Source organism: Aeromonas sp. (genome assembly GCF_051657805.1).
Taxonomy (GTDB): domain Bacteria; phylum Pseudomonadota; class Gammaproteobacteria; order Enterobacterales; family Aeromonadaceae; genus Aeromonas.
Window position 1 is genome coordinate 1 of sequence record NZ_JBOFLJ010000021.1, and the last position, 115,343, is coordinate 115,343.

General features: G+C 61.1%; 99 protein-coding genes and 3 pseudogenes. 39 read left to right on the plus strand and 63 right to left on the minus strand.

From position 1 onward, the window contains the following. Positions 1-494 precede the first annotated feature (494 nt). The 10 genes from ACRCYW_RS07285 to sdhC form a co-directional block, all read right to left on the minus strand. Positions 495-950, minus strand: a complete 456-nt coding sequence (locus ACRCYW_RS07285) for a YcgN family cysteine cluster protein (protein ID WP_438549463.1) — start codon at positions 948-950, stop codon at positions 495-497. A 582-nt stretch (positions 951-1,532) separates the two neighbouring features. Beyond that, positions 1,533-2,000 (minus strand): GNAT family N-acetyltransferase, encoded by a 468-nt coding sequence (locus ACRCYW_RS07290; RefSeq protein ID WP_438549464.1) that lies wholly within the window; start codon positions 1,998-2,000, stop codon positions 1,533-1,535. Between the two features lie 123 nt (positions 2,001-2,123). Then, a complete protein-coding gene (gene sucD / locus ACRCYW_RS07295; RefSeq protein ID WP_438549465.1) occupies positions 2,124-2,996 on the minus strand; it encodes a succinate--CoA ligase subunit alpha in 873 nt (290 codons plus the stop codon). Further along, entirely contained in the window at positions 2,996-4,162 is a 1,167-nt protein-coding gene (gene sucC, locus ACRCYW_RS07300) for an ADP-forming succinate--CoA ligase subunit beta (protein ID WP_106886993.1), read from the minus strand. The genes sucD and sucC overlap by 1 nt, the downstream gene beginning before the upstream one ends. Positions 4,163-4,379: 217 nt before the next feature. Next, the gene (odhB, locus tag ACRCYW_RS07305) at positions 4,380-5,573 is read right to left on the minus strand and encodes a 2-oxoglutarate dehydrogenase complex dihydrolipoyllysine-residue succinyltransferase (RefSeq protein ID WP_438549466.1); all 1,194 of its coding nucleotides are present in this window, start codon (positions 5,571-5,573) and stop codon (positions 4,380-4,382) included. A gap of 85 nt (positions 5,574-5,658) precedes the next feature. After that, positions 5,659-8,469, minus strand: coding sequence for a 2-oxoglutarate dehydrogenase E1 component (sucA, locus tag ACRCYW_RS07310; RefSeq protein ID WP_438549467.1), 2,811 nt, complete (start codon positions 8,467-8,469; stop codon positions 5,659-5,661). A gap of 120 nt (positions 8,470-8,589) precedes the next feature. After that, the gene (locus ACRCYW_RS07315; RefSeq protein WP_438549468.1) at positions 8,590-9,306 is read right to left on the minus strand and encodes a succinate dehydrogenase iron-sulfur subunit; all 717 of its coding nucleotides are present in this window, start codon (positions 9,304-9,306) and stop codon (positions 8,590-8,592) included. 17 nt (positions 9,307-9,323) lie between these two features. Next, entirely contained in the window at positions 9,324-11,090 is a 1,767-nt protein-coding gene (sdhA, locus tag ACRCYW_RS07320) for a succinate dehydrogenase flavoprotein subunit (RefSeq protein WP_438549469.1), read from the minus strand. A 1-nt stretch (position 11,091) separates the two neighbouring features. After that, complete coding sequence (gene sdhD / locus ACRCYW_RS07325; protein ID WP_438549470.1) at positions 11,092-11,436, minus strand: succinate dehydrogenase, hydrophobic membrane anchor protein; 345 nt, start codon at positions 11,434-11,436, stop codon at positions 11,092-11,094. Beyond that, positions 11,430-11,819, minus strand: coding sequence for a succinate dehydrogenase cytochrome b556 subunit (gene sdhC / locus ACRCYW_RS07330; RefSeq protein ID WP_438549471.1), 390 nt, complete (start codon positions 11,817-11,819; stop codon positions 11,430-11,432). The genes sdhD and sdhC overlap by 7 nt, the downstream gene beginning before the upstream one ends. 423 nt (positions 11,820-12,242) lie before the next feature. Here sdhC and ACRCYW_RS07335 point away from each other — a divergent pair, with 423 nt between their 5' ends. From ACRCYW_RS07335 to ACRCYW_RS07345, 3 genes are all read left to right on the plus strand, one after another. Beyond that, positions 12,243-13,529 (plus strand): citrate synthase, encoded by a 1,287-nt coding sequence (locus tag ACRCYW_RS07335; protein ID WP_438549472.1) that lies wholly within the window; start codon positions 12,243-12,245, stop codon positions 13,527-13,529. 94 nt (positions 13,530-13,623) lie between these two features. Next, positions 13,624-13,938, plus strand: a complete 315-nt coding sequence (locus tag ACRCYW_RS07340) for a DUF4377 domain-containing protein (protein ID WP_438549473.1) — start codon at positions 13,624-13,626, stop codon at positions 13,936-13,938. A 103-nt stretch (positions 13,939-14,041) separates the two neighbouring features. Beyond that, entirely contained in the window at positions 14,042-14,536 is a 495-nt protein-coding gene (locus ACRCYW_RS07345; protein ID WP_438549474.1) for a GNAT family N-acetyltransferase, read from the plus strand. A gap of 87 nt (positions 14,537-14,623) precedes the next feature. Here ACRCYW_RS07345 and fabB read toward each other — a convergent pair whose 3' ends face one another. Then, positions 14,624-15,835: a beta-ketoacyl-ACP synthase I gene (gene fabB, locus ACRCYW_RS07350; RefSeq protein WP_438549475.1), complete on the minus strand. Its 1,212-nt coding sequence runs from the start codon at positions 15,833-15,835 to the stop codon at positions 14,624-14,626. 90 nt (positions 15,836-15,925) lie between these two features. Here fabB and mnmC point away from each other — a divergent pair, with 90 nt between their 5' ends. Continuing rightward, positions 15,926-17,944 (plus strand): bifunctional tRNA (5-methylaminomethyl-2-thiouridine)(34)-methyltransferase MnmD/FAD-dependent 5-carboxymethylaminomethyl-2-thiouridine(34) oxidoreductase MnmC, encoded by a 2,019-nt coding sequence (mnmC, locus tag ACRCYW_RS07355; protein WP_438549476.1) that lies wholly within the window; start codon positions 15,926-15,928, stop codon positions 17,942-17,944. An 84-nt stretch (positions 17,945-18,028) separates the two neighbouring features. Here the strand turns inward: mnmC and ACRCYW_RS07360 are convergent, their stop codons facing one another. Next, the gene (locus ACRCYW_RS07360; RefSeq protein ID WP_438549477.1) at positions 18,029-18,625 is read right to left on the minus strand and encodes a DUF922 domain-containing protein; all 597 of its coding nucleotides are present in this window, start codon (positions 18,623-18,625) and stop codon (positions 18,029-18,031) included. A 314-nt stretch (positions 18,626-18,939) separates the two neighbouring features. On the opposite strand from ACRCYW_RS07360, the gene dcuC reads away from it, so the two are divergent. The 5 genes from dcuC to ACRCYW_RS07385 all read left to right on the plus strand — a co-directional run bounded on the left by dcuC (position 18,940) and on the right by ACRCYW_RS07385 (position 25,389). After that, complete coding sequence (gene dcuC / locus ACRCYW_RS07365; RefSeq protein WP_438549478.1) at positions 18,940-20,292, plus strand: anaerobic C4-dicarboxylate transporter DcuC; 1,353 nt, start codon at positions 18,940-18,942, stop codon at positions 20,290-20,292. Between the two features lie 124 nt (positions 20,293-20,416). Continuing rightward, positions 20,417-22,066, plus strand: coding sequence for a bifunctional metallophosphatase/5'-nucleotidase (locus ACRCYW_RS07370; protein WP_438549479.1), 1,650 nt, complete (start codon positions 20,417-20,419; stop codon positions 22,064-22,066). Between the two features lie 172 nt (positions 22,067-22,238). After that, complete coding sequence (locus ACRCYW_RS07375) at positions 22,239-23,882, plus strand: hypothetical protein (protein ID WP_438549480.1); 1,644 nt, start codon at positions 22,239-22,241, stop codon at positions 23,880-23,882. Between the two features lie 161 nt (positions 23,883-24,043). Continuing rightward, positions 24,044-24,547 (plus strand): M48 family metallopeptidase, encoded by a 504-nt coding sequence (locus ACRCYW_RS07380; protein ID WP_438549481.1) that lies wholly within the window; start codon positions 24,044-24,046, stop codon positions 24,545-24,547. A gap of 20 nt (positions 24,548-24,567) precedes the next feature. Further along, positions 24,568-25,389: a DUF2927 domain-containing protein gene (locus tag ACRCYW_RS07385; protein ID WP_438549482.1), complete on the plus strand. Its 822-nt coding sequence runs from the start codon at positions 24,568-24,570 to the stop codon at positions 25,387-25,389. Positions 25,390-25,597: 208 nt separating this feature from the next. Here ACRCYW_RS07385 and ACRCYW_RS07390 read toward each other — a convergent pair whose 3' ends face one another. Next, positions 25,598-25,846 (minus strand): DinI family protein, encoded by a 249-nt coding sequence (locus tag ACRCYW_RS07390; protein WP_438549483.1) that lies wholly within the window; start codon positions 25,844-25,846, stop codon positions 25,598-25,600. A gap of 250 nt (positions 25,847-26,096) precedes the next feature. Here ACRCYW_RS07390 and ACRCYW_RS07395 point away from each other — a divergent pair, with 250 nt between their 5' ends. Then, positions 26,097-26,366, plus strand: coding sequence for a type B 50S ribosomal protein L31 (locus ACRCYW_RS07395; protein WP_438549484.1), 270 nt, complete (start codon positions 26,097-26,099; stop codon positions 26,364-26,366). After that, on the plus strand, positions 26,363-26,488 hold the full coding sequence (gene ykgO / locus ACRCYW_RS07400; RefSeq protein ID WP_005300174.1) for a type B 50S ribosomal protein L36: 126 nt from the start codon (positions 26,363-26,365) through the stop codon (positions 26,486-26,488). Before ACRCYW_RS07395 ends, ykgO begins: the two co-directional genes overlap by 4 nt. A 150-nt stretch (positions 26,489-26,638) precedes the next feature. Here the strand turns inward: ykgO and ACRCYW_RS07405 are convergent, their stop codons facing one another. Next, on the minus strand, positions 26,639-27,529 hold the full coding sequence (locus tag ACRCYW_RS07405; RefSeq protein ID WP_438549485.1) for a LysR family transcriptional regulator: 891 nt from the start codon (positions 27,527-27,529) through the stop codon (positions 26,639-26,641). Between the two features lie 114 nt (positions 27,530-27,643). On the opposite strand from ACRCYW_RS07405, the gene ACRCYW_RS07410 reads away from it, so the two are divergent. From ACRCYW_RS07410 to ACRCYW_RS07420, 3 genes are read left to right on the plus strand one after another with little or no spacing between them, the layout of a single operon-like run. Then, the gene (locus ACRCYW_RS07410; RefSeq protein WP_438549486.1) at positions 27,644-28,795 is read left to right on the plus strand and encodes a methionine aminotransferase; all 1,152 of its coding nucleotides are present in this window, start codon (positions 27,644-27,646) and stop codon (positions 28,793-28,795) included. 8 nt (positions 28,796-28,803) lie between these two features. Then, positions 28,804-29,637 (plus strand): carbon-nitrogen hydrolase family protein, encoded by an 834-nt coding sequence (locus ACRCYW_RS07415; protein ID WP_438549487.1) that lies wholly within the window; start codon positions 28,804-28,806, stop codon positions 29,635-29,637. Positions 29,638-29,682: 45 nt separating this feature from the next. Next, positions 29,683-30,453 carry an ABC transporter substrate-binding protein gene (locus tag ACRCYW_RS07420; RefSeq protein ID WP_438549488.1) on the plus strand — a complete coding sequence of 257 codons (771 nt, stop codon included), beginning with the start codon at positions 29,683-29,685 and terminating at the stop codon, positions 30,451-30,453. Between the two features lie 127 nt (positions 30,454-30,580). Here ACRCYW_RS07420 and ACRCYW_RS07425 read toward each other — a convergent pair whose 3' ends face one another. Both ACRCYW_RS07425 and mprF read right to left on the minus strand, forming a co-directional pair. Beyond that, positions 30,581-31,279 (minus strand): AcvB/VirJ family lysyl-phosphatidylglycerol hydrolase, encoded by a 699-nt coding sequence (locus ACRCYW_RS07425; RefSeq protein ID WP_438549489.1) that lies wholly within the window; start codon positions 31,277-31,279, stop codon positions 30,581-30,583. A 104-nt stretch (positions 31,280-31,383) separates the two neighbouring features. After that, on the minus strand, positions 31,384-33,939 hold the full coding sequence (mprF, locus tag ACRCYW_RS07430) for a bifunctional lysylphosphatidylglycerol flippase/synthetase MprF (protein WP_438549490.1): 2,556 nt from the start codon (positions 33,937-33,939) through the stop codon (positions 31,384-31,386). Between the two features lie 233 nt (positions 33,940-34,172). On the opposite strand from mprF, the gene ACRCYW_RS07435 reads away from it, so the two are divergent. Then, entirely contained in the window at positions 34,173-34,919 is a 747-nt protein-coding gene (locus tag ACRCYW_RS07435) for a metallophosphoesterase (RefSeq protein ID WP_438549491.1), read from the plus strand. 121 nt (positions 34,920-35,040) lie between these two features. Further along, positions 35,041-35,202: a hypothetical protein gene (locus ACRCYW_RS07440; RefSeq protein WP_438549492.1), complete on the plus strand. Its 162-nt coding sequence runs from the start codon at positions 35,041-35,043 to the stop codon at positions 35,200-35,202. 252 nt (positions 35,203-35,454) lie between these two features. On the opposite strand, the gene ACRCYW_RS07445 is transcribed toward ACRCYW_RS07440, so the two are convergent. The 7 genes and pseudogenes from ACRCYW_RS07445 to ACRCYW_RS07475 all read right to left on the minus strand — a co-directional run bounded on the left by ACRCYW_RS07445 (position 35,455) and on the right by ACRCYW_RS07475 (position 40,085). Continuing rightward, the gene (locus ACRCYW_RS07445) at positions 35,455-35,649 is read right to left on the minus strand and encodes a hypothetical protein (protein ID WP_438549493.1); all 195 of its coding nucleotides are present in this window, start codon (positions 35,647-35,649) and stop codon (positions 35,455-35,457) included. Between the two features lie 44 nt (positions 35,650-35,693). Continuing rightward, the gene (locus ACRCYW_RS07450) at positions 35,694-36,047 is read right to left on the minus strand and encodes a hypothetical protein (protein ID WP_438549494.1); all 354 of its coding nucleotides are present in this window, start codon (positions 36,045-36,047) and stop codon (positions 35,694-35,696) included. A gap of 1,640 nt (positions 36,048-37,687) precedes the next feature. Further along, positions 37,688-38,116, minus strand: a complete 429-nt coding sequence (locus tag ACRCYW_RS07455) for a DUF6201 family protein (protein ID WP_438549495.1) — start codon at positions 38,114-38,116, stop codon at positions 37,688-37,690. Continuing rightward, a complete protein-coding gene (locus ACRCYW_RS07460) occupies positions 38,113-38,388 on the minus strand; it encodes a DUF6402 family protein (RefSeq protein WP_438549496.1) in 276 nt (91 codons plus the stop codon). Before ACRCYW_RS07460 ends, ACRCYW_RS07455 begins: the two co-directional genes overlap by 4 nt. A gap of 120 nt (positions 38,389-38,508) precedes the next feature. Continuing rightward, positions 38,509-38,919 (minus strand): annotated as a pseudogene (locus ACRCYW_RS07465) (H-NS family histone-like protein). A 113-nt stretch (positions 38,920-39,032) separates the two neighbouring features. After that, a complete protein-coding gene (locus ACRCYW_RS07470) occupies positions 39,033-39,542 on the minus strand; it encodes a hypothetical protein (RefSeq protein WP_438549497.1) in 510 nt (169 codons plus the stop codon). Further along, complete coding sequence (locus ACRCYW_RS07475) at positions 39,543-40,085, minus strand: tetratricopeptide repeat protein (RefSeq protein ID WP_438549498.1); 543 nt, start codon at positions 40,083-40,085, stop codon at positions 39,543-39,545. Positions 40,086-40,847: 762 nt separating this feature from the next. On the opposite strand from ACRCYW_RS07475, the gene ACRCYW_RS07480 reads away from it, so the two are divergent. Next, the gene (locus ACRCYW_RS07480; protein ID WP_438549499.1) at positions 40,848-41,081 is read left to right on the plus strand and encodes a hypothetical protein; all 234 of its coding nucleotides are present in this window, start codon (positions 40,848-40,850) and stop codon (positions 41,079-41,081) included. A gap of 15 nt (positions 41,082-41,096) precedes the next feature. Here ACRCYW_RS07480 and ACRCYW_RS07485 read toward each other — a convergent pair whose 3' ends face one another. Beyond that, positions 41,097-41,345: a DUF3883 domain-containing protein gene (locus ACRCYW_RS07485; RefSeq protein ID WP_438549500.1), complete on the minus strand. Its 249-nt coding sequence runs from the start codon at positions 41,343-41,345 to the stop codon at positions 41,097-41,099. A gap of 322 nt (positions 41,346-41,667) precedes the next feature. Between ACRCYW_RS07485 and ACRCYW_RS07490 the strand changes: the two genes are divergently transcribed. Continuing rightward, a complete protein-coding gene (locus ACRCYW_RS07490) occupies positions 41,668-41,814 on the plus strand; it encodes a hypothetical protein (protein ID WP_438549501.1) in 147 nt (48 codons plus the stop codon). Here the strand turns inward: ACRCYW_RS07490 and ACRCYW_RS07495 are convergent. From ACRCYW_RS07495 to ACRCYW_RS07510, 4 genes are read right to left on the minus strand one after another with little or no spacing between them, the layout of a single operon-like run. Further along, positions 41,804-42,049 carry a superoxide dismutase family protein gene (locus ACRCYW_RS07495; RefSeq protein WP_438549502.1) on the minus strand — a complete coding sequence of 82 codons (246 nt, stop codon included), beginning with the start codon at positions 42,047-42,049 and terminating at the stop codon, positions 41,804-41,806. The genes ACRCYW_RS07490 and ACRCYW_RS07495 overlap by 11 nt on opposite strands. Next, the gene (locus ACRCYW_RS07500) at positions 42,003-42,125 is read right to left on the minus strand and encodes a hypothetical protein (protein ID WP_438549503.1); all 123 of its coding nucleotides are present in this window, start codon (positions 42,123-42,125) and stop codon (positions 42,003-42,005) included. Before ACRCYW_RS07500 ends, ACRCYW_RS07495 begins: the two co-directional genes overlap by 47 nt. After that, the gene (locus ACRCYW_RS07505) at positions 42,092-42,319 is read right to left on the minus strand and encodes a hypothetical protein (RefSeq protein WP_438549770.1); all 228 of its coding nucleotides are present in this window, start codon (positions 42,317-42,319) and stop codon (positions 42,092-42,094) included. The genes ACRCYW_RS07500 and ACRCYW_RS07505 overlap by 34 nt, the downstream gene beginning before the upstream one ends. 31 nt (positions 42,320-42,350) lie before the next feature. Beyond that, complete coding sequence (locus ACRCYW_RS07510; protein ID WP_438549753.1) at positions 42,351-42,656, minus strand: ankyrin repeat domain-containing protein; 306 nt, start codon at positions 42,654-42,656, stop codon at positions 42,351-42,353. A gap of 110 nt (positions 42,657-42,766) precedes the next feature. Between ACRCYW_RS07510 and ACRCYW_RS07515 the strand changes: the two are divergent. Then, positions 42,767-42,895 (plus strand): annotated as a pseudogene (locus ACRCYW_RS07515) (IS5/IS1182 family transposase); the annotation flags it as partial. Positions 42,896-43,410: 515 nt separating this feature from the next. Here ACRCYW_RS07515 and ACRCYW_RS07520 read toward each other — a convergent pair. Together ACRCYW_RS07520 and ACRCYW_RS07525 are read right to left on the minus strand one after the other, a co-directional pair. Continuing rightward, a complete protein-coding gene (locus ACRCYW_RS07520) occupies positions 43,411-44,217 on the minus strand; it encodes a tyrosine-type recombinase/integrase (protein ID WP_438549504.1) in 807 nt (268 codons plus the stop codon). A gap of 132 nt (positions 44,218-44,349) precedes the next feature. Then, a pseudogene (locus tag ACRCYW_RS07525) lies at positions 44,350-44,478 on the minus strand (Arm DNA-binding domain-containing protein); the annotation flags it as partial. Positions 44,479-44,674: 196 nt separating this feature from the next. Here ACRCYW_RS07525 and sbcB point away from each other — a divergent pair. Next, complete coding sequence (gene sbcB / locus ACRCYW_RS07530) at positions 44,675-46,090, plus strand: exodeoxyribonuclease I (RefSeq protein WP_438549505.1); 1,416 nt, start codon at positions 44,675-44,677, stop codon at positions 46,088-46,090. 147 nt (positions 46,091-46,237) lie between these two features. Then, positions 46,238-46,744, plus strand: coding sequence for a hypothetical protein (locus ACRCYW_RS07535; RefSeq protein WP_438549506.1), 507 nt, complete (start codon positions 46,238-46,240; stop codon positions 46,742-46,744). Positions 46,745-46,815: 71 nt separating this feature from the next. Here the strand turns inward: ACRCYW_RS07535 and ACRCYW_RS07540 are convergent, their stop codons facing one another. Beyond that, positions 46,816-48,531 carry a glycoside hydrolase family 36 protein gene (locus tag ACRCYW_RS07540; protein WP_438549507.1) on the minus strand — a complete coding sequence of 572 codons (1,716 nt, stop codon included), beginning with the start codon at positions 48,529-48,531 and terminating at the stop codon, positions 46,816-46,818. Between the two features lie 130 nt (positions 48,532-48,661). Here ACRCYW_RS07540 and ACRCYW_RS07545 point away from each other — a divergent pair, with 130 nt between their 5' ends. The 3 genes from ACRCYW_RS07545 to cdd all read left to right on the plus strand — a co-directional run bounded on the left by ACRCYW_RS07545 (position 48,662) and on the right by cdd (position 50,944). Next, positions 48,662-49,021 carry a CidA/LrgA family protein gene (locus tag ACRCYW_RS07545; protein WP_438549508.1) on the plus strand — a complete coding sequence of 120 codons (360 nt, stop codon included), beginning with the start codon at positions 48,662-48,664 and terminating at the stop codon, positions 49,019-49,021. After that, positions 49,018-49,704: an LrgB family protein gene (locus ACRCYW_RS07550; RefSeq protein ID WP_438549509.1), complete on the plus strand. Its 687-nt coding sequence runs from the start codon at positions 49,018-49,020 to the stop codon at positions 49,702-49,704. The genes ACRCYW_RS07545 and ACRCYW_RS07550 overlap by 4 nt, the downstream gene beginning before the upstream one ends. A 358-nt stretch (positions 49,705-50,062) precedes the next feature. Then, complete coding sequence (cdd, locus tag ACRCYW_RS07555; RefSeq protein WP_438549510.1) at positions 50,063-50,944, plus strand: cytidine deaminase; 882 nt, start codon at positions 50,063-50,065, stop codon at positions 50,942-50,944. 122 nt (positions 50,945-51,066) lie between these two features. Here cdd and ACRCYW_RS07560 read toward each other — a convergent pair whose 3' ends face one another. The 3 genes from ACRCYW_RS07560 to ACRCYW_RS07570 all read right to left on the minus strand — a co-directional run bounded on the left by ACRCYW_RS07560 (position 51,067) and on the right by ACRCYW_RS07570 (position 54,330). Continuing rightward, positions 51,067-52,731, minus strand: coding sequence for an AMP-binding protein (locus ACRCYW_RS07560; protein ID WP_438549511.1), 1,665 nt, complete (start codon positions 52,729-52,731; stop codon positions 51,067-51,069). A gap of 99 nt (positions 52,732-52,830) precedes the next feature. Beyond that, the gene (locus ACRCYW_RS07565) at positions 52,831-53,109 is read right to left on the minus strand and encodes a YfcL family protein (RefSeq protein WP_438549512.1); all 279 of its coding nucleotides are present in this window, start codon (positions 53,107-53,109) and stop codon (positions 52,831-52,833) included. 108 nt (positions 53,110-53,217) lie between these two features. After that, complete coding sequence (locus tag ACRCYW_RS07570; protein ID WP_438549513.1) at positions 53,218-54,330, minus strand: ATP-NAD kinase family protein; 1,113 nt, start codon at positions 54,328-54,330, stop codon at positions 53,218-53,220. A 116-nt stretch (positions 54,331-54,446) separates the two neighbouring features. Between ACRCYW_RS07570 and ACRCYW_RS07575 the strand changes: the two genes are divergently transcribed. Further along, positions 54,447-55,175 carry a TerC family protein gene (locus ACRCYW_RS07575; protein ID WP_438549514.1) on the plus strand — a complete coding sequence of 243 codons (729 nt, stop codon included), beginning with the start codon at positions 54,447-54,449 and terminating at the stop codon, positions 55,173-55,175. 103 nt (positions 55,176-55,278) lie between these two features. Here the strand turns inward: ACRCYW_RS07575 and aroG are convergent, their stop codons facing one another. The 5 genes from aroG to ACRCYW_RS07600 all read right to left on the minus strand — a co-directional run bounded on the left by aroG (position 55,279) and on the right by ACRCYW_RS07600 (position 60,994). Further along, positions 55,279-56,334, minus strand: a complete 1,056-nt coding sequence (gene aroG / locus ACRCYW_RS07580) for a 3-deoxy-7-phosphoheptulonate synthase AroG (protein WP_438549515.1) — start codon at positions 56,332-56,334, stop codon at positions 55,279-55,281. A 200-nt stretch (positions 56,335-56,534) separates the two neighbouring features. Next, positions 56,535-57,818, minus strand: a complete 1,284-nt coding sequence (aroA, locus tag ACRCYW_RS07585) for a 3-phosphoshikimate 1-carboxyvinyltransferase (protein ID WP_438549516.1) — start codon at positions 57,816-57,818, stop codon at positions 56,535-56,537. A 172-nt stretch (positions 57,819-57,990) separates the two neighbouring features. Next, the gene (serC, locus tag ACRCYW_RS07590; protein ID WP_438549517.1) at positions 57,991-59,079 is read right to left on the minus strand and encodes a 3-phosphoserine/phosphohydroxythreonine transaminase; all 1,089 of its coding nucleotides are present in this window, start codon (positions 59,077-59,079) and stop codon (positions 57,991-57,993) included. A gap of 236 nt (positions 59,080-59,315) precedes the next feature. After that, entirely contained in the window at positions 59,316-60,245 is a 930-nt protein-coding gene (locus tag ACRCYW_RS07595) for an electron transfer flavoprotein subunit alpha/FixB family protein (protein WP_438549518.1), read from the minus strand. Next, positions 60,242-60,994, minus strand: a complete 753-nt coding sequence (locus ACRCYW_RS07600; protein WP_438549519.1) for an electron transfer flavoprotein subunit beta/FixA family protein — start codon at positions 60,992-60,994, stop codon at positions 60,242-60,244. Before ACRCYW_RS07600 ends, ACRCYW_RS07595 begins: the two co-directional genes overlap by 4 nt. Before the next feature lie 125 nt (positions 60,995-61,119). On the opposite strand from ACRCYW_RS07600, the gene ACRCYW_RS07605 reads away from it, so the two are divergent. The 3 genes from ACRCYW_RS07605 (at position 61,120) to ACRCYW_RS07615 (ending at position 64,730) form a co-directional block, all read left to right on the plus strand. Next, entirely contained in the window at positions 61,120-62,787 is a 1,668-nt protein-coding gene (locus tag ACRCYW_RS07605; protein WP_438549520.1) for an electron transfer flavoprotein-ubiquinone oxidoreductase, read from the plus strand. A gap of 386 nt (positions 62,788-63,173) precedes the next feature. After that, positions 63,174-64,121: a magnesium/cobalt transporter CorA gene (corA, locus tag ACRCYW_RS07610; protein WP_100859194.1), complete on the plus strand. Its 948-nt coding sequence runs from the start codon at positions 63,174-63,176 to the stop codon at positions 64,119-64,121. A gap of 138 nt (positions 64,122-64,259) precedes the next feature. Further along, complete coding sequence (locus tag ACRCYW_RS07615; protein ID WP_438549521.1) at positions 64,260-64,730, plus strand: DUF2919 domain-containing protein; 471 nt, start codon at positions 64,260-64,262, stop codon at positions 64,728-64,730. A 51-nt stretch (positions 64,731-64,781) separates the two neighbouring features. Here ACRCYW_RS07615 and ACRCYW_RS07620 read toward each other — a convergent pair whose 3' ends face one another. Next, positions 64,782-65,534: a hypothetical protein gene (locus ACRCYW_RS07620; protein ID WP_438549754.1), complete on the minus strand. Its 753-nt coding sequence runs from the start codon at positions 65,532-65,534 to the stop codon at positions 64,782-64,784. Between the two features lie 268 nt (positions 65,535-65,802). Here ACRCYW_RS07620 and ACRCYW_RS07625 point away from each other — a divergent pair, with 268 nt between their 5' ends. From ACRCYW_RS07625 to ACRCYW_RS07645, 5 genes are all read left to right on the plus strand, one after another. Next, on the plus strand, positions 65,803-67,041 hold the full coding sequence (locus tag ACRCYW_RS07625) for an MFS transporter (RefSeq protein WP_438549522.1): 1,239 nt from the start codon (positions 65,803-65,805) through the stop codon (positions 67,039-67,041). A gap of 59 nt (positions 67,042-67,100) precedes the next feature. Next, positions 67,101-69,074, plus strand: coding sequence for a siderophore amonabactin TonB-dependent receptor (locus ACRCYW_RS07630; RefSeq protein ID WP_438549523.1), 1,974 nt, complete (start codon positions 67,101-67,103; stop codon positions 69,072-69,074). Between the two features lie 77 nt (positions 69,075-69,151). Then, positions 69,152-70,168, plus strand: a complete 1,017-nt coding sequence (locus ACRCYW_RS07635) for an amonabactin ABC transporter permease subunit 2 (RefSeq protein WP_438549524.1) — start codon at positions 69,152-69,154, stop codon at positions 70,166-70,168. 11 nt (positions 70,169-70,179) lie between these two features. Continuing rightward, entirely contained in the window at positions 70,180-71,256 is a 1,077-nt protein-coding gene (locus ACRCYW_RS07640) for an amonabactin ABC transporter permease subunit 1 (RefSeq protein ID WP_438549525.1), read from the plus strand. A 43-nt stretch (positions 71,257-71,299) separates the two neighbouring features. Next, entirely contained in the window at positions 71,300-72,103 is an 804-nt protein-coding gene (locus tag ACRCYW_RS07645; RefSeq protein ID WP_438549526.1) for an amonabactin ABC transporter ATP-binding protein, read from the plus strand. A gap of 65 nt (positions 72,104-72,168) precedes the next feature. Here the strand turns inward: ACRCYW_RS07645 and ACRCYW_RS07650 are convergent, their stop codons facing one another. Then, entirely contained in the window at positions 72,169-72,903 is a 735-nt protein-coding gene (locus tag ACRCYW_RS07650) for a 4'-phosphopantetheinyl transferase family protein (RefSeq protein WP_438549527.1), read from the minus strand. A gap of 198 nt (positions 72,904-73,101) precedes the next feature. Here ACRCYW_RS07650 and ACRCYW_RS07655 point away from each other — a divergent pair, with 198 nt between their 5' ends. Beyond that, complete coding sequence (locus tag ACRCYW_RS07655) at positions 73,102-74,040, plus strand: ABC transporter substrate-binding protein (protein WP_438549528.1); 939 nt, start codon at positions 73,102-73,104, stop codon at positions 74,038-74,040. 75 nt (positions 74,041-74,115) lie between these two features. Here the strand turns inward: ACRCYW_RS07655 and ACRCYW_RS07660 are convergent, their stop codons facing one another. The 7 genes from ACRCYW_RS07660 to ACRCYW_RS07690 are packed head-to-tail and all read right to left on the minus strand — an operon-like array spanning position 74,116 to position 89,612. Next, the gene (locus tag ACRCYW_RS07660) at positions 74,116-75,654 is read right to left on the minus strand and encodes an amino acid adenylation domain-containing protein (RefSeq protein ID WP_438549529.1); all 1,539 of its coding nucleotides are present in this window, start codon (positions 75,652-75,654) and stop codon (positions 74,116-74,118) included. Further along, on the minus strand, positions 75,651-81,980 hold the full coding sequence (locus ACRCYW_RS07665; RefSeq protein WP_438549530.1) for an amino acid adenylation domain-containing protein: 6,330 nt from the start codon (positions 81,978-81,980) through the stop codon (positions 75,651-75,653). The genes ACRCYW_RS07660 and ACRCYW_RS07665 overlap by 4 nt, the downstream gene beginning before the upstream one ends. Before the next feature lie 14 nt (positions 81,981-81,994). Beyond that, positions 81,995-82,744 (minus strand): 2,3-dihydro-2,3-dihydroxybenzoate dehydrogenase, encoded by a 750-nt coding sequence (gene dhbA, locus ACRCYW_RS07670; protein WP_438549755.1) that lies wholly within the window; start codon positions 82,742-82,744, stop codon positions 81,995-81,997. A 17-nt stretch (positions 82,745-82,761) separates the two neighbouring features. Further along, positions 82,762-85,851 carry an amonabactin biosynthesis non-ribosomal peptide synthetase AmoF gene (gene amoF / locus ACRCYW_RS07675; RefSeq protein WP_438549531.1) on the minus strand — a complete coding sequence of 1,030 codons (3,090 nt, stop codon included), beginning with the start codon at positions 85,849-85,851 and terminating at the stop codon, positions 82,762-82,764. Then, positions 85,848-86,765, minus strand: coding sequence for an isochorismatase family protein (locus tag ACRCYW_RS07680; protein ID WP_438549532.1), 918 nt, complete (start codon positions 86,763-86,765; stop codon positions 85,848-85,850). The genes amoF and ACRCYW_RS07680 overlap by 4 nt, the downstream gene beginning before the upstream one ends. Positions 86,766-86,787: 22 nt before the next feature. Beyond that, the gene (locus tag ACRCYW_RS07685) at positions 86,788-88,452 is read right to left on the minus strand and encodes a (2,3-dihydroxybenzoyl)adenylate synthase (protein WP_438549533.1); all 1,665 of its coding nucleotides are present in this window, start codon (positions 88,450-88,452) and stop codon (positions 86,788-86,790) included. Continuing rightward, positions 88,449-89,612, minus strand: coding sequence for an isochorismate synthase (locus ACRCYW_RS07690; protein ID WP_438549534.1), 1,164 nt, complete (start codon positions 89,610-89,612; stop codon positions 88,449-88,451). Before ACRCYW_RS07690 ends, ACRCYW_RS07685 begins: the two co-directional genes overlap by 4 nt. Positions 89,613-89,932: 320 nt before the next feature. Here ACRCYW_RS07690 and ACRCYW_RS07695 point away from each other — a divergent pair, with 320 nt between their 5' ends. Next, positions 89,933-90,487, plus strand: a complete 555-nt coding sequence (locus ACRCYW_RS07695) for a lipoprotein (RefSeq protein WP_438549535.1) — start codon at positions 89,933-89,935, stop codon at positions 90,485-90,487. 147 nt (positions 90,488-90,634) lie between these two features. Continuing rightward, positions 90,635-92,632 carry a hypothetical protein gene (locus ACRCYW_RS07700; protein ID WP_438549536.1) on the plus strand — a complete coding sequence of 666 codons (1,998 nt, stop codon included), beginning with the start codon at positions 90,635-90,637 and terminating at the stop codon, positions 92,630-92,632. An 80-nt stretch (positions 92,633-92,712) separates the two neighbouring features. On the opposite strand, the gene glgC is transcribed toward ACRCYW_RS07700, so the two are convergent. Then, the gene (gene glgC, locus ACRCYW_RS07705; protein WP_438549537.1) at positions 92,713-93,987 is read right to left on the minus strand and encodes a glucose-1-phosphate adenylyltransferase; all 1,275 of its coding nucleotides are present in this window, start codon (positions 93,985-93,987) and stop codon (positions 92,713-92,715) included. 186 nt (positions 93,988-94,173) lie between these two features. Between glgC and ACRCYW_RS07710 the strand changes: the two genes are divergently transcribed. Then, a complete protein-coding gene (locus ACRCYW_RS07710; protein WP_438549538.1) occupies positions 94,174-95,811 on the plus strand; it encodes an EAL domain-containing protein in 1,638 nt (545 codons plus the stop codon). Here ACRCYW_RS07710 and ACRCYW_RS07715 read toward each other — a convergent pair. From ACRCYW_RS07715 to ACRCYW_RS07780, 14 genes are all read right to left on the minus strand, one after another. Then, on the minus strand, positions 95,774-96,268 hold the full coding sequence (locus ACRCYW_RS07715; RefSeq protein ID WP_438549539.1) for a hypothetical protein: 495 nt from the start codon (positions 96,266-96,268) through the stop codon (positions 95,774-95,776). The genes ACRCYW_RS07710 and ACRCYW_RS07715 overlap by 38 nt on opposite strands. Before the next feature lie 166 nt (positions 96,269-96,434). Beyond that, positions 96,435-96,797: a DUF2750 domain-containing protein gene (locus ACRCYW_RS07720; protein WP_100861710.1), complete on the minus strand. Its 363-nt coding sequence runs from the start codon at positions 96,795-96,797 to the stop codon at positions 96,435-96,437. 122 nt (positions 96,798-96,919) lie between these two features. Then, positions 96,920-98,548, minus strand: coding sequence for a methyl-accepting chemotaxis protein (locus tag ACRCYW_RS07725; protein ID WP_438549540.1), 1,629 nt, complete (start codon positions 98,546-98,548; stop codon positions 96,920-96,922). A gap of 163 nt (positions 98,549-98,711) precedes the next feature. Continuing rightward, positions 98,712-100,016, minus strand: coding sequence for an inosine/guanosine kinase (locus ACRCYW_RS07730; protein WP_438549541.1), 1,305 nt, complete (start codon positions 100,014-100,016; stop codon positions 98,712-98,714). Positions 100,017-100,199: 183 nt separating this feature from the next. Further along, a complete protein-coding gene (locus ACRCYW_RS07735) occupies positions 100,200-100,595 on the minus strand; it encodes an MAPEG family protein (RefSeq protein WP_438549542.1) in 396 nt (131 codons plus the stop codon). A gap of 40 nt (positions 100,596-100,635) precedes the next feature. Then, a complete protein-coding gene (gene hemH, locus ACRCYW_RS07740) occupies positions 100,636-101,610 on the minus strand; it encodes a ferrochelatase (RefSeq protein WP_438549543.1) in 975 nt (324 codons plus the stop codon). A gap of 94 nt (positions 101,611-101,704) precedes the next feature. Then, positions 101,705-102,349, minus strand: a complete 645-nt coding sequence (gene adk / locus ACRCYW_RS07745; protein ID WP_438549544.1) for an adenylate kinase — start codon at positions 102,347-102,349, stop codon at positions 101,705-101,707. A gap of 253 nt (positions 102,350-102,602) precedes the next feature. Then, entirely contained in the window at positions 102,603-104,516 is a 1,914-nt protein-coding gene (htpG, locus tag ACRCYW_RS07750) for a molecular chaperone HtpG (protein ID WP_438549545.1), read from the minus strand. A 213-nt stretch (positions 104,517-104,729) separates the two neighbouring features. Continuing rightward, positions 104,730-105,329: a recombination mediator RecR gene (gene recR, locus ACRCYW_RS07755; protein WP_438549546.1), complete on the minus strand. Its 600-nt coding sequence runs from the start codon at positions 105,327-105,329 to the stop codon at positions 104,730-104,732. 209 nt (positions 105,330-105,538) lie between these two features. Next, the gene (fdhD, locus tag ACRCYW_RS07760) at positions 105,539-106,360 is read right to left on the minus strand and encodes a formate dehydrogenase accessory sulfurtransferase FdhD (RefSeq protein WP_438549547.1); all 822 of its coding nucleotides are present in this window, start codon (positions 106,358-106,360) and stop codon (positions 105,539-105,541) included. Positions 106,361-106,371: 11 nt separating this feature from the next. Next, a complete protein-coding gene (locus ACRCYW_RS07765; RefSeq protein WP_438549548.1) occupies positions 106,372-108,510 on the minus strand; it encodes a sigma 54-interacting transcriptional regulator in 2,139 nt (712 codons plus the stop codon). Between the two features lie 332 nt (positions 108,511-108,842). Continuing rightward, on the minus strand, positions 108,843-109,241 hold the full coding sequence (locus ACRCYW_RS07770) for a hypothetical protein (protein ID WP_438549549.1): 399 nt from the start codon (positions 109,239-109,241) through the stop codon (positions 108,843-108,845). 80 nt (positions 109,242-109,321) lie between these two features. Beyond that, complete coding sequence (gene fdhF, locus ACRCYW_RS07775; protein WP_438549550.1) at positions 109,322-111,466, minus strand: formate dehydrogenase subunit alpha; 2,145 nt, start codon at positions 111,464-111,466, stop codon at positions 109,322-109,324. A 233-nt stretch (positions 111,467-111,699) separates the two neighbouring features. Beyond that, positions 111,700-112,284 carry a 4Fe-4S dicluster domain-containing protein gene (locus tag ACRCYW_RS07780; RefSeq protein WP_438549551.1) on the minus strand — a complete coding sequence of 195 codons (585 nt, stop codon included), beginning with the start codon at positions 112,282-112,284 and terminating at the stop codon, positions 111,700-111,702. An 834-nt stretch (positions 112,285-113,118) separates the two neighbouring features. Here ACRCYW_RS07780 and ACRCYW_RS07785 point away from each other — a divergent pair. Then, entirely contained in the window at positions 113,119-113,595 is a 477-nt protein-coding gene (locus ACRCYW_RS07785; protein WP_438549552.1) for a hypothetical protein, read from the plus strand. A gap of 76 nt (positions 113,596-113,671) precedes the next feature. After that, positions 113,672-114,964: an anti-phage deoxyguanosine triphosphatase gene (locus ACRCYW_RS07790; protein WP_438549553.1), complete on the plus strand. Its 1,293-nt coding sequence runs from the start codon at positions 113,672-113,674 to the stop codon at positions 114,962-114,964. Positions 114,965-115,343: the final 379 nt, after the last annotated feature.

A 115,343-nucleotide genomic window follows, 5' to 3' on the forward strand; every position in this document is an offset into this window, starting at 1 on the left:
TACTCAGGTACTCAGGTACTCAGGTACTCAGGTACTCAGGTACTCAGGTACTCAGGTACTCAGGTACTCAGGTACTCAGGTACTCAGGTACTCAGGTACTCAGGTACTCAGGTACTCAGGTACTCAGGTACTCAGGAAAGCAGAACAGAACCATGCTAGACCACCAAGGGCTTTGCATAGCAGCCTAGATCCATTCCCTCTCCCCTTGGGAGAGGGCCAGGGTGAGGGGAAACCACTCTACATCGCTAGCAAGCGCCAGAAAGCAACAAGGGCAGCAGAGTGTGAACTCTGCTGCCCTTTGTCATGGATGCGATTGAATGGGGACTGGCGGCGTTAGAGGCGACCTCTCACGACTTCACGATGCTTTCATCTCACCATGAAGTTTCAAACTGCCTTTATCGCAAAAAACTGATCACTTATATGCCAAAAACAACAGGGGCAGCGGAGTCCCACTCCCCTGCCCCTGTAGTAAGCAATAAACGGTGGTTTAAGGCTTAGCTCGCCCAGGTAATGATATGGTCGGCCCAATCTCCAGCCTGCGCCTCGTGGACTACCTTGCCGCGCACCGACTGACCGGCCTGATGCATGGCGCTGCGGCTGCCGGTGATCAGGGGATGCCAGGCAGGCAGGGTATCCCCTTCCGCCAGCAGGCGATAGGCGCAGCTCGACGGCAGCCAGTCGTACTCGGCTATCTTGTCATAGGTTATCTGCAGGCAGTCCGGCTCTTTCTTGAAGCGGTTGCCGTAGTCGGAGCACTGACAGGTCTTGGTATTGAGCAGGTTGCAGGCCACGTTGGTGAACACCAGCTCCTCGGTGTCCTCGTCGATGAGCTTGTTCAGGCAGCACTTGCCGCAGCCATCGCACAGGGACTCCCACTCACTCATGGTCATCTGCTGCAGGCTCTTCGCCTGCCAAAAGGGGGCGGTCTGCACGGGTTCACTCTGCTGCATAAAAATTGGCTCACTCAATACACTGACAAGCGCGTGGTTATACGCTTTTTGGCCCGATTTTTCAAGGTTGGCGGCTGTCTCTGGCAAACGTGGACTTCGCGCTACAGAGTCAACACCTGCCACTTCATGTAGGTTGTGACTGAGCCTGTACAGCCCAACATGCGAGATGGATTTCTTGTTCGTTATGAGGTCCAATCACGCGAACATCCGATTACGCTTCGCTAATCGAACCTACAGTTCTGCATGGCGGATGATTTAGAGAGCATGGGTATAAAAGTGATCTCGGTTCCTCCCGGGGCACCGCTCACCAAAATGACCCCTACCGATGCAATGCTGACACCGGAGCAATCCGCAAGCAGATTGGTTGACATAATCGAACGTGATGATGTTAATTAACGGGTTTTTATTTGCCTGGAAACAGGGAAACTTCCGTGGTGAATCACAGCATTGACTCTAACAGTACGATATCAAACGCAGGCTTGTAACCTAAGGCCATTCAATACGAATAACCAATGACTGTAAACCCTCTCAATCAGGTCGGCCAAATGTAGTCCATCTAGCGACCTACCCTTTCAACCATTTTTATACAGCCGCGTGCCATACCATGATGGTCGTTTCCCAGTGACCGTGGGTTGATTTATGTATTGTGTTGAAGCCTTGGTCACGATAGAAGTCAACATTATGTGTTTCGCACTGCAAGTACAGTGTCACAACACCACGGGAAACGGCCATGTCCCTGGCGACATTCATCATTTTTTTTGCGATGCCTTTTCTACGGTGCGCCGTTGGAACATAGATACCACCGATCCAGAACTCGTATTCAGGGTAGTTTTTATTTTCCTGGATTTTCAGCTCCAATGTTCCAACCAGTTCTCTATCGTCATGCGCGACCAAGCTAAATGGGATATCTCTATTTAAAGTTTTGACTTCAATCTTTTTACGTACCATCTCTTTCGTAACGCCGGGCACCTGAGAAGCCCATTCATCGAAATACCAGCCGACTATTATCGATACATCATGCGGATGATCCGCAAGCAATGAAATCTCCATATATCCTCTTTGCCAAGATACACAATATTCTTAGATTCACGAGAATGGATAATGATGTCAAATTATTAGAAATAAAAAAGCCGCCCTAGGGCGGCTTTTTTCTATCAGAGATAACAGGCAAATTTACCAGCCGGTTACTTCACGCAGGGCCTTGCCGATATCGGCCAGGGAGCGCACGGTTTTCACGCCGGCATCTTCCAGGGCGGCAAATTTCTCGGCCGCGGTGCCCTTGCCACCGGCGATGATGGCGCCCGCATGACCCATACGCTTGCCAGCCGGGGCGGTGACGCCCGCGATGTAGGAGACCACCGGCTTGGTGACGTGGGCCTTGATGTAGGCCGCCGCTTCTTCTTCGGCACTGCCGCCGATCTCGCCGATCATGACGATGGCTTCGGTCGCAGGATCCTTCTGGAACATCTCCAGGATGTCGATGAAGTTGGAGCCCGGGATCGGGTCGCCACCGATGCCGACGCAGGTGGACTGGCCGAAGCCCTCGTCCGTGGTCTGCTTGACCGCTTCGTAGGTCAGGGTACCAGAGCGGGAGACGATCCCCACCTTGCCCGGTTTGTGGATGTGACCTGGCATGATGCCAATCTTGCACTCACCCGGGGTGATGACGCCCGGGCAGTTCGGACCAATCATGCGCACGCCGGTTTCCTGCAGCTTCACCTTGACCTGCAGCATGTCCAGGGTCGGGATGCCTTCGGTGATGGTGACGATGAGCTTGATGCCGGCATCGATGGCTTCCAGGATGGCGTCCTTGCAGAACGGGGCCGGAACATAGATGACGGAGGCGGTGGCGCCGGTCACTTCGACCGCGTCACGGACGGTGTTGAACACCGGCAGGCCCAGGTGGGTGGTGCCACCCTTGCCCGGGGAGACGCCGCCGACCATCTGGGTGCCGTAGGCAATCGCCTGTTCGGAGTGGAAGGTACCCTGACCGCCGGTGAAGCCCTGGCAGATCACCTTGGTGTCTTTGTTGATCAGAACGCTCATTATTTGGCCTCCGCTGCTTTGACCACTTGCTGCGCGGCGTCGGTCAGACTCGTTGCTGCGATGATGTTGAGGCCGCTGTCGGCCAGTTTACGGGCACCCAGTTCGGCGTTGTTGCCTTCCAGGCGCACCACCACGGGCACTTTCACCCCGACTTCTTTAACGGCACCTATGATGCCTTCCGCGATCATGTCGCAGCGCACGATACCGCCGAAGATGTTGACCAGCACGGCTTGTACCTTGCTGTCAGACAGGATGATCTTGAAGGCCTCGGTCACGCGCTCCTTGGTGGCGCCGCCGCCGACGTCCAGGAAGTTGGCCGGTGAGCCGCCGTGCAGGTTGACGATGTCCATGGTACCCATGGCCAGACCCGCGCCGTTGACCATGCAGCCGATGTTGCCATCGAGTGCCACATAGTTCAGCTCCCACTGGGCGGCATGCGCTTCGCGGGGGTCATCCTGGGAGGGATCGTGCATCTGACGCAGCTTGGGCTGACGGTACAGGGCGTTGGCATCGATGTTGATCTTGCCGTCCAGGCAGTGCAGGTTGCCCTTGTCGGTGATGACCAGGGGGTTGATTTCCAGCAGTGCGAAGTCGCAATCCAGGAACATCTGGCCCAGGCCCATGAAGATCTTGGTGAACTGCTTGATCTGATCGCCGACCAGACCCAGCTTGAAGGCCAGCTCGCGTGCCTGGTAAGCCTGCGGGCCCACCAGCGGATCGATGGCCGCCTTGTGAATGAGTTCCGGGGTCTCGTGGGCAATCTTCTCGATGTCCACGCCACCTTCGGTAGAGGCCATGAAGACCACGCGGCGGCTGCCACGATCGACCACGGCGCCCAGGTACAGTTCCTTGGCGATGTCGGTGCAAGATTCCACCAGGATCTTGGTGACCGGCTGACCGTTGGCGTCAGTCTGATAGGTCACCAGGTTCTTGCCGAGCCAGTTCTGGGCGAAGGCACGGATCTCGTCCTTGCTCTTGGCCAGCTTGACGCCGCCCGCCTTGCCGCGGCCACCGGCGTGGACCTGGCACTTGACGACCCAGGTGTTGCCGCCAATCTTGTCGGCCGCTTCGGCCGCTTCCTGCGGGGTAGCACAGGCATAACCTTCGGAGACCGGCAGGCCATACTCGGCAAACAGCTGTTTTGCCTGATATTCATGCAGATTCATAGATGCTCTATCCGTGTTGTAGGTATTTCCGTCCGGGGCTCGTGTTTCTCAATCCCCTGTGAAAGGGCCTCGGGGGCCCCGGTTATCTTTCTGATTTCGCTCGGGTACTCGAAGGCAGGGGCGCTTGCCAGCAAGGGCCGACCTCCCCTGCCCCTAGGACATCCTGTCGCATGGCCGGATTAGCCAAGCCCGGGGCTTGCCCATCCGGCCACTGCCCTTAGACGTCCAGCAACAGACGGGTCGGATCTTCCAGCAGCTCCTTGATGGAGACCAGGAAGCCCACGGACTCGCGACCGTCGATGATGCGGTGGTCGTAGGAGAGGGCCAGGTACATCATCGGCAGGATCTCGACCTTGCCATCCACCGCCATGGGTCTGTCCTGGATCTTGTGCATCCCCAGGATGGCGCTCTGCGGCGGGTTGATGATGGGGGTGGACATCAGGGAGCCGAACACGCCACCGTTGGTGATGGTGAAGTTGCCGCCGGTCAGTTCGTCCACGGTCAGCTTGCCGTCACGGCCCTTGCCCGCCAGATCCTTGATGGCCTTCTCGATGTCGGCCAGGCTCATGTTGTCACAATCGCGCAGCACAGGGGTCACCAGACCACGGGGGGTGGAGACGGCGATGCTGACGTCGAAGTAGTTGTGGTAGACGATGTCATCGCCATCCAGCGCCGCGTTCACTTCCGGGTAGCGCTTCAGGGACTCGACAACCGCCTTCACGTAGAAGGACATGAAGCCGAGCTTGATGCCGTGCTTCTTCTCGAAGATCTCGCCGTACTGCTTGCGCAGCTTCATGATGGGCGCCATGTTGATCTCGTTGAAGGTAGTCAGCATGGCGGTGGTGTTCTTGGCCTCCAGCAGACGCTCGGCGATGCGCTTGCGCAGACGGGTCATGGGCACGCGCTTCTCGGTGCGACCGGCCAGCGGGGCCACCGGAGCGGCAACTACGGGGGCGGCGGCGACCGGCGCAGCCACGGGGGCCTTGCCCAGGTTCTTGATGAAGGCTTCCACGTCTTCCTTGGTGACGCGACCACCCTTGCCGGTGCCGGTCAGCTTGGCGACGTCGATGGAGTGCTCGGCCACCAGGCGGCGCACGGACGGGCTCATGCCGTCGGTGCTGTCGTCGGCCGCGGCTTCCACCGGCTTCTCCTTGGTCTCTTCACCGGCCACGGGGGCGGCCTTGAGCATGGCGATCAGCTGACGGGAGAGCACGGTCGCCCCTTCCGCCTGCAGGATGTCCCCCAGGACGCCGGCTTCCGGCGCCGGGACTTCCAGCACGACCTTGTCGGTTTCGATGTCGACCAACACTTCGTCACGGGCAACCAGATCACCCGGTTTCTTGTGCCAGGTCGCGATGGTGGCATCTGCCACTGATTCGGGCAGGTCCGGTACCTTGATCTCGATAGTCATCTATTCAGTTCCTTGTTTACTTCTTGGCCAGCAGGCTTGTTCCAGCTCAGAGAGGGGCTTGGCACCCCTCTCATCCATGACTCGTTTATTCCAGCGTGAGGGCGTCTTCCACCAGGGCTTTCTGCTGCTTGGTGTGGACGGACATGTAGCCGACGGCCGGTGAAGCCGAGGCCGGGCGACCGGCATAGCGCAGGCGGGCATGGCTTGGCAGCACGCTGTCATAGTGATGACGGGTGCTGTACCAGGCGCCCTGGTTCTGCGGCTCTTCCTGACACCAGACGAAGTCGGTGACATGGGCGTAGTCGGCCAGGATGGCGCGCACCTCTTCCTCCGGGAAGGGGTAGAGCTGCTCGATCCGCACCAGGGCCACGTCCTGCTGCTCAGCCTTGCGACGGGCATCGAGCAGGTCGTAGTAGACCTTGCCGGAGCAGAACACCACGCGCTTGACCGCCTTGGGATCCAGCGCATCGATCTCGCCGATGGCGTTCTGGAAGGTCCCCTCGGCCAGCTCGTCGAGCTTGCTCACCGCCAGCGGGTGGCGCAGCAGGGATTTCGGCGTCATCACGATGAGCGGACGGCGCATGGGGCGCACCACCTGGCGGCGCAGCATGTGGAATACCTGAGCCGGGGTGGACGGCACGCACACCTGCATGTTGTGCTGGGCGCACATCTGCAGATAGCGCTCGAGGCGGGCGGAGGAGTGCTCCGGGCCCTGCCCCTCGTAACCGTGCGGCAGCAACATGGTCAGGCCACACATCCGGCCCCACTTCTGCTCGCCGGAGGAGAGGAACTGATCCACCACCACCTGGGCGCAGTTCGCGAAGTCGCCGAACTGGGCTTCCCAGATGGTGAGGCCGGCCGGCTCGGCGCTGGCGTAGCCGTATTCGAACGCCAGGACCGCGTTCTCGGTCAGCACGGAATCGTACACCTCGAACGGCCCCTGCTCGTCGTGCAGGTTGCACAGCGGGGTATAAGTGCTGGCATCGGTCTGGCTGTGCAGCACGGCGTGGCGATGGAAGAAGGTGCCGCGGCCGGAGTCTTCCCCGGTGAAGCGGATGCGGGAGCCCTTGTCCACCAGGGTGGCGTAGGCCAGGGTCTCGGCAAAGCCCCAGTCCACCAGCTTGTCGCCGGCGGCCATCAGGCGGCGGTCTTCGTAGATCTTCTCGACCTGGCGCTGCAGCACATGGGTCGCCGGGTACTGGCTGATGCGCTCACCCAGTGACTTCAGGTGATCCATGGGCACAGTGCTGTCATAGGGCATGGCCCAGTCGTGACCCAGATAGGGCGTCCAGTCCACGGAGTGCAGCTCCATGGGGCGCCACTCCTTGCTCACCCGCTCCCCCCGATCCAAGGTGTCGCGGTACTCGTTGACCAGGGTAGTCGCGAGCTCGGGGGCTATGCTGCCCTCGGCGATCAGCTGATCGGCGTAGATCTTGCGCGGGGTCGGGTGCTGCTTGATCTTCTGGTACATCAAGGGCTGGGTCGCACTCGGCTCATCCGCCTCGTTGTGACCGTGACGACGGTAGCAGACCAGCTCGATGACCACGTCGCGCTTGAAGGTGTTGCGATAATCCAGGGCGATCTGGGTCACCAGCACCACGGCTTCCGGGTCATCCCCGTTGACGTGCAGCACGGGGGCCTGCACGGACTTGGCAATGTCGGTGCAATACTCGGTGGAGCGCAGGTCACGGATGTAAGAGGTGGTGAAACCGACCTGGTTGTTGATGACGATACGCACAGTCCCGCCGACACCATAGGCGCGAGTCTGGGACATGTTAAAGGTCTCGGCCACCACACCCTGCCCCGCCATGGCGGAGTCACCGTGGATGGTGATGGGCAGAACGCTGGAGCCATCCTTGTCACCGCGGCGGTCCATACGGGCACGCACGGAGCCGATAACCACGGGGTTGACGATCTCGAGGTGCGACGGGTTGAAGGCGAGCGCCAGGTGAACGTTGCCACCCGGGGTAGCGAAGTCGGAGGAGAAGCCCATGTGGTACTTCACGTCCCCTGTGCCCCAGGACTCGCCATGCTTGCCGGCGAACTCGTCGAACAGGTCCTGGGCGCGTTTGCCGAGCACGTTGATCAGCACGTTCAGGCGGCCCCGGTGGGCCATGCCGATGACGGCTTCTTTGCAGCCCTGCTCACCGGCGCGGCGTATCAACTCTTTCAGCATGGGCACCATGGCATCCCCCCCTTCCAGGGAGAAGCGCTTGGCGCCGGGGAACTTGGCCCCCAGGTATTTTTCCAGCCCTTCGGCGGCGGTCAGACTCTCGAGGAAACGGGTCTTCTCCTCCAGGTTGTAGTTGCCGTGGGCTTCTATCGATTCCAGCCTGTCTTGCAGCCAGCGCTTCTCCTCGGTGGAGGTGAGGTGCATGTAGTCGGCACCTATGCTGCTGCAGTAGGTCTTCTTGAGCGAGGCGTAGAGATCCGAAAGCACCATGGTCTCGCGCCCGATGGCGTAAGAACCCACGTTGAAGGTGGCTTCCATGTCGGCCCCTTGCAGACCATGGAAGGCGGGATCCAGTTCGGCAACGGTTTCACGATCCCAGAGGCCGAGCGGATCCAGATTGGCGTTTTGATGGCCACGGAAACGGAAGGCGTTGATCAGCTGCAGTACCCGCACCTGCTTGGCATCCACCTGGGGATCGCTGACGGGGGCACTGTAACGGGAGGTGTCCTTGGCCAGGCGGCGGAAATAGTCGCGAACCTGGGAATGGGGTTGGTCGACCGCATGACCATTGACCTGGGGCAGCTGTTCAAACAGGCTGCGCCACTCGTCGGCGACGGAGTCGGGGTTTTCCAGGAAGGATTCGTACAAATCCTCAATGTAGCTTGCATTCGCACCAGCCAGGTGAGATGACTCCAACCAGGCCTTCATCACGCCGTTATGCATTTCTATCCCTTGTACATCTTGTTCGCTGCAACGCAGCTTGTAGGGTTCAAATAGCCATCCTGCATGTGGCTGGATGGCTATCCAGAGGTCGGGCCCGGCGTGTGACGCCCGGCCCTGGTACTACACGGCCCGATTGAGCAGCATCGACTTGATCTGACCGATGGCCTTGGTCGGGTTCAAGCCCTTGGGACAGACGTTCACGCAGTTCATGATGCCGTGGCAGCGGAACACGCTGAACGCGTCGTCCAGGTTACCCAGACGTTCGGCAGCCGCGGTGTCGCGGCTGTCCGCCAGCCAGCGATAGGCGGCGAGCAGACCGGCCGGGCCGATGAACTTGTCCGGGTTCCACCAGAAGGAGGGGCAAGAGGTGGAGCAGCAGGCGCACAGAATGCACTCGTACAGACCATCCAGCTTGGCGCGCTCTTCGGGGGATTGCAGGTGCTCACGCACGGGCGGCAGTTTCTCATCGTTGATGAGGAAGGGTTTGACCTTCTCCCACTGGGTGTAGAACTGGGTCATGTCGATCACGAGATCTCGGATCACCGGCAGGCCGGGCAAGGGGCGAATGACGACCTTGCTGCCCTTCTTCAAGAGATCGGAGAGCGGGGTGATGCAGGCAAGACCGTTCTTGCCATTCATGTTGACGCCGTCGGATCCACAGACCCCTTCGCGGCAGGAGCGGCGGAAGGCGAGGGTGGGATCCAGCTCTTTCAGCTGGATCAGTGCGTCGAGCACCATCATGTCGGAACCTTCAGGAATATCAAGGTGATAATCCTTCATGTATGGGACGTTATCAACATCCGGGTTGTATCTGTAAACAGAGAATGTGACGTTCATTGTATTTGGCTCCGCAATCAGTAAGTCCGCACCTTGGGTGGGAATGCCTCACGGGTTTTCGGAGACATGTTGACAGCGCGACGGGTCATGGACTCGGTGTCCGGGTGGTAGAGGCTATGGCACAGCCACTGCTCGTCGTCGCGATCCGGGAAGTCGAATCGGCTGTGAGCACCGCGACTCTCGGTACGGAAGTTCGCCGCCACCGCGGTGGCATAGGCCGTCTCCATCAGGTTGTCCAGCTCCAGGCACTCGATGCGCTGGGTGTTGAACTCCCTGGAGGTGTCGTCCAGGCGGGCATTCTTCAGGCGCTCGCGGATGAGTTTGAGCTCGGCCAGCCCCTCTGCCATGGCGTCCCCTTCCCGGAATACGGAGAAGTTGTTCTGCATGCAGCGCTGCAAGTCCTTGCGGATCTGGGCCGGGTCTTCCCCATCACGGTTGGACTCCCAGCGGTTGAAGCGCTCGAGGGCCTTGGCGACCTCGGCCTCGGTGGCCTCGCGGCCGTGTTCCATCGAGCCCAGGGTCTCCACCAGGTGCATGCCGGCGGCACGACCGAACACCACCAGATCCAGCAGGGAGTTGCCCCCCAGGCGGTTGGCGCCGTGCACGGAGACGCAGGCGATCTCGCCCACCGCGAACAGACCGACCACGGGCACGTCGTTGCCGTCCTTGTCCTGAGTCAGGCACTGGCCGTTCACGCTGGTCGGCACGCCCCCCATCATGTAGTGGCAGGTCGGGATGATGGGAATGGGTTCCTTGACAGGATCCACGTGGGCGAAGGTGCGAGACAGCTCGCAGATCCCCGGCAGACGGGATTCCAGCACCTCTTTGCCGAGGTGATCCAGCTTGAGTTTGATGTGCGGGCCCCAGGGGCCGTCGCAGCCGCGGCCTTCGCGGATCTCGATCATGATGGAGCGGGCCACCACGTCGCGACCGGCCAGGTCCTTGGCGTTCGGCGCATAACGCTCCATGAAGCGTTCGCCGTCTTTGTTCAGCAGATAGCCGCCTTCACCGCGGCAACCCTCGGTCACCAGCACCCCTGCCCCGGCGATGCCGGTGGGGTGGAACTGCCAGAACTCCATGTCCTGCACGCCCACACCGGCGCGCAGCGCCATGCCGACACCGTCACCGGTGTTGATATGGGCGTTGGTGGTGGACTGATAGATGCGACCGGCGCCGCCGGTGGCCAGCACGGTGGCCTTGGCCTTGAAGTAGACGACCTCACCGCTTTCCATATCGATGGCGGTACAGCCGACGACGTGGCCGTCCTGGTTCTTCACCAGATCCAGCGCATACCACTCGGAGAAGACGGTGGTCTTGTTCTTGACGTTCTGCTGATACAGGGTATGCAGCAGGGCATGGCCGGTCCGGTCGGCCGCGGCCGCGGTACGGGCCGCCTGCTCACCGCCGAAGTTCTTGGACTGACCGCCGAACGGGCGCTGATAGACGGCGCCGTTGTCGAAGCGGGAGAAGGGCAGACCCATGTTCTCCAGCTCATAGACGGCTTCCGGGCCCGTCTTGCACATGTATTCGATCGCTTCCTGGTCACCGATGTAGTCGGAGCCCTTGACGGTGTCATACATGTGCCACTGCCAGTTGTCGTCGTGGGCATTGCCCAGGGCGACCGTGATGCCGCCCTGGGCGGATACGGTGTGGGAACGAGTCGGGAAAACCTTGGAAAGCAGTGCGCAGCTCTTGCCGGACTGGGCAATCTGCAGCGCGGCGCGCATACCGGCGCCACCGGCACCGATCACGACCGCATCAAATTCACGAGTTGGAATAGTCACCTTACACACCCCACAGCACGACGAAACCAGTCATCAGATAGACAAACAGCACCACCACCAGTGCAAATTGCAGTGCACCGCGCAGTCCCACCGGTTTGATATAGTCGGTCAGCACCTGCCACAGACCGATCCAGGCGTGGATCAGGACGCAGACCAGCGTCAGCAGGGTGAAGACCTTGGTGAAGGTTTTTGCGAAGAAGCCGGTCCACACCTCGTAGGTGATGTCATTGATGGCGACAAAACCCACCAGATAGAGGACGTAGGCCGTCATGATGAGGGCGGTGGCGCGGATCAGGATGTAGTCATGAACACCGCTGCGCCCGAAAGTTGCAGAATTGGTTACCATACCAGTACCCCCGCCAATACCGCCAGAACCGCTGTGATCACGAAGCCCACCCGGGCACTCTGATTACCGGATTCCAGCTCTTCCCAATGCCCCATGTCCATGACCAGGTGACGCAGACCGCCCACTATGTGGTAAGCCAGCGCAGTCAGGATCCCCCACAGCACGAACTTGACCAGGAAGTTGTCCATGATGGCAACGACCGATTCAAATCCTTCGGGAGAGGCGAGTGAAGTACCAAGCATCCACAGCAAGATGGCAAGCGCCACAAAGGTGATGACCCCTGAGACACGATGCAAGATGGAAGCGATGGCGGTGACAGGAAAGCTGATCGTCTGTAGGTCGAGGTTTACAGGTCTCTGTTTGTTTTTCACGGCTTTGCCCACTCAGCTCCATTGAGCACGTTAGTTATTGTTTTTACACGCTTTGAGGGCTAGGAGTGGCATTTGTTAGGTTTTTGTTACCAAAACAACTCAGGAAAGCCAAAAATAACATTTTCAATATCACATCTGGCTTTGCGAAAGCGTTTCAAACACCGACGACCATCACCCACGTGGCGCAGTATATCGGCGGCCTTAACCAATGACAATCAATTAGCTACACAGAAAACCCAAAACCGTAAACCAGATCTCACAACGACTTTAACAAGTCATTAATGATCATCCAGTAAAATTGACAAAGCCATCGATCTCTGGTTCAAATAAGGCGCTCCAGCCGCCGTGGTACGGGTAAGAACCTTTGCCAGCGTTATGAAAGTCGTAATAGAGTAGGACTGGAACCAAATTATAAAAGAGCAAAGGAGACGTGCTATGGCTGATAAAATAGCCACCCTACACTTGCCCGGAAAAGAGCCGGTAGAACTGCCGATCCTGTCCGGTACTGTCGGACCCGATGTCATCGACGTCAGAAAATTGGGTGCTCAAGGGTACTTCACCTTTGACCCCGGCTTCATGGCCACCGGATCCTGCAAGTCGTCCATCACCTACATCGACGGAGATCAGGGTGTCTTGCTGCACCGTGGTTATCCCATCGCCCAGTTGGCCACCCAGGCCAGCTACCTCGAAGTCTGTTACATCCTGCTCTACGGCGAGGCGCCCACCAAGACCCAATATGCGGACTTTGAACGCCTGGTCACCCGCCACACCATGGTGCACGAGCAGATCGCCTTCTTCTTCCGCGGCTTCCGTCGCGATGCGCACCCCATGGCCGTCATGTGCGGCGTGGTCAGCGCCCTGTCCGCCTTCTATCACGATGCCCTCGACATCAACAACGAGGAACACCGCGAGATCTGCGCCTTCCGTCTGCTCTCCAAGATGCCGACCCTGGCCGCCATGTGTTACAAGTACTCCATCGGCCAGCCCTTCATGCAGCCGCGCAACGCCCTCTCCTATGCAGGCAACTTCCTGCACATGATGTTTGGCGTGCCGACCGAAGAGTACAAGGTCAACCCCATCGTCGAGCGGGCCATGGATCGCATCTTCACCCTACATGCGGATCATGAGCAGAATGCCTCCACCTCTACCGTACGTCTGGCCGGCTCCTCCGGTGCCAACCCGTTCGCCTGTATCGCCGCGGGGATCGCCTCCCTGTGGGGTCCGGCCCACGGCGGCGCCAACGAAGCCTGCCTCAAGATGCTCGAAGAGATCGGCTCCGTGGAACGCATCCCCGAGTTCATCGCCAAGGCCAAAGACAAGAACGATCCCTTCCGTCTGATGGGCTTCGGTCACCGTGTCTACAAGAACCACGATCCCCGTGCCCAGGTCATGCGTCAGACCTGCCACGAGGTGCTGCAAGAGCTGCAGATCAAGGATCCGCTGCTGGAAGTGGCCATGGAGCTGGAACGCATCGCGCTCTCCGACCCCTACTTCATCGAGAAGAAGCTCTACCCGAACGTGGACTTCTACTCCGGCATCATCATGAAGGCCATCGGCATCCCCATGTCCATGTTCACCGTGATCTTCGCCATCTCCCGCACCATCGGCTGGATCGCCCACTGGAACGAGATGCACTCCGACCCTGATCAGAAGATCGGTCGTCCCCGTCAGCTCTACACCGGCCTGGCACAGCGTGAATTCACGCCCCTCGATCAGCGCTAATTCATCGCAGATATAAATTGTTACAAAGGCGGTCATTGACCGCCTTTTCATTTGCCGCTTTAATCGCGCCCTTTCGCACAAAGGAGAGACCCTGATGAAAGCCCCCCTGCTACTCTGTTCCACCCTCTTGCTCAGCGCCTGCCAGAGCACCCCGGCCACCGAGACCCTCTACGTCAAGGATCAGCTGGCCGACTGCATCGGTGTCGCCCCCATGAAGTGCATGCAGGTACGCAGCCAGCCCGGCGAGAGCTGGAGCTTCTTCTACCAGCAGATCGAGGGCTTCACCTTCGAGCCAGGCTACAACTATCAGCTGGAAGTCACCAAGGAGCAGCTGACCGATGTGCCGGCAGACGCCTCCTCGGTGCGTTACCAGCTGATCAAGGTGGTGAGCAAGGACCCCGTTCGCTGAGTCGGATGGGCGTCATATAGACCATGTCAGTTCAATTAATCAGCACCTTATGCTAAGCTGGCTTCCCGTCATGGATTGACTCACTGCGTCAGCGTCAAAGGTTATGATTAACATCCGCACCATCCGGGCTCTCGACTGGCCCGCCATCATGAAGATCCAGCACGAGTGCTATCACCAGTTCGATCCCGAGCCCCTCGAGGTGATGAGCAACAAGGCCGAACTGGCCCCGGAGTGTTGCTGGGTCGCCGAGCGCCAGGGCAAGGTGCTCGGCTATCTGCTCTGCCACCCCTGGCGAGCCCGTCGCCCCCCGCCCCTCTCGGTCAGCATGCCGGGGCTCGCGGGCAGCGAGGAGTTCTATCTGCACGATCTCGCCGTGGCCGGCGAGGCCCGAGGCATAGGGGTGGGGCAGCGGCTGCTCGCCACCGCCCTCGCCTTTGCCAGTGAAGAGGGGTTTGAACACGCGGGCCTGGTGGCGGTGCAGGATGCGCCGGCCTTCTGGCGCAAGCAGGGATTCGTGCCCGCCACCACGGACAAGTCCCTGGCGGAGTACGGTGAAGGGGCCGTCTATATGCGGCTGCCGCTGACCGAGCCCGTTTGATGGGGCGCCTTGAGCGATGATCTGATCCATAAAAAAGGCGCCTTTCGGCGCCTGTTTCTATTTCAACTTTCTATCCCGGTGCGAGCATCAAGCCTTGAATTTGCTGAACACCAGGGAGGCGTTGGTACCGCCGAAGCCGAAGCTGTTGGACATGACGGTATTGAGGTCGGCGGTTTCGTACTCGCGTACGATGGGCAGGCCCACGGCCTTCTCGTCCAGGTTCTCGATGTTGATGCTGGGGGCAATGAAGCCGTGTTTCAGCATCAGCAGGGAGTAGACGGCCTCGTGCACACCGGCGGCGCCCAGGGCGTGCCCTGTCATGGCCTTGGTGGCGGAGAGCTTGGGGGCATCGCTGCCGAACAGGGTCTGGATCGCTTCCAGCTCCTTGGTATCGCCGACCGGGGTGGAGGTACCATGGGTGTTGATGTAATCCACCTTGCCCACACCCTGCATCGCCATCTTCATGCAACGCACCGCGCCTTCACCGCTCGGGGCCACCATGTCGTAGCCATCGGAGGTGGCGCCGTAACCGGTGATCTCGGCGTAGATGTGAGCGCCACGGGCCAGGGCGTGTTCCAGCTCCTCGACCACCAGGATGCCACCGCCGCCGGAGATGACGAAGCCATCGCGATCCGCATCATAGGTGCGGGAGGCTTTTTCCGGGGTGTCGTTGTACTTGGTGGACAGGGCACCCATGGCGTCGAACTGGATGGTGGAGGACCAGTCCAGCTCCTCGCCGCCGCCGGCGAAGACGATGTCCTGCTTGCCGAGCTGGATCAGTTCCAAGGCGTGGCCGATGCAGTGGGCAGAGGTCGCGCAGGCAGAGCTGATGGTGTAGTTCACACCCTTGATCTTGAACGGGGTCGCGAGACAGGCGGAGGTGGTGGAGGACATGGTGCGCGGCACCATGTAGGGACCCACACGCTTGACGCCCTTCTCACGGGCGATGTCCGCTGACTCCGAGGTATTCTTGCCAGAGGCGCCGCCGGAACCGGTGACGATACCGGTACGCTCGTTGGAAACCTGATCCTCTGCCAGGCCCGCATCTTCGATGGCCTGCTGCATGGAGAGATAGGCGTAGGCCGCGGCGTCACCCATGAAACGCATGACTTTACGGTCGATCAGTTCAGACGGATCGAGTTTGATGTTACCCCAGACACGGCTACGCAGGTTGTACTGTTCAAACTGCTCGGAATAGGTGATGCCGGATTTGCCTGCTTGCAGGGAGGCCAGCACTTCTTCCTTGTTGTTGCCGATACTGGAGATGACGCCGATACCGGTGATCACTGCTCTTCTCATTAATTCATCTCGTCTGGAAAAACTGGCACCGAGTCTACCCGCTTTCGGCTGCCAAACTGGTCTGCTTTCACGTAGAATGCCCGCGATTTTATGACGCGAGCAGAGGAAAACGTGAGTCAAACATCCTTACATCATGCCCGATTGGACTGGAATGAAGCGGGAACTCCAGTCTCCAGTGAGTTCGGGGATGTGTACTTTTCCAATGATAACGGTCTAAGTGAAACCCGCTACGTCTTTTTGCAGCAAAATCGCCTGCCAGAGCGATTTTCGCACCACGATAGTGACAGTTTCGTGATTGGTGAAACAGGTTTCGGCACCGGTCTTAACTTTCTGGCGACAATGGCTGCGTTTCTGGAACAGGCCGTCGATCCCGCCCGCTGCCCGCGTCTGCACTTCATCAGCTTCGAAAAATACCCCCTCACCCGGGACGATCTCTGCAAGGCGCTGGCGGCCTGGCCCGAACTCGCGCCTTTAAGCCGCGAGCTTATCGCCCAGTGGCCCTTGCCGGTCGAAGGCTGTCACCGTCTGTCGTTTGCCGGCGGCCGGATCCGCCTCGATCTCTGGCTCGGTGACATCAAGGAGACGCTGCCGCAGGTGCCCCACCCGGCAGAGGGGCTGGTGGATGCCTGGTATCTGGACGGCTTCTCCCCGGCCAAGAATCCCGAGATGTGGACGCAGCAGCTGTTTGACGGCCTCGCTCGCCTCGCCCGCCCCGCCGCCACCATCTCCACCTTTACCTGCGCCGGCTTCGTGCGCCGCGGTCTGATCGACGCCGGCTTCGCCATGAAGAAGGTGAAGGGCCACGGCAGCAAGCGGGAGATGCTGGCGGGGATGCGGGAAGAGAAGACCCCGGACAGCACCATAGCGCCCTGGTACGCACGCCCGGCAGGCCGGGAGGGGGAAACCCTCATCATCGGCGGCGGCATCGCCTCCGCCATGACGGCCCTCTCCCTCACGGAGCGGGGCCGGGCCGTCACCCTGCTCTGCGCAGACGCTAAACCCGCCACTGGAGCCTCCGGCAACCGCCAGGGGGCGCTCTATCCCCTGCTCAACGGCGAGCACGACGCGCTTTCTCGCTTCTATTCCCTGGCCTTCGGCCATGCGAGAAACCGGCTGCTCTCCCTGAGCGATCGCCACCCCATCGCCTTCGAACTCGGTGGTGTGGTGCAGCTTGGCTACGACGACAAGTCTGCCGTCAAGCTCGCCAAGATGAGCCAAGGGCCTTTCCCGCCTGAGCTGATGCAAGCCCTCGACGTCGCCGGGGTGGAGCAAGCGTGCGGCCTGCCCTGCGGCCATGGCGGCGTCGGCTACCCCATGGGCGGCTGGCTCTGCCCGGCGGACCTGACCCGGGCGGCGCTGGCGGAGGCCATGCAGAGCGGCTTGTTGCAGATAACGTACGGCGCCGAAGTCACGACCATCCATGAGCAGGCGGATGGCTGGCAGGTGGAGAGCAGTGACGGCCGCCACTGGCAGGCGCCGAACCTGGTGGTGGCCACCGGCCATCGGCTGCCCGCCCTCATCCCCTTCGCCGAGCTGCCTCTCTACCCGGTGCGCGGCCAGGTGAGCCATGTACCGACCACGGCGCGGTTAAGCGAGCTCAGGACTGTGCTCTGTTACGACGGCTATCTCACCCCGGCTCACGACGGCGCCCACTGCATCGGCGCCAGCTATGGCCGCAACCAGACCGATCTGGGGTATAGCGCCGAGGAGCAGGTGCAAAACCAGGCGCGGCTGCAGGCCTGCCTGCCGGATGAGATCTGGCCCCGCGAGGTGGATGTGAGCGGCGGCAAGGCCAGGGTGGGTGTGCGCTGCGCCAGCCGGGATCATCTGCCGGTGGCGGGGCCAGTCGCCCGATTGGCAGGGCTTGCCGATCACTACGCCGGGCTGCAGTCTGATCCCGATAACGCGGCCTCCCTGCCCCTCCATACGGGGCTCTATGTGCTGGGGGCGCTTGGCTCCCGGGGCCTCTGCTCGGCGCCGCTCTGTGGTGAGCTGGTCGCGAGCGAGATCTGCGGCGACCCCCTGCCGCTGCCCGCCGATCTGCTGGAGGCCCTCCACCCTGCCCGCTACTGGGTGCGCAAGCTGCTCAAGGGCAAGCCCCTGAACTGAGGGGCATCCGCCCTCGACAATCTGCCGGCCAAATGAAAACGGGCTACCCCTGGGTAGCCCGTTTTTTTTAAGCCTTGCTGCGGCTCAACGCCAGATCAGCCCCAGCTTGCGACCGCCGTCGGTCTGCTGGGCCAGGGTGGCGAAACGGGTGCGGGTCTGATCGAGCACCGCCTGCCCCTGTTGCCACCCCTGGTATTGCAGGGCGGCGCAATCCTGCGTCACCGGCAACTGGGTGAGCCGGATGCCAAGCTGGCTGACGCTCTCCAGCAGTATGTCCTTGTGACGGCTCTCGTAGTCGAACATGGCGGCCACCAGCTTGTCCCACTTCTGGCGCTCGGCGGCGGAGGCCCTGGCCTTGTCCATCCAGTTCGGCACCCGCACCCGGATACGGGCGGTCACGCTGGCCTGATCCAGCTCGCAGCGTGCCGCCGTTGGCCTGGTCTGCAACTGCCAGGAGAGCTGATAGCTCGCCTTGCCGATGTAACCGTCCGCCTGGGTGGGGGACAAGGAGGCGATCTGGCGCATCAGGGTGGCGACATCCGGCCCGGAGACCTTGTAAAACTGAAAGTCGACCTTGATGTCGGGCGCCACTCGAATACCGGCATAATGGGAAGCCTGTGCCCCGCATGAGGCGGCATACGCCAGCGTTGCCGCCATCCCAATCTTGCTGAAGAGTCCCATCTGTCCGCTGCCTTGCTCCTTGTGAGTCCGGCGTAATTTCGATTAAGAATCAATGAATTAATACTCAGAGATGGAGATTACCCGCGATCGATACGACTGTCACCTGCTGTCGCGTCGCCGCCCTGGCAAATGTGCAATATGTGATCACGCAGGCAGGGGGCAGAGTGAAAGATCTGGAGATAGATCAAAGAAAAATACTACTTTCGAGCTAATAATCAGCACGATTTTTTGCGGAGCAGGGTAAAGCTGGTCAGATCTGCGTCAACGCGGGCAGGCCCGGGCTCCACCGTTACTCGTACTCAGGAACTTAATCTATGATGGAACTCCTTATCGGCACCCTGGTCACCCTGGCCGTGGGTCGCTACATATTCAAAGGCTACTCCGCCACCGGGGTGCTGCTCAGCGGCGGCCTGCTGCTGCTGGCCATCACGGCCCTGATGGGCAAGGCCGTACTGCCCGCCAGCGTCACCTCCACCGGCCATGTGGCTACCGACGTGTTCGAGTTCGTGCGCTTCCTGCTGGTGGACCGTGGCGGTGGCCTCGGCATGCTGATCATGGTGCTGTGCGGCTTCGCCGGTTACATGAGTCACATAGGTGCCAATACCATACTGGTGAAACTCGCGAGCAAGCCCCTCGGCATCATCAAGTCCCCCTACATCCTGCTGGTCGCCGCCTACCTGGTGGCCTGCGCCATGTCGCTCGCGGTGAGCTCGGCCACCGGTCTGGGAGTACTCCTGATGGCGACCCTGTTCCCGCTGATGGTCAACATGGGGATCTCCCGCGGCGCGGCGGCGGCGGTGTGCGCCTCCCCGGCTGCCATCATACTGGCACCCACCTCCGGGGACGTGGTGATGGCGGCCCAGGCGGCCAACATGGAGCTCATCGAGTTCGCCTTCAAGCTGACCCTGCCGATCTCCCTGGCTGCCATCGCCGCCATGGCGGTGACCCACTTCTTCTGGCAGCGCTATCTGGACAGAAAGTCCGGCGAACACAATGCGCCTGTGGCGCCGAGCGATCTCATCACGGACGCCCCCGCCTTCTACGCCATCCTGCCCTTCACCCCCATCATCGGCGTGCTGCTGTTTGACGGCAAGGTCGGCCCCAAGCTCGACATCGTCACCATCATCGTCATCTGTCTGGTGCTGGCCGCCCTGCTGGAGCTGGTGCGCAAACGCGACGGCAAAGAGCTACTGGACGGCCTGCAGGTGTGCTGGCGCAGCATGGCGGACGCCTTCGCCGGCGTTGTCATGCTCTTGGTGGGGGCCGGGGTCTTCGCCCAGGGGTTGATGGGGCTCGGCTTTATCGCAAACCTCTTGGATCTCGCCCAGAGCTTTGGCACCGGCGGCATCGTCATCATGCTGGTGCTGGTGGTCATCACCACCCTGGCCGCCTTCACCACGGGTTCGGGCAATGCCCCCTTCTACGCCTTTGTGGAACTGATCCCTCATCTGGCCACCAGCCTCGGGGTCAACCCGGCCTATCTGGTCATCCCCATGCTGCAGGCCTCCAACCTGGGTCGCACCATCTCCCCGGTCTCCGGCGTGGTGGTCGCCTGTGCGGGCATGGGCAACCTGTCGCCGTTCGAGGTGGTCAAGCGCACCTCCTTGCCGGTGGGCGTCGGCCTGCTGGTGGTGATCCTCGCCACCCAGATCCTGGTGCCCGCTTAAGTACTGGATTAAGTGCTGGCTTAAGCACCAGCCTGATCTGCCACCAGCCCGGCGCCCGCCGGGCTGGTATCTCCCCCCTCCCCTGGAGTAGACTCGGTGCTCTTTTTCTCTAAGGAGGACCGAAATGAGTATTACGGTTCAACTTGCCCACTTCAGTGACTGCCACTCCCATTTCGACGGCGCCCCTATGCGCTTTTCTCCCGTCGGCGAGTCCGAGTGGCGCACCCAGTGCGGCGGCTACGCCCGCATCCTGAGCAGGCTCAAGGCCCTGCGCCAGCAAGCGGCGGCCGCCGGCCAGACTTGCCTCTTCCTGCACGGCGGCGACACCTTCCAGGGCTCTCTCTATTTCAACCGCTTCAAGGGACGGGCCAACGCGGATCTGCTGCGCCTGTTGGCCCCGGATGCCATGGTGATCGGCAACCACGAGTTCGATCTCGGTAACGGCCCCCTGGTGGAGTTCTTGCGCCAGCTCGACTTCCCGGTGCTGGCCGCCAACCTCGACAGCAGCCAGGAACCGGGCGACATCCCCCTCAGGTTGAAGGGGCTGCCCAAGCTCCATGACGCCAACCGCCCCTGGCACCTGAGGGTCATCGGCGGCGTCCCCTTCGCCCTGCTCGGCATCACCCTGCCCCAGATGGCCGCCATCGCGAACCCGGACGCCCACACCCATTTTCTCGGCATCGAGGAGACCCTCACCCGGGCCCTTGGGGAGATCCGGGCCCAGGGGATCCGCCACATCATCCTTTTGAGCCACCTTGGCCTTGAGCAGGACAAGAAGCTGGCGGCGTGCTTCCCCGAGCTCAGCCTCATCATAGGCGGTCACACCCACAGCCAGCTGGGGGATCTCGCCCCTCTCGGGCTGGCGAGCGAAGGCAGCTACCCCCTGATGGTCGAGGGGGTCGCCATCCTGCACGCCGCCCACAGCGCGCTCTGCCTCGGGGTGTGCGAGCTGGAGTTCAACGAGTTCGGCCGGATCAGGCACAGCCTCGGCCAGCTGGAGTGGCTACCCTGGCAGCCCTGGCCCTTCGATTCATCGCCGCCGGCAGGCCTCACCTTCTGCGAGCCCGATCCCGAGATAGAGCAGATCCTGGCCAAACGCTATCGTCCCGAGCTCGAGACCATGAGCCAGCGGGTGGTGACCCGGCTCGCCGGTCCGCTCCATCACCAGCGCCTGCCCGATGCCGACTACCCCGCCGGCAGCCAGGTCGCCCCTTTGGTGGCCGGCGCCATGCTGGCAGCCGCCCGCGAGCAGGTGGGTCAGGTGGACTTCGCCCTGCACAACGCAGGGGGCGTGCGCTGCTCCCTGGAACCGGGCCCCCTGAGCGAGGCGGACATCGCCGGGCGCCTGCTGCCCTTTGCCATTCCACTGACCCTCTACCGGGTTCACGGTCATGAGCTCGCCGAGGCGCTGGAGGGGGCTATCGACAACGCCACCAACAACGGCGTCATCGGTAATGGCAACGGCAGCTTCCCCTATACCGCCGGGGTGCGTTTCAGCTACCGGGCAGAGAACCCCAAGGGGAGCCGTATTACCCGGCTGGAGTGGGAACCAGGCCCGGGCGAATGGCAGCCGGTCGAGCCGGATGCCATCTATCGGGGCGTCTCCAGCGCCTACACCGCCTCCGGCAAGGAGGGTTACACGGCGCTTGCCCGCACCCTGACCCAGCACAATCAGGAGCTCGGCATCACCTTGGCAGATGCCTTTATCCGCTGGGCCCGCCATCTGCCATCCCTGACCACGTTGCCGGCACTGGTGGAATATCAGGGCGGCTGAGTCAGCCCCGCACGAAATTCGGCTAAAAACCTCGCCTGAAGTACCGCTTTCTTGCCTGAAAGCGGTACTTTTATAAATAATTTCAGACACATTTCCCTATCCCATTGCATCAGGCGATCAGGCTCGGCAAGATAGGCCCGCTTTTTGTCTTCCCTGCAGGAACAGGTCACCCATGAATCACGCCATCCGTTTTACCCCACAGCGCCACAACCCGGGGCTCAAGCCACTGGTGATCCTGCTCACCGCCTTGATGGCGCTGCTGTTCTGCCTGCGCAACCCGCTGTTCCATGGCATGGCACCAGGCTTCGACGCCTCGCTGTTCGCCGTGATGGGCAAGATGTGGAGCGAGGGGGGCGTGCTCTATCGGGACATGATCGACATCAAGGGCCCCATGATCTTCGCCCTCGATGCGCTGGGCTACGGGATGGGTGGCTTCTTCGGGATCTGGCTGCTGGAGTGGGTCCTGTGCTGGCTCGGGTTGCTCGCCAGCTGGCAGGCCTTCGCCCAGCTCGGCCTCTCCCTGCGGGCGCGCCTCGGCAGCATGCTGGCGCTGCTGGCGCTCTACGGCACCCGCTACTACTACGGCAATATGACAGAGGACTGGACATTCCATCTGGCCCTCATCGCCCAGTGGGCCTTCATCACCATGCTGCTGGACAAGCGCTTCAGCTGGGGACCCGCCCTGGTGGCGGCCATTACCTTCGCCATCGTGGCCTGGATGCGCACCAACAACGGCGCCTTCTGGGGGGCCTGGTATCTGGTGCTGTTCTGCACCTGGTGCCTGCGTGAGCAGTGGCGCTGCGCCTTCGCCCTGCTCTTCTCCAGCCTGCTGGGGCTGGCTCTGGTCGGTGGCCCGCTGTTTGCCTACTTCCAGCACCATGGTTTGCTGGCCGAGTTCCAGTACTACGCCTTCGGCATCTTCTTCGAAGGTAGCTACGGCAACGGCTTCTCCCCCGAGGTCGGCAGCGTCGGCCTGCTGCGCACCGGCCTCGTCATGCTGCTGCCCGCCTTCATCCTGCTGATGCTTAGCCGTCGCCAGGAGTGGTACCTGCCTGCCCTGTCTGCCACCTTGCTCGGGGTGCTGTTCACCCTGGTAGCCAACTCTGTCTCCGGCCATGTGTTCGATCACTACGACGTGCTTTATCTGCAGCTCGGCCTGTTGCCGCTGGCCTGCCTGCTGGATCGCAGCGAACAGCAGTCCGATCTCCTCGGCCTGCTCTGCATCTCCCTGGTGGTGCTGACCGCCAGCTGGCTGCTGGCTCAGCAGCTCGGCTACGGCTGGAGCACCAAGGAGTGGTCCCTTGAACGAGTGAGGGAAGTGCTCGGCAACAGCCTGCTGTGGGCCCTGCCCGTGCTGATCCTGGTGCCCCTGTGGCGCGCCTGGGATGTGCGCAGCGCCACCCCCTGGCTCGCCTCCCTCGCCATGCTGGCCCTGCTGCTCAACAACGCCTGGGAAGGCAACCTGAAGGGCAAGCCGTTCAACCCGCCCGCCCAGGTGCGGGTCGATCGGATCAAGGCCGAGACCACGCCCGCCGACAAGATCTGGGTCGACGGCATCCAGCCGCAATATTACCTCTGGACCGATCGCCAGCCGGCGTCCGCCTACCTCTTCTTCGCCAACGTCAACCCGCCCTATGACGTGCGCGAGCGGGTGCTGGCGGATCTCAAGCGCCAGGATCCCAAGTTCATCATCGCCAAGCCGGAACGAGTCGCGGATGAGCTGAAAAAGCCGAGCTCCCCCTCCAGCCTCGCCTTCTATCAATACCTCACCGAGCGCTATGAAGAGGTGGATCCCGGCCTCTATCGCCGGCGCTGACCCAGTACGCTTTGATTGATATGGAGCGAAGGGCCGTCATCGGCAACGATGACGGCCCTTGTCATGAGTGGCGAGAAAGAGTGCTAAGGATACCCGCTGTGTTCAAGCCGGTGCGTCATGATTACAATGACGCTCTTTTTTGATGTGACGAGTAAGGACCCATGGCGGAACTGACCTATCTGGGAGGCTACCCAGAGCCCCTCAAGGCCCAGGTGCAACAGCTGATTGCGGCGAACAAGCTCGGCGAGGTGCTGGCCAAGCGCTACCCGGAGACACACCTCATCCAGAGTGACAAGGCGCTGCTGGCCTACACCATGGAGCTCAAGAACCGCTACCTCAAGAGCTCGGCCCCGCTCTCCAAGGTGATCTTCGATGGCAAGATCAACGTGATCAAGGATGCCCTCGGCCTGCACACCTATGTCAGCCGGGTGCAGGGCAACAAGCTCAAGGCCAAGAACGAGATCCGCATCGCCGCCCTGTTCAAGGAGGCCCATCCCGCCTTCCTGAAGATGATAGTGGTGCACGAATTGGCCCACCTGAAGGAGAAGGATCACAACAAGAGCTTTTACCAGCTCTGCCAGCATATGGAACCGGACTATCATCAACTGGAGTTCGATCTCAGGCTCTGGCTCACCTGGCGCGACCTTGAGCGGAGCAAGGGCTGATCAGGTTGCAAGGAGGCAACATGTTCCCATGGCAACATAGTTCCAAACGATCCGCCCGCCACCTGATAGGGCCCTGGTTGGCCGCCGCCTGGCTGGCATGGCTGCCTGGCCTCCCCCTGCAGGCTGCCGCCCGCTGGCAGAGCGATGAATACCTCATCCAGAGCTTCATGGAAGTCGCCATGAAGCGCGAATACGGTCATGAGGCCCAGATCCGCTTCTCCCGATGGCAGACCCCTATCCGCCTCAAGCTCATCAACGAGTTTGGCGACAAGCCCCTGCAGGCCGAGGTGGTCAGGGTGCAGAGCCAGCATCTGGCCAGGATCACCGGCCAACCCATCAAGCTGGTGGAGACCAACCCCAACCTCACCCTCATCATGACGCGCCATCAGCAGATGGCGAGCTGGGCCAACCGCACCATAGGCCAGGGTGGCTCGGTCAAGATCGCCCTCAAGGAGGGGATCTGCCTGGCCAACTTCGCCACCAACCCCGGCTTTGAGATAGCCCGTGCCACCATCATCATTCCGGTGGATTACAGCCGGGACAAGGGGCGCTTCCTGGACTGCGTGGTGGAGGAACTCACCCAGGTGATGGGACTGCCCAACGACTCGGACAAGGTCTTCCCCTCCATCTTCAACGACCACAGCATCGACAGCTTCCCCACCGGGCTCGACTATGTGCTGCTCAAGCTCGCCTACCACCCGGCCCTGCGCTCGGGCATGACAGTGGACGAGGTGCGGGCCGCCCTGCCCGCCGCCATCAAGACCCTGCGAGCCAATGGCGACATCGCCCAGGCCGATCAGCGGGTACAGATAGAGAGTCTGAAACGCTGGGCCGGGCTCTAACCAATCCCATGCCAGCAGTCGTCAGTTGTCAGTCGTCAGTCGTCAGTCGTCAGTCGTCAGTCGTCAGTCGTCAGTCGTCAGTCGTCAGTCGTCAGTCACATCTTTCGGCTTGAGCGCCGCCACGCCATCCACAAAAAACGCAGCCTGAGCTGCGTTTTTTGTCATCGCAAGAGGCGCGGATACTTGCCTCTGCCTTGCGATTGGGGGATCAGGCGTGTTGCTCCTCCGGCATCCAGCTGTCGGCGTTCTCCCACACCTCCTGCACCATGGCTTCTGCCAGCTCCTTATCCTCCTTGCTGGCACGGCTGACCGTCAGCGCCATGGCACTGCCCGGGGCCACCCGCACATGCAGATCGGGGAATTTCTCACCCAGCTGCTTGAGCAGCTCCTGGCGCAGCGCCTCCATGGTCGAGGTGGGGATCTGATGTTTCTTGTCGATGATGATTTCCAGACGCATAGGATACTTCTCCATGATGGTTAACTGTATTTTTATACAGTAAAATGAAAAAGTAAAGTCCCCTCATCACCCTCTCATGCGGGTGCACCAAGCTGTGTGTCGCTAGCCCTGTCAGCCTCCCAGGCCGAGTATTCCTCCAGCTGATCACTTCGCCTCAAGGAACAACGCCCTCCACATCAGAAAAGTGTTGATATTGATTCTCATCTGTCGCAACATGCGAGTGTTATAACATAACATCACAGGGCAAGTCATGCGCCACAATATCCACCCCGAATACCGCCAGGTTCTGTTTCACGACCTGACCACCAATACCCACTTCCTGATCGGTTCCACCCTCAAGACCGATCGCACCAAGCAGTGGGAAGATGGCAATACCTACCCCTATGTGACGCTGGATGTGTCCAGCGCCTCCCACCCCTTCTATACAGGCAAGCAGAAACAGGTTGGCAAGGAGGGACAGGTAGCCCGCTTCGGCCAGCGCTTCGGTCAGTTCATGAACAGAGGAAAAGAAAAATCATGAAAGTGCTCTCCTCCCTGAAATCCGCCAAGTCACGCCATCCGGATTGCCAGATTGTGCGTCGCCGCGGCAAGTTGTTCGTGATCTGCAAGAGCAATCCGCGCTTCAAGGCCCGTCAGCGCTGAGTCCTGCCCCACTCCCGGCCCCCTGGCCGGGAGTGGCCATTCCAGGCCACTCAGGATTACACTCATGGGTGACCCCTCTTCTCTTCCCTCATCACAATGGCGTCATGCCGTGGCATGAGCCATTCCCCCTCTCTCACTGCGGCCATAAGGTTATGAGCCTGGATGGCGGCCCTGCAACCAGTGGCTGACCTGGGTCACGCCGGGACGCTGGTTATCGGGGCGCACCAGCAAGGCATATTCGTGATCCGTGCCGAGCACCAGATCAAAGGGCGCCACCAGGGTACCTCTCTCCAGCTCTTCGGCCACTATGGTGGGATCGCCGAGGGAGAGGCCGAACCCCTGCAGGGCGGCGTTCATCGCGAGATCCAGGGTATCGAACAGCTGGCCTCCCTGAGGTTGCCAGGGCGTGTCGAGAAAAGCGGCGAACCAGTTGCGCCAATCCCGCCTGTCCGTGCTGGCATGGAGCAGGGACAGCAGGGGGAGTTCCTCGATGGGGCGTTCGAACAGGCCATGTTTTTGCGCAAACGCAGGGGCGCAGATGGGAGTCAATCGCTCCCGAAACAGCGGCTGGCTGTGAGCATATCTGGCTTGGCTGGATTGATAGACGATGGCGAGATCGAAGGACTCACGGGAAAAATCGATGCCGTGGCTGTGGCTGCCCCGCACTTCGACCTCGTCCCCCTCGAACGCTTGCAGCCGGCGCAGCAGCCAGCGACTGGCGCAGGAGGGCACCTTGATGCTGATGGCCTTCTCATGGGCCAGGGCTTGCAGGGCGCAGAGCCCCTCCCCCATGCGCGCCAGCCCTTCTCTGACGAAGGGCAGCAGGCGCTCGGCGGCCGGGGTCAGTCTCAGGCAGCGGGTACCGCGCAGGAAGAGCAGATGGCCGAGGCGCTCCTCCAGCTGGGCTATCTGCTTGCTCACCGCCCCCTGGCTCACGCACAGTTCATCGGCTGCCAGGGTGAAGCTAAGGTGGCGAGCGGCACACTCGAATACTTGCAAGCCGTAGAGGGGAAGGTGGCTGCGGGGTGGGCTGGTCAACATTCAAGCCTCCATGCTTGAGAAAAACTCATGCATAACATGCCGAATAATCCGTTGTCCGGCAAGCCTTGGGGAGGCTAAAAAGAGGCATCTTCCACACACTCAGGTGACGGCGCCATGTCTTCCCCCCGCATTCTCAGCAAACTGCCCCAGGTGGGTACCACCATCTTCAGCGTCATCGGTGATCTGGCCGCCCGTCACCCCAGCATCAACCTCTCCCAGGGGGCGCCTAGTTTCCCCTGCGATCCCGACCTCATCCGGGTCACTCATGAGGCCATGCTGGCCGGGGAGAACCAGTACGCCCCCATGACCGGCTTGCCCGAACTGCGCGAGCAGCTGGCGACCAAGATAGCGACCAGCTACGGCCACGCCTACGATGCCGGCGAGGAGATCACCATCACCGCCAGCGCCAGCGAGGCCCTGTTCTGCGCCATCACGGCCCTGGTCCATCCCGGCGACGAGGTGATCATGTTCGAGCCGGCGTTCGACAGTTACCGCCCCATGATCCAGCTGCAGGGCGCCACTCCCGTGGTGATCGCCCTCAAGGCGCCGAGCTTCGACATTCCCTGGGACGAGGTCGCGGCCCGCATCAGCCCCCGTACCCGCATGATAGTGCTCAACACCCCCCACAACCCCACCGGTACCGCCTGGCAGGCGGGGGATCAGGAGCGCCTGGCCCGCCTGGTGCGCGGTACCGACATCGTCATCCTCTCGGACGAGGTGTACGAGCATGTGGTGTTCGACGGCGCCCTGCACCAGAGCGTCATCCGCTACCCGGAGCTGGTGGAGCGCTCCGTCGCCGTCTTCTCCTTCGGCAAGACCTTCCATGTCACCGGCTGGCGGGTGGGTTACTGCGTCGCCCCCCGCCCCCTGATGGAGGAGATCCGCAAGGTGCACCAGTTCGCCATGTTCGCCGCCGATACCCCCATGCAGTACGGTTTCGCCCACCTGCTCAAACAACCCGCCCACTATCAGGGGCTGGCCGCCTTCTATCAGCGCAAGCGGGATCTGCTGGTCTCGGCCCTGAGGGATTCACGCTTCACGCTTCTGCCCTCCGCCGGCAGCTTCTTCATGCTGGCCAGCTACGAGCGCATCAGCGACGAGGCGGACAGCCTGTTCGTGCAGCGGCTCATTCGCGATCACGGTGTCGCCACCATTCCCGTCTCCGCCTTCTATCACGACGGCACGGATCAGCGGGTCATCCGCCTCTCCTTCTCCAAGGACGACGACACCCTGCTGGCGGGCGCCGAGCGCCTGTGCGGCGTCTAGGAGGCCCCATGGATAGCGTACGCGTTGCCGTGTTGCAGATGGTGTCGGGGGATGATCTCGCCCACAACCTGACGCAGGCCGAGGCGCTGTTGCGCCAGGCCGCGACCGAGGGGGCCGAGTTTGCCCAGTTGCCCGAGTATTTCTACCTGATGCCCGAGGATGAGCGGGTGCGGGTCGCCTTGGCCGCCCCGGTGGAGGCTCACCCCCTGCTCGCCTGGGCGCAAGAGCTGGCGCGGGAGCTCGGGCTCTGGATCCTGGCGGGCACACTGCCGCTAACAAGCGAGGAGCCCGGCAAGATGCACAACAGCAGCCTGCTCATCGACCCCCAAGGGCAACTGGCCAGCCGCTATGACAAGTTGCACCTGTTCGGCTTTTGCAGCGATAGCGAACGCTACGACGAGGCCGCCACCATGAGTCCGGGCCGGCAGGTGGTGAGCCATCCCCTGCCCTGGGGCCTGCTGCGTCTGGGGATCTGCTACGACCTGCGCTTCCCCGAGCTGTTTCGGCTTGGCCCTGCGCCCGACCTTATCGCCCTGCCCGCCGCCTTCACCCACACCACGGGGGAGGCCCACTGGGAGCTGTTGCTGCGGGCCCGGGCGGTGGAGAACCTGGCCTTCGTGCTGGCCTCCGCCCAGGGGGGTCATCATCCGGGAGGGCGCCGCACCTTCGGCCACAGCATGATCATCGATCCCTGGGGCCGGGTGCTGGCCTGGGTGGAAGAGGGTCAGGGCATGGCCATCGCCACCCTGGATCTGGCCGCCCAGCGCAAGGTGCGCAGCCAACTGCCGGCCCTCAACCATCGCAAGATATCCGTCGGCCCCACAAGCCGACACAACTCATGACTATCGGCATGACGCCACAGACACCACAACTGCAAGGGACTGACCATGAAACTCAACACAGCCATGATGCTGGTGGCCCTGGCCACCGCCGGCCAGGCCGCCGCCAAACCCCTGGTGATCGCCACCGATGCCACCTATCCCCCCTTCGAGATGATCGATAGCAGCGGCAAGCTCGGCGGCTTCGAAGTGGATCTCGCCTACGCCCTGTGCGCGGCCATGAAGACCGAGTGCGAGGTGATCAACCAGCCCTGGGATGCCCTGCTGCCGGGCCTGCAGGTGCGCAAGTACGACGCCATCATGTCCTCCATGAACATCACGGACGAGCGGCGCCAGAAGGTGGACTTCAGCCAGGTCTACTACATGATGCAGAACCGCTTCGTGGGGCGCAGTGACAAGGCCGCTACCTTCACGGATGATCTCGCCCACTTCAAGGGCAAGGTGATCGCCGTGCAGGAGGGGACCCCTCAGGACAACTTCATCACGGCCCGTTACGGGGAGGTGGCCAGCATCAAGCGATACGTCAATGCCCAATCTCCCATGCTGGATCTGCAGTCCGGCCGCGCCGACTACACCTTCGGCAACATGGTGCAGTTGAAGGTGGGCTTCCTCGACAAGGAGATGGGCAAACAGTTCGCCTTCGTCGGCCCCCAGTTCAACGGCACTCAGGACAAGATCCTGGGTGAAGGGGTCGCGGTGGCGCTTCGCAAGAATGACGCCAGGCTCAAGGGCCAGTTCGATGCCGCCATCGACAGCGTCAAGGCGGATGGCACCTTCGATCAGCTGCTCAAGAAGTATCAGCTCGAAGATCTGCTCTGAGTGCCCATGGCTGGCAAATGACAAGGGAGGGAGGCACCATGCCCCCCTCCCTTTTCTCCTTCATCACGGCGAGCGAGGCTCGTGCGCTTGGTCATTGATCTCCAGGGTCACTCAAACCTCAGACGCCTCAACCCGCATCCAGCTTGAGGTGCGTGACGATGTGCCGGTACAGCGAGCCATAGTCATCGTCAAAGTGATGAGAGCCCGGCAGGGTCACCGTGGTGACGTTCGGCTGCTTGAGCAGCGGGCAGAGCCGCACCGGGGAGTCGTCGTCCGCCCCCTGCAGGCAGAGCAGCGGCAGGGTCTTGATGGCCTTGACCTCGGGCAGGGTGGGATAGCTCCCCGCCTTGTCGTGCACCACCATGTCGCTGACGTGGATCTCGAAGTCCGATGCCGTCGAGGGGGAGAGCATCACGGCCCCCACCAGGCTGCTGCGATAGGCATCCGGCAGGCGATTGATGACGAAGGGCACGATTTCGGCCCCGAAGGAGAAGCCCACCAGCAGCCAGCGCTGGCGCCCCCAGCGGGCCTGATAATCCGAGAGGATCCGCACCAGATCCGCGGTGGCCTGCTCCGGCGTCTTCTTCTTCCAGTAATAGGTGAGCGAACTCCAGCCCACTACCGGCATGCCGTGGCGCTGCAACTCGGTGCTGAGCCCCTTGTCGAGCGCAGCCCACCCCCCATCGCCACTCATAAACACCACCATGGGGGCCGACGAGGCCTGTGTCACCGGCAGCTCCACCAGCCCCAGATCCGTTTTCACTGACGAGGGGGCGGCCAGGAGTGGAAACGCACAACACAACAACAGTAATAACCAGGCTCTCATGACCCACTCCCGTCAATCTTGATAAGCCAGCACACAGGCCCGCTCGTGGATAAGGGAAAGAAACAACACACTGGCAGTAACAACGAGGCGCTCATGGTCCACTCCTACTTCTTCATCAGCCCAAACGGGCCACGGCTTATCAGGGAGATCAGGTGGGTCAGGGTTCTGGGCAGCGTCAACCGGCTGGTGCAGAGCAGGTAGCGAGGCTCCCAGTCGGGGGAGAACTTCTCCTTGTAGCGCCGCAAGCCCTGGAAGTTGTAGAAGCGGCTACCCCGGGTGAACAGGGTATTGCCGAGCCGTGCCCAGTAACCGCTTAAGGGGTGATCGTTGAAGCCGGACATGGGCGCCATGCCGAGGTTGAAGCTCTCATAGCCCTCCTCCTTGCCCCACAACAGCAGCTCGACGAACAAAAAGTCCATGATGGGGGCCGTGCCCGTGTCCAGGCCGTAGCGCATCAGATCGATGGAGAGGCTCTCCCTGTTGTCGCTGACCCAGAGGTTGGCAAAGCCCACCACCAAGCCCCCGTGCCACACCAGGGCCGCCGGACTCAGGGTGAGGTAGTCGGGCTCGAAGCTGCCCACCGAGAAGCCCTTCTCCTTGCCCTGCTTGCTCCGAAGCCAGGTATCCGAGATGGCCTTGAGTTCAGGCAGCAAGGCGGCAACCTGGCCGGCTTCCACCACCTCGAACGACAATCCCTCCCGCTTGCCCTTGGCATGGCTCTGGCGCAAGTTGCGCAACCGGCTGCCGGCGAGATCGAACTCATGCAGATCGACGATGGCCTCCTCCCCGAGCTTGAACGGAATGAGGCCCAGATCCAGGTAGAGCGGCAGGTAGCGGGCCGACACCTGGTAGAACACAGGACTGGCGTCGTGCTCGTCGCACCGCTCGCGAAACTGCCACAGCAGCTCCTCGATGAGACCGCCCTGCCCGATGGGATCCCCCATCACTATCCAGCTGTTGCCCTCGACCCCGTACATCAGAAACGCCTCGCCGCTCGGATGGAACAGCAGGGACTTGTCGCCGAGCTGTGCCAGATAGCCGTGGCCTCCCCCCTCCCGCAGCACCAGCGCCTGGGCACGGGCCAGCTCCTCCTTGCTCGGCTTGTTGCCCGAGACCCGCAAGGGCGCCAGCAACTGGGCCACCCCGACCACCGCCAGCACGGCGATGACGCTTCCCATGGCCCGCAAGGCGCGGGAGGCGGCGCCCGGGCCATGGGCCGAGACGTTGAGCCAGAGGCTATGGTCATACTCCACCTGGCGATAGGAGAAGAGCAGCAACCAGAGGGCCCCCAGCAGCACAGCCCCCACCGACATCAGCCAACCTGGGGTGAACTGGGCATGGAGCAAGGAACCCTTGCGATAGAACAGCGGCCGGCAGGGGGTAATGATGAGCAGGAAGGCCCCGAGCAGCAGGATGGACGCCCAGTCAAATCCCTTGAACAGGGAGAAGAGCATGCCGAGCGCCAGCAGCCACTGGGTGATCCGAAACGCGGCATCGTGGCGCCGATAGAGGCTGTGAGCCAGCAGGATCAGCAGCACGCCGCTAACGCTGCCGAGCACGTGGGAGAGCTCCAGCAAGTGCAGTGGCAACAGCTGCAACATGGCCTCGATGCGCACTCGCATGGTCGGCACCATGCCGGAGCAGAGCAGCAGGGTGCCGGCGGCGAAGGTGCCGAGGCTGATGAGGGCGGGCAGAAACTCCCGCATGGCGTTCATGATCCCCTGCAGCCGCTGCCAGCGAGCCCTCTGTTGCAACGCCTCCTGGCTCGCAAACAGCAGTAGTGCGCAGAGGAAGGGCAGCACGTAATAGGCACAGCGATAGAGCAGCAGGGAGGCCAGCAGCTTGTCCGCCGGCAGGTACTGGACGAGCAGCAGGCTCATGCTCGCCTCGAACACCCCTATTCCCCCCGGCACATGGGCCAGCACCCCGAGCAGGCTGGAGAGCACGAAGGCACTGAGCAGCACGGAATAGGGCATGCTATCCGCTGGCAGCAGCACATAGAGCACGGCGGCGGCGGCCATCCAGTCGAGCAGGGCGATCAGCAGTTGCAGCAACCTGTATTTCAGGCTGGGCAGCACCAGCTGATGACCACGCCAGCTGAGCGCGGATCCGGGCCACAGCAGATAGCCCAGCACTGCCAGCAGCGCCAGGGCTCCGGCCCCTTGCAACAACCAGTCGGCCCAGAGCGGCCAGCCCGGCAGCAGGGTGCTGGCCTGGCCGAGCAACAGGGAGACGCCCCCCCAGGCCAGCAGGCCGAGGAAGAAGGTGATGGAGCAGAGCAGGATGATGCGCGCCACCTCTGTGGTGCCGAGCCCGAGGGAGGAGTAGAGCCGATAGCGCACCGAGGAGCCGGTCAGCAGCGCAAAGCCCAGGGTATTGGAGAAGGTGTAGGCGATGAAGGAGGTCATCCCGACCTGCTGCCAGGGCAGGGGCTTGCCGAGCATGCGCACCGCCAGCCAGTCATAGCCGCAGAGGCAACCATAGCTCAGCAGGGTCAGCAGCAGGGCCCCTGCCAGTTGCGGCAGGGGCTGTGACCAGATGGCCAGCCGGATGTCGTGCCAATGCCAGGACTCGGTCAGGTGATACAACACGGTCAGGGCGGCCGCCAGCAGCAGCAGACTGCACAGGGGGCCAATCCAGACTAACAATGAACGCCGCATTCCAGCTTCCTGTGGCAGATGAAAATAATGAAAACACCCCATTGAGCCTACTGGCAAAAAACCACAGGGTGGAAAAATATAGCCCAAATGAGAACAAGACGGGGCTCACCCTCCCCCCTGGCCGGGGCTATCCAGCGGCAAACCACCGATGGCCCTATGATTTACCACCGACTCCTTGGTGAGTGCCATCCATCTTCTGTAACCTTATGTACAGGCAGAGAAAAGCGAGCCAGATGCCGATGAGCATGGACAAGGAGGGTGAGATGAACGAGTCGGGGCTTGTCAGACGTTTTTCCCAGAACCTCCTGGGACGGGATCTCGCCGTTGGCGATATCCACGGCTATTTTGCGCTGTTGCAGCAAACGTTGGAGGGAGTCGGCTTCGATCCCACCCGGGATCGCCTCTTCTCCGTCGGCGATCTGACCGATCGCGGGCCCGATTGCACCGAAGTGCTCTCATGGTTGGCCAAACCCTGGTTCCACCCTGTCTGCGGCAATCACGACGACTACGTCTGCCGCTACCAGAGCTGCGATCTGGACAACTGGATCCAGAACGGCGGGGGCTGGTTCCAGCAACTGACCGAGGCCGAGCAGGCCAGGTTCGCCGAGCGCTATCGCGCCCTGCCCCTCGCCATCGAGGTGCAGACCCAGGCCGGGCCCGTCGGCCTGCTGCATGCCGACTGCCCGTCTTCCAACTGGCAGGGCCTGCTGGACAAGCTGGATACCGGGGTGAGCGGTGGCCAGCTGCGGGCCATCAAGAACGTCTGCCTCTGGTCACGGCGCCGCATCGAGCTGCTGGACGAGGGCGGCGTCGAGGGCCTGGTCGCCCTGGTGGTGGGCCATACCCCGCTAGGGGCTCCTGCCCGTCTCGGCAATGTTTATTACATCGACACCGGCGGCTGGTATCCCCAGGAGGGCGGCTACTTCACCCTGCTCGATCTCCACAGCCTGATCCCGGTGACCATAGGCGCCTCCCGATAAACAGTGCGGCCATTGCCGCACCGGCGAGCTCAGAGCCCTGACTTCTCGCCCCCTCCCCAGGAGCTTATTAAACCACCGGGCGGACGGCCCGCGCTTCGATCTGCCTGCGCTATGGTTTACCATGCTGGCATCTGTGGTGCCCGTCACCATCCACCCCGGCGCCCGGCGCCCCCTCATCCCGGACAACATGAGCAACGCAGCACAATCTGGCCAAGCGCTGACCTTTTACTTCCACGTTTTGCAATATGTCTTTTTTAATAAACTGATTTATAAAGGTTTATGACTCTAACGCTGATGATAGTGGTACACAATTGGGACGTGGTGAAATTTGATGGACATTGCTACAGATAGTAACAATCTTCGTCCGAGCAACTTAACCGACAGAACTTCACCCGTTTTTGTCGTAATAGAGCCAAGCCAGACCCGTCCAGCTGTTTCATATTTGAAACACAACATGCAGAAGTTCGTGGACATAAACTGAAGAAGTTCATTTTCCTGTTATATTTAAATCACTTGCTGCAGAATTCAAACAACCTCATCCGAGCCTGTAGGGCTCATCCATGTAGAAAGCACCAACTAACAGATCATAGACCAGCCGTACTAGTTCATCCCGCTCCAGCAATACGGCAATCAATATCTCACCGCTCGCCAGATCGTCACCATGCCAGAAGCACCAGAGGGCTGCTTCTACCACATCCAGCCAGCTGGCATGGCCCACGTACCACGGCACCGCTATTCGGGGATCTGGCCGTCACACCCTCGGCTCCATGACGCTTACCGTTGTCCATCCGGCTTGGCCTGACGACTGCCACTCCCTCCACGCAATAACTTGTCGAGCAGTAAAGCCAACAAGCGAAATGCATCCTGATCTTCAAAGTCAGCATCTGCCTCCAGCAAGTCGGCAGAACCGATCATTAATTGCTCACGCCACTGGTTGACGGGCAGTAACGTGCGATCTAGGCGATATTGCTCGATATGGATGGCCAATGCCGTCAATACCGCCAGCGGTGAAGTCTCACCCTCTTGGCACAAGGCACCTTTGGTTAGTAAAGAGGTCAGCTCCGTAACCCGCTCGGCTGACAGCGCTCCCCCTAGGACCACCTGATCCGATCCTGGCATCAATGTCATGACACTCCAGTGATGATCGATAATGAAGCAAGGTTGGCTCACCGAGACTCATGGAAACAGCAAGAGAGCTCGGCGATAAAGCGCGTCACGCCACCTGGGGGAAAACCGCGCTTGTCACTTTCCCATCGCTGCAAAAACAAGTGGGTCAATCAGGTAGTTTTAACACCCTGGACAACCAGCCAGGCTTAGAACTTGTCTCGTCGGTAGTGCGTCGCTATAACTCATCTTGGCTCAAGTACTCATAGAGCTCGCTTCCGCTTACCTTCTTCAACCCACTGATCCAGAATGGGGGCAAACCGACTCTATGCGTTGTTATAGAGTCGCTCGGCAGCACGGTCACACATCGCGACTATAGTGGTCTAACCATCCCTGAAACCACTGCGGCCGTAGCTACCCCTCCTTCTTTGCTAATCCCTCCTCCCAGAAACGACAAAGCCCGCACTAGGTGCAGCTAGAAACAAAAAGGCCAGGGTCGGTAAGACCCTGACCATCATTGGGAGATGGCTAACGCTCCGAAGACAAACTTTCAACAAGCGCAAGGGGTGACAATTAAAATCAGCAACGCCGGCCATAAAAGATGGAGATTTTGCTTATAGCCCCCCTTAAAACAAAGGCGACAAACAAGGCAGCCAGATACGATACAAGCAATAGAGTCGCCCACAGTGGATTATCTCTAAACACATAAAAAACTGAACATGAAAAGCATGCTAAGAAAAGGGCATTCCACTTTAATTTCAGTTTTAAAATGCAGCTCAACGTTATACCGACCGGTGCTAAGTACATACTGAACAGCCAAATCGCATAGTACAATTCACGCCCTCCAGATGTAGGTGTGAAAATCGTCATGTAAATAAGACGCCCAACTTCTTCTACCAAGAGAAATGATAGCGCTGATGCTACGCCTACAAACATTATAGGGATTACATTGTTTTTCCCATGGAACATGTTTCTCGCCTTAGTTTGGTGTATTGAATCTATGCATCAGCTCTCTACATCTTTGAACTATAGCGTCATTCATGTGCCCATGACCTACACTGATTGATGGCTAACAATGAACTCTCGCCACTCAGGTTCTAGGTCTAAGGCCGATTGCTCGTCTTGGCTCAATGACTCCCAGAATGGTAACCAAAATTGATCCCACCAGTATTCGATGTCCCCTTGTAGACCACCCATTATTTCAGGATCTATCCAGGGGAAGGAGTCTCTAGGAAGAGGCGGATATAGCTTTGTTGTTTGCAGTAGCTCCAATACATCTAGGTCATCACTTGCAATCGAGACGACCGTTCCAGAGAAAGAAGGATGTAGAAACAACATCAATTTTCGACCGGTGTCATCCGCAGAGCGCCTCATGACCTGAGTCGGTAACTCAGGAAGGACCTCATAGCGTAAACCAGCAAGCAATTGCATCAGGGTGTCTCTGTCATCCTCTGATACCAGAAACCGAATGATGTAAGCGTCAGTCTCTGGATCTGCTGTCAATGGTTTGGGGTATCGACTGTATGCTTGGTCTGGAGCTCTGGTGAATCCAGAACCTCTAAATACGTCCCGTATCTGAGGAGGATGTGACCTCTGGCTGCGCCACAAAAGCCCCCTCAAAAAATCCTTTATTTTAGTTTTCATACACCGAGCCCACTAGCAATTCATCCCCTTGAATGAAATGGAGACAGGATCATGCTCCACCACTTTTTGTGCTCGGTGCTTATATTCAACTCACCATTATATTCATCATCAAAAACAACGAAGCTATCAACATCGGAGGTAAACTCTTCCCCTGGGAATCGATATGGAACATCTCGCCATTCCCCATAGCATACAAAGGGGGATGATTGGCCTACATAATCTCCCTTGGCATCATACAATTCAAAAAATATTGGCGATTCCGTAGTGATCTGACAATATATACCAATTGGATTTACTGGATATACTGCTTTTAAGAACACTTTGTACTTGCCATCTTTTGACACCACACTAACAGATGGAGTCTTGTCAAAGATGTCCCATGATACGTGCGCTAGCAGCAACCAATATGCCACTAATATCACTGCCAAAAACATAGCCAGCTTCTTCATAAATATATAATCCTCTGATCTGGGAGAGGATATAACCAAAGCACATCTGAAAACACTATAAAATCTCCTCCCGAATTATGTTTATCTTGCCAATTGCGGAAATCGCGATTAAACACAGGAACAAACCCGCTCCATTCTCGAGCTAACATCCCATATAAACCTGCACCATATGATGATATGTAGGTAGCACTTTCAGTTTTAGTTAACACACGATTTTTACTCCATATCCCCAATGGCTCCATGGTTGATTGCTTTTGAAGCGATATATCCATATGGCCCCACTACAAACTGATATATCAGTTGCTCGATGCTATCTCGATAGTTCCGCCAACAGCTTCTCACAAAACAAAAAAGCCAAGGATCACCCCTTGGCTTTTCAACTTCCGAGCGGCTTAGATCAGATAGCTTTCAAGAGCGGTACCGCTCTCTACCGCGTGGGCAATTGCCTTGGGCATACGGCCTTGGCCGGTCCAGGTTTTCTCTACACCAGCTTCGGTGTATTTGTACTTGGCAGGACGAGGAGCCCGGGTGCGCTTAGCAGCGGTCTCCTTGGCACCTGTACCTTAACCAGTGCCCAGCAGCTCACTCGGATCAATACCTGCTTGCTCCAGCATTGCTTGGAATTCGGCCAATTTAGCCTGGCGCTCTTCCTGCTCTTGCATGACTTTTAGCTCAGCTTCCTCGCGTTCCTTGAAAAGCATATCCAGCTTTTCCTTTGCTTCGGTCAATTGCTCAAAGCTAAGTTCACCCAAAGCAGCACGCAGACTACGTTGATTCAAAAACACTTTGATAAATTCATTCATTTTTCTTTTCCAAATCCAGAAGTGAACTCAGCAATTGGTTAGAACATCAGCACATACGTCAATATGTGACACGATGAAAGGTTTTACCTCTCGTCAGCCCCCATCAAACAGACTCACATGGCCAGTTTATACATATCATTGAATCTTTTTTTAGCTTCTGACAACTTTGCTGGGGATATAGCTTTCTCTATTGCTTGTTTATAGCTTGTTATAAGCTCTAGCTCATTGCTAGGCACAGCTTCCGCCATAGCAAAGTAAGCATATGCCTCTGCTAAGTCTACTGGACGTCCGTGACCAAATGCAAAGACAAAAGCATGCATAAAATTAGTCTCCGGATCATTTGGTTTCTGCTTGTTAAAACACGCATCAATAGACTGCGTGCTTTCCAAATCTACATCTTGACATCTTAAAGCAATCCACAACTTGATTCCCCTATCAGCACCCTCATTTCTGCATAGTTCACCCAATGCCTTTAAGTCGCCATTTTCATCAGCGCCTCTTAAGCAGCGTAACGCATTGAATTGCCCTACGAGGTCCTGCGTACTATGAGAGTCCGCAAGCTCTAAATACTTTTCAGCTTTATCCAAATCGGGTTTCTGATCCAGTTCGCCATACAGGTACACTCACCCCAACACCTCTTGGGATAATGCGTTACCTTGCTCTGCAGACTTCGTATACCACTTCAACGAAACTTTATTGTCGTGAATAGGTTCATATTCACTAGCGTAAATGAGTCCTAAAGAATACTGGGCATCACTGTTGCCTAACGCAGCAGACTTCTGATACCACTCAAACCCAGCTTCTCGATCGCCCTTTACCTCAATGATCCCCTCTTGTATGCCAGAATACATCCTTCCGAGTAGTAACTGGGCTTCAGCGTTACCATGCTCAGCTGCAGCAGTGATCAGCGATAGGGCCTCCGGACCATTTCGGGTGTCATAACGCCCATCGGAATATAGCTTGCCGAGCTCAAGCTGAGATGCAGGTTCACCACTTTTAACCCCTGCTTGAAGCAAGGAAACCGCCTCACGCAGTTGAACAATATTGTTCCTCTCCTTGCCTTCAGCTATCAATTGCCTAGCTCTTTCAAGGGTATCATCTGCTTGGCAGATGCCCACCCATGACATCAATATAACCCCAAGGCTTATCCCTATTCTCTTCTTCATCCTGGTACATCCCCCTGCAAACTGAGTTCCAATTGTGCCACAAACCTCCGTCATATTCCGAGAATTAATTGCCCTTCAAGATAGGGAGCCATGAAATGAAACGGACCTTGCTTTGCTATCAGTTCCTTGACATCACCAAACAAAAGTGACTCAATAGAGTCATGCCATTCAATGATCACTTTTCTTATGAAATCAGAGCAACAGCATCATTTTGATATCTTTGAGTTACAACGTGACATTCAAGAAAAATATAGTAATACCGGAGCGAAAGAAGTCCTCACGAAATATGGGAAAGTGAAATGCTTCTATCTTGCGTTAGGTACCTATGTCGTCACAGGTCTCTTTAATATTATATTCTCAACCATCCCGACATTCCTTCCTGATGTTTTATTTTGATTTAATAAATATGTTGCTCTTGCATCATTCACCACTAAATTTATAGCAATCCTTATGATCAAGAAGATTGTTGATATTTCAATGATTAAAATCATTAAAAAAATCTTCAATCCTAATGGTTAATCGCCATAATGTCCCAATTAGACATCTTCACTTCAAATATCTTTTTTCTGAGAAGTGAACGACTATGCGAGATTGAAATAAATAATATCATTCAGTGGCGAATGATAGACAACAATGAGAAAGAAAAGGAATCCTTACTTAAAACACCTTGGTTTATCCCATCGTTATCAGTGCTCATTGTGCTAGTCCCCTTCGAAACTCAAGCAAGGATTGACATAAGTATTATGTTAGCAACATGTCCTAATGATGGGGGTTATTACATTCTATGTTTTTATTGGCATGGATGAAAACAAAAATATTGATAAATTCCTAGCATGGCTGCAACTTGAGCATGATACCAAGACCATTTTTACAAACGAACCAAGCTATTACTTTATATCTGCAAAGCCTCTATCCCAAGAAAGTGCAGACCACAAACAGGATGTTGTTCAAACAGACGAAATAGAAGCAATAGATGAATTCCATTCCATAAAATAAGGCCCGGCAGGGCCTTTACTTTACCGTTGCTCGGTACTGGATTGGAGACAATGAGTAGTGTTCCTCAACCTCATCGCTATATGAATAAAATTCCCCCTTGTTCTCTTCCCGAGAATAGCTATGTACTCGATACAGCCAGAACCGCTCTTTCAGCTGCCTGGAGACATTCACTTCATTCTCACTGATGTAGAACGGCGTTGAAGCTAGGCCCGCCGTGATCTTAACCTCAATGAATTTCTCTGTACCATTCTCTGCAAACGACAAGATGTCCTACCCTGCAGTCGAGTCGCTCAGCGCAATATGCTCAACCCGGGCCGCCAGGTCAGGATGCCCCGTCTTCAGCAGCCTATTTTGCTCGTATTCGCTAACCAAGCGTTCCCCAGCCAAACCAAGATCCCTACGGCCCGCAGCACATGCTCTGCAGTAAGCTCACGAAGTTCTCTCGCAAGGTCTTTCTGCCTTGCGGTTTGTCCTTTTGCCACAGCTACTTAGCCCTCTTAGACTCGATATTGCGCTAATATACCACTAGGCAAGCTTCATTTGATCACGGTGCGACAAGCTGTTCGACCGTGGCTGGATTACCTTCATGACGCCGGAGACCTGCTGTGTAGAGCCCAGCATCGAGCGGGCTCTGCAACAGTGGGGCATTAGCCTGCCCAAGAACGTCGGTCCCTTTGATCGCAAGCAAGTCATTTACCTCACCTATCATCGCGAAGTGATGTTCATGGGATGATACCGCATACAACTCTCGCACCACCGCCACCAAGGGGGGCAGGATGATCGAAGTGGTTATCACCGCCGGCATGGACCATCAAGGCCTTACCACTCAGCTCCGCCAGGGTGAGTCGTGGTGCTAACACTGGCTGGACAGCTTTACCTGCATCATCGACATAAAGAGGTGGTAAATCCCCCTTGTGAGCATCATCCTGCCAGGGGGCACCATGGCGCCCGGTTTGTTGGGGGGTCATAGTGACCACCGGCCGCGCCACCCGCAACGCTTTGCCCATCCTTCATACTGCTGTCGCAGCTCCCGTTGGCGTGCACATGGAATCCATGCAGACCGGCAGGCAAAGAGGACAGCGCCGGAGTAAGACTGCGCCATAAGGACTTTCACTCAACTCGACATGCCCAACGACAGCCCCACTGGCCAGATCCTTCATCGTCACTGTAGCTGCGGTGGCATTGACGCTGGTTACCAGTACGGCTGCAAGCATCACCTTACTCAATCGGTTATTCATCTTTCTTCTCCTTAATTTATTGTATCGAGGGTTAGTTCCCCTCGGTGAAATTGCCTTTCCCGGCACCTGTGGCCAGAGCGCGAAACCGCTCGCCCTGCCCGAAACGCTCGGCAAACTGGGCTGCCGTCATGGTGCTTTTGTCGGTAACAGGCTCATCGGGTCGACGATTGCTGTCCATGTCACAGTCGATAGCATAGAGGGTTTTAGCAATGCGCCATTCACCCTTGATTACCGCACCCATCAAAGCAGTATGACCCCGCTTGTCACGCAAACAGGCATCGGCTTCAAGCAGGGAGCGGACAGCCTCAGTTTGCCCCTGATAAGCGGCAACCATCAGTGCCGTGTAGCTCTGCTACGTTACGCTCATCAATCGGGAAGCCTGCGTTAATAAATTCATTCAGTACACTCACCTCTCCGCTACGAGCAGCTGCAAAGAAATAGTCTTGCAAGCAGGTGCTGACTGGGAAAATCTGTCTGCGCAACTACAATGGCCAAGTGGGAGAAGTCATGGCATATGTCAGCGCAATAAACAAACTGGACACCCTGGGCCTACCTGTCAGACAGCCCCGAGTGTAGCCTTCACCTGGGGCTGGGGAAGTCATGACTTGCTGGCTGATTTGGGCAACAACGCCACTCTATACCCAACCATCAAGAGCTAAAACACGTCAAATTTTTATTGAAATTTACATATCATAACCATAAGCCAAATTGTTCCATAGCCATTTTATTGCTTTTATAATACACCAAGACAATTATTAAATTGATTTTCACAGTATGAAGGCAGCGGTTTGTTTTTATATATAATAAAAGCAATCACCTAAAATAAGCGTAAATTGACATGTGTAGCAATGATGTTTAACCTCCCAAAAAACAGGAGGCTATATGAGCAACAATGAACCAACACTAATGAAAACCAAAACATTATTAAAACAACTTGGCATATCCAGATCGACATTATATAGATGAATTAAAAAACACAAGTTTCCACCACCACACACTAAAGGCTTTTATTCTACCGCTGCAGTAAATAGCTGGATATCAAGTGAAAAGCACTCATCTTAGATGATGAGTCACACCATTTTATGCTTCAGTTATATTTTAAGATCCTGAAGGAATTTTACTGCCTCTATTAATTTTATCCCATAACTCATATACCTCACGTTGCTCATCAATCCAACCATGTAGATTGTAAATAGCCATACAAGCATTTTCTCAGTTACCTGTGGCATAACGCGCTCTTCAGATAGACAAGTACTAAGCGTCCGACGCATGTCATGCATACGCCAATATGGAAACTCCAGTTTATCCCGCACTCGCTCTGCAAGCTGGATGAGAGATGCGCTACTCAATGAAAGCTTCGGGTTCACCGGAGAGCGACATACTGGCCCCCCCTTTAGCCGAGAGCTCGCGGCCACTTCTTGCAGCAACATCATCACCCTACTAGGAATAGGCCGACGTATTGGCGCACCACATTTGGCACGAGCAGCGGGAACAGTCCAAATTTGCTCTTCCAGATTAAACTCACTCCACTGCGCACCCAATGCCTCGCCGCTGCGACAGCCAAGCAGGAGCACCAATTTGGCTGCCAATTTTAATCCGCGGCTGGCCCTACTTTGTTCAAAGGCAATCCAAATATGAGCGAGTTCACGCATAGTCAGCACGCGGGTACCTCTCTCTGGCTGAGAGCCAACATCCTCGGTGCGTAATGGCAGCACCGGGGAGCCGCCAATGAGATTACGCCGAATACAAAAACTAAGAATCGACTTCAGTCTGCGTAATAAATGACCCGCATTCTTGGGCTGTTTCTTGCCAATTTTATCAAACCACTCCAGCCAGCTCGAAAACGGGATCTGTTCCACCGGAATACCAATAAACAGAGGTTCAAAATAACGCTGCATGGTATGCTCATAGAGCATGACCGTACGAGGCCGTAGTTTGGGCAGATGGTGCTCACGAAAATGCTCGCAGCACTGTTTAAGTGTGACATCATGCTTCTGGTGGAGCTTATCCCAGAAAACTCTGGGATGTTCATTACGCTCAAGTGCACCACGGATAGCAGGGATCAACGCTCTGGCATCAGCGAGTTTGAGGTCGGGATAGCGTCCAATTTTGAGTCTCGCCGCTTTTCCTTGCCAGCGATAGCGATATTGCCATGAGATAGTGGCATATGACTCTCCTGTGACTGGTCATCTGATTTTTCACTGACACATTAACGCGTCCTAACGTGTACACAGATATGTACCAAACTGGTCTGAAACGGACTGAATCAAGATCGGACAAAGTGAGACAATCTGAGATAACACTCCGTATAATGACTTGTTTTTCAAGCATATAAACACCATTCAGAACCACGAAATGAACCAGCAGACAAATCCTACCTTCTATTTCCACGACTACGAGACCTTCGGGATCAGCCCGGCGAAAGACAGGCCTGCCCAGTTCGCCGGCATTCGCACCGATGCGGATTTCAACCTCATCGGCGAGCCACTGGTCATCTATTGCAAGCCGCCGGCGGACTATCTGCCGGAGCCTGAGGCCTGCCTCATCACAGGTATCACGCCGCAGAAAGCGATGAAGGACGGATTGTGCGAGGCGGACTTCATCCGCCAGATCCACGAGCAGTTTGCGACCCCCAATACCTGCGTGCTGGGCTATAACAGCATTCGCTTCGATGACGAGGTGACCCGCTACACCCTGTATCGCAACTTCTACGACCCCTACGCCTACAGCTGGCAAAACGGCAACTCCCGCTGGGACATCCTCGACATGCTGCGGGCCTGCTACGCCCTGCGCCCGGAGGGGATAGAGTGGGCCTTTGATGAGGAGGGGAAGCCGAGCTTTAGACTGGAGAAGCTGACGGTGGCCAACGGCGTGGCCCACGCCAATGCCCACGATGCCCTCTCCGACGTTTTGGCCACCATAGAGATGGCCAAGCTGGTGAAAAAAGCCCAGCCGAAGCTGTTTGGCTATCTGTTTGATCTTCGTAATAAAAACAAGGTGAAGGCGCTGATCGACGTAGTAACCATGAAGCCCTTGACCCATGTCTCCGGCATGTTCTCCCCCTGGCAGGGGTGCGTGAGCTGGGTCTCTCCACTGGCCTGGCACCCGACCAACCAGAACGCCGTGATCATGGTGGATCTCACCCGCGACCCCACCCCGCTCATCGAACTCAGCAGCGACGAGATCCGCGAGCGGCTCTACACCAAGAAGGATGAGCTGGGGGACTTGGCGGGCATTCCGGTGAAGCTGGTGCACATCAACAAGTGCCCGGTGCTGGCGCCGGCCGCCACCCTGACGGCGGAGCGCGCCGATGAGCTCGGTGTCGACCGGGAGCAGTGCCGCAAGAGCCTCAACCTGCTGCGGGCCCATCCCGAGGTGCGGGAGAAACTGGTGGAGGTGTTCAATCAGGAGTTCGCCGGCCAGAACGATGGCGATCCCGATACCCAGCTCTATGCCGGCTTCTTCGGCCACGGCGACAAGGCCAGCATGGATCTGGTGCGCGCCACCCCGGCGGATCTGCTGGGAGAGCGGGAATTTGCCTTCAGTGACTCACGCTTGCCCGAGATGCTGTTCCGCTACCGTGCCCGCAACTGGCCGCATACCCTGAGCGAAGCCGAACAAAAGCGCTGGCGCCTGCACTGCAGCGACTATTTCAGCAGCCGCTTGCCGGACTATGTCTCCCGCCTGGAAGATCTGGCCGAGCAGAACCAGGGGAACGAACGGAACTTTGCCATCCTCAAGAGCCTCTATCGCTACCTCGAAGATCTCTGATATGTGAGTGATTTCACAGTTAAATCCCTGTACGCTCCCTTGGCTCGCGACATAATGAGCAAGGGAGCCTGGTCTCCTGACAATTTGATTATTTGTATGTGGATCGGTAGGATGCCGTGCTATCGACTCTTGGGGATCGCTCGCTTGATGCATTTGGGATTATCAGCCGCCGTGCTTGTCGCCTGCAGCCTGTTGCCATCGGCCGCCATGGCTGGCGTGCGCTTCGAGGTGCCGGACTATCTGCTGCGTCTGCCTGAGCAGACCTATCGGCTCATCGAGAGCAACTTCAGCACCCTCTACCAGCAGACCGACTTCACCCCCCAGATCACCAACAGCTACTTCAATCACTCGGATCTCTACCGCTTCGCCGGTATCCCCCTCGCCATCACGCCGCAGAACGGTTTCCAGATGGAGGTGTTCGGCCAGCTCTACAACAAGTCGTCCCAGATCTACGCCCAGATGAGCGAGGATCTCTCCCTCTATCGCACCCTGCGGGTCGACATGATGGGGGATCAGACCGACGAAGTGGCCATCGGCATGGGGCTCGGCGTCCCCTTGAGCAAGCGTCTGACCCTCAAGGCGTTGGTCTCCAGCAACGAGATCCCGGGTTACGGCTCCTCCAACTATGCCATCGGCATGGAGTGGCACTTCTAGAAGGCATGAAGGCCTACCAAACACACAGAAAAAGGCTCCCGAGGGAGCCTTTTTATCTACCTGACGCAGGGTCAGCGATACTGGATCACCATACCCTGCCCGGCTTGCAGCACAACTTGCTGCCCCAGAGGCTGCTCGCTCCAGAAATCCTGACCCCCTGTCGGTACCTCAACCTCCCTTTCACCCTCGTCCCAGTTGAACAGGCAGAGCAGCTCACCGCCACCGGGCAGGGTCACATGGCCACGGGTGAAACGCATGTCATCGAAGTGGGCCGCCGGGGTACGCGCCTCGCACAGGGCTAGCAGCTTGCGAAGCTGCCCCGCCTGCACCTCGTCCAGATCCTGCAACCTGTCCCCCGCCAGCACCATGCCGCCACTCGCCACCAGGGCCGCCAGGTGGAACTGGTAATCCGCCTCGCCGGCCCCCTGGTTCGGCAGGTCCCGCAGGCAGACGCAGTCCGGATCCAGCGCCCACAGTCGGTCGTTCTGCCAGGCGCGGCAGAAGGCCTCCCTCGCTATCTGGCGAAAACGCGGGCCATGGCGCTCCACGTCATCACTCACCCGCATGCCGTGCACCAGGCCCAGGCTCGGCCAGAGGGGGGCGTTGCAGCCGAGCAGGAAGGCCCCCTCCCCGGCGCCGCGCAGCACGGCTGCCATGCCGCGGCGATAGGCCTCGACCCGGGTCGCGGAAGCGTCGTGGAAGTGGCCGCCGTGGATGGCGCCCCAGAAGTTCGCATCCAGCTTGAAGTAGTGGATGCCCCACTGCTGACGCAGGGTACGGAACACCCGCTCGAGATGGGTTTGCACCTCGGGGTGGGTGCCATCCAGCACGTACCAGGGGGTACAGCGCCAACCGCCGTAGGTGACCCGCTCGGAGGGGAGCGGCAAGCCGTCATCCCCCTTCACGAACCAGTCGGGGTGATCCTGAAACACTTGGGAGCCGGGCTCTGCGATAAAGGGGGCGACCCAGAGCGCCGGCTCGCAGCCCGCATCGCGAATTTCGCGGGCAAGCGCCGCCACCCCCTGCTCGAATTTGGCAGAGGGCGTCAGCCAGTCCCCCATCCTGGCCTGGTAGCCGTCATCTATCTGCACGTAGTTCAGGGTCGGGAAGCGCGCGGCCCGCATCGCCAGGTTCTCGCGAATGTCGTCCGCGCTCACCTCCGCGTAGTAGTGATACCAGGAGCACCAGCCGCTGGGGCGGGTCGACACGCTGTCGATCAGGCTGCCGTGCTCGGCCTCGATATGAGTCGCAAGGGTCGCCAACAGCGCCTCCCTGTCCGGTCCCTCCAGGCAGAGCAGGGCTTCGCTCTGCCAGTGCTGGCCGGGGGCCAGTGTCCGCCCCTCGCCGTTCATCAGGATCTGCAGACGGCCGCTCGGGTAGAGCCGAAACTCGCCGCCAAAGCGCCGGCAACTCGCGAACGCCAGCAGCAGCCAGCCCGAGTTTTGCTCCACCAGCAGCAGGTTGTGAACCGTGTGATAGCCCTGATCCGCCGTGATGCGATAGACGCTCGCATCCGGGCAGCGCCCGACCGGCTCGGGGGAGCGCCAGCTGCCCATGGTCTGGGCCAGCATCTGGAACCCCTCTCCGTAGATGGCCGCCCCGGGATCGATACCGAGATCGCCGTCAAACAGCAGCCAGTCGTGTACCGTCTGGGGGGCGGCGCTGGTGTTGTCCAGACGCACCCGGCACAGGGGACCGTCCCAGGCGGGGGTCTGCAGCAGTTGGGTATCGGGGGCAGGCTTGGCGGATAGCTGGCGCAATTGGGACAAGAGCGAGGGGGTCGACATGGGATCTCCTTCTTATGGATAGAATGACTCTGGCGCCATTGTATCCCCTATGGGTCAGTTGACCCTGTCCTGCGCCCCCTGCGTTCTGTTAAACTGCGACCTCGCTCACAGTTGCCAAGATGAGGCCCCCGTGCTGCTTCAACGCGCCTTGCTCTACCTTCGTGATTTCATGGTCATCATCGCCTGCCTGCTGGCCGGCAAAGCCCTGGCGGCCCTGCTGCCCTTCGCCTTCCCCGGCAGCATCATCGGCATGCTGCTGCTGTTCGTACTGCTCTCCCTGCAGCTCATCAAGCTGCACTGGGTCGAGCAGGGCGCCGGCCTGCTACTGCGCCACATGGGGGTGCTGTTCGTGCCGGTGGCGGTCGGCCTGGTGGCCTGGCTCGAGCCCCTGCGCCAATCCTTCGGCCTCATCATGCTGTGCGTGGTGCTCGGCATCGTGCTGATCCTCGCCACCGTCGGCCATCTCTATCAGAGGATGAACAAGCAATGATGTTCTGGTTTGCCATACCCCTGACGCTGGCACTCTATTTCGCCACCCGGACCCTCTATCGCCGCCTGCCCTGGCCCATCATCAACCCAGTGCTGATCCCGACCGCCGTCATCATCGCCATTCTGCTCGCCTTCAATCTGCCGCTGGATCAGTACCAGCACGGCACCTTTCCCATTACGGCTCTGCTCGAACCCGCCGTGGTGGCGCTGGCGCTGCCCCTCTACCAGCAGGCGCGCCAGATCCAGGCCAGGCTCAAGCCCATCCTCGTCTGCACCTTGGCGTCCGTGCTGATCTCGGTCTGCACGACGCTGGTGATCGGCCACGCCATGGGGGCGGATCCGGCGCTCCTGGCCTCCCTGGCCACCAAGTCCATCACCACGCCACTTGCCATGAGCGTCAGTCAGTCGCTGGGCGGCATTCCCGCCATCGCCGCCGCCGTGGTGGTGGTCGTCGGGATCCTGGGGGCGCTCATCGGCTACCCTCTACTCAAACTGATGCGGGTCACCGATCCCGAGGCCCAGGGGCTCGCCATGGGAGCCTGCGCCCACGCCATCGGCACCGCCACCTCCGCCGAGAAGGGGGTGACTCAGGGGGCCTTCTCGTCGCTCGCCATGGTGGTGTGCGGGGTGCTCACCGCCGCCGTCGCCCCCCTGCTGTTTGCGATCTACCACTGGTTGACCTGACCCCGCTCCAACCTGAATGGACAAGGGGGGATGCTGTGAACCAGGGCACAGCACCTCTCCCGTGACCTTCCATCCCTGTATCTTACCTCTCTTCTCGCCCTACCTGACCCCCGCCAGGAGCGCTCTGCCCCGCAAGGAGAGGGATCATTGGGGCACCCGGCACCTCACTCAGGCTCCAAACCGGCGCCGATAGCGGCCCATGCCCCCGCCCCTTGTGGGAGCGGCCGCACAGATTGCGCAAGACAAACGTTTCCTTTAACATCCATCGTCCTTTGCCCACCAAGGCGTGAGCGCCCTCACACATTTCAGTGCGCTTGCTCCCTACAATGGCCCCCCAATTGGCCCTTGAGGACACATTATGCATCCCCGTTTTGCCAAGCCATTCGAGACCCTGTCTGCCCCGCTGCAAGCGGCCTTGCGCCCCATGCTGGCAGACGATTTTCAGGCCCGCTTTACCCCGGCGCAAGTCGCCACCCTGAAAGCCGCCACCGGCCTTGAGGATCGCGCCCTGCGTCTGGCCCTGCTGCCACTGGCCGCCGCCTGCTCGGTCGCCCCCATCTCCAAGTTCTTCGTGGGGGCCATCGCCTGCGGCCTGAGCGGTACCTGGTATTTCGGCGCCAACATGGAATTCGCAGGCCAGGGGCTGTTCCACTCGGTGCACGCCGAGCAGTCCGCCATCTCCAACGCCTGGCTCGGCGGCGAGACCGGGATCTCCGAGATCACCGTCAACTACACCCCTTGCGGCCACTGCCGCCAGTTCATGAACGAGCTGAGCACCGCCAAGACCCTCAAGGTCTCCCTGCCGGACGATTTGAGCGAGCTGCAGGCCTTCCTGCCCCACTCCTTCGGCCCCGCCGATCTCGACATCACCGATGCCCTGATGAGCCCCCAGGCCCACGATGAGCTGGTGCTGGAAACCGACGACCCCCTCTGGCAGGCCGCCCTCGCCGCCGCCCGCCAGAGCTATGCCCCCTACAGCCAGGGCTATGCCGCGGTGGCGCTGCAGTTCGCGGATGGTCGCATCTTCTGCGGTCGCTACGCGGAGAACGCCGCCTTCAACCCCAGCCTGCCGCCGATGCAGATGGCCTGCGCCCACGCAGTGCTCAACGGCGAGGAGCTCGGCTCGGTGCGCCGCGCCGTGCTGCTGGAGAACAAATCCGGCCAGATCAGCCAAAAAGACGCCGCCCAGTCCACCCTCAGGGCGTTGGGACTGGTGGAGCTGGAGTACAAGGCCGTCTAAACCATGTCTTGAGCGTAAAAAGGGGAGCCGATGGCTCCCCTTTTTCATTTGTGTTCTAAGTACTCTGGCGCGTTGAAGTCATTGGCCAGATGCCGGCACGGGGGCACAGAGCCCCCTCCCCCTCAGGACTCCCAGACGATGGTCTCGGCCCCGCCCCAGCGCTCGCCTATCTCGGCGTACTTCTGCTCCAGCAGGTGGCGGCGGATCTTCATGGTGGGGGTCAGCACCCCGTTCTCTATGTTCCAGGGGCTCTTCACCACCAGGATGCCGCGGATCTTGGCGTGGGGCTCCAGCTGCTCGTTGACCCGGTTGCGGGCCGCCTCCAGCTGGGCGTTGACCGCGGCCTTGTCCCCCCGCATGGCGCTCTCGGCGAGCTGCACCAGGGCGACGGGCTGCGGCATGCCGTACCCGATGACGCACAGCTGCTCGATGAGGGGCTCCTGCCCCAGCATCCCCTCGATGGGCACGGGGGCCACGTACTTGCCCTTGGCGGTCTTGAACACATCCTTCATCCGCCCCGTGATGGTGAGGTAGCCCTCCTTGTCCAGCTTGCCCATGTCGCCGGTGTGCAGCCAGCCGTCGGCGTCTATGGCCTCCTTGCTGTGCTCGGGATCCTTATAGTAACCCAGCATCATGCCGTCACAGCGACAGAGGATCTCCCCCTCGTCGGAGATCTTGATGGTCACCCCGGGCCCCGCCTTGCCGACGGAGCCTATCTTGTCCGCTCTGAACGGATAGTTGAGGGTGGAGTAAGCGTGGTTCTCGGTCATGCCCCAGGCCTCGGTGATCTCGAGGCCTATGCTGTGATACCACTCCAGCAGGGCAGGCGCCACCGGCGCCGAGCCGCAGCCCAGCACCCGCGCCTGATCCAGCCCCAGCCCCTTCTGCAGCTTGCCCTTGATGAGGCCCGAGATGAGCGGGATCTTGAGCAGCAGGGCGAGTTTCTTCTGGGGCAGCTTCTCGTGGATCTTGATGCGGAACATGGCCCAGAGCCGCGGCACCGAGATGAAGACGGTGGGGCGGCAGCGCTTGACGTCGTCGATGAAGGTGTCGAGGGACTCGGGGAAGGCGATGGTGGCACCGCTGAACAGGCTGCCGCCGTAGATGTAGACCCGCTCCGTGATGTGCGCGAGCGGCAGGTAGGAGAAGCCGCGATCGGCGTCCGTCAGCGAGACCGCCTCCACCAGCTTCTCGCAGGACCAGGCGTAGCGCTCCACGCTCAGCATGGCGCCCTTGGGCTTGCCGGTACTGCCGGAGGTGTAGACCAGGCTCAGCAAAGCGTCCGGCACCTGCAGCGGTCTGTCGGGGATGGGCTCATGGGCATCGAGCAGCGCGTCCCACTGATGGGGCGCCGGCATGGTGTCGTAGGGGAAGGCGATGCGCAGCAGGTCGCCGGGCACCCCCGCCTCCTGGCTCTTCCAGTCGTCCAGCTTGCCGACGAAGATCGCCTTGGCCTCGCTGTGGCGCAGCACGTATTCGATGGTGTCGACATTGGCGGTCGGGTAGATGGGGACGCTCACATACTGCCCCATCTGCATCGCCAGATCGGCGATGAACCACTGGGCGCAGTTCTTGGAGAGCAGGGCCACCTTGTCGCCGGGGACCAGCCCCAGCTCACGCAGTGCCGTCACCATGCGCCGCGCCTGATCCGCGACCTCACCCCAGGTGAAATCGACGTATTCGCGGTGGATGGTTTGACGAAGGTAGACTCGGTCTGGCGTCTGCCGCTCCCAGTGATAGAGCATCTCGAGCGGCAGTTTGTTGGCAATGCGTGAGGAGGAGGCCATAGTTTATTCCCTGAAACAAAAGGCAAGACTCATTATTAACCTTTTGATAACACTCAGGGAAGCAGATTACTCAAACTTCTGTTTGAACTGCGAATGGGATCAAGCTTCAGCCTGTTGTTGCAGGCGTTTCCACATCTCCTGCACCAGCTCCTCGTCCTGCTCGGAGAGCTCCCCCTGCAAGATGGCTTCATTCAGGCTACGCAGCACATAGCTCTTCACATCCCGCACTAGCGTCTTGCCCTCCAGCTCGGCCCGGGCGACGGCGAGGGAGATATGACCGCGCAGGTAGCCACCCGCAAACAGCTCGTCTTCGCTGGCCGTGGCGACCATGGCGTCGATCAGTCCCAACAACTTGTGTTCAAAATCGTGAATCGTCATTTAACGCAGCCTCATTTCCGGGATTGCCGGCAAAATAATTCGGGGAGTGGAACCGCGATCCGGTTGATCGCGGCTCTCTGGCGCCAGGCCAGCCGCATCCTTGATGTCCTATTCCGGGTTGGCCACCGGGTAGATGACCTGATCCTTGTATCCTGTGGTTATGCGCAGATAACCACTTAACGACCGGTTCAGCGCCGGATCGTCGGTGTCCACCAGCAGCGGACGGCCTTCGAGGGCCGCCAGCTTGCTCTTGGTGGCGAGGACCTGAATGTGGTCTCGCCCGACGGTCCGGATCACGTCTGGACTCAGTTGCTGATTTCCGCGCCCGAACAGATGTCCCTGACCACCGATCAGGGTAATGATCAGACGGCAGCGACGGCCACGGATCCGGGTCAGGATGTCCGTGGCGGACAGATCCTGCCCGATAAGCCGGCCATTTTCCACCAGATCCACACCGAGCAGGGTATTTTCCAGACCCAGCTCCCCCATACAGGCAGCCACCGTGCTGCCGGAGCCCATCAGATAGAGGGTATCCGGCTCCATCTCCTCCACCACGCCGGCGGCGAGATCCGCGAGCACCAGCTCCTCGGACTCCCTGCCCCCCTGCTTGGTCGCCTGCACGTAGCGCAGATCCCCGGGCACCTGCATCTGGCCATAGTGACGGGCGCGCACCTTGCCGGCCCGAAACGCTTCCTCGTCGATGTCCACCACCTCGGCGTCCACCAGGCTCAGCAGCTCACCTCCGATCATCCTGGCCACCACCCGGCCGCTGGCGGCGGGGGTCACGCCGTAGACCCCGGAGTGGATCTTGCACCCCGCCGGGATGCCGAGCACGTGGCAGGACTCCCCCACGGCGGCGCAGATGTCCCGGGCTGTGCCGTCACCGCCGGCGAACAGCAGCAGATCCACCCCGGCGTCGCGCATCAGGGCGGCGGCAGTGCGGGTGTCGGCGGCGCTGCTCGGCGAGGCGGGGTGATGAAGGATGCGATGGGGCAGTCGCAGCGAGGCGGCAAGATCTGCCCCCATCTCCCCCCCGACCGTCAGCAATTCGAAGGAGGCACTCAGACTGCACAGGGGCAACAAGGCCTGACGGGCCCGCTCCTGGGCCTTGGGCACGGCGCCCCGCGCCAGCGCCTCGGCCACCACGCCGTCACTGCCCTTGAGACCCACGGCCCCGCCGATGCCGGCGACCGGATTGATAATAAGCCCTAAACGAAACATGATTCCCTCCCTCTGCTCGCCGCCATTTTATCTGTTCGGCGCTATGGGACAAGCCGGGGGCGCCTGATAGAATGCGCAGTTTCAACCGTCATCCAAAGTTCAACCAAGGTTCAATCATGCTGGAATGGATTGCTGACCCCTCCGCCTGGGTCGCGCTCGCCACCCTGACCCTGCTCGAGATCGTGCTGGGTATCGATAACATCATCTTCATCTCCATCCTGGTGGGGCGCCTGCCGGAAGCCCAGCGCCAGCGGGCCCGGATCCTGGGTCTCGGCCTCGCCATGGGGACCCGTATCCTGCTGCTGCTCTCCCTCGCCTGGGTGATGCGCCTCACCGAGCCGCTCTTCTCCGTGCTGGGGGAAGCCATCTCGGGTCGGGATCTCATCTTGCTGATCGGGGGCCTGTTCCTCATCGCCAAGAGTACCCACGAGATCCACCACAGCCTGGAGGGGGCCGCCGATGAGCAGAGCTCTGTGAGCAAGGCCGCCGGCTTCCTGTCGACCCTGGTGCAGATCGCCATCCTCGACATCATCTTCAGCCTAGACTCCGTCATCACCGCGGTCGGCATGGCGGATCACGTGCCCGTCATGGTGCTGGCCATCGTCATCGCCGTCGGCGTCATGATGTTCGCCGCCAAGGCTATCGGCGACTTCGTCGATGCCCACCCCACCATCAAGATGCTGGCCCTCTCCTTCCTGATCCTGGTCGGGGTGGCCTTGATGGCCGAGGGGCTGGATCTGCACATTCCGAAGGGCTACATCTACTTCGCCATGGCCTTCTCACTGGTGGTGGAGATGATCAACATCCGCCTGCGGGACCATCAGGACCGCGCCAAGGCAAAATAAGCCGACGCGGCTTGATGCCAAACGCTGTGCCAACAAAAAGCGCGACCCGAGGTCGCGCTTTTTTTATCTGCCTTGAATGGTGAGCGGGCTTGCCGCCAGCGATTCAGAGTGCGTTGCGGGTGGCCACCGCATCCGCCAGGTTGCGCAGCAGCACCTCGGTGTCGGCCCAGCCGATGCACGCATCCGTGATGCTCTGACCGACGGTGAGTTCGCACCCATCCACCAGATCCTGTCGTCCTTCCACCAGGTGGCTCTCCACCATGACGCCGAACACCGCCCGGCTGCCGGCGCGCAGCTGACCGGCCACGTCCTCGGCCACCAGCATCTGGTTCTTGAACTGCTTGCTGCTGTTGGCGTGGCTGAAGTCGATCATCACCTTCTGTGGCAGACCGGCCTTGTCCAACCCCTTCACCACCTCGCTCACGTGGGCGGCGCTGTAGTTCGGTTCGCGGCCACCGCGCAGGATGATGTGGCAGTCCGGGTTGCCGGCGGTGGAGACGATGGCGGAGTGACCGAACTTGGTCACCGACAGGAAGTGGTGGGGCGCGCTGGCGGCGCCGATGGCGTCGATGGCCACCTTGATGGTGCCGTCTGTACCATTCTTGAAGCCCACCGGGCAGGAGAGGCCGGAGGCCAGCTCACGGTGCACCTGGGATTCGGTGGTACGCGCGCCGATGGCGCCCCAGCTCATCAGATCCGCCATGTACTGCGGGGTGATCATGTCGAGGAACTCGGAGGCGGTGGGCAGCCCCATGTCGTTGAGATCCAGCAGCAGCTTGCGACCGATGCGCAGGCCGTCGTTGATCTGGCAGCTGTTGTCGAGGTAAGGGTCGTTGATGAGTCCCTTCCAGCCGACCGTGGTGCGCGGCTTCTCGAAGTAGACCCGCATCACAATCTCCAGCTCCCCTTTGAGCTCGTCACGCAGCACCTTGAGGCGCTTGCCGTATTCCAGGGCGGCGACCGGGTCATGGATGGAGCAGGGGCCGATCACCACCAACAGACGTTGATCTTCACCGGCCAGGATCTGATGGATGGCCTGACGGGATTCAAACACCGTAGAGGAGGCGGTCTCAGTCGCCGGAAACTTCTCGAGCACCGCAACCGGAGGCAATAACTCTTTGATCTCTTTGATACGAACGTCGTCGGTTTGATGCTGCATGACAATATTTCCTGCTAAATGACTGCGATTGAGTGATCCCAATCTATTCCTCCATCGAAGTGGTGTAAATAGAAAATTACATTCATGGATAAAGTATTTTTAAGTGGAGTCTTGCAAGTTGTCACAATGCTGCTAGCAACAGCCAGGAAAGCAGGAGGCCCGCACTGTGGCGGGCCTCCTGGATGACAACGAGCACGAGATCAGACGGCCTGGCTGATCCCCGCCAGCTTGTCGAAGTAATCCGGGAAGGTCTTGGAGGTACAGCCCGGATCGTTGATGGTCACCGGGGTGTCCGACAGGGCCACCAGGGAGAAGCACATGGCGATGCGGTGATCGTTGTAGGTGTCGATGGCCGCGTGCTTGAGGCTGGTCGGCGGGGTGACCGTGATGTAGTCGTGCCCCTCCTCCACCTCCACACCCAGCTTGCGCAGTTCGGTGGCCATGGCGTGCAGGCGATCCGTCTCCTTCACCCGCCAGTTGTAGATGTTGCGAATGGAGGTGGGCCCTTCGGCGAACAGCGCCGTGGTCGCTATGGTCATGGCCGCATCGGGGATCTGGTTCATGTCCATGTCGATGCCGTGCAGGGGCGCCTGCTCCGCCTCGATGAAGTCGTCGCCCCAGGTGATGCGAGCCCCCATCTTCTCCAGCACGTCGGCGAAGTGGATGTCGCCCTGGATGCTGTGCTTGCCGATGCCGGTGACCCGCACCTTGCCCTTGATGGCCCCCGCCGCAAGGAAGTAGGAGGCGCTGGAGGCATCCCCCTCCACCAGGAAGTCGCCGGGGCTGACATAGCTCTGGTTACCCTTGATGTAGAACAGCTTGTAGTCGTCGTGCTCGATGACCACCCCGAACTGCTTCATGATGTGCAGGGTGATATCGATGTAGGGCTTGGAGACCAGCTCCCCCTTGATGTGGATGCGGGTATCACCGGCCGCCATGGGGGCCGCCATCAGGAAGGCCGTCAGGAACTGGCTGGAGACGGAGCCGTCGATGTGAACATCGCCGCCCCAAAGCCCCTTGGCATCCACCACCAGGGGCGGATAACCATCTTTCTTCAGGTACTGGATATGGGCGCCCGCTTCACGCAGGGCATCCACCAGGTGACCGATGGGGCGCTCCTCCATGCGAGGCTCCCCCCCCAGCATGTATTCACCGGATCCCAGGCACAGGGCGGCGCAGAGCGGACGCATGGCGGTGCCGGCGTTGCCGAGGAAGAGGTTGACCGGATCCTTGACTGCGAAGCTGCGACCCAGACCGTGCACAGTGCACTCTGTCTTGTCGGCGGAGAGCTTGTACTTGACCCCGAGCTGGGTCAGGGCACCCAGCATGTGACGGATGTCATCGCTGTCGAGCAGGTTGGTCAGCCGGGTGGTACCGCGGGCCAGGGCGGCCAGCAGCAAGGCACGGTTAGAGACACTTTTGGAGCCAGGCAGATTGACTACCCCGGCCACGCGAGAGATGGGTTCCAGACGCAACGAATTCATAGACTTCCTGTACGACCTCAAATAAATCACCTGACCGGACGTTAACAGCCTCGCCCCTGCGCGGCAATACCGCGCTTGGCACAAATACGAGGCGAAGAGCACTCAGGGTCAGGATCCTCTACAAAAACAGACGCCGGGGAGTCCCCGGCGCCTCACAATGGGGAAAAACGCCTCAGCCGTGGCGCTTGGCAAAGCCGTCCATAAAGCTCACCAGAGCCTTGACGCCCTCAAGCGGCATGGCGTTGTAGAGGCTGGCTCGCATGCCACCGACGATGCGGTGCCCCTTGAGCGCCAGCAGGCCGGCGGCCTCAGACTCGGCAAGGAACAGCTTGTCCAGGGCCTCGTTTTTCAGCTGGAACGGCACGTTCATGCGGGAACGACAGGCCGCATCCACCTGGTTGCCATAGAAGCTGGAGTCGTCGAGATAGCCGTAGAGGAAGTCGGCCTTCTTCTTGTTGCGCGCCTCCATGGCCGAGAGGCCCCCCTGCTCTTTGAGCCACTCGAACACCAGGCCCGCCAGATACCAGGCGTAGGTCGGCGGCGTGTTGAACATGGAGTCGTTCTTGGCGGTGAGTCGGTAGTCGAAAATCGACGGCACATCGGCGCGGGCCTGATCCAGCAGGTCGTCCCGCACTATGGCGATGGCGAGGCCAGAGGGGCCTATGTTCTTCTGGGCGCCGGCATAGATGACGCCGAAGCGGCTCACGTCGAGGGGACGGGAGAGGATGGTGGAGGAGAGATCCGCCACCAGGGGCACATCCCCCGTGGCCGGGATGTCGAACATCTCTATGCCGTCGATAGTTTCGTTCGGGCAGTAGTGCACATAGGCCGCATCGGCGCGAAACTCCGGGGTCGGCAACAGATGGGTGATCCCCTGCGCATTCTTGGCGACCCCGTCGACGGTCTGGATGTCGCCGTACTTGCGGGCCTCGTCCACGGCGCTCGCGGCCCAGACCCCGGTCAGCAGGTAGTCCGCCTTCTTGTTGGCGCCACCCAGCAGGTTCATGGGCACGGCGGAGAACTGACCGCGGCCACCACCGTGCATGAAGAGCACCTTGTAGTTGTCCGGCACCGCCAGCAGGTCGCGCAGATCGGCCTCCGCCTTCTCGGCGACCGCCATATAGGGCTTGCCGCGATGGGAAAGCTCCATGACCGAGGCTCCCAGCCCCTGGAAGTTACAAAATTCGCGCTGGGCGCGCTCCATGACTTCGACCGGCAACATGGCGGGGCCGGCGCAGAAGTTGTAAATTTTTTGGCTCATGACGCTTTCCGTGAATGGATGAGAGTAATCGATGACTTGAACGGTTTTACACGAGAGGCCCCCGTGGGGGCAAAGGCTTTTTGGGATCTGGCGCACCCTTTTTGGGCAAACAGGCCAGGCGATGGGAGCAGAAAAGCCCTGAACGGGTCAGGGCTTGCAGAGAACATGCAGAGAAATGGCCAGCTGCTGGCATAAATACGCAGCCAGGCTCCTTTTTACAGCATCCTGTCAGGGCATCACAGCTTGGCGGTGAGCTCCGGCAGCAGGCTGAACAAGTCCCCCACCAGGCCGTAGTCCGCCACCTGAAAGATGGGGGCTTCCGGATCCTTGTTGATGGCGACGATGACCTTGGACTCCTTCATCCCCGCCAGATGCTGAATGGCCCCCGAGATGCCGACGGCGATATAGAGCTCGGGCGCCACTATCTTGCCGGTCTGGCCCACCTGCAGATCGTTGGCGACGAAGCCCGCGTCCACCGCCGCCCGGGAGGCGCCGACCGCGGCTCCCAACTTGTCAGCCAGGGCCTCGATGAGGGCGAACTGCTCTTTCGAACCGAGCGCCCTGCCCCCCGAGACCACCACCCGCGCCGCGCCGAGCTCGGGGCGCGCGGATCGCACCGCTCGCCGCTCGATAAGGCGGGTCCGGCATCTGAGATCTGAGACCGGCACTGACGAGATGGGAGCCAGATTCCCCCCTTTATCCACACCCTCGAAGGCGCTGGCCCGGATGCTGAGCACCTTGATGGACGCCGAGCTCGTCACCCGGGCGATGGCGTTGCCCGCATAGATGGGGCGCAGGAAGGTATCGGCAGATTCGATGGCCGTCACCTCGGAGATCATCTCCACCCCGAGTCGGGCCGCCACCCGCGGCAGCAGATCCTTGCCCTGGCTGCTCGCCGCCATCAGGCAGTGCCGATAGTCCCGCACCAGCGGGGCCAGCAGGGCATCCACCCCGTCATTGAGCCCCTCTGCCAGCAGAGGATGTTCGGCCAGCAGCACCCTGTCGACACTTTGCAGACTGGCGGCCTGCTCCCCCGCCTCGGTCAATCCCTGGCCCAGCAGCAAGAGGTGCACCTCGCCGCCGAGCTGCCCGGCCGCCGCCACCACGCGGGCGGCGCTGTCGGCCAACTGGCCCTGATGATGTTCGGCAATGATGAGTACGCTCATGGCAGCACCTTGGCTTCGTTCTTGAGTTTGTTCAGCAGCTCGTCCACCGAGCCGACCCGGATCCCTGCGCTGCGCGCCGGGGGGGCCATCACCCCGAGCACACGGATCTCGCTCCCGGCATCGAGGCCGAGGGCCGCAAAGGGCTGGCTCTCCAGCGGCTTGCGTTTCGCCTTCATGATATTGGGCAGCGAGGCGAAGCGCGGCTCATTCAGGCGCAGGTCCACGGTCACCACGGCGGGCAAGGGCATGCCGAGGGTCTCGAGGCCGCCGTCTATCTCGCGAGTCACCTGCAATTCTTCGTCCACCCGCTTGATGGCGGAGGCGAAGGTGGCGAGCGGCCAGTCATTGAGGGCTGCGAGCATCTGGCCCACCTGGTTGTTGTCTGAATCGATGGACTGCTTGCCGAGCAGCACCAGATCCGGCTGTTCCTGCTCGCACAGTGTTTGCAGCCCCTGCGCCACCTTGAGGGGGCTCAGGGTCTCGTCGGTCACATAGTGGAGCGCCCGATCCGCCCCCAGGGCCAGGGCGTGGCGCAGCTGCTCGGCCGCGGCCTCGGGCCCGAAGGTGACCACTGTCAGCTCGCTCGCCAGCCCGGCTTCCCGCAGCCTCACCCCCTCCTCCACCGCGATCTCGCAGAAGGGGTTGATGCCCATCTTCACATTGGCGAGCTCCACATCGGAGCCATCGCTCTTGACCCGGATCTTGACGTTGAAATCAACGACCCGTTTGACCGCGACCAGCAGCTTCATGTCGGTCTTCCTCGTACCGGTTGAGTGAGTCCATTGCGCACACTTGCGTGTTAGTGCTTACAAAATGGTTTACGTTTACGTAAACTACCATCACTACCCTAGGCCAAGTCGAGCACAGAGGCAAGATGGAACGCGAAGCAATGGAATTTGATATCGTCATCGTCGGTGGCGGCCCGGCGGGCCTCAGCGCCGCCATCTCCCTCAAGCAGCAAAGCCCGGCGCTGTCGGTCTGCCTGCTGGAAAAGGGGGCCGAGGTAGGAGCTCATTTACTCTCCGGTGCCCTGCTCGACCCCGTCGCCCTCGAGGAGCTGCTGCCGGACAGCTGGCAACAGGCCCCCCTCGGGGTGGCGGTGAGCGACGATCGGGTGCACCTCTTGCAAAACGAGCGCCGCGCCCTGCAACTGCCCGATTGGGCCGTGCCGCCCCGCATGCACAACGACGGCTGCCACATCATCAGCCTCGGCAACCTCTGCCGCTGGCTCGGCAAGCAGGCGGAAGCCCTCGGGGTCGAGATCTACCCCGGCTTCGCCGCCAGCGAGCTTATCCTGGAAGAGGGAAAAATAAGGGGGGTGATCACCGGGGATCTCGGGCTGGACAGAGACGGTAACCCCAAGGCGGATCACGTGCCCGGCATGGCTCTCTATGGCCGCTACACCCTGTTCGCGGAGGGGGCCCGCGGTCACCTCGGCAAGCAGCTGATCAAGGAATTCAACCTGGAAAACGGCCCTCAGCCGCAACACTACGCCATCGGCTTCAAGGAGCTGTGGCAGGTGCCCGCCGGCCAGTCTCACCCCGGCCGGGTGCTGCACGGCAGCGGCTGGCCCCTCAACGAGGATGGGGGCAACAAGAGCCAGGGGGGCTTCTATCTCTATCATCTGGCGGACAACCAGGTGGCGGTCGGCCTCATCGTCGATCTCAACTACCAGAATCCCTGGCTCAGCCCCTTCGACGAGTTTCAGCGTCTCAAACACCACCCCCTCATCGCCCAGACCCTGGAAGGGGGTGAGCGTATCAGCTACGGCGCCCGCGCCATCGCCAAGGGGGGCTGGCATTCGCTGCCCCGCATGCACTTCCCCGGCGGCCTGCTCATCGGCTGCGACGCCGGGACCCTGGATTTCTCCCGCATCAAGGGCATCCACACCGCCATGAAGTCCGGCATGCTGGCGGCCAGCACGGTCGCCATGAGTTTGCACGGCGGCGATGAGGGGGGTCGGGATCTGGCCGAATTCGGCGATGCCCTGCAGCAGAGCTGGCTCGCGAGCGAGCTGAAGACGGCCCGCAACTTCGGCGCCGCCCTGCATCGCTGGGGCCCCTGGCTCGGCGGGGCCTTCAACTGGCTGGAGCAGCGTCTGTTCAGCAAGTCAACGAACGGCTCCCCCCTCACCCTGCTGGACAAGGAGCCGGATTATCGCCAGCTGCGTCTGGCCAGCCGCTGTCAGCCCATCCTCTACCCCAAGCCGGACGGCAAGCTCAGCTTCGACAAGCTCTCCTCCGTCTATCTCGCCAACACCAGCCACGACGAGGATCAGCCCTGTCACCTCAAGTTGCAGGATGCGAGCATACCGGTGACCGTCAACCTGCCCACCTGGGCCGAGCCCGCCCAGCGCTACTGCCCCGCAGGCGTCTTTGAGATAGTGGAGGCCGAGCCCCTGGCCACGCAGAGCCAGCCTCGCCTGCAGATCAACGCGGCGAACTGCATCCACTGCAAGACCTGCGACATCAAGGATCCCAGCCAGAACATCGTCTGGACGCCGCCGCAGGGGGGCTCGGGTCCCAACTATCCCAATATGTGACTGGTTCTGACTACTCAAGGCCTCTGTGACATCAGGGATACTCAGCCCCAGAGAGCTATATGCCGGATCCCAGGCGGATCAACAGGATGGGGAGAGGCTGCATCATCCTCTCGTTGTCATCCTTGTCTGTTCTCCTGAGGAGAGGGCAGAAAAACGATGGCGCCGGGGCGGGATCCGCTGCTCCGACCTCGACGTTTTTTTGAGCGAACGGGCTGAACCCCCGATGAATAGGCCCTGACAAGCGCGGCGCACCCCTGTATAGTTCGCCGCATTCAGGTTGTCCATCGGCCCCGTTATGCTTTCCCAGGATCGCTCTTCCCACGATCCAAGGCCGCATGAACCTGTGCAACCATCCCTGATAACCCATGACTTCTTAAGGGGGACAGATGATCACCGCCTACATTCTCAACAACAAGGTGCTGGACATTGTCACGCTCGGGCCGGACGACATAGTCCCCGACAACACCGTCTGGCTGGATGCCTACAAGCCGGACACGGCGGAGCGAGAATGGTTGACGGGCCTGTTCCTGGAAGAGGTACCGGACAAGGAAGAGCTGGACGACATCGAGGCATCCGCCCGCTTCTACTGGGACACCGACGGCCTGCACATCCACTCCCTGTTTCCCCAGCGGATCGGTCGCGACACCAAGGGTGTCCACGTCTCCTTCACCCTGCGCCACAACCTGCTGATCAGCATCCGCGAGGATGACATCGGCCTGGTGCGCCTGCTGCGCCACTACATGCGCCAGGACCGGCTGGAGGTGGAAGATGCGCTGGACATTCTGCTGGAAGTGCAAAATTTGAAGGTGGAATACCTCTCCGACCTCATCGAGGACGGTTACAAGACCCTGGAAAACACCGCCGATCAGATCTTCGAACCGGATCAGATCAACCCCATGCTCAAGGAGCTGATGGCCCAGGAAGAGGCCAACGGCCAGATCCGCCTCTCCCTGCACGATACCCGTCGCGCCCTGCGCTTCCTCAAACGCAGCCTGCGCCAGCGCATGACCAGCGAGCAGAACAAGTGGATCGACGAGATGCTCCACGACGTGGAGTCCCTGCTGCCCCACACCCAGTTCCTGTTCGACAAGATCAACTTCCAGCTGGAGGCCTCCATGGGGGTGACCAACCTGGAGCAGAACAAGGTGATCAAGATCTTCTCGGTAGCCGCGGTGATCTTCCTGCCGCCGACGCTTATCGCCAGCATCTACGGCATGAACTTCGGCCGCATGCCGGAGCTCGCCTGGGAGTATGGTTACCCGCTCTCCCTGGTGCTGATGGTGATGTCCTCCCTCGGCACAGGTCTCTTCTTCAAGCGCAAGGGCTGGCTGTAGCCAGCAGCAAACGCAGAAACGAATCGGGGAGCCTAAGGCTCCCCGATTAATTCCCGCCGCCCCCTCACCTTGTAAAGGGCCGACCCCTGCCCCATATCCCTTGGCATCACTCACCCGATGCGGAGCAGACCGGGCCCCATGACCCTCTACCCCGAACACCGATATGACGATCACGGCCAGCTGCGCCCGCCGCTCTGGTTCTGGCCCATCGCCCTCTTGCTGACCCGATCGGTCTGGCTGTTTCTGATGGCCGGAGTCACCCGCGAGAGTGGCAGTGCCATCCTGACCCTCTTCTATCCGGATCGGATGAGCCTCTACCTCGGCCTCTTGAGCGACTTGCCCGCCATGCTGGCGCTACTCGCCTACGGCGGTACCCATCAGAAGACCCACAGCGTCCGAGCCTGGCTCAGGCGCCACAGCCGCGGCCTGCTGCTCAGCTCTACCCTGGGTGGCCTGGCGCTGCAACTGCACAGCCTCAACCTGCAGAAGTGGTCCTTCAGCTGGCCGACGGCCCTGGTGCTCATCGGCAGCCTGTGGGCACTCTGGTATCTGCTAAAGAGCCGCCAGCTGCGGGAGTATGCGGTGGATCAACCCCACGCTGGAGGTTGATCAACCCGCTGCAATCCAGATGATCAGAGACGCGGAAGGGCAGTGAGCCGCCTATTGACGGCTGACCCGGATCTGCAAAGTCTGGCGCTCGCTGCCGCTGGCCGCGCCTATGCCTGACGGATTGGCGATAGCGGCCCCCTGGCTCCCCTGGGTGGTGGAGAGCTCCCCCACCGTCAACCACTCGCCCGGCGCGCCGCTCACCTCGGTGGCGCTCTGGCCTGTCTTGATATCACCCCGCTCCAGCCGCGCCTGCTCGCTGCTGAGCGCGATCTGCACCCTGTCCCCCACCAGGGTGGCGGTGGCGTAGAGGCCGTTCACCAGCGGCACCATGCCCACCACCCTGCCCCCCTGCCAGCGGTAGAAGGTGACCGGCTGATAGGATCCCATCTGCAGCAGCACGGGGCGACCCGAGAGGCCGCGCACCTGCCAGCTGTCATTCTGAGTGCGCTGATAATTCTCTGCGCCCCCCTCCAGCAGCCACTCTCGTCTGGCGTTGTCATTGCCGATCCCCACCCCCAACTGCTGACTGCTCGAGGCCCCGTCCACCCGCCACTCGATGAGCAGGCTCTGGGGAGGTTGATTGAGCTTGGTCAGCAGGGTCTCGGCCTCCTGCAACTGGGCGGAGGTGCCGCTTAGCACCAGCTGGTTGCCCATGGCGCTCACCCCGAGATCCGGGTAGATCTCTTTCAATGTCTGCACCATGGCGTCGGCCTCGAACACCGGCACCACCTTGACCTCGGCCCGCAAGGGCTGCACCCAGAGCCAGCAACTGCACAACACCCAGCACCAACGCCATCCTCTCATCATCATTTCTCCCGCTTTTTCTGCGCCTCATTTTCTGCGCAGCCATGAATGCATCATCGACCATGGACGCCCGATTGCAATGGCCATCGCCGACACCGGGTGAAACGCCACAGTTCAGGCCCATTCGCTCGCCCTTCTCAGCGCCAAAAAGGGGATAAAAAAGAGACTCATTGAGAGACCAATCAATACAAATAAAAATGGTTATCATTTGTTGTCACAACGAGATCCCTCGGATACAATTCGGACTCTTTTTTTCGAGCAGCCTCTGATGAAGCCAGATCCTGTCGTCTCTCGCACCCCTGCCGCCATCCATCTGGCCATGCTGATCAACATGCTCTCCATGGGCAGCATGATGATGGTGATGCCCCTTGGGCCCGATCTGGTCACCAGCCTCGGCATGGCGCCGGAGCAGACCGGTTACTTCAGCGGTGGCGCCACCCTGGGGGCCGCCCTCATGGGGATCCTCGCCGCCCCCTGGCTCGATCGCTTCAATCGCAAGCCTGCCCTGCTCCTGCTGCTGACTCTGCGCTTCCTGCTGCTGATGGCCTGCGCCCTGGTGCAGGACAGCCAACAGCTGCTGGTGCTGTTCATCCTCTCTGGCTGCGTGGCCGGTCCCCTTGCCGCCATCCTGATGGCCGCCGTGCTGGACCTGGTCCCCCCGGCGGAGCGCGGACGCCGCCTCGCCTACGTGGGCATGGCGTTTTCCCTGGCCGCCATCCTGATCGTCCCCGTCGCCCTTACCCTGGCCCAGTGGCTCGGCTGGCAGAGTCCCTTCCTGCTGTTCGGTACCGCAGGCCTGCTGCTGGCCCTAGTAAGCAGCCGTCTGCTGCCCTCACTGCCGGTCACCCGCGCCCCCCAGGGTAGCGGCCTGCGTCAGTTGCTGGCCTCCCCCCTGTGTCAGGGGGCCCTCTGCATTCTCTGCTTGCAGATGTTCGGCCACTTCCTGCTGATCCCGCATTTTGCTAACTATTTCCAGTTCAACCTCGGCTTCCCCCGGGAGCAGATCGCCGCCCTCTATCTGTGCGGCGGCCTCGCCAGCATGGGCACCATGCGCCTGTGCGGCGGCTGGATAGACCAGGGCCGTGCCCAGGGCGCCATACTGCTCACCAGCCTGCTGCTGGCGCTGGTCACCCTGCTCGGCTTCGCCCTGCCGGTAGGTCTGCCCATCTATCTGCTGTTCACCCTCTTCATGGCGCTCAGCTCGGCCCGCGCCAGCACCACGCTCGCCATCACGGCAGCCATTCCTGCCCCCCATCAGCGCGCCGCCTTCATGTCATTCCAGGGCACTGTCACCAATGTGGCGGCCGGGCTCGGCAGCCTGCTCTCCGCCAGCTATCTGGTGTCAGATGAGCATGGCGCCCTGCACGGTTTCGCCGAGCTGGCCTGGATCAATATCAGCTGCGGCCTGTTGGCCTGCGCCGGCGTCTGGTTCCTCATCAGGGGACTGGAGCGGATAAAAAATAACAATAACCCCGCGTCTGGCATCGCCAGACAAGGAAGTCAGTGAGCAACCGGACCAGAAGAGCCCGGCCCAAATAACCTCTGTTTTTTCATGGAGCTTTAACAATGCAGTTGCAGCACGGCGTATTCAAACTAAACCCCATCCTGCTCTCCCTCGGCCTGATGGCCCTGCCCGCTCTGGCCCAGGCCGAGACGGTCAAGGCAAACGAGACCGTTGTGGTCACCGCCACCCAGACCAAGCACACCGAATTCACCGCACCGGCCAGCGTCTCCGTAGTGACCCGCGCCGACATCGACAAGATGAACGTGAACAACATCGGTGATGCCCTCAAGCACGTGCCGGGCGTCAACATCATCGCCACCAACCCCACCGGTCGCAACGAGATCAAGATCCGTGGCATGGGGGGCGACTACACCCTGCTGCTGATCAACGGCAAGCGCGTCAACGCCCGTGAGACCCTGGGCAGCGCCTACGGCAACGACTTTGACCTGAGCTCCATCCCCATGGCGGCCATCGAGCGCATCGAAGTCATCCGTGGTCCCGTCTCCTCCCTGTATGGCGCCGATGCCCTGGGCGGCGTGGTCAACGTGATCCTGCGCCAGGCCAAGGAGCAGACCGAAGCCGCCGTCGGCTACACCCATACCATGCCCACCAAGGGTGACGGCGGCGACGCCAACCAGGGCAGCGCCTATGTGTCCGGTGCCCTCATCGACAACAAGCTGCTCGGCAACATAGTGGTCGAAGGCTATCAGCGGGATCGCTGGAAGAGCGATCAGTCCAACAACCCTGACGCCGACGCCCTGGAAAAACGGGAAGTGGTCAACGTGCTGACCGGCCTGAAGTGGCTGGTTGCCGACAATCAGGACATCGACTTCGATCTGGGCTACAACCAGAACGACATGGACAGCTACTTCAACAACGTGCCCCGTGCCCCGACCGCACCGGCCACCCCCCACAACGTGCAGAATCTGGACCGCCTGAGCCTGGGCGTGAGCCACAACGGCCGTTGGGAACACTTCGACAGCCGGGTGCGCTACTACTTCGAGCAAGTAGACCTGATGGACGACTCCCAGCTCAACGGCGGCGCCGCCGACATCACCCAGACCAACAACACCGTCGACGGCCAAGTCAGCGGCTACCTGGGCGAGCATCTGCTCACCTCTGGCGCGGAATTCCGCAAGACCGAGCTGGAGCACAGCCGCAACATAGCCAACGGCAGCGTGGATGCCTCCCAGAGCGCCGTTTACCTGCAGGACGAATTCAGCTTCGGCGATCTGGCCCTGACCCTCTCCGGCCGTCTGGATCACCACGAGACCTATGGCAACGAGTTCAGCCCCCGTGCCTACGCCCTCTACACCCTGACCGACGAGTGGGTGATCAAGGGTGGTGCCGGCAAGGCGTTCAAGGCCCCCACCCTGGCCCAGTCCAGCGAAGGCTTCTCCACCACCGCCTGCCGCGGCGCCTGCCAGGTCATCGGCAACCCGGATCTGAAGCCGGAAACCGCCGTCAGCTATGAGCTGGGGACCGCCTACGAGAGCGATCGTTTCGGTGCCGGCGTGACCGGTTTCCACAACGACATCGAGGATCTGATCCAGAGCGATCAGTGGGGCCCGGGCTATCGTCCGACCGTCATGACCTACCTCAACGTCAAGAAGGCCCGCATCAAGGGTCTGGAGCTGACCGGCTGGGTCGACGTGCTGGACAACGTACAGCTGACCGGTAACTGGACCCTGCTGGACTCCGAAGACAAGAGCACCGGTGAAGACCTGGCCAAGACCCCGGATCACACCGGCAACCTGGGCCTGGACTGGCAGGCGAGCGACGTCGTCAGCGCCAACCTGGCCTGGCAATATGTCGGTAGCCAGATCATCAAGGTCCCTGCCCGCAACGCCCAGGCGTTCAAGTCCAAGCACTACCAGACCCTGGACGTGAACACCAACTGGAAGGTCACGCCGGCCCTGGACTTCAAGCTCGGCATCACCAACCTGACCAACACCCAGCGTGACGAGGTGGCCACCGACGCCGACTTCATCCTGGAAGGTCGTACCGTCTACGCCGGGATCGATTACAAGCTGTAATATCCCCCCTGTGGGAGCTCCGGCAACGGGGCTCCCTTTTTGCGTTTCTACTGCCCTGACATGAAAGGAGTCCTTGCGTGCTCAGATACCAAACCCGGCTGTTCTGGCTCGGTGTAGTGCTCCTCTTCCTGCTGATTTCGCTGTCACTGGCCACCGGGGCCGGTGTCTATGGTGGCCGCGAGGTCGCCGGTTTTCTCTTGGGCGACCCCGCCCTCGTGGCCGATGAAAAGCTCGCCATGATAGTCAACACATTGCGACTGCCCCGCACCCTGGCCGCCCTGGTGGTCGGCGTCTGTCTCGCGCTCGCCGCCTCCATGCTGCAGAGCGCTACCCGCAACCCCCTGGCCGAACCCGGCCTGCTCGGGGTCAACGCCGGCGCCGTCTTCGCCCTGGTCATAGGGCTCACTTATTTCGGGGTCGAGTCTGCCTACGGCTACCTGCTCTGGTCCGGCATGGGGGCCCTGATGGGCAATATCGTAGTGCTCGGCCTCGGCCTCATGGTGGGTCGCTCCAACCCCCTCAAACTCATCCTGGTGGGCGTCGCCCTCTCCGCCACCTTTGGCGGCCTCTCCAACTTCCTGCTGCTCTCCAACAAGGTGGTGCTGGAACAGTTCCGCTTCTGGAACCTGGGGTCACTCGCCGCCTCCAGCCTGGATTCCGTGCTGACGGTGCTGCCCTTCGCCCTCGCCGCCCTGCTGCTGACCCTGGCCCTGTGCCGCCAGCTCACCCTGATGCAGATGGGGGACAACCAGGCCCAGGCGCTAGGCATCCGCCCGACCCGGGTGCGCATCGGGGTGCTGCTCGCAGCCACCCTGTTCACCGCCTGCGCCATCGCCATCGCCGGCCCCATCGGCTTCGTCGGCTTCCTCGCGGCCTATTGCGCCCGCCTGGTGGAACCGGTACGCCTGTCCATCCAGGTGCGCTTCTCCGCCCTGTTCGGGGTGCTGTTCCTGCTCGCCGCGGACGTGCTGGCCCGCTGGCTGCTGCAACCGTTCGAGCTGCCCAACGGCGTCATTCTCGCGCTCATCGGTGCCCCCGTGCTGATCCTGGTGGTGCGAAGCGGTGGCTTCCGCTCCCTGCTGGCCGTGAAATAAGGAATCCTCTTATGCATGATCCTGCAACCCAGACTCTGCCCGTAGCCGGTACGGCCCTGCCCGCCGGCACCTTCTGTCTTCGCCTCGGCCGCCGTACCCTGCTGCTCGACCGCCGGGCCTGGCTCATCACCCTAGCCCTGGTGCTCGCCCTGGCGCTGCTCTCCCTGCTGGCGCTGACCCTGGGCTCGGGCAAGCTCAGCATGCTGGGGGTGATCCAGACTCTCATGGGGGAAGGGAGTCGCCTGAGCGAGGTGACGGTCTTCAAGATCCGGCTGCCGCGCATCGTCGCTGTGCTGGTGGCGGGGGCCGCCATGGGCCTCTCCGGCTGCCTGGTGCAGACCCTCATTCGCAACCGTCTCGCCACCCCGGACATGATAGGGGTCAACGAGGGGGCCTCCTTGGCCATCATCATCTTCTCCCTCTACCTGACCCTGGGCAGCTGGCCCTGGTGGGCGGCCCCCCTCGGCGCCCTGTTTGCCGCCGCCGTGCTCTATGCCCTGTGCAACAAGCCGGGGGAGCAGGGCTATCTGTTCGTGGTGATCGGCATAGGCGTCTCCGAGCTGATGAACGCCATCGGCCAGTTCGTCATGTCCACCCAGTCCCTGGTGCACCTCACCAGCCTCTATCTGTGGAACATGGGCAACTTCGTCGGTCAGGGCTATGGCACAGTGCTGCCGGTGGCCCTCATCATCCTGCTGATCTGCCCCTGGATCCTGTATCTCTCCCGCGCCCTCGGCGTGCTGCGCCTCGGCCCCGTCACCGCCCAGACCCTGGGGGTGAACGTCAACCGGGTGCAGCTCGGGGTGCTGGCCCAGGCCATAATCATGGCTGCGCTCGGCACCGCCATCGGTGGCCCCGTGGTGTTCATCGCCATGGCGGCCCCCATCCTCGCCTCCTGGCTCTCCCGGGATCGGGTGGTGCCGCTCTGGATAGCCGCCCTGTGCGGCGCCCTGCTGCTGCTGGCGAGCGATACCCTGGTGCGGGTGCTGGCCAGCCCCCACGAGGTGGCTACCGGCATCATGACCCGTATTCTCGGCGGCATCTTGCTGCTGTTCGTGCTCATCAAAGACAGGCAGAAGGCCGACTGATGCAGCCATCTATTCTGATCAATCAACGACAAGGGGCTCCTCGATGACGCTCTCCGCAAACGGCCTCCACTTCGGCTATCAGCAAAAAGCCGTGTTCCAGGACGTCTCCTTCACCATCCCCAAGGGAAAGCTGGTGGGCATAGTCGGACCGAACGGCGGCGGCAAGTCCACCCTGCTGAAACTCCTGGCGGGCCAGGAGCAGCCCCAGCGCGGGGAGATCCTGCTCAAGGGCAAGCCGCTCGCCAGCTACGGCATGAAGGCCCTGGCCCGGGAGCTCGCCTACCTGCCCCAGCGCCCCCTGGTGCCGGCCGGCATTTTGGTGGAACAGCTGGTGCAATACGGCCGCCACCCCCATCAGGGCTGGTTCAATCAGTGGAGCGAGGAGGATGCGCGCATGGTGCGCTGGGCCTGCGAGCGGATGCAGCTGGAGTCCATCTGGCATCAGAGCGCCAGCTCCCTCTCCGGCGGTCAGGCCCAGCGGGTCTGGCTCGCCATGGTGCTGGCCCAGGACGCGGACATAATACTGCTGGACGAGCCTACCAGTGCGCTCGACATAGGCCACCAGACCGAGGTGATGGAGGCCATCCACCAGATCACCGCAGCGGGCAAGACGGTGCTCATCGTTATCCACGATCTCGCCACCGCCGCCCGCTACTGCGACGAACTGATTGCGCTGGGGGATGGCGGCATCCAGGCCATGGGGCCGGCCCGGGAGGTGGTGACCAAGCCCCTCATCGATCGCCTCTACCACACCGATGTGGACATTCTGCATGCCCCCGGCGACGGTGCTCCCGTGATAGTGCCCCGCAGGCGCTCCGAGAGCATAACGGACCAGCAGCGCGCCTGACACCAGCAGTAAAAAACCGCCCATCGGCGGTTTTTTTATCTCTCATTTCTGATGTTTCATCCTCATCAAAGAGCCAGCAGGGTGAGCAGGCCTCCCGGCAGCCGCTGCCAGTGCAGGGTACAGTGCCAGCCGACGGGCAGATCCGGGGCAAGCCGGGTCTTGAGGGAAAGCGCCAGGGTCCGGGGCCCCATGGCCGACCAGCTCGCATCGAGGAAGTCAAAATAGCGCCCGACCCTGGGATAGAGCCCCTTGAACAGGCTCTCCTTGGCGGAGAACACCAGGGTCAGCCCCTCGGCCAGGCTCAGATCGGCGGCAGCGGCCCCCGCGGCCAGCCTCTCCCACTCCCCCTCATCGACGATACCGGGCCAGAGCTGCGCCGCTTGATCGGCATCGAGCCAGGCTTCCAGATCCAGTCCCAGCCCCCTCCGACCTTGGCGCACCGCGCACAGGGCCATCCCCTCCCCGAGCAGCTGGCTGTGGCTGATGCTGCCCTCCATACCCGCGGGCCAGCAGGGTGCCCTCTCTTTGCCGATGGTCACCACCCGCTCCCCCAGTCCGAAGGGGGTCAGGGCCTGGCGGGCCGCCAGCCGGCCCGCCAGAAACTCCCCCTGGCGCTTGGCCACGGCCCCCTCCAGTTCGGCGGGCAGAACCATGCCATGGGCGGCGAAGGCGGCCGGGGTAAAGGCGGGGGGATGAAAGCCGACTCTGTGGATGGGCAAGGAGGTCATCCCCGCCAGGGTCAAGGGATCGCGCTGGCGGATGAAGGCCGCAGCCTGTACAGGAGAGGGGGAAGGGAGCATGGCAACACCTCGCGATGGGGAGTCTGATGGTACCAAAACCCGGCGCGGGATCGCCACAAATACAAATAACAACGTTTCTCACTTAAAGCTGTGGTAGCATGTTCCCGCCCGTTTGGGGCCAATCAAACCGGGGGCCACACCATGCTGGCCCAGCGGCCAGCCCGGACACCCGCCGCATTCACCCATAAGGATGTAACCATGAAGATCTCCTCCCCCCTGGCCGCCGCCCTGATGCTGGCGAGCCTGGTCGGTTTCCAGGCCCAGGCCGGGACTCGCCAGGTCATCGATGCCAACGGCCAGTCCCAAACCGTCCCGGATGCCCCAGAGCGCGTCGTCGTGCTGGGTGAGCTCGACCTGGACACCGCCCTGACCCTGGGGGTGCAGCCGGTCGGCACCGTCAACGGACGCGGTCAGGCTACCCTGCCCCGCTATCTGCTGGACAAGGCGGGCAAGGAGATCACCATAGTGGGGGATCTGGACAACCCGAACCTGGAGAAGCTTATCGATCTGGAGCCGGATCTCATCCTGACCGCCCAGACCAAGCCAGAGCTGCTGACCCTGCTCAATGAGATCGCCCCCACAGTCGTCACCGGCAACTGGGGAGAGCCCTGGAAGGTCATCTTCCAGCGCAGCGCCCGGGTGCTGAACAAGGAGGCCGAGGCCAAGGCCTTCCTCGCCCAATACGATGCCCGCCTGCAGGAGGCTCGCACCAAGCTTGCCAAGCATCAAGGTGAGCAGGTGAGCATAGTGCGCTGGAACCCCAAGGGACCGAGCTACATGCACGGCAGCACCTTCGCCAGCAGCGTGGTGCAGGAGATGGGGCTGGCCCGTCCGCCCCACCAGATCGGTGACAGGACTCCCCACTCCCCAGCCCTGAGCCTCGAATCCCTCAACCTGCTGGACGGCGACTGGCTGGTGATCGGTACCCTGAGCGCCAGTGGCGATGCGGTGGATGCCATGAAGCAGGCCGAACAGACCCCGGCCTTCCAGCAGCTCGGCGCCATCAAGGGCAAGCGCTTCGGCGCCGTGGACGGGTCCCTCTGGACCTCCACCGGCGGCCCCCAGGCGGCCCTTCAGGTGATCAGCGATGTGGAGCAGCTGATGAGCAAGCCGGACGCCGCCCCCATCACCCGCTAACCTGCGAGCCACCTCGACGGATAGAAAGAAGCCCGCATCATGCGGGCTTCACTTTTATGGGTCTGTCTATGATGCTCACTCCGGCAGTGGTAGCGCCTTTCTGTCCAGCTTCCCGCTGCCTGTCTTGGGCAGAGCATCGAGCAGAATAATCCGCGCCGGCACCATATAGTGGGGCAGGCTCGCCTGCAGGCCCTTGCGCAGGGCGAGCCGGTTGAGGGTTATCCCGCTTTTCGCCTCCACATAGCCCACCAGCATGGCGTCATCCCCCTCGCCGATGAGTCGCACTGCCGCCTCCTGCACCCCGGCCTGGCGGCGAAGGCCCGCCTCCACCTCGCCGAGCTCGATGCGAAAACCGCGCAACTTGATCTGATCGTCGCGCCGTCCGAGATAGAGGAACTGGTCGCAGCCGAGCTGACGCACCCGATCGCCGGTGCGATAGAGGCGATGGGTGTCGAGGCGCAGGAAGGCCGCCGCCGTCAGGGCCGGCTTGCGCCAATACCCCTCGCACAGGGCCGGGCTCTCGATGCAGAGCTCCCCCTCCTCCCCTTCCGCCACCGGCTGCCCCGCGCCGTCCAGCACCCAGTGCCGGTAGCCCGGCAGGCTGTGGCCTATGCGGATGCGCCCATCGGCCAGCGGCATGCGCACCTCGCTCACCAGGGACCAGACGGTGGCCTCGGTCGGGCCGTAGCAGTTCCAGAGCCGCCGGGTGCGGGCGCACAGCTGCTCGGCGAGCCCGGGATCCAGCGCCTCGCCGCCGCACAGGGCGGTGAGGCTGTCACTGCCCTGCCAGCCGGCCTTGAGCAGCATGCGCCAGCAGGCGGGAGTCGCCTGCAGCCAGTTGATGGAGGAGTCCGCCGCCAGCAGGGCCATCATCCCCAGGGGATCCTTGTTGTGGCCGTTGTCCGCCACCGTCAGCCGGCCGCCGCCCCAGAGCGGCCCCAGCATCTCCAGCAGGGAGATGTCGAAGGCCGGGGTGGTGATAAAGAGCCAATGGCAGCTGGGGGAGAGACCGAGCCGCTCGCGGATCCCGTCGAGGAAGCAGAGCAGGGCCCGCCGGCTGATGACCACCCCCTTGGGCTCGCCGGTGGAGCCCGAGGTGAACATCATATAGGCGGCCAGGGCGTCATCCACCTGGGGCCAGGCGCAGGCCTCCCCGCGCAGAACCGCCTCGCTCAGAGCCTCGTTACTCACATGACTCAGGAGACGCAGGGGGCAACCAAACTCGGGGCAGCCCTCTACTTCATCACAGAGCACAGCCGAGAGTCGCGCCTGGCGGGCGATGCCTTGCAGCCGCTCCACCGGGAAATCCGGCTCGAGGGGCACAAAGCAGAGCCCGAGGCGCAGGCAGGCGAGCAGGCTGGCCACCAAGTCAGGGGTGCGGGTCAGATAGAGGCCGACCCGCTCTCCTACCCCCAGGCCACGCAGGCCGGCAGCAATCTGGCCGACCCGAGCGTCCAGCTCCCCGTAGCTCAGCCAGTGGCCGTTCATAGCGATGGCGGGGGCGAGCGGTGTCCCCCCCAACACGCGAGCCAGCCGAACGCCCAGTCCCTGTTCGCCCTGTTGGGCAATACGGGGGGGCTCCCCCCGTGGATTAATGGCTATCGCCGTGGTCATATCACCTCCTCGGGCAGGCGCACCAGCCAGTGGTTGAACAGCTGGTTCGGCGAGCCCTGCCCCTTGAGACGCTGCAGGCTCAGCGTCCCGTGGCGGGCGCCGAACGCCTCGTTGAGGGCCGCCAGCAGGGCGAGCTGTTGCACCGAATCGATGCCAAGCTCGCTCACATTCTGCTGCCAACTCGCGTGCTGGCCGCAGTGATGTTGCCACAGGGTCAGCAGTCGGCGCGCCTCTGCCTGGGTCGGCATGGCTTGGGTCGGCATGGCCTCGCCCGCCACCGGCGCAGACGCCGCCAGAGCGCCAGGCGCCTTGGCATCCGAGAGACGGGCGCTCTGGGCCAGATTGACCTCTGCCAGCCACTCCAGCTCGGCGACCCAAAGGGCCAGCACGGCTTGCGCACGTCCCCGATCTATCTGCTCGCCATCGAACTCGAGGCGCAGGTTGAGCCGGCCGCCGCGGGCGTTGACCACCAGGGACAGAGGCAGCTCCACCTTCTCCACCACGGCGCCAAACTGCGGCACCAGCTGATGGGGCTCTGGGGTCGCCGGCGGCGATGGCATGGGGTAGTTCTCGAACACGAACAGGCTCTGGAACAGGCGCGGGCCACCCCGGGTCAGGGCCGCCAGGGACTGGGTACCGTGCTGATTGAGCGCCAGCAAGTCCCCCTGCAACTGAGCGATATGCTGCGCCAGGGTCAGGTCGATGCGCCAGTCCAGGGCCAGCGGCAGGCTGTTGATATAGAGCCCGACACTTTGGGTGATCCCCTCGATGGGGAAGTCCCGGCCCGGGGTCACATTGCCCACCAGGGTCACAGGGTCGCCGCAGTGACGGGCCAGCAGCCGATGCCAGGCGTACTGGGCCAAGAGACCGGCGGTGACCCCCAGCTCGCGGGCCCGGCTCTCCAGGCGTCCGGAGATCTCCGGGGCCAGACCCTGGCCGCACACAGCAGGGGTCTGCTGGGTGAGGCGTCCGCTCAAGCCAGGTTCGAGTACCACCCCGAACAGGGTCGACAGATCGTTGGGCTTGGCCAGCAGATCCCCGCGGCCCTGCCAGTAGGCGGCGCTAGTGGCCGTTTCGCTCGCGATATGGCGGCCGAAGGCGAGCCAGGCAGTATCCGGTGTCACCTCGGACGCGGTCCCTTGTGTCATTGACTGCTGCATCATTGACTGCTGATAGTGGCGATGCACTGAACCCAGCAGCACGGGGCCACTCCAGCCATCGAGCACGGCGTGATGGGCGCTCAGGATCACCTTGTGGTGATCGGGGGCCAGTTTGAAGCAGGCGATGCGCAGCAGGGGAGCCTGATCCAGCGGTATGGGTCTGTCCAGATCCTGCTGACGATAGGCCTGAACCCGTGCCTCGGCATCTCCAAGTCCGGACAAGTCCTCATAGTGGAAGGGCAGCTCGGCCCTCGCCATGATGCGTTGCAGCGCCACCCCGTCCGCCAGGACGAGGCCGACTCTGAGCACGGGCCAGCGGGCGAGCTGGGCCTGCCAGGCGACGCGATACAGGGCCACGTCCAGCGCCTGCCGATAACTCATCTCGGTTTGCAGGTGATAGGCGCTATCCGTGGGCACCAGGACCCTGTGGTGCAGCATGCTCTGCTGCAGTGAGGTCATGGGCAAAAGGGTCTCCACCTCGCCGCCAGCCTCTGCCTCGTCCAGCACCCTGTCCAGGGTGGATTGGGTCAGGGCCAGTCCCGGGAAGTCGCTCGGGGTGCGGCGCGGCTTGGCTTGCGCGCAGCAGGCGTTCACCAGGGCCTCGATATTGGCCGCCAGCGCCGCCATCAGGGCGTCGCTCGCTTCCTGGTTGAGGGCACCGACCTGGCGCAGGGTGAGGCAACCGCCATAGACGCCGCCGTGCAGGCTGATGAGCTCGCGCGGCAGGTTCTGTGGCGCCGAGGGTTGGCCCGGCGCCACCGGCAAGGGCTGCAAGGGTGCCGGGATGCCTCTGTGGGAGACCCCCAGGTAGTTGAAGACGATGGCGGAGTGAGGCAGCTCCTGACCACTAGGATGGTGCAGGCGCAGGGCGTTGAAGCCCACCCCCTTGTCCGGCACGGCCCGCAGCCGCTCCTTGGTGTCGCAGACGAGATCGCTCCAGGAAGGGTTATCGGCCAGCGCCAGGGGATAGGTGCTGGTAAACCAGCCGAGGGTACGGCTCACATCCAGCTGCGGATCGATAACTTCACGGCCGTGCCCCTCCAGCATCACGCACTGCTTGGCGCCATAACCCAGCTCGCTCAGGGTGCGGGTCAGGGCCGCCAGCAGCAGATCCGGTACCTGGGTCAGGTGGGCCTGGTTGGCCTCATCGATGAGGCGGATTGTGGTCTGCTCATCCAGACGCAAGAGACTCGCGGCGGCGCGGCCATCGGGGGCGCGCCGGGCCTCCAGCAAGCCTTGCTCGCTGCCTTCCCCCTGCCCCAGCCAGAACGCCAGCTGGGCGGCTTCGCGGGTCGCGTAGGCGGCCAGCCCCTCTCCCCATTGGCGGTAGCTGCTGCCCTTGGCAGGCAAGGTACGGCCCTCGGCAAGACGGACCAGGTCTTCGGCCAAGATGCGCCAGGAGACGGCGTCGATGACCAGATGGTGGAAGGCGATAAAGAGCCCCTCCACGGGCTCGGCATCCGCCTTATTTTCGAGATGGTTCGCGAGATTGCTGAGTCGTGCCCAGGCCAGGGTCTGGCCCTGCTCGGGGGCAAAGTCCCCCTGCCACTGGGTCAGGCGAGCCTGCAGCTCGGCCTCGTCCAGCTCGGCCGCATCCAGCCGATGCAGGGGCGGCAGCGCCAGCTCGGGCAGATAACGCTGACCGGTCGGGGTGACCGCCAAACGCAGGGCGTCATGGTGGGCGAGCAGGGTGCGCATCCAGCCCATCAGGGCTTCGTCGTCTATGCCGGCTGGCAGGCGCAGTATCACCCCCTGGTTCCAGTGACCAGACTTGGCAAAGCCCTGCTCGAAGAACCAGCGCTGGATCGGGTGCAGCGGGAATTCCCCTTCCAGGATCCCTTGCTCCGTCTGGTGGCTGACCGCCTGCTGCTGACCGAGCTGGCGGCAGAGACGGCGCACCGTCTTGGCCTCGAACACGTCCTTCACGCTGCAGTGCAGGCCGGCGTCTCGCAAGCGGGTGGTGAGCTGGATGCTGAGGATGGAATCGCCCCCTAGGCGGAAGAAGTCATCCTCCACCCCGAGAGGTTGTTTGAGCACCGCCTGCCAGATGGCGAGCACGGTCTGCTCCAGCTCTCCTTGCGGCTCCCCCTTGCTCTCCTGCCAGCTGATGGCGGGCAGGCGGCGCAGGTCCAGCTTGCCGTTGGGGGTAAGCGGCATCTCGGGCAGCCAGCAGAGGCGCACCGGCACCATGTATTCGGGCAGGCACTCGCCGGCCCGTTGCAGCAGGGCCTCGGCGTCCGGCTCGGTCGCGCCGGCTTGCAGGCAGGCATAGGCCAGCAATCGACCCTCTTGCACCACCACCTTGATCTGGCGGATAGCAGGTTCAATGGCGGCAATCTGGGTCTCTATCTCGCCGGGCTCGATGCGATAGCCCCGCAGCTTTATCTGCTCGTCGATGCGCCCCAGGTAGTTGAGGTTGCCGTCGCGGCGTCTGAGGGCCCTGTCCCCGGTGCGATAGAGGCGATGAACACGGGTGCCTGCGCCACTGACCAGGGTGCGCTCGATAAAGGCTTCTTGGGTGCGCTCCGGCAGATTGAGGTAACCGCGGGCGAGGCCGAGACCGGTCAGGCAGAGCTCGCCGGGCACCCCCACAGGGCAGGGGTTGCCCGCCTCGTCCAGGATCACCGCCTTCAGGTTGTCTATGGGCTGGCCTATGGTGATGGGCTCACCCGGACGCAGGCGCGCGCAGAGCGCGGTCACCGTGCATTCGGTCGGGCCATACATGTTGTAGAGCGCGACCCGGTTGCCCCAGCGCTCCACCAGGGCGCTGGGACAGGCCTCGCCGCCGAAGCCGATGGCCTTGAGGGAACCGAGATCCGCCGGTGGCAGCAGGTTCGCCAACAGGGCCGTCGGCAAAATCATATGGCTGGCGCCCTTGGCCATGGCGGCGGCGATCACCCCCTCCCCCGGCTCGCCGAAGTGCAGGGCGGCGCCGCAGTAAAGGGGCAGCAGGGTGGTCATGTTGCCCGCATCGAACGAGAGGGACATGCAGTTGAACATGGCGCCACTGGCGTCGAGCGCGATACGCGCCCCGTGATCCGCCATCAGGTTGACCAGGCTGCCCTGCTCCACCATGACGCCCTTGGGCAGGCCGGTCGAACCCGAGGTGTAGATGATCTGGGCCAGCATGGAGGCATCGCGGGAAACGGCGGGAACGCTGGTCGGCATCTCATCCAGCGCCAGCCCGTGCAGGTTGTGGTACTGGGCACCCGTGCCCACCAACGCCTCCCCAAGACGTGCGTCGGGCTCGCCCCCCAGCACCAGGCTGATGGCCGCATCGCTTAGGATGTGGGCCAACCGCTCGGCGGGATAGGCGGGGTCGAGCGGCACATAGGCCGCCCCCACCTTCCAGCAGGCCAGCAGGCCAATGACGAAGGCCGACTCCCGCTTGGCCTGCAGGCCGATGGCGGCGCCCGGGGTCACCCCCTGGGCCAGCAGCCAGTGGGCGAGCCGGTTGGCTTCGGCCTCCAGCTCCCCATAGTTCAGGCTGCGCGCCTCATCGCTTACCGCGAGGGCCGAGGGCTTAGCCGCCACCTGACGCTCGATATGGCAGAGCAGGGTGTCGCGGCTCGGGTAGTCGACGGGCAGGCTCGCGAGCTCCAACCCCAGGGCTGCGTCGTCCATGCCCGCTTCCAGGGGCAGTTGCCAGATATCGGTCTCGGGGGCCGCCACCACGGCGCGCATCAGGTGCAGCAGGCGATCGGCATAAGCCTGGATGGTCTCTCGCTCGAACAGGGCGGTGGCGAACAGCCAGTCCACCCGCACCGAGTCCATCAGCTCGGTCACCTTGACCGAGATGTCGGTCTTGGCGGGCAGCACGGGGGAGGTCTCCTCCACCAGCTCGCAGCCGGGGATGAGATCGTTGAAATCCACCTTGGCCTGATAGACCAGCATGATCTGGAAGATGGGGTTGATGGCGGTGGTGCGATCCGCGCCTATGGCCTCGGCCAGCGCCTCGAAGCGATAGAGCTGATGGTCAAAGGCAGCCAGATCTTCTTCCCGGCACTGCTGCAAATAGTCCACGAAGCTCGGTCGCCCCTCCAACCGGGTGCGCAGCACCAGGGTGTTGACGAAGAAGCCCACCAGAGACTCAATCTCGTGGCGCTCGCGGTAGGCGAGCGGGGTGCCGATGACCACCTCCTTCTCTCCGCTCTGGCGCACCATCAACAGGGCGAACAGGGCGTGCAGACCGATGAAGTTCGAGGTGCTGTGACGCTGGCACAGGCGCTTGAAGCTGTCCCACAGATCGTTGTCTATGGTGGAGAAGACCAGCTCGCCGCCGCTGCCCTGATGGGCGGGACGGGGCTTGTCGAGCGGCAGGCCGTGCACCTCCGGGCTGCCCCCCAGGCGGTCCACCCAGAACGGCTTGAACTCGGCGTGATAGTCGAGAAAACGCGGGGAGTTGAACCAGTGGGCATAGTCCAGGTAGTTGAGCGGCAACTCGGCCACCTGCAGGGGTTCCCGGTTCTGGTGGGCGAGGAAGGCGCGCTTCAAGTCCGCGAACATGTTCTTGACCGACCAACCGTCGGAGATGATGTGGTGCTGGGTGATCAGCAGCACATGTTCATGCGTCCCCAACCGGATAAGGTTGACCCGGCTGAGATCCCCTTTCGTCAGCGAGAAGGGGCGCCCTATCTCTTCGCGCACCCGGCGCGCTACATAGGCCTCGCGCTCGGCTTTTGTGGCCGAGCTCATATCCTCAATCTGCAGCTTGAACGGGACATGGGGCAGGATCTCCTGGGCCCCCCTGCCCGCCTCGTCCTTGACGAAGCGGGTGCGCATGCTGGGGTGGCGCGCAAACAGGTGATCGATGGCAAACTCCAGGGCGGCCGTATCCAGCTCGCCGCGCACCCGGAAGTAGACCGGCATGTTGTAGAGGTGGGAGGCCTCTTCGTATTGCTCGATAAACCAGAGCCCGCTCTGGGAGGAGGAGAGCGGCCCCTGCAGGGTGCGCTTGGCCTCCTCAGAAACCGCGATGGGCGCCTCGAAGGCGGCGCGGGCGGCCAGGCAACGCACCAGCTCATCCTTGTGGGCCTTGATTTGGGCGCCGATGGCGGGGGTCACCGCCTCCTTGCTCGACTGGGAGATGAGCTGCCCCTTGTCGTTCAGGGCGAGTTTGACCCCCTGACGTTCCAGCTGCTTGAGCAGCGTGATCATGTTGTTCATCTGTCTTTGAGCCCTCAGGCGCTCAGGGTGGCGCCGCCGTCGACGACCAGATCCTGCAGTGTGATGTGGCTGGCCAGATCCGAGGCCAGGAAGAGGACCGTGTGGGCTATCTCTTGCGCCGTCGCAATCTTGTTAAGCGGTATGCCGAGCTTGAACTGATCCGGCAGCCCCTGGATGGTACGGGCCATGGCTCCTTCATCCGGCAGCATGCCGCGCAGCATCTCGGTATCCGTCGAACCCGGCGACACCAGGTTGACCCGCACCCCGAAGGGGGCCAGCTCCAGCCCCACCGTCTGGGTCAGGCTGGTGACCGCCGCCTTGGAGGCGCAGTAGGCCGCCATCTGCATGCGCGGCACATGGGCGGCGTTGGAACCTATGGTGACGATGGCGCCGCGGCGCTGCTCCTTGAAGTGGGGCACCAGGGCCCGCAGCAGGTAGAAGACGCCGCTGGCGTTGACCGCGAGGCAGTCGTCCCAGTCGGCATCGCTCAGGGTTTCGGTGGGGCCGAGGCGCAACACCCCGGCCCCGTTCACCAGCACGTCCAGCCCACCATCTGCCAGCAGTTGCGCGCAGCAGGCATTGACCGCCCCCGAGTCACGAATGTCGAGCACCCGGGTTGCGAAAGGGTAATCGGCATAAGGGAAGGCCAGATCCAGCCCCACCACGGAGGCGCCGGCGGCCACGAACTGCTCGGCCACCTCACGCCCTATGCCTCGGCCGGCACCGGTCACCCAGACCCGCTTGCCACTGAAATTGATGTTCATCATCTGTTCGCCCTTCATCACCACACCATCTCCACGCTCTCTTCATCCTCGGTCAGCTTGCCGTCGAGGAAGCGGCAGAAGTCGTCGAGGCGCGGATGATCGAAGACATCGGAGACCTTGACCTGCACCCCGAACTCGGCGCCGAGTCGGTTCACTATCTGTATGGTCTGCAGGGACTGGCCCCCCAGCTCGAAGAAGTTGTCCGCCGGCCCCATGGTGGCCAGCCCCAGGATCTGCTGCCAGATGGCGCCGACCCGGTTCTCGGTCTCGCTGCCGAGCGTCAGGGCTTCACCACCCGCCTGGTACTGGGCCAGCAGGCCCTTGCGATCCAGCTTGTTGGAGCCGGTGCGAGGCAGCTGATCGTAGTGGCGATAGTCGGTGGGGATCATGGCGGCGGGCAGCACCTTGGCGAGCTGCGCCTTGATGACCCGGCTGTCACGCTCGGAGCCGGCCACGAAGGCCACCAGCCGGCGCACACTGCCCTGGCTGATCCCCTGCACGCAGGCCTCATCCACCCCGGGCAGAGCCAGCAGCTGGGCCTCCACCTCGCCGGGCTGGATGCGATAGCCACTGATCTTGAACTCGTTGTCACGACGGCCCAGATAGACCAAGCGACCGGCCACCCAGCGCACCCGATCGCCGGTGCGATAGACGGGCAGGAGCTCGGCACCAACACGCAGGGTGCCGAAGGTGCCTTGCACGCCGCCGACGTAACCGTTGGCGAGTTGCGGGCCGAGCAGCACCAGCTCCCCTTCCTCGGCAGGTTGCTCCCCCGCCCCCAGGATCAGCGCCTGCATGCCGGGCAGCGGCAGGCCGATGGGCAGCTGGGCCTGGGCGGGATCCTCGCCCTGCAGCTCCTGAGTCGTGACCACGACAGTGGTCTCGGTGGGGCCATAGGTGTTGAACAGGCGCACATCGGCGCGTCCTTGACGCTGCCACTGGGCGAGCTGCTCAGGGTAGACCGCCTCACCGCCTATGATGACGGTGGCCAGGTTGGCCGGAATGTGGGCCTGACCGGCGCCCAGCGACACCACCCACTCGTTCCAGAAGGCGGTGGGCAGGTCCAGGTGGGTGATCCCCATCTCCTCCACCCCGGCCGCGAAGGTCGGCATGGATTCGAGCAGGGCGTCGGTGCGCAGCACCAGGGTCGCGCCGGCGCTCAGGGTGGCGAACACCTCCTCTATGCTGGCGTCGAAGTTGAAGGGGGCGAATTGCAGCATGCGCGCCCCCTCCCCCAGGTGATAGCGGCAACGGGCGGCGGCGGCGAAGTGATCCAGGGCGCCGTGGCTGACCGCGACCCCCTTGGGCAGGCCGGTGGAACCCGAGGTGAACATCAGGTAGGCCACGGCGTTACCATTGGCCGGCTGGCAGAGGCGATCCCCGCTCACCAGATCCCCGGCCAGCAGGGTGCGGCCATCGAACAGGCTGGCCAGCTTGTGGCGATACTCCGCCTGGGTGATGAGGGTCTTGACCTCACCGATGCGCAGTATATGGCCCTGACGTTCCAGGGGCTGCTCGGGGTCGAGGGGCACATAGACGGCGCCCGCCAGCAGCACCGCCAGCTGGGCGAAGATGGCCTGGGGGGAGCGTGCGAGCATGACCCCGACCCGCTCACCGGGTTGCACACCTGTGTTTTGCAGGGCCGCGGCCATCTGCTCGGCGCGGGTCAGCAGCGCCTCGTAGCTGAAGCGGGCCTCCCCCTGCTCCAGCGCTATCTTGTCCGGGGTCTGGGCGGCGAAGTGGCAGAGGGCATCCAGCACGGGGCGAACATGGATCACTTCATGGGCCGGCCCGGTGATCAGGGCCCTGGCCCGCTGCTCGGCGAGCCAGTCGGCCTTGAGGGTACCCAGCGTCAGAGTCGGCTCGGCGAGCCAGCGCCCCAGCAGGGTGAACAGGGTGTCGGCGATGCGCGCCAGATCGGCGGCCTGATAGCAGCCCGGGTTGGCGTCCAGATCCAGCCTCGGCTGGCCATCGGCCCCCACCTGCACCTCTATGGTGAGATCTTCCACCGGGCCGGCGCTGATGTTGAGGATATGGGCATTGAGCGGCCCGAAGCGGCGGGCATGGTCGAACGGCATGATGTTGACCAGGGGGCCAAACAGGCGCTTGTCACCCCCCACCAGGCCAAGGTCGCGGCGCAGCAGCTCATAGCGATAGTGCTGATGCTTGCGCACCCCGCGCTTGGCCTTGGCCACGGCGCTGGCGGCAACCGCCAGGCTCATCTCCTCACCGAGCTCGAGGGCAAGCGGGGTGATGTTCATCTGCATGCAGGGCACGGTCAGGGAGGCTGAGCCGATGCGGTTCATCATCATGAGGCCAAGCAGGGTCTTCTCCTGACCGCTCGCCAGCGCCAGCTGGGCCGAGAGACCTGCCAGCAGCAGATCCGGCCAGCTCAGCTTGTTGTCATCGGCAAAGCCCACCAGGGATTGCCAGAGCGCCGCCGGCAGGGGGCGGCTCTCGCGTATGAACTCGGCGGCGATGGGGGCGCGGGACTCGCTGAAGGATTTCACCTCTGGCCAGTCTTGCAGCTGCTCCTGCCAGAAGGCACGGGCGGTGGCGTTCTTGCCACTCTCCTCCCGGGCCAGCTCCTCGGCCAGCACCTCGTCCAGCAGGCCGAACGGGGACGGCGACAGCATGGCCCCCTCCAGCCCTTCTCCATAGAGCTCGGCGATGCGCTGGAACAGCAGGGTGGTGCCAAAGCCGTCGAGGGCGATATGGTGCACGCAGCTGTAGAGATAATCCCGCTCGAGCCCACGCAGCAGGGCGAAGCGGCAGGGGGATTCAGTGGTCAGCTCGAACGGGCGGCGCAGATCCGCCCAGGCCCAGGCACGGGCCTCTGCCTCATCACCGCGCGTCAGGGTTATCTCGCAATAGACGGGGGCCAGGGTGTGGCTGACGAAGCAGACCTCATCGCCATTGTCCTCGAAATGGCCCTGCAGGGCCTCGCACTCCCCCACCGCCTGGGCGAGGGCCGCGGCCAGCACGGCACCGTCCACCTTGCCATCGAAGGCGATGCACTCGGCGGTGTTGAACATCGCCTTGTCGTCGTTGAGCAGATGACCGGACCAGAGCCCCTGCTGGGGAATGGTCAGTGGGAAGCGGCTCATTGCGCCACCTCCAGGGTCTTTTGCTCGGCCAGCTTGGCATCGATGAGACGCCACCAGCCGTTCAGGGTCGGCTTCTTGGCGAGATCCACGAAGCCGAGCTCCACCCCGGCGGCGCGCCACTCGGTGAGCAGGGCCATGATGCGTACCGAGTCGAGGCCGTAGTCGATGAGGTTCTCGTCCGCGTCGAACTCGGCTTCATCCTCATCGATGTGGCTCAGCAGCCGGGCCTTGAGTCCCTCATATGTCAACAAGGGGTTCTGCCCTTCTGCTTGCGCCGCCTTGGCGGCTGGCGCCATGGCCAGCACCTCTTCGCAGGGGATCACCTTGCCGCAGCGGGTCGCCACATAGTCCAGCGCCATCTGGTGATCGGCCTGGGAGAAGTCCGCTACCCCGTCCGCCAGGAAGAAGGGCTGGATGTCGCGCATGAAGGCGTCGCAGGCGGTCATCATGCAACCGATGTGGCCGTAGATGCCGCCGATGATCAGCTGATCCCGCCCCTGCTCTTTCAGCAGTTGCTCAAACTCGGAGCGCTGGAAGGCGCTGTAGCGCCACTTGACCAGCACCACGTCGTCGCTCTCCGGACGCAGGGGGGCGACCACCTGTTGCAGCTCGGGGCTCTTGTTCAGACCCGGGCCCCACATGTCGTTGAGCAGTGCTCTATCCTCGGGAGCCTGATCCTTGGGCTGGGCGGTGTAGTAGACGGGGATGCCGAGGGCCTTGCAGTGGCGGCGTACCGCCACCAGATGTTCGGTCAGAGCCTTGATCAGCGGGCTGTTCTCGCCATAAAACGCGGTGAAGTACTCCTGCATGTCGTGGATGAGCAGGGCGGCGCGTTTGGGATCCAGGGTCCAGCTGACCTTGTTGTCCTTCCATTGGCTGGGCATGGCGTAGTTGTTCAGGGTTGGGATAGCCATAACGTCATGATTCCTTTTAGTTTTAAACTGTTGTCATCGGCAGGCTGTCGCCTGCGAGGGATTGCGCGATACGGGCGCGCAGTCCCTGCTTGTCTATCTTGCCCACCGCCGTCATGGGGAGGGCGTCGAGGATCTCGAAGCGATCCGGCAGCTTGAACTCCGCCACGCCGCGGGAGCGCAGAAACTTGCGCAGGGCCAGCGCCTTGAGGCCGGGTTCGGTGGCGACGATGAAGGCGCAGCTCTTCTCCCCCATGGTGCTGTCCGGCATGGAGACCAGGGCCACCTGGGTGATGGCCGGGTGGTGCAGCAGCTGATTTTCCACCTCTTCCGCCGCTATCTTCTCGCCGCCCCGGTTGATCTGATCCTTCTGGCGCCCCACCACGGTGAGGTAGCCGTCTGCATCCTGTACCACCAGATCGCCCGAGCAGTAGAAGCCATCGGCATCGAACACCCGAGCGTTGTGAGCCGGGCTCTGGTAGTAACCGCGGAAGGTATAGGGGCCACGGGTGTGCAGGGCACCGGGCTGACCGGGGGCAACCGGGTTGCCCTCCTCGTCCAGCACCCGCACCTCGTCGTCCGGGCTCATGGGGCGGCCCTGGGTGTGGATGATCTTCTCATCCGAATCATCCAGCCGGGTGTAGTTCACCAGGCCTTCCGCCATGCCAAACACCTGCTGCAGGCGGCAGCCGAGCAGGGGTTCTATCCTTCTGGCCACCGCTTCACCGAGCTTGGCGCCACCCACCTGCAGCAGCGAGAGGCTGGCAAGCTGAGCCCGCACGGACGGGTCGGCCTCGGCGGCCTGCAGCCAGAGGGAGACAGCCGGCGGTACCAGGGAGCAGAGGTTGACCTGGTGGCGCGCGATCAGCGGGAAGCAGCTGATGGGGCTGGGGTCTTGTGCCAGCACCACGGCACCGCCTGCCTCGAACACCCCCAAGGCACCTGGGGAGCTCAGGGGGAAGTTGTGGGGGGCCGGCAGGGCGCACAGGTAACGGGTATGGGGGCCAAGCTCGCAGATCTCATTGCTTCTGCGCACGCTGTAGAGGTAGTCGTCGTGGGTACGGGGGATCAGTTTGGGGGTACCCGTGCTGCCGCCGGAGAGCTGGAAGAAGGCCACCTCGTCCGCAGGGCTTGGGCCGAAGGTCACCGGCTCCCTCTCATCCAGCTCCGCCAGCCAGTGGGTCAGCCCCAGCTCGCCCGCGTCTCCATCCAGCAGCACCAGTTCGGCGCCGATCTGTGTCAGCAGCTCGCTCTCGCGGCCTTGTGTCTCGAACAGAGGGTGAGCCCGCGAGCCGATAAAGAGGCGGGGCCTGATCTGCTCGGCATAGGAGGAGAGCTCCAGCCGGTTGTGGCTGAACAGGGCGTTGACCGGTGCTATGCCGACTTTGAGCAGGGCAAAGAACACCAGGTAGAACTCGGCCACGTTCGGCAGCTGCACCAGAGCGGTGTCGCCGACCTGGAAACCCTGGCGGGCGAGGCGTGCCGCCAGCCGGGTCGAGCCCGCATCCAGCTCCCCATAGGTGAAGCTGCGCTCGCCGCAGATGACGGCCGTGGCCTCGGGCGCCAGCGTGCACTGACGGGTCAGCATGGCGGTCAAAGACTCACCGCGCCAGTAACCCTTGGCGCGGTAGGATGCTGCCAGCGCCTCTGGCCAGCGAGTGTAGGGCAGGAAGTGGTTGTGAGTCGTCATAGGGCCACCTCGGTACCCAGCCCCAGTGCCTTGAGCATGGTGCCGAGCTTGGTGCCGGTCTCGGCCCACTCCATGGCGGGATCCGAGCCCGCGACGATTCCGGCACCGGCAAACAGCTCCACGTGATGGCCGTCCAGCACGCCACAGCGGATCACCACGGCCCACTCGCCGTTGCCCTGGCTGTCACACCAACCGACGATGCCGCTGAACAGGGCGCGCCTGAAGGGCTCCTGCTCGCGGATGAACTGGCGGGCCAGATCCGTGGGATAGCCGCACAGGGCCGGGGTGGGATGCAACTGGCAGGCCAGGGATAGCACAGACGCCTGCTCCCCGTGCAGCTGACCCGCGATGGGAGTCCCCAGATGCCAGAGGGTATCCGTGCTCATCAGGGAGGGCTCGGTCGGGATGGCCAGCTCCCGGCAGTGGGGGGCCAGCACCCGACGGATCTCGTCGATCACCAGGCGGTGTTCGTGCTGATCCTTGCTCGACGCCAGGAGCGCCCGGGCCACCGCCTCATCCTGCGCTGGCTCGCTGCCACGCTTGGCAGACCCCGCCAGGGGATGGGTAAAGACCTCTCCCGCGCTCACCCGCAGCAGCAACTCCGGGCTGGCGCCGAGCAGGCGACGACCCTGGCCGAGCGGCAGGGAGAAGTGGAAGGCATTGGGATTCTGGGTCATCAGGCGTGCCAGCACCTGCTCGGGATCCGCCGGCCTGCTCAGTTGCAGGGAGAGTTTGCGCGACAGCACCACCTTGGAGAGCCGGCCCTGTGCGAATGCATCGAGAGCCGAGCTCACCGAGGCCTTGAACTGGGCGGCCGCCGGGGTGCTCTGCACCGAGATCACCTGATTGTGCTCTGGGAGGCTGGTCGCCGGGGCATTTCGCTCCCCCCGCTCGTAGCGGCCGGGGACATAGAGACATGAAGCTTCGGCGGGGTCGAAGGCAAAGGCCCCGATGAGCAGAGGATTCTGCTGGCCGGCGGCCTGCGCCGCTGCCAGGGCCTGCACTATCTGCCGCTCGAGCAGGGACCATTCACAGGCGGGGGTGCTGATGGGTTGGCCGAGATCAAAGGCGCGAATGCAGCCCTGACTCGAGGTAAACAAGAAATCGGGCGGGGATCCGGCCTCGGCTGGCGCACCATCTTCCATTACTAGAGTATTCACGCTACACCCTCAAACATGAGTCAAAATGATAATCGTTATCAATTGCTTTTGAGCGGCGGTAAAATACTCGTCCCGAAAGAGCCCGGTCAAGGGGATTTTTGGGCGGTAAAACTGGAGTCTGTTTGTGGATATTGGCGGCTTCAGGCCAGCACTGGCCTGGCGTGATGGGCCTCACGCGGGTTACTCGAATGGCCAGGGATTGCTATCCCCATATGGGGGATGCGACAAAAACGGGATCCCGGGGCCGGACTGGCGGTCTCGCCGCTTTGCCCCTAAGATGGCGCCATCACCCGTTATCGCCCTGCTGATGGAAACCTTTCATGCTCAAGCGTCTGTTATTGCTCCCCTTTGCCCTGCTGCTCGCGGCCTGCTCCTCCCTGACCCAGTACAGCGTCAGCGAGAGCGAGATCAACCAGTACCTCAAAGACAAGGTCGCCTTCCAGAAGGAGATAGGCATCCCGGGGATCATGTCGAGCCGGATCAGCCTGGACGATCTCACCAGCCGCATCGGCCGCAGCCGCGCCGATCGGGTTGAACTGGATGCCGCCGGGGATCTGCAGGTCGCGAGCCCCCTCGGCAGCCAGCAGATGAAGGTACGCCTCTCCCTGAGTGCCCGTCCGGACTATGCGGCGGATCAGGGCGCCATCTACCTGCGGGATCTCGAGCTCATCTCGGTCAAGACGGAGCCTGCCGACGTGGGCGCCGCCCTCACGCCCTTGCTGCCGACCTTCAACCAGTCCCTCTCCCTCTTCCTCTCCCAGACGCCGGTTTATCGACTCGATGGCAGCCGTGCGAATGAGGCCAGGATCAAGGAGAAGGTCGAGGCCCTCAAGGTCGAGCCGGGGCGCCTGGTGATCCCCTTCAAACTGATGTAATACTCATCGCCGCGCCTTCCCTCTCCCCAGCAACCCAGGCGCGGCTTTTCTCTTCTCAAGCCCCTCCCTTTGCCCCATAATGCACACCATTCTCATTTAGATTTTGAGAAGCGTCATAATAAAATCAAACATATGGGTGAAAAGGACATGAGAAAAACCGTACTGGTGCAGGCGATCGCCTGCGCACTGATCGGCGGCGCCGCGCACGCCGCCGTCAAGGTCGAGGACAAGACCTTCAACACCGCCGCCAGCATGCTGGCCTACACCGAATTCGAGCTCTCCGGCGAACCCCTGGCCGAGGCCCTTGGCCTGGATCTGGACGTGCTGGATGCCAATCGCGCCGATGAGCCGACCCCCTTCGACTTCGCCGCCGGCATCGAATCCTATGAATACTCCGAAGAGGCCATGTACGCCCTGAACTACCAGTCAGGCATGGGTCCTCACTTGGTGAACGGGCCCCAGAACCTGGCCCGTGGCGGCACAATGGCAGACCTTGGCAAGCGCGTGCTGGCCATGGCCGAGGCAGTCGGCTTCCCGGCCGATGAAGTGCCGCAGGGCATGTATCCCCTCTCCCTGCCCTATGCCTCCGCCAATCCCGAGTTTGCCCAGGCGGTGAACACCACCCCGGTCAACGGCGATCAGGTCACCATCAAGACCGCCAAGGGCGTCGAGAAATCCGTCAAGACCCAGGTTCCCGCCTACTTCCGTGACTATGCCACCCTGCGCTGGAGCGGCAGTGACAACCTGCTGAACCCGGCCGCCGTGGGCGGCATCCTGCTCAAGGAAGTGATGTGGTCTCAGGACTTCCTCGGCGGCATGCACGTGGCCGAGAGCGACGAAGAGGTCGAAGCGGCCTCCGCCACCATGGATCAGGATGGCAAGCACAAACTCGGCGTCTCCGCGGCCGACGGCTTCAACGGCATGATGCTGACCGAACAGTCCATCGACAAGCTGGCCATACTGCAGGGCCAGCTCGGCTATGATGGCAAGCAGCTCGGCGCCAAGATAAGCCCGCAGTACGATCCCGCCAAGGGCGTGGTCTACTTCCCCCATCGGGTGAAGGTCACCGAAACCACCAAGAACGAGGTGGGTGCCATCGGCAAGCTGGAGGTGGTGGATGGCTCCGCCCAGTTGCGCGATGCCTGGATGATGCTCTGGCCCCTGTCCGAGTTCTACGCCTTCAGCGATCAGCGCAGCGCCAACACCAACCAGAACCCGGCCTTCCACGCCGTGTTCGACGGCGCCCCGTTCGCCGCCGCGCCGGCCGCCAACAAGGGGGCCGATGCCGCCAAGCTGGTGGCAGGGGATGATGCCTTCTCCCTGGCCCTGAACCTCTCCGGCATGGTGTTCAAGAACCTCAATGCCCTGCACTTCGAGCCCAAGGCCGGTACCCTGGTGGACAGCTGGCAGACGGGTCAGCAAGGCAAGCACGTCACCACCTTCGACGCCGCTTACAGCCTGGTCGCCCTGCAGATCTTCCAGCGCGCCCAGGATGCGCTGCCGGTCGGCTACGCCGCCGGTGACAACGGCGAGCTGAACCTCAAGACCGCCCAGGGCCAGCAGGCTCTCACACTCATCCGCAAACAGGCCGACTTCCTGCTCGCCCAACTCAAGGGCAAGAACGGTCTGCTGCACGACGGCATGACGCTCGGCGGATCAGCTGATACGGGTCAGTCCATCGAGACCCAGTTCGCCGCCATCCGCGGTCTGACCGCGGCCTTCCTGGCCACCTCGGACGCCAAGTACCGCACTGCCGCGCGCGAGCTCTTCATCGCCACCGACAAGGCCTTCTTCAACGCCAAGGCCGGTACCTGGCTCGCGGGCAAGCAGGGTGAATACACCCCCTGGACCCAGGCCGCCATCTCCGGCGCCCTGCGTTCCGCCATGCTGAACCTGCGCAACGAAGGCAGCGAGAAGGCCCCCGAGCTGGAACTGGCCCAGCTGACCCAGCGCTACGTCAGCTGGTTCCGCGGCACCGTCAACGGCGGCATGCAGATGGCCGAGTGGATCGGCGACTCCGGTGAGAACGTCATCGAGGGCGCCGGCCATGACACCGACGAAGACGGCGTGCCGCAGGTGACCGCCGCCGGTGGCAAGCACGGTACCGCCATGGTGATGGCCGGCAAGGTCGTCGTGAGCGAATAAACCATCCGCAACCGGGTCAGTCGCTGACCCATAAAAAAGGGAGCCCTCGCGGCTCCCTTTCTTTTTGACCTTTCAGGCAATCACTTCAGCTTGGCCAGCATCTCCTTGGTGACCAGCACTATGCCCTGCTCGGAGCGGTAGAAGCGGCGGCTATCCTCGTCCGCGTTCTCCCCCACCACCAGGCCGTCCGGCAGCTTGCAGCCCTTGTCCACCACCACCCGGCGCAACCGGCAACCGGCTCCGATCTCGACCCCGGGGAAGATGATCGCCTGATCCAGGGTGCAGAAGGAGTGCACCCGCACATTGGTGAAGAGCACCGAGTTCAGCACGAAGGAGCCGCTGACGATGGAGCCGCCGGCGAACATGGAGTTGATGGTCATGCCGTGCTGGCCGTTTCTGTCCTGCACGAACTTGGCGGGAGGCGCCATGTTCTGGCTGGTCCAGATGGGCCAGTTCTCGTCATAGATGTCGAGTTCGGGCACCACGGAGGCGAGATCCATGTTCGCCTCCCAGAACGAATCCAGGGTCCCCACATCGCGCCAGTAGGGTTTCACCCCCTCCTTGGCCCCCACGCATGACATGTTGAAGGGGTGGGCGAACGCCTTGCCCTCCCCCACGATGCGCGGGATCACGTCCATGCCGAAGTCGTGTTTGGACTCCTGGTTGTGGATGTCCTCCTCCAGCAGCTGATAGAGATACTCCGCCTCGAAGATGTAGATCCCCATGGAGGCGAGGGAGAGATCGTCGCGTCCCGGCATGGCGGGCGGATTGGCCGGCTTCTCCACGAAGGCGCGGATCTTGCGCTGCTCGTCGATGTCCATCACCCCGAAGGCGGAGGCTTCACAGCGCGGCACCTCGATGCAGGCTACCGTCACCTTGGCGCCGAGGCGCACGTGATCCAGCAGCATGGCGGCATAGTCCATCTTGTAGATGTGATCCCCCGCCAGCACGACGATGTATTTGGGGCCGTAGTCACGGATGATGTCGACGTTCTGGTAGATGGCATCGGCGGTGCCGCGATACCAGTGCACCTCGTCCACCCGTTGCTGGGCGGGCAGGAGATCGATGAACTCGTTCATCTGGTAGCGCAGGAAGGACCAGCCCGATTGCAGGTGGCGCAGCAGGCTGTGGGACTTGTACTGGGTGACCACACCCACCCGGCGAATGCCGGAGTTGATGCAGTTGGAGAGCACGAAATCGATGATGCGGAACTTGCCGCCAAAGTGGACCGCCGGCTTGGCGCGGTTGTCGGTCAGCTGCTTCAGGCGGCTGCCGCGTCCCCCCGCGAGCACCAGGGCCATACTCTGATTCAATAGTTGCCGTGCTTTGGCTGTGTTGACGGGTTCTAGTTGCATAAATACCTCGGCCTGGTTGCTGCTGTTTTCATCCCATATTCGCTTTTTTTAGCCGTTATGAAAGTGTTTTCAATCACATTTAACAGGATTGCAAGCCCCCATTCCATGGGGGCTGACGAGTCCATCAGTACTATGCTGTCCACATGGTTAAAATTGCTACACATTGACTTCATCAAGGATCCGCCGATGCCAAACAAGTCTGGGAAGACGCTGCTGCTGGTAAGCGCCATGGCGACCCTGCCGCTGCTGATGCTGCAGGGGGTCTTGCTGGCCCCCCCCACACCGCCGATCATCCTCCTGCTGGTCATGCTGAGCACTATGGTTGGCTTCTCCCTGTTGCTCTATCTCAGCCATCGCCTGCACAAGGCACAACAGGAGCGGCTGGAGCAGCGCTGGCTGCAGGCGCTGCAACTGCGGGATCCCGCCAGACTGGAGAGCACCCATGCCAGGCTGGCCCTGCAGCAACTGCTCGCCAGCTTCGACAACGCCGAGGAAGAGTCTCGCCGCCAGATCACCGAACTCTACACCCTGGCCACCCGGGATGAGATGACCCAGCTCGGCAATCGCCACGCCTTTCGCCGGGACCTAACCGAGTGGCTGCAGCAAGAGGAGTCCCGGACCTCCATCCTGGTGCTGATCCGTGCCACCGAACTGGGCAGGCTCAATGCCCAGTATGGCTTCCAATCCGGGGATGCCTACATCAAGGACATCGCCAATCTCATTCATCTGGTGGTCAACCGCTTCCAGGGGCAGCATGTCTATCGTATCTCGGGGTCGGACTTTGCGGTGCTGCTCCCCGCCGACGCCGAGATCCCCCCCCATCTGCTCGGGCAAGAGTTCAAGCGGGCCTTCGATCATTACCACAGAGAGCGGGAGCTGGATAACGTGGCCTATGCGGGGATCACCCAGTTCTCCCGTGGCCAGAACATCGAGGCCATCCTCTCTCGCGCCGATCTGGCCCTGGCGCGGGCCCAGACCGAAACCGTCAACGGCTGGGCCATCCAGCAGCATGATCACGCCAACCTCCATGGTCAGCAGCACTGGAAGAGCGTGCTGGATGAACTGCTGTCACAACCGGATCGTATCAGTCTTCACTCCCAGCCGGTTCAGGCGCTCAACCGGGACATGGTGCCCTACCTGCAGGTCTTCGCCCGTTTCAGCAGCCGGGAAGGCATACAGCTGCCCACCGACACCCTGTTTGCCATGGCGCAACGGCTGGACATGCTGATGCGCCTCGAACAGATGCTGATCACCCATGTCATCCGCCACTATCGCACCTTCGACCAACAGGCCCACCGCTGGGGCGTCAACCTCTCCAGCGCCCTGCTGCAAAACGGCGCCTTCCTGATCTGGTTCGATCACCAGTTGCAGAAGGATGGAAATATCAGTGCCAACCTGGTCTTCGCCCTGGATGAGGATCAGCTGAAACACAACCTGGCCGGCGGCAAGCGGCTGTTTGAACTGCTGCGGCGCCAGGGCAGCCGCTCCGCCATTCGCAACTTCGGCAAGGGGATGGACTCCTTCGCTTTGCTCCATGAGCTCAAACCGGACTACGTGAAGCTGGATCCCCTGCTGCTCGGCACTCTGGAGCGGGACATCACCAACCAGCAGTTCGTGCAGATGATTGTCGACATGTGCCATCGCATGGGCTGTCTGGTGATCGCGGAAGGGGTGGAAGAGGTGGCTCAGAAGGAGCTGTTGCAAGGCATGTATGCGGATGGACTGCAGGGGGGGCTCATCGCCAGGCCTCAGGAGCTGAGGCCGGATGCCGGTCACCAGGGGCTGTTTACTGAGGACGTTTCAACTTCAACAAGGTCAGTATGATGTCGTTGAGCTGACGATAGCGCTCCAGCTCCTTCTGATCGTAGCGGGTCGCCAGCATGGTCGGGTTGTGGCGATTCTTGAGGTAGCGGTTGATCTGCAACCGATTGAAGCCGGCCACCTTGTAGACCTGCCCCAGCAGCGCGTTGAGCTCCTCGTCGTCCAGCCCGGCCCGGGCTAGGTAATCGGGCTGGGCGGGGCTCTCCAGCTGGCAGCTTTGTTTGTCTATCAGACCCGTCTCCTGCAGATAGGCGAGCCACTGCTCCACATAGAGCGGCTTGCAGCCCGCCAGCAGGTTGAAATACCCCACCGCATCGCAGCGGCAGCCGTCAAGCAGCACCAGCGCCAGCTCGTCGCTGTCACAGTTGAAGGTAACAGGCCCGCTCTGGGTCCAGTCCAGCGCCTGCACCCGGATCTCGGCCCGCGCTCCCGCCCCCGTGGTCACGTCAAAGACAAACATGGCACCTCCCGACTGGCAAAGGATTGATGATGGCCCATCCTGCCCGTCGATCCAAGCCAATTCGCCCTTTCCTTCAGATCCCGCCAGGTTCCCATAAAAAAACCGACAGCCTCGCGGCTATCGGTTCTTATTCACAACAGAGGCCAGGGCCTCAGCGTGGCTGAGCTCAGGCGTCCAGCTCCACCAGCGCCTTGGCCAGCTCGATGGGTTCGAGCTCCTGGCCCTCCAGATCCGCGTTCCAGTTCGGACCGACCAGCACATCATCGTCGTCCAGATCGTTGATCCAGATGTCGAGGAACTCTTCCAGCTCGATCACCTCGGGCTCGTAGTCTGCCCACTCGTCCACGCAGTGCAGACGGGCATCCCCTTCGGCGGACCAGAGCGGCATGACGTCGGCATCTTCGAACTCGGCAGAGCGGCAGACTACCCAGTCTTCACCGTAGCGCAGACCCCATACCTGACCCGACTCGCGGACTTCTTCGATAAACAGCTGGAAATTGGCGTCAAGGTTGTCAGTTAATTTGCTCATGGGATCTCTCTCTTGCTGGCAATGGCAGGCAGTCGGCCGGCGTGGCCGATAATGGGGCAGATGGTGTCCCAAAAGCCCCTCGGACTCAAGTCAAATCCCCAAAAAGGAGGGGATAAGGCCCATCAGGTACGATATTGCGCCACCAGGGCCCCCAATTCGTCGCAGGAGTGGGCCAGTTTGCCCGCCGCCTGCTCCGTCAGGCGGTTCTGGGCCAGGGCATCCGCCGCCAGGGTGGTGATGGCTACCAGCCGCTGGTTGATCTCCTCCGCCGCCTGACTCTGCTGCGCCGCCGCCGTGGCTATCTGACTGTTCATGGCAGTGATGGAGTGCACGGATCCATCGATGGCATTGATGGCGCCATCGGCATCCCCGGCCTTGTCCGCCGTGGTGCGGGAGAGCTGTTGCAACTGGGTGATCCCGTGCACGGCCTTGCCCGCCCCCTCCTGCAGCCGCTGGATCATCTGCCGGATCTCGTCGGTGGAGCTGTGGGTGCGGGTCGCCAGGGTGCGCACCTCGTCCGCCACCACCGCAAAGCCGCGCCCCTGCTCCCCGGCCCGGGCCGCCTCGATGGCGGCATTGAGCGCCAGCAGGTTGGTCTGCTCGGCCACCCCCCGGATGACGTCGAGCACTGAGCCAATCTGCTGGGTCTCCTGCTCGAGCCGGCTCACCGCCTGCACCGTCTCGGCCATTTCGTCCGCCAGCTGGCTGATGGTGGCTATGGTCTGGGCCACCACCTCACGGCCGTGCCGGGCCAGACCCAAGGCCGCATCCGCCGCCTCTGCCGCATCGGCGGCATGCTGGCCCACCTCGCGGCTGCTCACCGTCATCTGCTCCATGGCGCTGGCCACCCGCAAGGTGTCCTGCTCCTGGCCGGTGACGATGGCGCCGGTGCGATCCACCACCTGCTCCAGCTGATGGGCCTGCTCCCGGTTCTGGGCGGCGATCTGCTGGCTGCGTCCCACCAGTTGCGCCATCTGGCTGGCAAACTGGTTGAAGTTGACCGACAGCTGATAGAGCTCATCCCGACCCCGTTCCGGCAGGCGGAACCGCAAGTCCCCCTCCCCCCGCGCTATGTTGCCAAGGGCCGACACCGACTGGGAGAGCGGCACCACTATGCTGCGTACGATGAGGCCGACCACCAGGAACAGCAGTATGGCCAGCACGGCGCCAATCCCGAGCAGGGTGCGCAGCACCTCCTGATACTGGGCCTCGACGTCGTCCACATAGACGCCGGTGCCGATGATCCAGTCCCAGGGGGCGAAGCGCTTGACGTAGGAGATCTTGCGCACCGGCTCCTCCACCCCGGGTTTGGGCCAGTAGTAGGCAACCTCTCCCGCCCCTTGCGCCTTGGCGAGTTCGGCGAAGGCCACGAACAGCTTGAGCCCCTGCTTGTCCTCCACCCCGGAGAGATCCTGGCCATCCAGCGCCGGCTTCATGGGATGCATCACCATGGTGGGGTGACTGTCGTTGATCCAGAGGTAATCGTCCTGGCCGTAGCGCAGCCCCTTGAGCAGCGCCAGGGCCTGAGCCTTGGCATCCGCCTCGCCCAGCTCGCCCCGCTGCACTCGCGCCTCGAACTGCGCCACCAGGCTGTAGGCGGTCTCGACCTGAGCCCGGGTTTGGCGGCTCTTCTCCGCCATCAGCCCCTGCTGATAGATCTGCAGGCAGGAAAACAGCAAGAGCCCGAGCAGGGCCAACACCATCAGGGTCACCAGCGACAGGCGCCGGCCGATACTCCATTGTCTCAACATAAGGTCATCCCTAAACCGCTACATGCTGTTAACAAGGTATGCCGCGTCGACTCCGGCTGTCCACGACCGCGGCAACACCGCTTCCAAAAACATGATCCAGCCCCAAAATGCACGAAGACGCCCGTGGGCGCCTTCGTCTTTTAGTCTAAAAAAACCTGCGGGATCAACGCTCCCAGTACACCTCTTCCAGGCTGTCTTCCTTCTCCGGCAGGCCGCGGGAGAGGCGCGGGCTGCTCTGGGCCAGCACCTCGTAGCTGACCCGGTTCGCATACTTGCACACCTGGGCCAGGGAGGAATAAGTCAGAAACTCGGACATGTGCTTGGCGGAATTCGGCACATTCATGCGGTGATAGGCGTTGGCCACCATGTCGTGCAGCACGGCGGAGAGAGCCCCGTCACCGGCGCCGTTGGTGTTCTTGATCTTCTCGGGCCCGCCCATGTAGGGGGAGATGTGGGAGTAGATGCGCGCGGGCTTGCGGCACTTGGCGCGAGCCATGGGGCGGCTGAATTCAAACATGTTGAACTCGGGGATGACGCCGGGCAGCAGGGTGTGGGTGGTCTCGCGCTTGTAGTCCTCGTCGGTGTAGCTCGCCATGTAGAGGCCGATGGGGCCGGCGGTGCAGAGCACCATGTCAGCCCAGTCTAGGGCCTTGTCGGCGGCGCCGAGGGGGTCTTTTATCCCGGTCAGGGCCTCGGCCTCGTCTTCGTTCATCGCGAGCACGGTCACGTTCTCGGCGATGAAGTCACGCCACCACTGGGGATTCTCGTCGATGACGAAACGGGTACCCAGGGTCAGCACCACGGGCACGCCAGCCTCGCGGGCATAGCGCACGGCGGTCATGGCCGCGTCCTTCATGGGGGTACCATCGGCGCCGCGCACCAGATAGGCGGTGATCACCAGGGCGGAAGCCTCCTTGATGATGGCCTCGGGGATGTGCGCCACATCCAGGTGATCCATCTTGCCGGCGTTGATGCCAAAGCTGCGCTCGCCCCCTTCGGTGATGAAGGTGAAGCAGCGGCCGACAGGGCCGTCCACCGGTTGCAGGTAGTCCAGGTTGACCCGGGAGGAGGTGTTGCACAGATAGCGGTAGGCGTAGCTGCCGATGCGAATGTCCTGGCTCATGACCCCGAGCAGGATGGAGTGGGAATCCGCCAGCACCGAGTAGTTGTGCATGGTGTTGCCTATGGTGCCGCCGGCAAACTCGCTCACCACCATGTTGTTGGTCTTGAGCTCTTCGTAGACCCGCTCCGCCACATCGTCGGAGATGAGCATGGAGTGGCCCTTGCTCAGGCCGTACCGGTTCAGGAAGTCTTCATCCACATGGGCTTCGATGTCCACCAGAGTCTGATCGATACCCACCACATAGGCCTTGCCCAGTTCGGTGAGCAGGGGATTTTGCGGGATCAGGGGATCACGCCTGTCGACCGGGAAGTAGTGTTTGGACTTGCGCTGACCGGGAAATTTCATGGCAATCTTCTGTGCTCTGGGGAAAAGAGGGGCGGGATTTTAACACAATCCGCCCCATCGAAAAGTCGCCCGTTTAAAATATGGGGTCAGTATAGACAAGGGCTGCAGAGGCAAACGTTTGACTCTGGCGGCATAAAAAAACCACCTCGGGGTGAGGTGGTTTTTGACAAATGGGCGGGTCAATCATCCCCCGAACGACAGCCCCTGTACCAGGGCCAGCACCGAGAAGAGGCCGAGGGAGAGCCAGAAGAAGAGGGTGCCAAACAGCCGCGGCTTGTTCGGTGCCTCTGGCAGCTGGATGCCGATGGCGTGCAGGACTCGTCCCACCAGCAGCAGCGCGCCGCCGAGGTGCAGCCAGAACACGCCGACCCCGGCCAGCTCGCACAGGGCCATCAGCAGCAAGGTGAGGGGCACGTACTCGGCGAAGTTGCCGTGAGCACGGATCGCCGCCAGCATCTCGGGCGCGTCCCCCGCCCCTATCTTCACCCTGAACTGGCGCCGGCGTTTGACCACCCAGAAGGAGAGCAGCAGGAACAGGAGCCCGAGGAGGCCTGCGTAGATCAGCGTGATATGCATCATGAAGACAATCCTTATCGTTTAACGTTGAAATCCCTGTCGATCACGCCAGCTCGCGGCAGATCAGCGACACCATCATGCGGATGTGGGCCTGATCGCTGTTGAGGGCGGGAATGTAGTGGAACTGCTCACCCCCCGCCTCGGTGAAGAGGTGGCGGTTCTCGACCTGGATCTCCTCCAGGGTCTCGAGACAGTCGGCGGAGAACGCCGGACAGATCACATCGAGCCGCTTGACCCCCTTGCTGGCCAGCTCAGTGATGGTCGCATCCGTGTAGGGCTTGAGCCACTCCTGTTTGCCAAAGCGGGACTGGAAGCTGGCGCTCCACTGCTCGGGGGCGAGGCCCAGGGCCTCCGCCAGCAGGGTGGCGGTGCGGCGGCACTGATGACCATAGGGGTCGCCCTCGTCCTCGCTGCGCTGGGGAATGCCGTGGAAGGACATCAGCAGATGCTCCCCCTGCCCCTGCTGTTCCCACTGGCGGCGCACGCTCATGGCCAGCGCCTGTATGTATTCCGGGTGGTTGTGATAATCGCGGATGAGCCGCATCACCGGCAGGTGGCGCTCGCTCTTCATCACCCGCGCCCAGCCGTCAAACACGGCGGCCGTGGTGCTGGCGGCGTATTGGGGGTAGAGCGGCAGCAGGATCACCCGGTTGACCCCCTGGGCCTTGAGGGCCTGCCAACCATCGCTCAATGAGGGATTGCCATAGGTCATGGCAAGCACCACGGGCACATCCACCCCTTCCCGCTTGAGCTCCTGCTCCAGCGCCGCCCGCTGACGCTGACTGATGGCCATCAGGGGAGAGCCCTCTTCGGTCCAGATCTGCTGGTAGAGTTTGGCGACCCGGGGAGCCCGCAGGGGCAGGATGACGAAATTGAGCAGGGGTGACCACAACAGGCGGGGGATCTCGACCACCCGCGGATCGCTGAGGAACTGGCTGAGGAAGGCCCGCACGGCCGAGGCGGTCGGTGCGGTCGGGGTCCCCAGATTGACGAGCAAGATCCCGGTTTTCGTGGTCACGTTAGCGTCCTGTCGTTATTGTCGTTCTTGTTATGATGCAAGAAAGGGCCCTGGATGGACCCTTACTTTAGACTCGTTGTCGAACCGGGGCGTATCAGCCCAGGATGGCGGCCAGCTGCTGGCTCACCAGATCCACCGGCTGGGTGCCGTCGATCTTGACGTAACGGGTGTTGCCCGCTTCCGCTTCCTTGCCGTAGAAGCCGATCAGCGGTGCAGTCTGCTGATGGTACACATCCAGACGCTTGCGCACTGTGGTCTCTTCGTCGTCGGCACGGATCACCAGATCCTCGCCGGTCACGTCATCCTTGCCTTCTACCTTCGGCGGGTTGAACACCACGTGGTAGGTACGGCCGGAGCCAGAGTGAACACGGCGGCCGCTCATGCGCTTGACGATCTCTTCGTCCGGCACGTCGAATTCCAGGACGAAGTCCACCACCACACCGGCATTCTTCATGGCTTGCGCCTGGGGGATAGTGCGCGGGAAGCCGTCCAGCAGGAAGCCGTTGGCGCAATCCGCTTGCGCGATACGTTCTTTGACCAGGCCGATGATGATGTCGTCAGAGACGAGCTGACCTGCGTCCATCACGGCCTTGGCCTTGAGGCCCAGCTCGGTGCCCGCCTTGATCGCCGCACGCAGCATGTCGCCGGTGGAGATCTGCGGAATACCGTGTTTTTCCATGATGAACTGAGCCTGAGTGCCTTTACCTGCACCCGGTGCTCCCAACAGAACAATGCGCATACACGCTCCTAATTGATTGGTTATTCAATTCTTGAGAAGGCAAAAAACTACACGGTTTCGCCCATTTTCACAAGCTTGCCCCGTGTAAGTGGCCACATTATCACCATGTGTTTGCCCGGGCACTACGACGAAAGGCGCAGGAGCCCTACACAAAAAATGATTGAAAATGCAGCAATCTTGTGGTCGGGCCAGTATCACCGCGAGCCGGCGTCTACCCATAAAAAAGGCCCACTGTATCAGTGGGCCACAAACGTCACGCCTGGAGTAACAGACGGTTGATACGGGCGACGAAGCTCGCCGGATCATTGAGGCCACCCTGTTCGGCCAACTGGGCCTGTTCGTGCAACAGGTTGACCCACTCCCCAAACAGGTTCTCGTCTGCGATGGTGTCGAGTTTTTTCACCAGCGCGTGCTCCGGGTTGAGCTCCAGGATGTACTTCTGCTCCGGCACCGGCTGGCCGGCGGCGCGCATCAGCTTGATCATCTGGGTGCTCATGCCGTGATCGTCGGTGACGATGCAAGAGGGGGAGTCGGTCAGGCGATGGGTGACGCGCACCTCTTTGATGGTGTCTCCCAGGCTCTGTTTGACCCGCTCAACCAGACCAGCGTTGGCCTTCTCGGCCTCCTCCTGCGCCTGTTTGGAGGCTTCGTCTTCCAGCTCGCCCAGATCCAGCTCGCCACGGGTAACGGAGACCAGTTGCTTGCCATCGAACTCGGTCAGGTGGCTCATCAGCCACTCGTCCACGCGCTCCCACATCAGCAGCACTTCGACGCCCTTCTTGCGGAAGATCTCGAGGTGCGGACTGTTCTTGGCGGCGGCGAAGCTGTCGGCTGTGATGTAATAAATCTTCTGCTGACCTTCCTTCATGCGGCCAACGTACTCTTCCAGGGAGACGGTCTGGGCTTCGCCCTCGCCGGCGGTACTGGCAAAGCGCAAGAGTTTCGCGATCTCTTCGCGGTTCGCGTAATCCTCGGCCGGGCCTTCTTTCAAGACGTTACCAAACTCGCTCCAGAACTTGGCGTACTTCTCGCCATCGTCCTTGGCCAGTTTGTTGAGCATGGTCAGCACGCGCTTGGAGCAGGCCTTGCGCAGGGAGGCGGTGACCTTGTTGTCTTGCAAAATTTCACGGCTGACGTTGAGCGGCAGATCGTTGGAGTCCAGCACCCCTTTCACGAAGCGCAGGTAGGTCGGCATGAACTGCTCGGCGTCATCCATGATGAAGACGCGCTGCACGTAGAGCTTGAGACCGTGCTTCTGATCGCGGTTGTAGAGATCGAACGGCGCGCGAGCCGGGATGTAGAGCAGGCTGGTGTACTCCTGCGCCCCTTCCACCCGGTTGTGACCCCACAAGAGCGGATCTTCGAAGTCGTGAGCGACGTGCTTATAGAACTCCTGATACTCCTCGTCCTTGATGTCCTTCGGATTACGGGTCCAGAGCGCGGTGGCGCGGTTGACCTGTTCCCACTCACCCGGGGTCCCGACGATGGTCTCACCGTCCTCTTCCCGATCCGGAGTGCCCTCCTTGTACATTTCGACCGGCACAGAGATGTGATCGGAATACTTGGCCACCACGGCACGCAGGCGCCAGTCGTCCAGGAACTCTTCTTCCTCGGCACGCAGGTGCAGGATGACGTCGGTACCGCGACCCTCTTTGGTCACGTCCGCCACGGTGAAGGAGCCTTCACCCTCGGATTCCCACTGTACGCCCTGGCTCGGCTCTGTGCCGGCGGCGCGGGAGATCACGGTCACCTTGTCGGCGACGATGAAGGCAGCATAGAAGCCGACCCCGAACTGACCGATCAGCTGGGAGTCTTTACCCTGATCACCGGAGAGGTGCTTGAAGAACTCGGCGGTGCCGGATTTGGCGATGGTGCCCAGGTGCTCAATCACCTGGTCACGGGTCATGCCGATGCCGTTGTCCGAGATGGTCAGGGTCTTGTTCTCTTTGTCCACCACCAGGCGCACGCGCAGCTGGCCGTCGTTTTCGAACAAAGAGGCATCGGAAAGCGCCTTGAAGCGCAGCTTGTCCGCCGCATCGGAGGCGTTGGAAATCAGCTCGCGCAGGAATACTTCTTTGTTGGAGTAGAGGCTGTGAGCCATCAGGCTCAGCAGTTGTTTGACTTCGGTTTGAAAGCCGTGGGTTTCGGCGTGAACACTTTGGGTCATCGACCAATCCTCAAAACGTCGGGTTGAACAGATTCCCAACCTAGATGGGGCTGGCCTCCCAAATATCAAGGGGCGAGTGTGCAAACTTGCTCACTCGCCCCTTCTTTGTACGGAAGATGTTCACCAAACCGCCGGCTCTTGAACCTGCGGATATGCCGCCGCGAGAAGCACATGAGCCTCGAACAAGGCTTCGCAGCAGGCACATCAACAGGGTTAGAGACGCTGACGCCCCATCAGGGAGTGGGACAGGGTCGTGCCATCCACCAGCTCCAGCTCGCCCCCCACCGGCACCCCGTGGGCGATGCGGCTCACCGCCACCCCGGCGGCCCGCGCCATGTCGGCGATGTACCAGGCGGTGGCGTCCCCCTCTATGGTGGGATTGGTGGCGAGGATCAGCTCCTGAATGGACTCGTCTTTCAGACGACGCTCCAGGATCTCCAGCCCCAGCTCCTCGGGGCCTATGCCGTCGAGCGGTGACAGGTGCCCCATCAGCACGAAGTAGCGGCCGGAGAACTGGCCTGTGTGCTCGATGGCAGCCACGTCCGCCGGGCTCTCCACCACGCACAGCAAGCCGCTCTCTTCCCGCTTGGGGTTAGCGCAGATCTCGCAGCGATCGTTCTCGGTGAAGGTGCGGCAGTGACTGCAGTGACCTATCTCGGTCAGCGCCCGATTGAGCAAGGAGGCCAGACGCAGGCCGCCGCTGCGCTCGCGCTCGAGCAGGGTGAACGCCATGCGCTGGGCCGACTTGGGACCGACGCCCGGCAGCACCTGCAGCGCCTTCATCATCTCATCGAGCAGGGGACTGAATTTCATGGGGATATCCTTTAAAGCCGCGCCGAAGGGAGGAGCATAGGGGCTGGCTTGATGCCGCGCCACTCCTCCATTCGAACCTAATCTTGTTGGCGCAGGACTATACCCGAGCCGGCTCCCTGCGCCAATGGCCTGCACCCGCCCTTGGCAAAACAGGGCGGCCGTGCCGGGTCGCTTTGGATGGCGCGGCGCCAAGGCAATGTTGAATCGGATTAATCCAGCAGGATGCGCTGGCGGCCGCAGTAAATCTCGGCCCGGCCCGGGCGGCAGAAGCCCGCCAGGGTGAGATTGCTCTGCTCCGCCCGCGCCACCGCAAGCTCGGTGGCGGCCGAGATGGCGAGCAGGATCTCGACCCCGGCGCTGGCACACTTTTGCACCATCTCGAAGCTGGCACGGCTGGTCACCAGGATGGCGCCGTCACGCCGACCGCTTCGGCAAAGATGCCCTACCAGCTTGTCCAGCGCGATATGGCGGCCCACGTCCTCGCGAATGGCGAGGATATTGCCCGCCAGGTCCAGGTGCACGGCGGCGTGGGTGGCGCCCGTGCTCTGCCCGAGCAACTGCAAGGGACGCAGAGCCGCCAGCACCTTGTCGATGTGAGCGACCGGGAGGCGCTGGCTGTTCGGCAGGGGCGGCAAGGTGCGCACCACCTGCGCCAGACTCTCGCTGCCACAGATGCCGCAGCCGGTGCGCCCCGCCAGGGTGCGTTTCTTCTCTTTCAGGCGATGGACGCAGCGATTGGCCAGCTCGATATGAAGTTCGATCCCCTGGCAGCTATCGCGCTGCTCCATGTCGTGGATGTCGTGCAGGCCGTCGATGATCCCCTCAGAAAGCGAGAAGCCGATGGCAAAGTCCTCCAGATCGGCGGCCGAGCACATCATCACGCTGTGGGCGATGCCGTTGTAGACCAGCGCCACCGGGGTCTCGGCGGGCAGCTGCATGGCGCTGTCGGTGGTGACGCCGGCGTTCTGGTAATGCACCACCTCGCGGTGGCTGCTCACGGGGTGCATGGGGCAATCCTGCTCTGCCAACATCTTGTCTGCCTTTAGTCGAGAGTGCGGGGAGCTTTCGCCGAGATGCCGAGTCGCTTCATCTTGGAGAGCAAGGTGGTGCGCTTCATGCCGAGGCGCTGGGCGGCGCCCCGCTCCCCCGCGACTATGCCGTTGCACGCCTCCAGCGCCCTGATGATGCTGGTCCGCTCATCCTCTCCCTGCGAGTCGTCTGAAGAGTTCACTTCTCGCTCGGGCGCCTTGAACAGCGCCTGGGCGGGCTCGTCATAGACCAGGGTCTCTATCTTGTGAAAACCCTTGAGGGGCAGGAGCTCATCCGGGGAGAGGTTGAGCACCTGGCCCCGGGTCATCACCACCGCCCGCTCTATGATGTTCTCCAGCTCGCGGATATTGCCGTACCAAGGCAAGGAAACCAGCATCTTCATGGCATCGGCCGGGATGGAGGTGATGCTGCGGCGCATCCGCTTGGCGATCTTCTTGATGAAGAAGTTGACCAGGAGCGGTATGTCCTCGCGGCGCTCGCGCAGGGGCGGCAGCTCGATGGGAAAGACGTTGAGGCGATAGTAGAGATCGCTTCGAAAGCGCTTGTTCTTGACCATGGAGAGCAGATCGCAGTTGGTGGCCGCCACCAGCCGCACGTCGATAGGAATGGGAGTGCTGTTGCCGACTCGCTCCAGCTCGTGCTCCTGCAATACCCGCAAGAGCTTGGGCTGCAGGTCCAGGGGCATGTCACCCACTTCATCCAGGAACAGGGTGCCCTTGTGGGCCCGCTCGAAACGGCCGATGCGCTGGCTCAGGGCGCCGGTGAAGGCCCCCTTCTCGTGACCAAACAGATCGCTTTCGATGAGACCGGTAGGGATGGCGGCGCAATTCACCTTCACCAGCTCTTGCTCGCTGCGGGCGCTGAGTTGATGGATGGCCCGGGCGATCAGCTCCTTGCCGGTCCCCGTCTCCCCCAAAATCAGCACCGAGCAGTCGCTCTGGGCCACCAGTTTCACCTTCTCCAGTACGTTCGCCATGGCCTCGCTCTGGTAGATGATGCTGGGGAAGTCCTCCCCCGGCAGGTTGTCCGCCACCCTGATGGTCTTGTCGCGGGCGCCGTTGGTGTTGGAGATCTCCTGCTGCGCCTGCACGTTGTTCATGGCGATGGCCGTGCGCGCCGCCACTTGTTCCAGCAGGGAGATATCGAGATCGGCGAAGAAATCTGCAGTGGGGTGAGAGAGGATCAAGACCCCCAAGAGGCTGCCGCGATAGCGCAGGGGCAGGATGCAGGAGCTGTTCGCATCGGGGGGCAGGATCTGGCTGGTGAAGCGGCAACCCGAGTTGCAGCCGTGGCCCTGCTCGCGGTAGACGAAGAAGGGCTCGCTGTGATTGAGGGCCCCCTGCAGGCAGTTCTTCTCGAAGCAGGAGTGGTTGATGATGCCGGGCTGATCGCTCTCGCGCTGGTTCACCAGATAGCTCTTGAAGCTGTCGGAGGTAGCGTTGTATTCCGCCAGACACAGGCTGCTGATGGCGAAATGGTGCTGCAAGATGGCGAACAGGCTCTTGGGGAGCTCGGCGATGCGCACCAGTTTGATCACCGCATTGGTGACGTCCACCAGGATCTTGCAGCTGTCGCGCTCGAGGCGCAGGGAGTTCGCCTGCTCCAGGGTGCGCTCCTTGTCCAGCACGTTCTCGAGCGCGATGGCGACAATGGCGGCGAGCTGGGTCAGCTTGGCCAGGGTCTCCATCGGGAAGGCGCTGGCCTGGGTGCTGATGAATTCTATACCGCCCAGGTGGCTGCGGGCCGTGGTGATGGGCAACTGGCAATAGGATTGCAGGTCATCATACACAGGGGTGCTGGCGAGCTTGGCGCAGCGATTCACGAAGCGCGCCGCCGGCAGGACGATGGCCTGCTCCTTGGCGGTGCGTGCCGGCAGGTGCAGATCCCCCCGCTGGCAGACGAGGTGCGCCGGTCCCTGCTCCCCCATGAAGTAGAAGGCCGCCTCCTCCGCTCCCAGGTTCAGGATGAGGTTGACCCGGGTCACCCCGTCGAAGCAGGCCTCGATGCGGTTGAGCTTGGTGATGAAGCCATCCAGGGTGACGGCGGAGAGCAGGGTCTTGGAGAGGGAGAGAAAACCGTCATCCCAGATGGGAGAGATATCGGTCAACGGGATGGCACTCACATTCAGCATTCAGGCCTCGCGTGATTTCTGTGTGGGGCAATTAGCAGGCACATTGCCATCGGCAACGGCGATTAGCGGAGCATCATCCAATTCCGTCAGTTGTTATAATTAAGACTTAATGAATTAACACTTAATTATAAAAACAAACATTCAGTGAAATAGCCTTTTGCTGGTGCAGCGCATAATAGAGCAGGCCCTTGGGCATTACAACCTGACAATTATTCACGCTCCGTCATCTCATATTGATTGTGCGGCCAGAATATATCGTCATTATCGGCGCCGTTGGCCGCCCATTGCGCTCCGATAAGCCGCCGATATCCCCTTTGCCCGCTGTCGCACCCTCAGGAAATATGCAGCTGATAGCGATGCAGCTTGAGACCGCCGAAGATGAACGCCGCCGACAGCAGCTGGAAAGCCACCAATAACCCACTGATATTGTCGGCTATTTCTGCTGATACCGCCTGATGGGTCAGGTAGATGACCAGGGTGCAGAGCCCCAGCAGCAGGCCGTTCACCAGGGTGGTGGAGAGGAAGGCGATGAGCCAGGCCACCTGCACGCTCAGGGCCGCCAGCACGGCGCCCATGGCCAGGCGTGCGGCCATAAAGCAGCCGAAGAAACCAAAGCCCAGCAGGAATATCAATTCGTCCTGCCATAAATAGCAGCCGACGCCCAATAACATCGCCAGAAAATAAGTCGATACATAGCAGATACCGAAGGATACATTTAATGCTTTGTTCATGAGAAAGCCTCCCACCGAAAAAAGGATGAGAGGATCCGGGCCCTGATAACAGGGCCTGGATCCGCTTGATTTAATGGCAATTACCCCTTGGCGGCGCTGCGCAATTTCGCCTTGAGCGCGCTGTATTCGGTCTGGACATAATTCTCTGCCTCAGACTGATTATCAATTCGCTCAATTTTCACCGCGCAGTACTTGTATTCCGGGGTGTAGGAGACGGGGTCCACGTGCTCTATGGTGAGCTCATTGCAGGCCCCTATCCACCACTGGTAGGTCATGTAGACCACGCCGGCGTTGACCCGCTCGTTGTAGTTCGCCCGGGTGATCACCTTGCCACGGCGAGACGAGATCCAGACCAGCGCCTGATCCTTGACCCCGAGCTTTTGTGCATCGCTTGGGTGGATCTGCACATAGCCGGGTTCATCGGCGAGCGTCTGCAGCGCAGAGCAGTTGCCCGTCATGGAGCGGCAGGAGTAGTGACCCACCTCCCGCACGGTGGAGAGCACCAGCGGGAAGTTTTCATCGGGCTGCTCCAGAGGTGGCCGCCACTCGGAGGCAATCAGCTGGCCCTTGCCGCTCGGGGTGGTGAACACATTGCCCTCGAACAGGGTGCTGGTGCCCGGGTGATCCTCGGTCGGGCAAGGCCACTGCACACTCTTGAGATCCGCCATCTTGTCGTAGCTGACCCCGGCGTAGAGCGGGCAGAGCCCACGCATCTCATCCCAGATCTGATGGGTGTCCCGGTACTCCATGGGATAACCCATGGCGGTCGCCATCAGGGAGAAAATGGCCCAGTCCGGTTTCACGTTGTCCGGTGGGGTCACCGCCTTGTAGAAGCGCTGGAAGCCGCGATCCGCCGAGCTGTAGACCCCCTCGTGCTCGCCCCAACTGGTGGCGGGCAGGATCACATCCGCCATCTCGGCGGTCTGGGTCATGAAGATATCCTGGACGATCACCAGATCCATGCCCCCCAGGGTGCGCCTGAACTGGGCAAGATCCGCTTCCGTCTGGGCCGGATCTTCACCAAAGATGTAGAAGGCCTTGCACTTGCCCTCCTCCACCTTGTGGCTGAGCTCGGTCAGGCGATAACCCGGTTTCTGGGAAAGCGTCTCCACGCCCCAGGCCTTGGCGAACTTGGCGCTGATGGCGGGATCAGACACGGACTGATAACCCGGGAACTGATGGGGCAGCATCCCCATGTCGCAGGTACCTTGCACGTTGTTCTGACCGCGCACCGGGCCGCAGCCGGTGCCGCGCCGGCCGAAGTTGCCGGTGAGCAGCGCAAGCCCCGCGAGGCCCTTGACCACGTCCACCGCCTGACCGTACTGGGTCACCCCCATGCCCCACAGGATCATGGAGGCCGGCGACGCCGCATAGGTGCGGATGGCGGCGCGGATATCCGCGGCCTTGAGGCCGGTGATCCCTTCCACGTATTCCGGGGTGTACTTGGCCACCAGCGCCTTGTAGGTCTCAAACCCTTCGGTGTAGTTGGCGACGAACTCCTTGTTATAGAGGTTTTCGGCGATCAGCACGTTGCCAAAAGCATTGACCAGCGCCATGTTGGAGCCGTTTTTGAGCGGCAGCCACTGATCGGCGATGCGGGCGGTTTCCACCATGCGCGGATCGCAGACGATCACCTTGGCTCCGTTCGCCTTCGCCTTGAGGATATGGCGCGCCACTATGGGGTGGGAATCGGCCGCATTGTAACCAAACACCAGCAGGCATTTAGTCTCTTGAATTTCGGGAATGGCGTTGCTCATGGCGCCGTTGCCTACAGTTGTCTCCAGACCGGAGACTGAGGGTGCGTGTCACACCCTCGCGCAGTGATCGACGTTGTTCGTCCCAAGCACGGCGCGGGCAAATTTTTGCATCACATAGTTGGCTTCGTTGCCGGGACCGCGGGCCGAGCCAGTGGTCATGATGGCGTCGGCTCCGTATTTCGCCTTGATGGCCGACAAGCGGCTGCTGGCAAAACCGATGGCCTCGTCCCAGGAGACAGCTTCGAGCTTGCCACCGCGCTCGCGGCGGATCATCGGGCTCTTCAGGCGCGGGGTCAGCAGGTTGGTGTCGTTCAGAAAATCCCAACCGTAGTAGCCCTTGAGGCAGAGCTGCCCCTCGTTGGTGCGGCCGTGGGCGCCTTCTGCCCCCACCACCTTGTCGTTATCAACCAGCAGGTTGATCTTGCAACCGGTGCCGCAATAGGGGCAGACGGTAATGACCTTTTTCATGATGAACACTCTTGTTGGTTAACGATAAATGGTTGGATTGGTTGCGCTATGGCTCTCTGGCAGTGCCTATGACGAGAAAAAGTCACACAAGGCAGATAGAAACACTGCACCATCACAGCCCCAGCCGGCGGGTCGGCATCCTGGTCGGCGCCGGGATGGCGGCTCGCGACTTATGCCTATCGCCATGTCATTGGCACGAACGGGCACGCCGTCGCCCGCTGCCAAAGGCGCCACTAACCCGCCAGCATGGCCTCGGCGCTGGCCAGCTGTTTCTGCCGGTTGATGGTCGCCAGACCCTCAGGGGTCACCAGACGCAGCGCCTGGGTCGGGCACACCTCGACGCAGGCCGGGCCCGCCTCGCGGTGACGGCAGAGATCGCACTTCAAGGCTTGCGCCTTGCATTGGGGGCGCTTGAACAGCGCATCGGCGGCCGGCGCCACCTCTTGCACCACCACCGCCATGGCGCCGTAGGGGCAGGCCACCACGCAGGATTTGCAGCCGATACAGCGCGCCTGATAGACCTTGACGTGACCATCCTCGGTGACGATGGCGTTATTGGGGCAGGCCTTGGCGCAGGGCTTGTCCTCGCACTGGCGGCAGAGCACTGGGGTGGTCACCTTGCTGCCGACGATGACCTTGAGGCGCGGCTGAAAATAGCTGTCCTTGGAGACCAGATGCCCCTCTTCGATGGCGAGATGCAGGCCGCTGTCTCGCTCGACGGTGCCGCTCGCGGCAGACTGGTGTGACACGGCGCAGGCCACCTCACAGGTACGACACCCAATGCAGAGACTGGGATCGGCAATCACAAAGCTGTTCATAGGGAGGGATCCTAAATGGTTCTATGCCACCGCCCGGATCACCCAAGGACCCGGCCGGTTATCCCACTAGGCATGAATCAGACCAAACCGGCCTCCCTTCTCGATAAAAGTCACAAACCACTGAAAATAAAGGATTAACCAGATTTCCCTGTCGGCGTATTTGAACCGATGACGATGACGACAGCGGCCCGCCACCACCCTCGACACGACAAAAGTGACGAGCTCGACACCCGACGACAACTCCCTACCCCATCGAACAGGCCGACCACTCGACGACATGCCGACGAGGTATCGATGAAGTAGAGGCAAGAGGGCGCAAGACAGCGCTGACAGGCCCTGTAAGGGGCAGATTGGGGGCGAAGTTGTTTAGTTTTGCTACCATAAAACTGAAAGTCATAAAGAAAAACAGAACAAAAAAGTCCCTCTATTGACTCATTTATTGAGCAAGATCCGGTTTCCAACGCCTCCCCCTTCTGTTTTTTATCCAAGCGGATAGCATGCCCATATGGAGACCTCTCTGTTGGGGATGTGCTAATGGAATCGTGAGATCAAGTCGCGTACGTTGCAGGCAATAAAATAGGGTAGGAACTTAGATTCACTGAGCAATTTCTATTAGATGACAATAGTGAATATAAACTTCGAATTCTATGACCATTTTTACTGTAAAGAAGAGTAGAAAGGATAATTTAAAAGATGAGAAGTTATCGGATACGAGGCTAGTAAAGGGAACCTATGTAAGAGTAAAACCCTATGAAATAAATATTTCCAGAAAATGAAAACAAAATTTATTTTGATATTTGAAGTAACTACCAATAAAAATTGAGCAGGCCATTTATGAGAAAAGAACAAGACCCTATGACGGGATTTAAAACTCTAGAACTAGCTTTTTCGCAAGGTTTTCGCATGCAGCGAATTCCATTTAATGAAGACTTCTTCTTTACCAGAGATAAAACATTTAATACCTGCCGTTACACCTACGCTAAGCTAGACAAATTAAAAGTATTACAGACAGTAGTATTACATGAAAACGAACCATTGAATGGCTTTCCATGTTATTGTTTATTCTATGGAACCTTACCAGAACTAAGAGGAAAGGGCCTAACTGCCCCATTCGTTAAAAAAGCCATAGAGCAATTTACAAAGGACCTACCACGACGTATACATGAGTTTTATATTGAGACAATTGTAGATATAGATAATACCCCTTCATTATCTATTGCCAGCAAGCTATTTGGTGATGCTTCCCATGATGGTGTCGATAAAAGTACAGGCTCACCGTCAAGAATATGGCAGACAAGGATTTTCAGATAAAGGGATACTATATTTACTTTAAAACTTACAATAATGTTTTAGATTTATCATTAAATATCAAAGCATGTGAGGATATATGTGGGAAAATCGATTTGAAGAAGCAACAAACAGTGGTTTTAACCGTGATGAGTTCGGTCGAGATAGAGCTAGAATAATTCACTCTGCATTTTTTAGGCGTTTACAAGGGAAAACTCAAGTATTAGGGTTGGGAGAAAGTGATTTTTATAGAACAAGGCTAACCCATTCCCTAGAGGTTGCACAAATTGGTGGAGGGATAGCAGAGTTTCTCAAAGAGACATATGCTGATAACGAGGAAATACTAACTATTCTACCTGAACAAAATCTTATTGAATCCATTGGTCTAGCCCACGATATTGGTCACCCACCTTTTGGCCATGGTGGTGAAGTCGCACTAAATTATTCAATGAGAGATCATAATGGGTTTGAAGGCAATGCACAAACACTTAGGATTTGCACAAAACTTGGCGAATACTCAGATTGTGGTGGACTAAATCTGACTCGAAGGACATTACTTGGCCTGATTAAGTACCCTTCGTATCACAGCTCCGTAGTCAATCGTGAAATATATCAAGATTATGGTGGTGTTAATTTAGATTCATACCACCCACCAAAATGCATTTTTGACTGTGACAAAAACCATGTAGATTGGATCCTACAGGCCTTCAACACCGATCAAGATCTCTTCCAATCTTATTCTACCAAATCAGGGAAGCATGGAAAACCACTATACAAATCATTAGACTCTAGTATTATGGAAATGGCTGATGATATTGCTTATGGTGTACATGACCTTGAAGACTCTATTGCTCTAAGGCTTGTTAGTGAAAGAAACTGGAAAAATGAGGTTGTTGATATAATCAGAGATCCATTAAGAACGCTACCACTTTCAGGCCAAATTGAAAATTTAACACAGCAACTATTCTCGGGTGAAAACAAGACAAGAAAAAGAGCTATTAGCTATCTTGTTAACTATTTCGTTGTCAGCTCTGTAATGGAAAAACAAAATAAATTCTCACATAACTTGCTTGATTATCAAGCAAAACTAAATCCATTACAAAATGAAGAACTTAAAATATTCAAAGATTTCGTAGTTAAAAATGTCATTAAAACCCCTGAAGTTCAGACCCTAGAATATAAAGGGCAACAAATGATAGTGCAATTATTCGATGTGATTGCCAACAACCCATCAAGACTACTTCCTGTGAAATATTATGAAAAATATCTTCATGAAGGTGAAAACATGAGAGTGATTTGTGACTATTTAGCAGGAACGACTGATGACTACGCAACTCGTTTATATCATAAAATATTCACGCCATCATCTGGTTCGATATTTGATAGGTTATGATTTATAAGCGTGAGAAATTAGTTAGATATATGACACAGTTAAGCTGTGAAAAGCTTATTAAAAATAAATGTTAGCAGTGCAATAAACTTATTTAAGTTTATATTTGTTGATTTAATTGTGGCCGTGATTATAACGGCCACGTATCGTTCTTTATCTCATAAAAGAAGACTCTATCGCCGCCCAACTCCACCGTCTTTACGATTCAGAAAGCTAAGTTATTGGTCAGCATTTTATCGTTTATTTCTTGGCCAGCTTGATGGAAAACTCTGGCTAAAATGGATAGCCAGCTAAAACAATCACTTGCCCGCTATCCGGTGCCTTGTTTTAATCATCGTCCAATTAATAAGCTCACTCAAAATACCCTTTTGATTATTTATAC

Coding starts and splice junctions, on each gene's coding strand:
- recR (WP_438549546.1), bottom strand. CDS start 105,329: ATGAAATTCAGTCCCCTGCTCGATGAGATGATGAAGGCGCTGCAGGTG.
- ACRCYW_RS07680 (WP_438549532.1), bottom strand. CDS start 86,765: ATGGCTATCCCAACCCTGAACAACTACGCCATGCCCAGCCAATGGAAG.
- sucA (WP_438549467.1), bottom strand. CDS start 8,469: ATGCATAACGGCGTGATGAAGGCCTGGTTGGAGTCATCTCACCTGGCT.
- ACRCYW_RS07765 (WP_438549548.1), bottom strand. CDS start 108,510: ATGCTGAATGTGAGTGCCATCCCGTTGACCGATATCTCTCCCATCTGG.
- ACRCYW_RS07495 (WP_438549502.1), bottom strand. CDS start 42,049: ATGACCCCCCAACAAACCGGGCGCCATGGTGCCCCCTGGCAGGATGAT.
- ACRCYW_RS07565 (WP_438549512.1), bottom strand. CDS start 53,109: ATGACGATTCACGATTTTGAACACAAGTTGTTGGGACTGATCGACGCC.
- ACRCYW_RS07520 (WP_438549504.1), bottom strand. CDS start 44,217: ATGCAGCGTTATTTTGAACCTCTGTTTATTGGTATTCCGGTGGAACAG.
- ACRCYW_RS07490 (WP_438549501.1), top strand. CDS start 41,668: ATGACGCCGGAGACCTGCTGTGTAGAGCCCAGCATCGAGCGGGCTCTG.
- ACRCYW_RS07340 (WP_438549473.1), top strand. CDS start 13,624: ATGAAAGCCCCCCTGCTACTCTGTTCCACCCTCTTGCTCAGCGCCTGC.
- ACRCYW_RS07625 (WP_438549522.1), top strand. CDS start 65,803: ATGAAGCCAGATCCTGTCGTCTCTCGCACCCCTGCCGCCATCCATCTG.
- ACRCYW_RS07720 (WP_100861710.1), bottom strand. CDS start 96,797: ATGAGCAAATTAACTGACAACCTTGACGCCAATTTCCAGCTGTTTATC.
- adk (WP_438549544.1), bottom strand. CDS start 102,349: ATGCGCATTGTTCTGTTGGGAGCACCGGGTGCAGGTAAAGGCACTCAG.
- dhbA (WP_438549755.1), bottom strand. CDS start 82,744: ATGAACATCAATTTCAGTGGCAAGCGGGTCTGGGTGACCGGTGCCGGC.
- ACRCYW_RS07450 (WP_438549494.1), bottom strand. CDS start 36,047: ATGACATTGATGCCAGGATCGGATCAGGTGGTCCTAGGGGGAGCGCTG.
- ACRCYW_RS07575 (WP_438549514.1), top strand. CDS start 54,447: ATGCTGGAATGGATTGCTGACCCCTCCGCCTGGGTCGCGCTCGCCACC.
- ACRCYW_RS07345 (WP_438549474.1), top strand. CDS start 14,042: ATGATTAACATCCGCACCATCCGGGCTCTCGACTGGCCCGCCATCATG.
- fdhD (WP_438549547.1), bottom strand. CDS start 106,360: ATGTTGGCAGAGCAGGATTGCCCCATGCACCCCGTGAGCAGCCACCGC.
- sbcB (WP_438549505.1), top strand. CDS start 44,675: ATGAACCAGCAGACAAATCCTACCTTCTATTTCCACGACTACGAGACC.
- ykgO (WP_005300174.1), top strand. CDS start 26,363: ATGAAAGTGCTCTCCTCCCTGAAATCCGCCAAGTCACGCCATCCGGAT.
- ACRCYW_RS07710 (WP_438549538.1), top strand. CDS start 94,174: ATGCCAAACAAGTCTGGGAAGACGCTGCTGCTGGTAAGCGCCATGGCG.
- ACRCYW_RS07475 (WP_438549498.1), bottom strand. CDS start 40,085: ATGAAGAAGAGAATAGGGATAAGCCTTGGGGTTATATTGATGTCATGG.
- ACRCYW_RS07420 (WP_438549488.1), top strand. CDS start 29,683: ATGAAACTCAACACAGCCATGATGCTGGTGGCCCTGGCCACCGCCGGC.
- ACRCYW_RS07770 (WP_438549549.1), bottom strand. CDS start 109,241: ATGAACAAAGCATTAAATGTATCCTTCGGTATCTGCTATGTATCGACT.
- ACRCYW_RS07660 (WP_438549529.1), bottom strand. CDS start 75,654: ATGACCACGGCGATAGCCATTAATCCACGGGGGGAGCCCCCCCGTATT.
- amoF (WP_438549531.1), bottom strand. CDS start 85,851: ATGAGCCGCTTCCCACTGACCATTCCCCAGCAGGGGCTCTGGTCCGGT.
- ACRCYW_RS07455 (WP_438549495.1), bottom strand. CDS start 38,116: ATGAAGAAGCTGGCTATGTTTTTGGCAGTGATATTAGTGGCATATTGG.
- serC (WP_438549517.1), bottom strand. CDS start 59,079: ATGAGCCAAAAAATTTACAACTTCTGCGCCGGCCCCGCCATGTTGCCG.
- ACRCYW_RS07380 (WP_438549481.1), top strand. CDS start 24,044: ATGGCGGAACTGACCTATCTGGGAGGCTACCCAGAGCCCCTCAAGGCC.
- ACRCYW_RS07620 (WP_438549754.1), bottom strand. CDS start 65,534: ATGAGAGGATGGCGTTGGTGCTGGGTGTTGTGCAGTTGCTGGCTCTGG.
- aroG (WP_438549515.1), bottom strand. CDS start 56,334: ATGCAGCATCAAACCGACGACGTTCGTATCAAAGAGATCAAAGAGTTA.
- ACRCYW_RS07780 (WP_438549551.1), bottom strand. CDS start 112,284: ATGAACAGCTTTGTGATTGCCGATCCCAGTCTCTGCATTGGGTGTCGT.
- ACRCYW_RS07390 (WP_438549483.1), bottom strand. CDS start 25,846: ATGCGTCTGGAAATCATCATCGACAAGAAACATCAGATCCCCACCTCG.
- odhB (WP_438549466.1), bottom strand. CDS start 5,573: ATGACTATCGAGATCAAGGTACCGGACCTGCCCGAATCAGTGGCAGAT.
- htpG (WP_438549545.1), bottom strand. CDS start 104,516: ATGACCCAAAGTGTTCACGCCGAAACCCACGGCTTTCAAACCGAAGTC.
- ACRCYW_RS07290 (WP_438549464.1), bottom strand. CDS start 2,000: ATGGAGATTTCATTGCTTGCGGATCATCCGCATGATGTATCGATAATA.
- ACRCYW_RS07480 (WP_438549499.1), top strand. CDS start 40,848: ATGATGGGGGTTATTACATTCTATGTTTTTATTGGCATGGATGAAAAC.
- ACRCYW_RS07630 (WP_438549523.1), top strand. CDS start 67,101: ATGCAGTTGCAGCACGGCGTATTCAAACTAAACCCCATCCTGCTCTCC.
- ACRCYW_RS07605 (WP_438549520.1), top strand. CDS start 61,120: ATGGAACGCGAAGCAATGGAATTTGATATCGTCATCGTCGGTGGCGGC.
- ACRCYW_RS07615 (WP_438549521.1), top strand. CDS start 64,260: ATGACCCTCTACCCCGAACACCGATATGACGATCACGGCCAGCTGCGC.
- mnmC (WP_438549476.1), top strand. CDS start 15,926: ATGACGCGAGCAGAGGAAAACGTGAGTCAAACATCCTTACATCATGCC.
- ACRCYW_RS07415 (WP_438549487.1), top strand. CDS start 28,804: ATGGATAGCGTACGCGTTGCCGTGTTGCAGATGGTGTCGGGGGATGAT.
- ACRCYW_RS07375 (WP_438549480.1), top strand. CDS start 22,239: ATGAATCACGCCATCCGTTTTACCCCACAGCGCCACAACCCGGGGCTC.
- ACRCYW_RS07385 (WP_438549482.1), top strand. CDS start 24,568: ATGTTCCCATGGCAACATAGTTCCAAACGATCCGCCCGCCACCTGATA.
- ACRCYW_RS07440 (WP_438549492.1), top strand. CDS start 35,041: ATGCTGGCATCTGTGGTGCCCGTCACCATCCACCCCGGCGCCCGGCGC.
- ACRCYW_RS07535 (WP_438549506.1), top strand. CDS start 46,238: ATGCATTTGGGATTATCAGCCGCCGTGCTTGTCGCCTGCAGCCTGTTG.
- ACRCYW_RS07790 (WP_438549553.1), top strand. CDS start 113,672: ATGTGGGAAAATCGATTTGAAGAAGCAACAAACAGTGGTTTTAACCGT.
- ACRCYW_RS07725 (WP_438549540.1), bottom strand. CDS start 98,548: ATGTTGAGACAATGGAGTATCGGCCGGCGCCTGTCGCTGGTGACCCTG.
- sdhD (WP_438549470.1), bottom strand. CDS start 11,436: ATGGTAACCAATTCTGCAACTTTCGGGCGCAGCGGTGTTCATGACTAC.
- ACRCYW_RS07360 (WP_438549477.1), bottom strand. CDS start 18,625: ATGGGACTCTTCAGCAAGATTGGGATGGCGGCAACGCTGGCGTATGCC.
- glgC (WP_438549537.1), bottom strand. CDS start 93,987: ATGCAACTAGAACCCGTCAACACAGCCAAAGCACGGCAACTATTGAAT.
- ACRCYW_RS07695 (WP_438549535.1), top strand. CDS start 89,933: ATGCTCAAGCGTCTGTTATTGCTCCCCTTTGCCCTGCTGCTCGCGGCC.
- ACRCYW_RS07285 (WP_438549463.1), bottom strand. CDS start 950: ATGCAGCAGAGTGAACCCGTGCAGACCGCCCCCTTTTGGCAGGCGAAG.
- ACRCYW_RS07645 (WP_438549526.1), top strand. CDS start 71,300: ATGACGCTCTCCGCAAACGGCCTCCACTTCGGCTATCAGCAAAAAGCC.
- ACRCYW_RS07405 (WP_438549485.1), bottom strand. CDS start 27,529: ATGTTGACCAGCCCACCCCGCAGCCACCTTCCCCTCTACGGCTTGCAA.
- ACRCYW_RS07395 (WP_438549484.1), top strand. CDS start 26,097: ATGCGCCACAATATCCACCCCGAATACCGCCAGGTTCTGTTTCACGAC.
- ACRCYW_RS07730 (WP_438549541.1), bottom strand. CDS start 100,016: ATGAAATTTCCCGGTCAGCGCAAGTCCAAACACTACTTCCCGGTCGAC.
- ACRCYW_RS07785 (WP_438549552.1), top strand. CDS start 113,119: ATGAGAAAAGAACAAGACCCTATGACGGGATTTAAAACTCTAGAACTA.
- ACRCYW_RS07540 (WP_438549507.1), bottom strand. CDS start 48,531: ATGTCGACCCCCTCGCTCTTGTCCCAATTGCGCCAGCTATCCGCCAAG.
- ACRCYW_RS07335 (WP_438549472.1), top strand. CDS start 12,243: ATGGCTGATAAAATAGCCACCCTACACTTGCCCGGAAAAGAGCCGGTA.
- fabB (WP_438549475.1), bottom strand. CDS start 15,835: ATGAGAAGAGCAGTGATCACCGGTATCGGCGTCATCTCCAGTATCGGC.
- ACRCYW_RS07505 (WP_438549770.1), bottom strand. CDS start 42,319: ATGAATAACCGATTGAGTAAGGTGATGCTTGCAGCCGTACTGGTAACC.
- sucD (WP_438549465.1), bottom strand. CDS start 2,996: ATGAGCGTTCTGATCAACAAAGACACCAAGGTGATCTGCCAGGGCTTC.
- ACRCYW_RS07560 (WP_438549511.1), bottom strand. CDS start 52,731: ATGGCCTCCTCCTCACGCATTGCCAACAAACTGCCGCTCGAGATGCTC.
- ACRCYW_RS07425 (WP_438549489.1), bottom strand. CDS start 31,279: ATGAGAGCCTGGTTATTACTGTTGTTGTGTTGTGCGTTTCCACTCCTG.
- corA (WP_100859194.1), top strand. CDS start 63,174: ATGATCACCGCCTACATTCTCAACAACAAGGTGCTGGACATTGTCACG.
- ACRCYW_RS07410 (WP_438549486.1), top strand. CDS start 27,644: ATGTCTTCCCCCCGCATTCTCAGCAAACTGCCCCAGGTGGGTACCACC.
- ACRCYW_RS07600 (WP_438549519.1), bottom strand. CDS start 60,994: ATGAAGCTGCTGGTCGCGGTCAAACGGGTCGTTGATTTCAACGTCAAG.
- ACRCYW_RS07640 (WP_438549525.1), top strand. CDS start 70,180: ATGCATGATCCTGCAACCCAGACTCTGCCCGTAGCCGGTACGGCCCTG.
- ACRCYW_RS07735 (WP_438549542.1), bottom strand. CDS start 100,595: ATGATGCATATCACGCTGATCTACGCAGGCCTCCTCGGGCTCCTGTTC.
- ACRCYW_RS07370 (WP_438549479.1), top strand. CDS start 20,417: ATGAGTATTACGGTTCAACTTGCCCACTTCAGTGACTGCCACTCCCAT.
- ACRCYW_RS07665 (WP_438549530.1), bottom strand. CDS start 81,980: ATGAACAACATGATCACGCTGCTCAAGCAGCTGGAACGTCAGGGGGTC.
- cdd (WP_438549510.1), top strand. CDS start 50,063: ATGCATCCCCGTTTTGCCAAGCCATTCGAGACCCTGTCTGCCCCGCTG.
- ACRCYW_RS07700 (WP_438549536.1), top strand. CDS start 90,635: ATGAGAAAAACCGTACTGGTGCAGGCGATCGCCTGCGCACTGATCGGC.
- ACRCYW_RS07685 (WP_438549533.1), bottom strand. CDS start 88,452: ATGACGACTCACAACCACTTCCTGCCCTACACTCGCTGGCCAGAGGCG.
- aroA (WP_438549516.1), bottom strand. CDS start 57,818: ATGAATTCGTTGCGTCTGGAACCCATCTCTCGCGTGGCCGGGGTAGTC.
- ACRCYW_RS07570 (WP_438549513.1), bottom strand. CDS start 54,330: ATGTTTCGTTTAGGGCTTATTATCAATCCGGTCGCCGGCATCGGCGGG.
- ACRCYW_RS07595 (WP_438549518.1), bottom strand. CDS start 60,245: ATGAGCGTACTCATCATTGCCGAACATCATCAGGGCCAGTTGGCCGAC.
- dcuC (WP_438549478.1), top strand. CDS start 18,940: ATGATGGAACTCCTTATCGGCACCCTGGTCACCCTGGCCGTGGGTCGC.
- ACRCYW_RS07715 (WP_438549539.1), bottom strand. CDS start 96,268: ATGTTTGTCTTTGACGTGACCACGGGGGCGGGAGCGCGGGCCGAGATC.
- mprF (WP_438549490.1), bottom strand. CDS start 33,939: ATGCGGCGTTCATTGTTAGTCTGGATTGGCCCCCTGTGCAGTCTGCTG.
- ACRCYW_RS07650 (WP_438549527.1), bottom strand. CDS start 72,903: ATGCTCCCTTCCCCCTCTCCTGTACAGGCTGCGGCCTTCATCCGCCAG.
- sucC (WP_106886993.1), bottom strand. CDS start 4,162: ATGAATCTGCATGAATATCAGGCAAAACAGCTGTTTGCCGAGTATGGC.
- ACRCYW_RS07315 (WP_438549468.1), bottom strand. CDS start 9,306: ATGAACGTCACATTCTCTGTTTACAGATACAACCCGGATGTTGATAAC.
- ACRCYW_RS07655 (WP_438549528.1), top strand. CDS start 73,102: ATGAAGATCTCCTCCCCCCTGGCCGCCGCCCTGATGCTGGCGAGCCTG.
- ACRCYW_RS07435 (WP_438549491.1), top strand. CDS start 34,173: ATGCCGATGAGCATGGACAAGGAGGGTGAGATGAACGAGTCGGGGCTT.
- ACRCYW_RS07550 (WP_438549509.1), top strand. CDS start 49,018: ATGATGTTCTGGTTTGCCATACCCCTGACGCTGGCACTCTATTTCGCC.
- ACRCYW_RS07460 (WP_438549496.1), bottom strand. CDS start 38,388: ATGGATATATCGCTTCAAAAGCAATCAACCATGGAGCCATTGGGGATA.